Annotated in this window: 93 protein-coding genes (1 of these 93 cut by a window edge); 44 read left to right on the top strand and 49 right to left on the bottom strand. The window is 71.7% G+C overall.

Annotated elements, in window-relative coordinates; genetic code table 11:
- Window positions 1-176 precede the first annotated feature (176 nt).
- From RM572_RS19820 to RM572_RS19765, 11 genes are all read right to left on the bottom strand, one after another.
- Window positions 177-911, bottom strand: a complete 735-nt coding sequence (locus RM572_RS19820; RefSeq protein ID WP_311674689.1) for an OmpA family protein — start codon at window positions 909-911, stop codon at window positions 177-179.
- A gap of 8 nt (window positions 912-919) precedes the next feature.
- Window positions 920-1,501 carry a hypothetical protein gene (locus RM572_RS19815; RefSeq protein ID WP_311674688.1) on the bottom strand — a complete coding sequence of 194 codons (582 nt, stop codon included), beginning with the start codon at window positions 1,499-1,501 and terminating at the stop codon, window positions 920-922.
- A gap of 34 nt (window positions 1,502-1,535) precedes the next feature.
- Window positions 1,536-2,027 (bottom strand): hypothetical protein, encoded by a 492-nt coding sequence (locus RM572_RS19810; RefSeq protein WP_311674687.1) that lies wholly within the window; start codon window positions 2,025-2,027, stop codon window positions 1,536-1,538.
- Between the two features lie 92 nt (window positions 2,028-2,119).
- The gene (locus RM572_RS19805) at window positions 2,120-2,314 is read right to left on the bottom strand and encodes a hypothetical protein (protein ID WP_037790439.1); all 195 of its coding nucleotides are present in this window, start codon (window positions 2,312-2,314) and stop codon (window positions 2,120-2,122) included.
- A 249-nt stretch (window positions 2,315-2,563) separates the two neighbouring features.
- On the bottom strand, window positions 2,564-3,454 hold the full coding sequence (locus RM572_RS19800; protein WP_311674710.1) for a DUF5936 domain-containing protein: 891 nt from the start codon (window positions 3,452-3,454) through the stop codon (window positions 2,564-2,566).
- A 21-nt stretch (window positions 3,455-3,475) separates the two neighbouring features.
- Complete coding sequence (locus tag RM572_RS19795) at window positions 3,476-4,420, bottom strand: type II secretion system F family protein (protein ID WP_136182619.1); 945 nt, start codon at window positions 4,418-4,420, stop codon at window positions 3,476-3,478.
- Between the two features lie 12 nt (window positions 4,421-4,432).
- Window positions 4,433-5,851 carry a CpaF family protein gene (locus tag RM572_RS19790; protein ID WP_311674686.1) on the bottom strand — a complete coding sequence of 473 codons (1,419 nt, stop codon included), beginning with the start codon at window positions 5,849-5,851 and terminating at the stop codon, window positions 4,433-4,435.
- Window positions 5,848-6,171, bottom strand: a complete 324-nt coding sequence (locus tag RM572_RS19785) for a TadE/TadG family type IV pilus assembly protein (RefSeq protein ID WP_394813648.1) — start codon at window positions 6,169-6,171, stop codon at window positions 5,848-5,850. Before RM572_RS19785 ends, RM572_RS19790 begins: the two co-directional genes overlap by 4 nt.
- Before the next feature lie 227 nt (window positions 6,172-6,398).
- A complete protein-coding gene (locus RM572_RS29865) occupies window positions 6,399-8,567 on the bottom strand; it encodes an AAA family ATPase (protein ID WP_449657224.1) in 2,169 nt (722 codons plus the stop codon).
- A 7-nt stretch (window positions 8,568-8,574) separates the two neighbouring features.
- On the bottom strand, window positions 8,575-9,288 hold the full coding sequence (cpaB, locus tag RM572_RS19770; protein WP_311674685.1) for a Flp pilus assembly protein CpaB: 714 nt from the start codon (window positions 9,286-9,288) through the stop codon (window positions 8,575-8,577).
- Window positions 9,285-10,349 (bottom strand): hypothetical protein, encoded by a 1,065-nt coding sequence (locus RM572_RS19765; protein ID WP_311674684.1) that lies wholly within the window; start codon window positions 10,347-10,349, stop codon window positions 9,285-9,287. Before RM572_RS19765 ends, cpaB begins: the two co-directional genes overlap by 4 nt.
- A 364-nt stretch (window positions 10,350-10,713) precedes the next feature.
- Between RM572_RS19765 and RM572_RS19760 the strand changes: the two genes are divergently transcribed.
- The 3 genes from RM572_RS19760 (at window position 10,714) to RM572_RS19750 (ending at window position 13,746) form a co-directional block, all read left to right on the top strand.
- Window positions 10,714-12,474, top strand: coding sequence for a chitinase (locus RM572_RS19760; RefSeq protein WP_311674683.1), 1,761 nt, complete (start codon window positions 10,714-10,716; stop codon window positions 12,472-12,474).
- Window positions 12,475-12,597: 123 nt separating this feature from the next.
- Window positions 12,598-13,035, top strand: coding sequence for a hypothetical protein (locus tag RM572_RS19755; protein ID WP_311674682.1), 438 nt, complete (start codon window positions 12,598-12,600; stop codon window positions 13,033-13,035).
- A gap of 159 nt (window positions 13,036-13,194) precedes the next feature.
- A complete protein-coding gene (locus RM572_RS19750; protein ID WP_311674681.1) occupies window positions 13,195-13,746 on the top strand; it encodes a hypothetical protein in 552 nt (183 codons plus the stop codon).
- Window positions 13,747-13,776: 30 nt separating this feature from the next.
- Here the strand turns inward: RM572_RS19750 and RM572_RS19745 are convergent, their stop codons facing one another.
- From RM572_RS19745 to RM572_RS19725, 5 genes are all read right to left on the bottom strand, one after another.
- Entirely contained in the window at window positions 13,777-15,093 is a 1,317-nt protein-coding gene (locus RM572_RS19745) for an Nramp family divalent metal transporter (protein WP_311674679.1), read from the bottom strand.
- Window positions 15,094-15,220: 127 nt separating this feature from the next.
- On the bottom strand, window positions 15,221-16,120 hold the full coding sequence (locus RM572_RS19740; protein ID WP_311674678.1) for a S1 family peptidase: 900 nt from the start codon (window positions 16,118-16,120) through the stop codon (window positions 15,221-15,223).
- A 170-nt stretch (window positions 16,121-16,290) separates the two neighbouring features.
- A complete protein-coding gene (locus RM572_RS19735; RefSeq protein ID WP_311674677.1) occupies window positions 16,291-16,713 on the bottom strand; it encodes a RidA family protein in 423 nt (140 codons plus the stop codon).
- Entirely contained in the window at window positions 16,710-17,501 is a 792-nt protein-coding gene (locus RM572_RS19730; RefSeq protein ID WP_311674676.1) for an IclR family transcriptional regulator, read from the bottom strand. The genes RM572_RS19735 and RM572_RS19730 overlap by 4 nt, the downstream gene beginning before the upstream one ends.
- Window positions 17,498-18,478, bottom strand: a complete 981-nt coding sequence (locus RM572_RS19725) for a sugar kinase (RefSeq protein WP_394813653.1) — start codon at window positions 18,476-18,478, stop codon at window positions 17,498-17,500. Before RM572_RS19725 ends, RM572_RS19730 begins: the two co-directional genes overlap by 4 nt.
- A 240-nt stretch (window positions 18,479-18,718) precedes the next feature.
- Between RM572_RS19725 and RM572_RS19720 the strand changes: the two genes are divergently transcribed.
- Window positions 18,719-20,023, top strand: a complete 1,305-nt coding sequence (locus RM572_RS19720; protein ID WP_311674674.1) for an alanine racemase — start codon at window positions 18,719-18,721, stop codon at window positions 20,021-20,023.
- Between the two features lie 41 nt (window positions 20,024-20,064).
- On the top strand, window positions 20,065-21,705 hold the full coding sequence (locus RM572_RS19715) for an N-acyl-D-amino-acid deacylase family protein (protein WP_311674673.1): 1,641 nt from the start codon (window positions 20,065-20,067) through the stop codon (window positions 21,703-21,705).
- Between the two features lie 60 nt (window positions 21,706-21,765).
- Here the strand turns inward: RM572_RS19715 and RM572_RS19710 are convergent, their stop codons facing one another.
- On the bottom strand, window positions 21,766-21,888 hold the full coding sequence (locus RM572_RS19710; RefSeq protein WP_311674706.1) for a DUF397 domain-containing protein: 123 nt from the start codon (window positions 21,886-21,888) through the stop codon (window positions 21,766-21,768).
- Complete coding sequence (locus RM572_RS19705; RefSeq protein WP_311674705.1) at window positions 21,851-22,765, bottom strand: helix-turn-helix domain-containing protein; 915 nt, start codon at window positions 22,763-22,765, stop codon at window positions 21,851-21,853. The genes RM572_RS19710 and RM572_RS19705 overlap by 38 nt, the downstream gene beginning before the upstream one ends.
- 101 nt (window positions 22,766-22,866) lie before the next feature.
- Between RM572_RS19705 and RM572_RS19700 the strand changes: the two genes are divergently transcribed.
- Window positions 22,867-23,391: an ATP-binding protein gene (locus tag RM572_RS19700; RefSeq protein WP_311674672.1), complete on the top strand. Its 525-nt coding sequence runs from the start codon at window positions 22,867-22,869 to the stop codon at window positions 23,389-23,391.
- 160 nt (window positions 23,392-23,551) lie between these two features.
- Here RM572_RS19700 and RM572_RS19695 read toward each other — a convergent pair whose 3' ends face one another.
- Together RM572_RS19695 and RM572_RS19690 are read right to left on the bottom strand one after the other, a co-directional pair.
- On the bottom strand, window positions 23,552-23,686 hold the full coding sequence (locus RM572_RS19695) for a hypothetical protein (protein WP_311674671.1): 135 nt from the start codon (window positions 23,684-23,686) through the stop codon (window positions 23,552-23,554).
- Window positions 23,687-23,761: 75 nt separating this feature from the next.
- The gene (locus RM572_RS19690; RefSeq protein ID WP_311674670.1) at window positions 23,762-24,169 is read right to left on the bottom strand and encodes a DUF5997 family protein; all 408 of its coding nucleotides are present in this window, start codon (window positions 24,167-24,169) and stop codon (window positions 23,762-23,764) included.
- 59 nt (window positions 24,170-24,228) lie between these two features.
- Here RM572_RS19690 and RM572_RS19685 point away from each other — a divergent pair, with 59 nt between their 5' ends.
- On the top strand, window positions 24,229-24,978 hold the full coding sequence (locus RM572_RS19685; protein ID WP_311674669.1) for a LysR family substrate-binding domain-containing protein: 750 nt from the start codon (window positions 24,229-24,231) through the stop codon (window positions 24,976-24,978).
- Window positions 24,979-25,126: 148 nt separating this feature from the next.
- On the opposite strand, the gene RM572_RS19680 is transcribed toward RM572_RS19685, so the two are convergent.
- Both RM572_RS19680 and RM572_RS19675 read right to left on the bottom strand, forming a co-directional pair.
- Window positions 25,127-25,786 (bottom strand): response regulator transcription factor, encoded by a 660-nt coding sequence (locus tag RM572_RS19680; RefSeq protein WP_311674668.1) that lies wholly within the window; start codon window positions 25,784-25,786, stop codon window positions 25,127-25,129.
- A gap of 2 nt (window positions 25,787-25,788) precedes the next feature.
- Window positions 25,789-26,742, bottom strand: a complete 954-nt coding sequence (locus tag RM572_RS19675) for a sensor histidine kinase (RefSeq protein WP_311674667.1) — start codon at window positions 26,740-26,742, stop codon at window positions 25,789-25,791.
- Window positions 26,743-27,061: 319 nt separating this feature from the next.
- Between RM572_RS19675 and RM572_RS19670 the strand changes: the two genes are divergently transcribed.
- The 3 genes from RM572_RS19670 to RM572_RS19660 all read left to right on the top strand — a co-directional run bounded on the left by RM572_RS19670 (window position 27,062) and on the right by RM572_RS19660 (window position 28,641).
- Window positions 27,062-27,388, top strand: a complete 327-nt coding sequence (locus tag RM572_RS19670; RefSeq protein ID WP_311674666.1) for a TraR/DksA family transcriptional regulator — start codon at window positions 27,062-27,064, stop codon at window positions 27,386-27,388.
- A gap of 87 nt (window positions 27,389-27,475) precedes the next feature.
- Window positions 27,476-27,841 (top strand): TraR/DksA family transcriptional regulator, encoded by a 366-nt coding sequence (locus tag RM572_RS19665; protein WP_394813647.1) that lies wholly within the window; start codon window positions 27,476-27,478, stop codon window positions 27,839-27,841.
- Window positions 27,838-28,641, top strand: coding sequence for a rod shape-determining protein (locus tag RM572_RS19660; RefSeq protein ID WP_394813646.1), 804 nt, complete (start codon window positions 27,838-27,840; stop codon window positions 28,639-28,641). Before RM572_RS19665 ends, RM572_RS19660 begins: the two co-directional genes overlap by 4 nt.
- Before the next feature lie 99 nt (window positions 28,642-28,740).
- Here RM572_RS19660 and trhA read toward each other — a convergent pair whose 3' ends face one another.
- Window positions 28,741-29,361: a PAQR family membrane homeostasis protein TrhA gene (gene trhA / locus RM572_RS19655; RefSeq protein ID WP_051308460.1), complete on the bottom strand. Its 621-nt coding sequence runs from the start codon at window positions 29,359-29,361 to the stop codon at window positions 28,741-28,743.
- Between the two features lie 413 nt (window positions 29,362-29,774).
- Here trhA and RM572_RS19650 point away from each other — a divergent pair, with 413 nt between their 5' ends.
- Window positions 29,775-31,619, top strand: coding sequence for a phosphoenolpyruvate carboxykinase (GTP) (locus RM572_RS19650; RefSeq protein ID WP_311674665.1), 1,845 nt, complete (start codon window positions 29,775-29,777; stop codon window positions 31,617-31,619).
- 114 nt (window positions 31,620-31,733) lie between these two features.
- Here RM572_RS19650 and RM572_RS19645 read toward each other — a convergent pair whose 3' ends face one another.
- From RM572_RS19645 to RM572_RS19630, 4 genes are all read right to left on the bottom strand, one after another.
- A complete protein-coding gene (locus RM572_RS19645; protein WP_311674664.1) occupies window positions 31,734-31,955 on the bottom strand; it encodes a PIN domain-containing protein in 222 nt (73 codons plus the stop codon).
- A gap of 137 nt (window positions 31,956-32,092) precedes the next feature.
- Entirely contained in the window at window positions 32,093-32,314 is a 222-nt protein-coding gene (locus RM572_RS19640; protein WP_311674663.1) for a PhdYeFM domain-containing protein, read from the bottom strand.
- A 59-nt stretch (window positions 32,315-32,373) separates the two neighbouring features.
- Entirely contained in the window at window positions 32,374-32,784 is a 411-nt protein-coding gene (locus tag RM572_RS19635) for an SCO4983 family protein (RefSeq protein WP_311674662.1), read from the bottom strand.
- 109 nt (window positions 32,785-32,893) lie between these two features.
- Complete coding sequence (locus RM572_RS19630) at window positions 32,894-34,105, bottom strand: pyridoxal phosphate-dependent aminotransferase (RefSeq protein WP_027764325.1); 1,212 nt, start codon at window positions 34,103-34,105, stop codon at window positions 32,894-32,896.
- A 70-nt stretch (window positions 34,106-34,175) separates the two neighbouring features.
- Between RM572_RS19630 and RM572_RS19625 the strand changes: the two genes are divergently transcribed.
- Window positions 34,176-34,814 (top strand): TetR/AcrR family transcriptional regulator, encoded by a 639-nt coding sequence (locus RM572_RS19625; protein ID WP_394813652.1) that lies wholly within the window; start codon window positions 34,176-34,178, stop codon window positions 34,812-34,814.
- Window positions 34,815-34,989: 175 nt separating this feature from the next.
- On the top strand, window positions 34,990-35,745 hold the full coding sequence (locus RM572_RS19620; protein WP_311674660.1) for a VOC family protein: 756 nt from the start codon (window positions 34,990-34,992) through the stop codon (window positions 35,743-35,745).
- Window positions 35,746-35,785: 40 nt separating this feature from the next.
- Here RM572_RS19620 and RM572_RS19615 read toward each other — a convergent pair whose 3' ends face one another.
- The 6 genes from RM572_RS19615 to RM572_RS19590 form a co-directional block, all read right to left on the bottom strand.
- Window positions 35,786-37,813, bottom strand: coding sequence for a thioredoxin domain-containing protein (locus RM572_RS19615; protein WP_311674659.1), 2,028 nt, complete (start codon window positions 37,811-37,813; stop codon window positions 35,786-35,788).
- Window positions 37,814-38,015: 202 nt separating this feature from the next.
- Window positions 38,016-38,993, bottom strand: coding sequence for an aldo/keto reductase (locus tag RM572_RS19610; RefSeq protein ID WP_311674658.1), 978 nt, complete (start codon window positions 38,991-38,993; stop codon window positions 38,016-38,018).
- A gap of 104 nt (window positions 38,994-39,097) precedes the next feature.
- Window positions 39,098-40,813, bottom strand: a complete 1,716-nt coding sequence (cmlS, locus tag RM572_RS19605; protein WP_311674657.1) for a chloramphenicol-biosynthetic FADH2-dependent halogenase CmlS — start codon at window positions 40,811-40,813, stop codon at window positions 39,098-39,100.
- An 81-nt stretch (window positions 40,814-40,894) separates the two neighbouring features.
- Window positions 40,895-42,277 carry a class I adenylate-forming enzyme family protein gene (locus RM572_RS19600; RefSeq protein WP_311674656.1) on the bottom strand — a complete coding sequence of 461 codons (1,383 nt, stop codon included), beginning with the start codon at window positions 42,275-42,277 and terminating at the stop codon, window positions 40,895-40,897.
- A complete protein-coding gene (locus RM572_RS19595; RefSeq protein ID WP_311674655.1) occupies window positions 42,278-42,967 on the bottom strand; it encodes an SDR family NAD(P)-dependent oxidoreductase in 690 nt (229 codons plus the stop codon).
- A gap of 13 nt (window positions 42,968-42,980) precedes the next feature.
- Complete coding sequence (locus RM572_RS19590; protein ID WP_311674653.1) at window positions 42,981-43,289, bottom strand: hypothetical protein; 309 nt, start codon at window positions 43,287-43,289, stop codon at window positions 42,981-42,983.
- Between the two features lie 449 nt (window positions 43,290-43,738).
- Here RM572_RS19590 and RM572_RS19585 point away from each other — a divergent pair, with 449 nt between their 5' ends.
- The 14 genes from RM572_RS19585 (at window position 43,739) to RM572_RS19520 (ending at window position 61,744) form a co-directional block, all read left to right on the top strand.
- Window positions 43,739-45,010, top strand: coding sequence for an ATP-binding protein (locus RM572_RS19585; RefSeq protein WP_311674651.1), 1,272 nt, complete (start codon window positions 43,739-43,741; stop codon window positions 45,008-45,010).
- 40 nt (window positions 45,011-45,050) lie between these two features.
- Entirely contained in the window at window positions 45,051-46,397 is a 1,347-nt protein-coding gene (locus RM572_RS19580; RefSeq protein ID WP_311674650.1) for an aminotransferase-like domain-containing protein, read from the top strand.
- Window positions 46,398-46,502: 105 nt separating this feature from the next.
- Complete coding sequence (locus tag RM572_RS19575; RefSeq protein WP_311674649.1) at window positions 46,503-48,068, top strand: APC family permease; 1,566 nt, start codon at window positions 46,503-46,505, stop codon at window positions 48,066-48,068.
- Between the two features lie 267 nt (window positions 48,069-48,335).
- Window positions 48,336-49,499, top strand: coding sequence for a hypothetical protein (locus tag RM572_RS19570; protein ID WP_311674648.1), 1,164 nt, complete (start codon window positions 48,336-48,338; stop codon window positions 49,497-49,499).
- A gap of 51 nt (window positions 49,500-49,550) precedes the next feature.
- Window positions 49,551-52,397, top strand: a complete 2,847-nt coding sequence (locus tag RM572_RS19565; RefSeq protein WP_311674646.1) for an AMP-binding protein — start codon at window positions 49,551-49,553, stop codon at window positions 52,395-52,397.
- A 4-nt stretch (window positions 52,398-52,401) separates the two neighbouring features.
- The gene (locus RM572_RS19560) at window positions 52,402-53,388 is read left to right on the top strand and encodes a class I SAM-dependent methyltransferase (RefSeq protein WP_311674645.1); all 987 of its coding nucleotides are present in this window, start codon (window positions 52,402-52,404) and stop codon (window positions 53,386-53,388) included.
- Between the two features lies 1 nt (window position 53,389).
- Window positions 53,390-54,985 carry an MBL fold metallo-hydrolase gene (locus tag RM572_RS19555; RefSeq protein ID WP_311674644.1) on the top strand — a complete coding sequence of 532 codons (1,596 nt, stop codon included), beginning with the start codon at window positions 53,390-53,392 and terminating at the stop codon, window positions 54,983-54,985.
- Window positions 54,982-56,259, top strand: coding sequence for an ATP-grasp domain-containing protein (locus tag RM572_RS19550; protein ID WP_311674643.1), 1,278 nt, complete (start codon window positions 54,982-54,984; stop codon window positions 56,257-56,259). Before RM572_RS19555 ends, RM572_RS19550 begins: the two co-directional genes overlap by 4 nt.
- Window positions 56,260-56,261: 2 nt before the next feature.
- Window positions 56,262-57,116 (top strand): TauD/TfdA dioxygenase family protein, encoded by an 855-nt coding sequence (locus RM572_RS19545; RefSeq protein ID WP_311674642.1) that lies wholly within the window; start codon window positions 56,262-56,264, stop codon window positions 57,114-57,116.
- A 5-nt stretch (window positions 57,117-57,121) separates the two neighbouring features.
- Window positions 57,122-57,643, top strand: coding sequence for a chloramphenicol phosphotransferase CPT (cpt, locus tag RM572_RS19540; RefSeq protein WP_311674702.1), 522 nt, complete (start codon window positions 57,122-57,124; stop codon window positions 57,641-57,643).
- A gap of 174 nt (window positions 57,644-57,817) precedes the next feature.
- Window positions 57,818-58,474: an HAD family hydrolase gene (locus tag RM572_RS19535; RefSeq protein WP_311674641.1), complete on the top strand. Its 657-nt coding sequence runs from the start codon at window positions 57,818-57,820 to the stop codon at window positions 58,472-58,474.
- 358 nt (window positions 58,475-58,832) lie between these two features.
- On the top strand, window positions 58,833-59,999 hold the full coding sequence (locus RM572_RS19530) for an MFS transporter (RefSeq protein ID WP_311674639.1): 1,167 nt from the start codon (window positions 58,833-58,835) through the stop codon (window positions 59,997-59,999).
- A 38-nt stretch (window positions 60,000-60,037) separates the two neighbouring features.
- Window positions 60,038-61,012 (top strand): ParB/RepB/Spo0J family partition protein, encoded by a 975-nt coding sequence (locus RM572_RS19525; protein WP_311674638.1) that lies wholly within the window; start codon window positions 60,038-60,040, stop codon window positions 61,010-61,012.
- Between the two features lie 3 nt (window positions 61,013-61,015).
- On the top strand, window positions 61,016-61,744 hold the full coding sequence (locus RM572_RS19520; protein ID WP_311674637.1) for a 4'-phosphopantetheinyl transferase family protein: 729 nt from the start codon (window positions 61,016-61,018) through the stop codon (window positions 61,742-61,744).
- Between the two features lie 170 nt (window positions 61,745-61,914).
- On the opposite strand, the gene RM572_RS19515 is transcribed toward RM572_RS19520, so the two are convergent.
- On the bottom strand, window positions 61,915-63,099 hold the full coding sequence (locus RM572_RS19515) for a hypothetical protein (RefSeq protein ID WP_311674701.1): 1,185 nt from the start codon (window positions 63,097-63,099) through the stop codon (window positions 61,915-61,917).
- Window positions 63,100-63,187: 88 nt separating this feature from the next.
- Between RM572_RS19515 and RM572_RS19510 the strand changes: the two genes are divergently transcribed.
- The gene (locus RM572_RS19510; RefSeq protein WP_311674636.1) at window positions 63,188-64,339 is read left to right on the top strand and encodes a cystathionine gamma-synthase; all 1,152 of its coding nucleotides are present in this window, start codon (window positions 63,188-63,190) and stop codon (window positions 64,337-64,339) included.
- Between the two features lie 113 nt (window positions 64,340-64,452).
- Here the strand turns inward: RM572_RS19510 and RM572_RS19505 are convergent, their stop codons facing one another.
- The 3 genes from RM572_RS19505 to RM572_RS19495 form a co-directional block, all read right to left on the bottom strand.
- On the bottom strand, window positions 64,453-64,701 hold the full coding sequence (locus tag RM572_RS19505; RefSeq protein WP_027764331.1) for a hypothetical protein: 249 nt from the start codon (window positions 64,699-64,701) through the stop codon (window positions 64,453-64,455).
- The gene (locus RM572_RS19500) at window positions 64,698-65,213 is read right to left on the bottom strand and encodes a sigma factor-like helix-turn-helix DNA-binding protein (protein WP_311674635.1); all 516 of its coding nucleotides are present in this window, start codon (window positions 65,211-65,213) and stop codon (window positions 64,698-64,700) included. Before RM572_RS19500 ends, RM572_RS19505 begins: the two co-directional genes overlap by 4 nt.
- 208 nt (window positions 65,214-65,421) lie before the next feature.
- The gene (locus RM572_RS19495; protein WP_027764333.1) at window positions 65,422-65,871 is read right to left on the bottom strand and encodes a MarR family winged helix-turn-helix transcriptional regulator; all 450 of its coding nucleotides are present in this window, start codon (window positions 65,869-65,871) and stop codon (window positions 65,422-65,424) included.
- 395 nt (window positions 65,872-66,266) lie between these two features.
- Between RM572_RS19495 and ilvA the strand changes: the two genes are divergently transcribed.
- The 3 genes from ilvA to RM572_RS19480 all read left to right on the top strand — a co-directional run bounded on the left by ilvA (window position 66,267) and on the right by RM572_RS19480 (window position 69,815).
- Window positions 66,267-67,598 carry a threonine ammonia-lyase gene (gene ilvA, locus RM572_RS19490; RefSeq protein ID WP_311674634.1) on the top strand — a complete coding sequence of 444 codons (1,332 nt, stop codon included), beginning with the start codon at window positions 66,267-66,269 and terminating at the stop codon, window positions 67,596-67,598.
- A gap of 322 nt (window positions 67,599-67,920) precedes the next feature.
- Window positions 67,921-68,955, top strand: coding sequence for an ATP-binding cassette domain-containing protein (locus tag RM572_RS19485; RefSeq protein WP_311674633.1), 1,035 nt, complete (start codon window positions 67,921-67,923; stop codon window positions 68,953-68,955).
- Window positions 68,952-69,815 (top strand): ABC transporter permease, encoded by an 864-nt coding sequence (locus RM572_RS19480; protein WP_311674632.1) that lies wholly within the window; start codon window positions 68,952-68,954, stop codon window positions 69,813-69,815. Before RM572_RS19485 ends, RM572_RS19480 begins: the two co-directional genes overlap by 4 nt.
- 76 nt (window positions 69,816-69,891) lie before the next feature.
- On the opposite strand, the gene greA is transcribed toward RM572_RS19480, so the two are convergent.
- Complete coding sequence (gene greA, locus RM572_RS19475) at window positions 69,892-70,389, bottom strand: transcription elongation factor GreA (RefSeq protein WP_027764335.1); 498 nt, start codon at window positions 70,387-70,389, stop codon at window positions 69,892-69,894.
- A 197-nt stretch (window positions 70,390-70,586) separates the two neighbouring features.
- Window positions 70,587-71,009 carry a DUF4307 domain-containing protein gene (locus RM572_RS19470; protein ID WP_311674631.1) on the bottom strand — a complete coding sequence of 141 codons (423 nt, stop codon included), beginning with the start codon at window positions 71,007-71,009 and terminating at the stop codon, window positions 70,587-70,589.
- A gap of 95 nt (window positions 71,010-71,104) precedes the next feature.
- Here RM572_RS19470 and mca point away from each other — a divergent pair, with 95 nt between their 5' ends.
- The 6 genes from mca (at window position 71,105) to RM572_RS19440 (ending at window position 74,869) form a co-directional block, all read left to right on the top strand.
- Window positions 71,105-71,977 (top strand): mycothiol conjugate amidase Mca, encoded by an 873-nt coding sequence (gene mca, locus RM572_RS19465; RefSeq protein ID WP_311674629.1) that lies wholly within the window; start codon window positions 71,105-71,107, stop codon window positions 71,975-71,977.
- Window positions 71,978-71,981: 4 nt separating this feature from the next.
- Window positions 71,982-72,221: an RAMP4 family protein gene (locus tag RM572_RS19460; RefSeq protein WP_311674628.1), complete on the top strand. Its 240-nt coding sequence runs from the start codon at window positions 71,982-71,984 to the stop codon at window positions 72,219-72,221.
- Between the two features lie 43 nt (window positions 72,222-72,264).
- Window positions 72,265-72,930, top strand: coding sequence for a peptide-methionine (S)-S-oxide reductase MsrA (gene msrA, locus RM572_RS19455; protein ID WP_311674627.1), 666 nt, complete (start codon window positions 72,265-72,267; stop codon window positions 72,928-72,930).
- A 95-nt stretch (window positions 72,931-73,025) separates the two neighbouring features.
- Window positions 73,026-73,604, top strand: a complete 579-nt coding sequence (locus tag RM572_RS19450; RefSeq protein WP_311674626.1) for a DinB family protein — start codon at window positions 73,026-73,028, stop codon at window positions 73,602-73,604.
- Window positions 73,605-73,714: 110 nt separating this feature from the next.
- On the top strand, window positions 73,715-74,374 hold the full coding sequence (locus RM572_RS19445; protein ID WP_311674625.1) for a GOLPH3/VPS74 family protein: 660 nt from the start codon (window positions 73,715-73,717) through the stop codon (window positions 74,372-74,374).
- A gap of 126 nt (window positions 74,375-74,500) precedes the next feature.
- Window positions 74,501-74,869 (top strand): hypothetical protein, encoded by a 369-nt coding sequence (locus tag RM572_RS19440; RefSeq protein WP_311674700.1) that lies wholly within the window; start codon window positions 74,501-74,503, stop codon window positions 74,867-74,869.
- A 163-nt stretch (window positions 74,870-75,032) separates the two neighbouring features.
- Here RM572_RS19440 and RM572_RS19435 read toward each other — a convergent pair whose 3' ends face one another.
- The gene (locus RM572_RS19435; RefSeq protein ID WP_311674624.1) at window positions 75,033-75,452 is read right to left on the bottom strand and encodes a hypothetical protein; all 420 of its coding nucleotides are present in this window, start codon (window positions 75,450-75,452) and stop codon (window positions 75,033-75,035) included.
- A 233-nt stretch (window positions 75,453-75,685) separates the two neighbouring features.
- Between RM572_RS19435 and RM572_RS19430 the strand changes: the two genes are divergently transcribed.
- Window positions 75,686-76,237: a type 1 glutamine amidotransferase domain-containing protein gene (locus RM572_RS19430; protein WP_311674623.1), complete on the top strand. Its 552-nt coding sequence runs from the start codon at window positions 75,686-75,688 to the stop codon at window positions 76,235-76,237.
- An 80-nt stretch (window positions 76,238-76,317) separates the two neighbouring features.
- Here RM572_RS19430 and RM572_RS19425 read toward each other — a convergent pair whose 3' ends face one another.
- A complete protein-coding gene (locus RM572_RS19425) occupies window positions 76,318-77,574 on the bottom strand; it encodes a L,D-transpeptidase (protein WP_311674622.1) in 1,257 nt (418 codons plus the stop codon).
- A gap of 371 nt (window positions 77,575-77,945) precedes the next feature.
- On the opposite strand from RM572_RS19425, the gene RM572_RS19420 reads away from it, so the two are divergent.
- Entirely contained in the window at window positions 77,946-78,323 is a 378-nt protein-coding gene (locus RM572_RS19420; RefSeq protein WP_311674621.1) for a hypothetical protein, read from the top strand.
- A 54-nt stretch (window positions 78,324-78,377) separates the two neighbouring features.
- Here RM572_RS19420 and hutH read toward each other — a convergent pair whose 3' ends face one another.
- From hutH to RM572_RS19395, 5 genes are all read right to left on the bottom strand, one after another.
- Entirely contained in the window at window positions 78,378-79,922 is a 1,545-nt protein-coding gene (gene hutH / locus RM572_RS19415) for a histidine ammonia-lyase (protein WP_311674699.1), read from the bottom strand.
- A 60-nt stretch (window positions 79,923-79,982) separates the two neighbouring features.
- Window positions 79,983-81,101, bottom strand: coding sequence for a GGDEF domain-containing protein (locus tag RM572_RS19410; protein WP_311674620.1), 1,119 nt, complete (start codon window positions 81,099-81,101; stop codon window positions 79,983-79,985).
- A 62-nt stretch (window positions 81,102-81,163) separates the two neighbouring features.
- A complete protein-coding gene (locus RM572_RS19405; RefSeq protein ID WP_027764349.1) occupies window positions 81,164-81,964 on the bottom strand; it encodes an enoyl-CoA hydratase/isomerase family protein in 801 nt (266 codons plus the stop codon).
- Window positions 81,965-82,291: 327 nt separating this feature from the next.
- A complete protein-coding gene (locus RM572_RS19400; RefSeq protein ID WP_394813645.1) occupies window positions 82,292-83,461 on the bottom strand; it encodes an adenylate/guanylate cyclase domain-containing protein in 1,170 nt (389 codons plus the stop codon).
- Window positions 83,462-83,567: 106 nt separating this feature from the next.
- The gene (locus RM572_RS19395) at window positions 83,568-84,437 is read right to left on the bottom strand and encodes a biotin--[acetyl-CoA-carboxylase] ligase (RefSeq protein ID WP_311674619.1); all 870 of its coding nucleotides are present in this window, start codon (window positions 84,435-84,437) and stop codon (window positions 83,568-83,570) included.
- A gap of 374 nt (window positions 84,438-84,811) precedes the next feature.
- Here RM572_RS19395 and RM572_RS19390 point away from each other — a divergent pair, with 374 nt between their 5' ends.
- The 4 genes from RM572_RS19390 (at window position 84,812) to RM572_RS19375 (ending at window position 87,540) form a co-directional block, all read left to right on the top strand.
- A complete protein-coding gene (locus tag RM572_RS19390) occupies window positions 84,812-86,407 on the top strand; it encodes an acyl-CoA carboxylase subunit beta (protein ID WP_311674618.1) in 1,596 nt (531 codons plus the stop codon).
- A gap of 17 nt (window positions 86,408-86,424) precedes the next feature.
- Window positions 86,425-86,631: an acyl-CoA carboxylase subunit epsilon gene (locus RM572_RS19385; RefSeq protein ID WP_311674697.1), complete on the top strand. Its 207-nt coding sequence runs from the start codon at window positions 86,425-86,427 to the stop codon at window positions 86,629-86,631.
- Window positions 86,632-86,757: 126 nt separating this feature from the next.
- Window positions 86,758-86,889, top strand: coding sequence for a morphogenic membrane protein MmpB (mmpB, locus tag RM572_RS19380; RefSeq protein WP_281727973.1), 132 nt, complete (start codon window positions 86,758-86,760; stop codon window positions 86,887-86,889).
- Window positions 86,890-86,916: 27 nt separating this feature from the next.
- Window positions 86,917-87,540 (top strand): Maf family protein, encoded by a 624-nt coding sequence (locus RM572_RS19375; RefSeq protein WP_311674616.1) that lies wholly within the window; start codon window positions 86,917-86,919, stop codon window positions 87,538-87,540.
- On the opposite strand, the gene RM572_RS19370 is transcribed toward RM572_RS19375, so the two are convergent.
- Window positions 87,515-87,970 carry a membrane protein gene (locus tag RM572_RS19370; RefSeq protein ID WP_037790455.1) on the bottom strand — a complete coding sequence of 152 codons (456 nt, stop codon included), beginning with the start codon at window positions 87,968-87,970 and terminating at the stop codon, window positions 87,515-87,517. The two genes, RM572_RS19375 and RM572_RS19370, sit on opposite strands and share 26 nt — an antisense overlap.
- Before the next feature lie 387 nt (window positions 87,971-88,357).
- Here RM572_RS19370 and RM572_RS19365 point away from each other — a divergent pair, with 387 nt between their 5' ends.
- On the top strand, window positions 88,358-90,133 hold the full coding sequence (locus RM572_RS19365) for an acetyl/propionyl/methylcrotonyl-CoA carboxylase subunit alpha (RefSeq protein WP_311674615.1): 1,776 nt from the start codon (window positions 88,358-88,360) through the stop codon (window positions 90,131-90,133).
- Between the two features lie 72 nt (window positions 90,134-90,205).
- On the opposite strand, the gene RM572_RS19360 is transcribed toward RM572_RS19365, so the two are convergent.
- Both RM572_RS19360 and RM572_RS19355 read right to left on the bottom strand, forming a co-directional pair.
- Window positions 90,206-91,066 (bottom strand): DeoR/GlpR family DNA-binding transcription regulator, encoded by an 861-nt coding sequence (locus RM572_RS19360; RefSeq protein ID WP_027764357.1) that lies wholly within the window; start codon window positions 91,064-91,066, stop codon window positions 90,206-90,208.
- Between the two features lie 130 nt (window positions 91,067-91,196).
- Window positions 91,197-91,819, bottom strand: partial view of an NAD(P)H-quinone dehydrogenase gene (locus RM572_RS19355; RefSeq protein ID WP_311674614.1) — the 3' end only. 1,024 nt of this gene lie beyond the right edge of the window; only the last 623 of its 1,647 coding nucleotides appear in the window; the start codon falls outside the window, past its right edge; it ends in the stop codon at window positions 91,197-91,199.

Here is a 91,819-nt window from a genome sequence, read left to right as displayed (position 1 = left end):
CACCCACCACACCCGCCACCAGCACCCTGAACGCACCCGCCACCCCCCACCCCCCTCCCGTAGCCCGCCCCTACACCCGCACCACCACGACACCAGCCACCCGGCACGACACCCACACCCAGGCACGGCGAAGCCGCCGCCTGAACCGCACCCCCAGGACGCCGCGCAGCGCGGCGTCAGCCCTCGCGGGCGAAGGAGACCTCGACGCGGCGGTTCTTCTTCCGGCCCTCCTCCGAGGAGTTGTCCGCGATGGGGTAGTCCTCGCTGTAGCCGCGCACCTGGAAGGTGATGCCCGGGTCCAACTCCCCGGCCAGTTCCTTCTGGACGGCGTTGGCCCGCTGCTTGGAGAGAACTTCACCGTGGGCGTACGAGCCGAGGTTGTCGGTGAAGCCGAAGACGTTCACCTCGGTCGCGCCCTGGCCTTCGATCTCCGTCGCGATGTCCTCGATGCGAGCGCGCGCCTCGTTGTTGAGCTTCGCGCTGTTCTTGGGGAACAGCACCTCCGCCTGGAGGGTGAAGGTGGTCTTGGTGTTGCTGTCGGCTCGGCGCTGCTCGCCGGTCATGGTCTCGGTGACGAACTTGATGTCCAGCACCTTCGGCGGGGCGAGGCGCGCCCCGTCGGCGAGCTCCAGGCCGACGGCCTGCGGATCCACCTCCACCGGCGGTTCGGCGTCGCCGATGTTGTCCGGCGGCTCGCTGTACGAGGGGGCGGGTCCGCCGTCCTCCCCCGGCAGGGCGGGGTCGTCGGTCGGGATCGTGGTCGGGTTGGCGGCGCCTGGCAGCGAGGGCGGGGCCGGCGGATCGGTGGGGTCCGCGTGCGCGCCGGTGGCACCGACGCCTGCCAGGACCAGGACCGACACGGAGGTACAGGCGGCCGACCGCAGGACACGTGCGCGGGGGCGAGGGGTCATGGCCGGGCTCACCCTTCCGAGAGGGAGACGGTGGCGGGCGGCATGTCGGCGATCTGGAAGTCCACCTCGTCGTTCCCCTCCGGCGGCGCGGGGAACTGCGCGTACCAGTCGGCGGTCTTTCCGGCCTCCACACCGAGGGTGAACTTCGTGCAGAGGCAGCGTCCTTCGGTGTCGCGGAGGATGTAGTACCGCTTGCGGCCTTCCTTGTCCACGAGCTTGGCGCCGGCCATGGACGCCTGGTTGTCGGCGAGTTCGGCTTCGTCGCCCTGCCAGCCGGGGGCGACCCATACGTCGCTCCCCGCATTCGTGACGGTGCCTCGGAGTGTCACGAAGCCGCCCTCTTCCCGGACGGCGGAGGTGACGCGCAGGGTGATGTCGCCGCCTTTGACCTCCGCGACGACCTGGTTCTGGTCCTGTCCGCCGGAGGCCTCGCCGTCGTTCCCCCCGCCCTGCGACCCGGCCTGGCTGCTGGACTGCTCGGGCTGAGGGCCCTCGCTGTCCCCACTGCATCCGGCGATCGCCAGTGCGGTGCCCAGGGTGAGGGCCACGACGGTCGAAGCCCTGCGGGCTCGGGCTGGCCGCATGCTCATGGCTCGGTCTCGTCCTTCACTCGTTGCTCGGTGGTCAGTCGACGAGGACCACGTCGAACAGGTCGGCTGGGTCCAGGTCGATGTCGTCGTCATCGGGGTCGATCTCGATCTCTTCGCCGTCGCAGGTCAGTTCCACGTCGTCGCTGTCTGCGTCGAAGGCGCACTGCGGCCGGACGACCGCCGTCGCGTCGGCGGTGGCGGTCTTGTTGCCGGTTCCGGGGATGATGGTCTTGCCGGTGTCGAAGTTCGTCTCGACGGTCACGGCGTAACCGGGGTCGCCTCGGCGGAGGACCGGGTCGCAGGACGTCACCGAGGAGTCGTTACGCCCGGCGAAGTCCGACGCCGCGCCGCAGCCTTCGGGGTCGAGCGACTCGGTGAGGTCCAGCCAGTCCTGCCACTCGTCGTCGTCCCCGAGGGAATCGAGGAACCCGTCGAAGAAGCGGTCACGGTCGTCCTGTGCCGCAGCGAGGGCCGCCGCGTCAGCCGCCGACTGGCCGCCGTTGCGCACGGCGCCCGCCTTGGCCACGGCGAAGAACGCCAGGGCGAGGAAGAGCAGTCCGGCGATGACCCCGGCGTACAGGATCAGGGTCTGTCCGCCGTCACCGTGGAGAGCACGACTCAGAGGATGCCGCTCACCGCACCGCGGATACCGGCTGCGATCTGAGTGCCCAGGTTCAGCTGGGTGATCAGCAGGATGATGCCGGCGACCAGGATGACGATGCCCGCGTACTCGATGGACGTGACGCCCCGGTCCGCGGCGCGGCCCCTCAGGTGTGGGGTGGTCTTCCGGACCCACTCGCGGATGGCCCTCATGGCGGTCTCCTCCGGTGTCGGCCGGCCTCGTGCGGCCGGTCCCGCTCAGCGAGGTGAGGATGCCCCGTAAGGTCAACGTCCTCACCTCCGGCTGTGGTTCGTCGTTTCGGTGGTCTGTCGTATTGTCGCGCACCGTCGATGTGCCATCGCTGAGGGTGTCACGATCGGTGGCATCTGCACCAGAGTCGGCGGGTATCGGGATGGACTCGGCGTGACCGCCGCCGCCCACAACGCCGCCCACGCTCCTCGTCATTCGCCCAGGAACGAACCGAAGTCCGTCCCGCTGCCCAGGACGAAGGTGGCGACGATGAGGATGAGCGTGCCGGGCAGCAGGAACGCGATGGTGGCGATGGTCGCCTTGGGAACCGTCTTGGCGGCCTTGCGGCGGGCGTTCTGCGCATCCGTACGGCGCATGTCGGTGGCGATCTGCATCAGCGTGTCGGCGATGGGGGCGCCCAGTTCCTCGCCCTGCTGCAGTGCGGTGACGAACTGGTCGACCTGTTCGGAGGAGTTGCGGCGGCGCAGCTGACCGAACGCCTCGCGGCGGCTCACCCCCATGTCCATCTGCCGCAGGGTGATGTGGAGTTCGTCCGCCCACGGCCCCTTGTAGCGTTCGGCGACCCGCTCCAGGGCCTGACGGAAGCTGAGTCCGGCCGAGACGACGACGGCGAGCACGTCGAGGAAGTCGGGCAGCGTGCGCTCGATCTCGCGCCTGCGGTGGCGGATGGCCTCGCGCAGGGCGAGGTCCGCGGCGAACCAGCCGAAGGCCAGGGCGATCAGGGCGAAGACGGGGCTGCCGGCGACGAGGCCGATGCACGCCATGACGGCACCGAAGAGCCCGTAGACGGCGCGGCGGGCGGCGTAGCGGTCGAGGGTGAGGCCGCCGGGGTTGCCGGCCTGGTCGATGCGTCGGCGCTTGGCGTCCCGCAGTTTGGGTCCCATCAGCCGCAGCACGAGCGGGGCGAGGCGGACGCCGAGGGTGTCGACGGCCTGCTGGCGCGGTTTGGCGCGGGTGGCACCGACCTCCAGTGCAAGCGCGAGGTCGGACGGCAGCCTGGTCTCGCCGCGGTAGAGGCGTATGCCGGTGAGGACGCCGAGTACGGCCAGTCCTGCGGCGAGGGCGAGGAGCAGCGGGAGCAGGGAGGTCACGGTGCGCACTCCTCAGACTTCGATCCGGCCGAGGCGGCGGATGACGGTGAATCCGACGGCGAACAGCCCGACGGCGACGATCATCGCGATCTGTCCGGCGGGCGTGCCGGTGACCTGGTCGAGGGCGCCCGGGGACATGGAGTTCATCATCAGCATCGCGCCGACGCCGAGCACGGGGATGGTGTACGCCGTGGCGTTGACCTCGGCGAGCATGGTGCGGACCTCGCGCCGGGTCTCCTTGCGTTCCTCCAGCGTCTCGGTGAGGTTGCGCAGCGAGCTGACGATGGTGCCGCCGGCGCGGTGGGAGAGCACCAGGGTGGTGACGAGGACGACGAGTTCGCGCGACGGGAGGCGTTCGGCGAGTTCGCCGAGGGAGTCCTCGACGGAGCGTCCGACGGCGAGTTCGCCCGCGACGAGGGTGAGTTCGTCGCCTGCGGGGGCGTCCATCTCCTCGGCGGCCATGCCGAGGGCGGTGCGCAGCGCGAGGCCGGCGGAGGTGGCGTTGGCGAGGATGCGGGAGAGTTCGGGGAGTTGGCCGATGAAGGCTTCGATGCGCTTCTGCCGCTGCCAGTCGAGGAAGGCGTTGGCGGCGAGGACCCCGAGGATGCCGGCGAGGGGGCCGAAGAAGGGGGCGAGCAGCGTGGCGGCGAGAATCCACAGTCCGGCGACGCCGGTGACGGCGTAGACGGCGAACTCGCCGGGGGTGAGGTCGAGTCCGGTGGCGGCGAGCCGCAGGTGGATGCGGCGGCCGAGGCGGGTGCGGCGCAGCCGACGGTCGACGGCGGTGAACGGCCGTCCCCGCCCGTCCGGTGGGAGGGGGCCCTCGGCGGGTGCGGCGAGGCGTTCGACGAGCGCCTGCCGTCGGGCGCGGCCCGACGCGAACGCCTGGACCCCGGCGACGGCGAGGACGCAGGCCAGGAGCGCGGCGGCGAGGGTGATCAGCGCGAGTGTGGTCATGGGGGTGGGTCCTCAGCCTGTTGCGCCGCCGGCTTCGCGGGTGGTGAGCCGGCTGTCGGGGGCGGCGACGCCGAACGCGGGCGGGACGGATTCGCCGGTCATGGTGAGCCGGTCGGCCGCACGGCGGGTCACGGGCAGGTGCTCGAAGGTGCCGAAGATCCGGCCGTCCGGGGTCATCGGGCGGGCGCGGAAGCGGCACACGGACGCGATCTGGAAGGTCTCCCGGCCGTGCGAGGCGAGCAGCGAGATCTCCACGATCTTCCGCGAGCCGTCGGGGAAACGCGCGAGCTGCACCAGCACGTCCACGGCGGAGTTGATCTGGTCCTGGAGGGCGGGGAAGGGGATCTCGACCTCCGACATGGAGGCGAGGGTCTGGAGGCGCATCAGCGCGTCCTCCGCGCTGTTGGCGTGCACGGTGGCGAGCGAGCCGTCGTGGCCGGTGGACATGGCCTGGAGCATGTCGAGGGTCTCGCCGCCGCGCACCTCGCCGACGATGATGCGGTCCGGCCGCATGCGGAGGCTGTTGCGCACCAGGTCGCGTACGGTCACCCGGCCCTTGCCCTCGACGTTCGGCGGGCGGGTCTCCAGGCGGATGACGTGCTGCTGCTGGAGCTGGAGTTCGGCGGCGTCCTCGACGGTGATGATGCGTTCGGTCTCCGGGATGAGGCCGGACAGGGCGTTGAGCAGGGTCGTCTTCCCGGAGCCGGTGCCGCCGGAGACGATCACGTTGAAGCGGGCCCGGATGAAGGCGGAGAGGAGCAGGACCATGGCGTCGTCCAGGGTGCCGAGCCGGACGAGTTCGTCGAGCCGGTAGGCGCGGGGGAAGCGGCGGATGGTGAGGGTGGCGCCCGTCAGGGACAGCGGCGGGATGACGACGTTGACGCGTTCGCCGGTCGGGAGGCGGGCGTCGACCATGGGGTTGGACTCGTCCACGCGCCGGTTCACGGTGGAGACGATGCGCTCGATGGTCTGCATGAGCTGCTCGTGCGAGGCGAACCGCACCGGCACCTGCGCGACGCGGCCGGCGCGTTCCACGAAGACCTGGTCCGGGCCGTTGACCATGATCTCGGTGACGGAGGCGTCCTCCAGGAGGGGTTCGAGGACGCCGAGGCCGAGCGCCTCGTCCACGACACGGCGGATGAGCAGGTCACGGTCGTCGGTCGCCAGGACGGGGCCTTCGCGGCTGATCAGGTGCCCGAGGACGCGTTCGAGGCGCGAGCGGCGTTCGGCGGGGGTGAGCGCCGACATCTCGGCGAGGTCGATCTCCTCGAGGAGCTTGGTGCGGTAGGCGGGGACGAGCCGGGCGGTGGCTTCGGCGCCTTCGGCGCCGCGCGCGCCGGTCGCGCCGGTCGCGCCGGTGCCGTTCGCGGGCTGCGACGCCGTGCCGGGCGGGTGTCCGTCGGGGCCGGACAGGCGGGAACGCAGGCTCACTCGGTGCTCCCCTCGTCGCTGGGCATCGTGACGGAGCGGGCGGCGGAGCCGAAGTCGTCGACGCCGGGGATGACCGACGGGATGGTGACGGTCGTGGTGACGGTGACGGCGTCGCCGCCGTGGGCGCAGTCGAACGTGGAGCGGCGGGCGGTCCAGCCGCTCATGGCGGCCTTGCCCGTGCCCGCGCACCGGTCCGCGATCTCGGCCTGTGACGCCGTACGGGCTCCCGCGCGGGCGCCCGTGCCGGCCTGCTGCACGGCGTAGCCGGCGATGCCGAGCTGGAGCGCCGCGAGGGCGACGAGGAGGAGCAGCGGCAGCATCCCGGCGAACTCGATGCTGGACGCTCCCCGTTGGGGATCGCGCCGAGGTGCCGTGCGCCGGGCGGTCGCCGGGCGCGAGGCGGGGCGTGCCCTCTCCCCCGGGGCTCCCCCGGTGGCGGGGACGTCTCCGGTCTCCGAGGGCCGGGCCGCACCGCGGAGCCCTGCCGGGCACGGGAAGCGGCGGGGTCGCCGAGATGTCGCCGGCCGGGGCCGGGTGCGGCCCGGCATCAGTCCGCCTCAGCGGCGGCGCCGGCGGAGCCGTCGACGGTGAAGGGCAGATTCGCGGCGCCGGGGAACAGGGCGGGGGTCGGGAGGGTCACGTCGGCCGTCCAGAGGTCGCCGGAGCGGGAACAGGACACCGTGGCGCCGGAGTTCCACGCCGACGGCAGGTGTTCGCGGGCCGCCGCCGCGCAGGCCGCGGCCGGGTCGCCGTATGCCGCGGCGGCCGTCGCCGCACGGGCGCCCTCGTCTGCGGCGTTGCCCGCGAGGGTGAAGGTGTGGCCGATCAGGACCGCCTGCCACAGCAGGGCCAGCACCAGCAGCACGAGGGGCGCCATCCCGGCGAACTCGACGGTCAGCGCCCCCCGGTCGCGTTCCGCGGACTCCCGGAGCGCCGCAAGGCGCACGGCTCGGCGCAGCCGGCCGAGGACGCGGCGGCCCGGCGAGGGCCCGTCCCAGGGCGACGGCCCGCCGGGGGCGGGCGACGGGGTCCGGCGGTGACGTTCACCGCCGGACGGGGACGGCGCTCGGGAGACCGCACGGCCTCGGGCGCACCCGGTCCCGGTGCCTGTCCGTCCGGCGCCTGCCCGTCCGGCGCCTGCCCGTCCGGTGCCTGCCCGTCCGGTGCCTGCCCGTCCGGCGCCTGCCCGTCCGGCGCCTGCGACGGCTCCGGGCGGCGTGGCGACGACCGTCCCGGCGGCGGTGCCGGGCCCGGGTGCCGCGACCCCGGCGACCGGGCTGATCGCGGTGACCCCCGAGACTCCGGGGACTCCGGGGACCCCCGCGACCCGGCCGACCGCCCGGACGAACCAGCCCGGCAGGGCGACCGCGCCCCGGTCGGAGCCGAAGCGGCCCGGGGCGGCGGGGGCGCCGGGCGGAAGGGCGGCGGGGGGCGGTGTGCCCCCGGAGACGGCGGGCGGTGCCGGCGTGCCGCGGGAGTGCCGGGGGGCGCGCCCGCCCTTGCCCTCGCCTCCTCTGCCACCGCCGTTGCCGCCCTGGGACGGCGCGGCGGCGCCCACTTCGGCGGCCAGCGTCCACAGCGCCTGCTTGACCGAGCTGCGGTCGTCGACGTCCTGGATGCGGCCCGCGTCCAGCGCGGTGTGCAGCTCCTTGAAGCCGGCGGGCACGGTGGCCCTTGCCACCGGCGTGCCGACGATGCGGGCGATGAGGGAGGGCTGGATCTCGGTGTGTTTGGAGGCGCGGTTGACGACGGTCAGGGTGTCCTCGGCCTTGCGGGCCCGGAGGCGGTCCCACAGCCGCATCATGCGCTTGGCGGCGCGTACGGCGATGACGTCGGGGGTGGTGACGAGCAGCGCGCGGTCGGCGAGTTCGACGGCGGCGGCGTTGGCGGCGTGCATCTGGGTGCCACAGTCGACGACCACGATCTCGTAGCGGGCGCGCAGCGCCGCGACGACCTGGCGGGCGGCGTGGTCGTCGACCTCTTCGCCGCGCTCGCCCTCGGCGGGGGCGAGGAGCAGGGCGAGGCCGGTGTCGTGGGTGTAGACGGCGTCGGCGAGGACGCGCGGGGTCAGGTCCGCGATGCCGGCGAGGTCGACCACGGAACGGCGGAACTGCACGTCGAGGAAGGAGGCGACGTCGCCGGACTGGAGGTTCATGTCGACCAGCACGGTGTCCCGGCCGGAGGCGCGGGCGGCGAGGGCGAGGTGCACGGCGGTGAGCGTGCAGCCGACGCCGCCCTTGGCGCCGGTGACGGAGACGACGGTGCCGCCGACGCCGCGGGCCGGGGCGGGGCCCGTGGCGTGGCCGAGGTGGCGGCGCACGCCGCCGGCCCAGGTGGCGGCGGCTTCCACGCGGGCGGCGAGTTCGTCGTGGGCGAGGGGGAGACCGACGACGCCGCGCGCGCCGGCGTCCATGGCGGCGGAGTAGAGACCGGGCGTGGTGTCGCGGGTGACGAGGACGACGCCGACGGAGGGGAAGCGGAGCGCGACGTCGCGGATGAGTTCCAGTGCGGGTCGCGGGCCGACGAGTTCGTGGACGAGGACCACTTCGGGCAGGTCGGCGGGGGACCCGGCGGCGACCTGGTCGAGGGTCTCCAGCAGGCGGGTGCCGTCGGCGGCGGGCGGCATCGGTTCGGCGCCGGGGAGCTGCGCGGCGAGGGTGGTCAGCGCGCGGGCGGCGTCGGGGTCGCCGACGGCGGGGAGGATGCGGGTCGTCACGGGCGGCTCACCTGTCCCCGGCGAGGCTGTAGACGCGTTCGTCCTCGGGGACCGGCTCGCTGCCGGGGGCGACCAGCGCGAGGCGTACGTGCTCGGCGAACGACTCGGCGTACGCGATGCGCTGGGCGTCCCGGGTGTTCAGCGCGAAGGTGATGGGCACGCCCTCGCGCTCTTCGGCGCGGCTGCGGGAGTCGTCGTCCTCGAAGGGGGCGAGTTCGCCGACGTCGATGACCCGGGCCTGGGTGACGATCAGGCGGGACTGGTCGGCGGCGGCCTCCTCGCCGTCGCGGTCGCCGTCGAAGGTGGCGTAGACGTTGACCTCGTCACCGGGGTTGATCTTCCCGGCGACGCCGGTGGCCGCGTCGATCATGATGGCGATCTCCTGCTGGCCGGCTTCGAGGGCGGGTCGTTCGGCCATCATGTCGGTCTGGAGCAGCGAGCCCTGCCGAAGCGGGTTGACGGCGATCCTTCCGCGCAGGTCACCCAGGTCGGTGACGGCCGTCTCGGGCAGCCAGCGCTCCGGCATGGAGATGCGGCGCACGTCGTCCTCGCCGATGGTCTCGTAGGCGGCGACGTCGGCCTTGAGTTCGTATGCGGTGACCTCGGGGCCGACCTTGGACTGCACCTGCCGGATCACCGCCAGGACGCCCGCGAAGGCGCCGAGTGCGCACAGGGCGGATATGGCGATGAGGAGGACGCCGCGGCGCTGACGGGAGTTCATGAACGGGGGATCCCTTGGTGGACGGCTGGTCGGAGGTCGGCGGCGGTGGCCGCCTGCGGGCCGGGGGCGTACGGGTCCCCGGGGCCGGCCGGCGGGGGTCCGGCCGGCGCCGGGGCGCCCGGGCCCAGGGGGCCGGGGCCGTGGCCGGTCACGGAGGCCGGTGCGGTGAGTTCGGTCTGTGCTCCAGGAGCCGCGACCCCTGGAGCGGGGGCCTGGCCGGCCGGTCCGTCCGGCTCCGGGCGGGCGAGTCCGGCGGCGCAGAACGCGCAGCGGTCGCCGAGGAGTTCGAGGCCGCACCAGCGGCAGGTGTCCCGGCGGACGGAGCTGACGAGCTGGTGCAGCACCGGCAGGTCGGCGATCGCGGCGGCGAACTCGGTGACCTTGCCGGTGCCCCACCATGCGGCGGAGTCGGCGGGCAGCCGTTCCTCCTGCACGTCGGTGACGCGCCACTGTGCGGCGAGGGTGCTGCGCGGCCAGTCGGAGTCGAGGCTGCCGGGGGCGACGGTGAGGCGGGTGGCGAACTGCGGCCCGGCCAGGGGACGTGCGTCCTTCGCGCCGAGCCGTACGAGCTGCGGCCCGGGAGCGGTGGTGACGGCGAACTGGGCGCCGGGCAGCCAGGACTTGGCGTGTGCGGTGAGCGACACCGGGACCTGGTCGAGCCGGGCGACGGACCCGAGCAGGGCGCCCGCGTGCACGTAGTGGGTGAGCAGCCGGGCGGCGCTGCCGAGCACGCCGGGGCTGAACTCGCACAGCGAGAGCTGCCGCAACTGCCGTACCAGGACGCCGATGCCGAGGGGCGGCAGTCTGCTGGGGAGCAGCGCGATGCGGTCGCTCTCCAGCAGGGCGCGCAGCGCGTGCAGCCGGTGCAGGTATGCGGTGGGCAGCGTGTGCGGGTGGACGACGACCAGATAGCCGTACTGGTCGACGAGCGACTGGGTCTGGGCCAGGGCGACTTCGAGCGGCTGGTCCTCGGGCGGCCGGAAGACGTGCGCGCCGGGGGTGTGCCGGTCGGGCGGGGAGAGCACGTGGTCGGGGCTGGTGACGGCCAGTGCGGTGGTCACATCCACTCCCCCCGTCCTCGGCGGTCGGCCACGGACTCGTCGTCGCTCGGTGCGACCGTCCGCACACCCTACTGACGACATAACACCTTATCGGCGCGGTCGGCCGCCAGTGAACCGTCCACCGAACCCGGTCGGACCGACCCGCCGAACCCGTCGCCGGGCCCGTCGCACGTGCACGTACCCGCGTACGGCCCCGGAGGAGACCTCCCCCGCCGGGCCGCTGCTCACGCATCGACCGCTGCGCGAAGCCTTGACAGGATCATTGGTCTGAACCATTCTGCGGCGCAGCGACGACGGTGGCCACCGTCCCTTCGAGCGTTTCCTCCCCACCCTCTCCCCCGTCCCCCATGCCGTGGAGGCAGTCGTGGAACGCACCACCCGAACGAGCCGCAGACACCGCGGACGTCGTCCGTCGCGCGGACTGACCGCCGGGGCGGCGGCGTTGGCCGCCGCCGGCGCCCTCATCGCCACCGCGCTGACCGGACCCGCCGCCGGCGCCGCGCCCGCCGAGGACGACGGCTCCCGGGCAGCGGCCCAACTCCTGGACAACGCGGGGTTCGAGGCGGGCCTGGAGGGCTGGACCTGCTCCGGCGACAGCGGTGCGGCCGCCGCCTCCCCCGCGCGCAGCGGCGCCCGCGCGCTGACGGCGACCCCCGCCGGGCAGGACAACGCCCGGTGCAGCCAGGTCGTCGCCGTCGAGCCCGACGCGGACTACACGCTGAGCGGCTGGGTGCAGGGGTCGTACGTCTACCTGGGCGCGACCGGCACCGGCACCACCGACGTGGCCACCTGGACCGGCTCCACCCCGTCCTGGAAGCAGCTCTCCACGACCTTCCGCACCGGCCCGGACACCACCTCGGTGACGGTCTACCTGCACGGCTGGTACGGCCAGGGCGCCTACCACGCCGACGACCTGGCGCTCAGCGGACCGGGCGAGCCCGGTGACCCGGGCGACCCGGGCGACCCGGAGGTGCCGGCGGTGCCGAGCGGCCTGACCGTGGGCGCCGTGACCGCCGGCTCCGTCGACCTGTCCTGGTCCGAGGTGCCGGACGCCACGGCCTACCACGTGTACCGGGACGGGACGAAGGTCGCGTCCGTCGAGGGCGCCTCCGCCACCGTCGCCGGGCTCTCCCCGTCGACCTCGTACGCCTTCCGCGTCAGCGCCGTCAACGGCGTCGGGGAGTCCGCGAAGTCGGCCGCGGTGACGGCCCGTACGTCCGCCGACGGCGGGGACGGCGGCACCACCGTGCCCGAGCACGCCCTCACCGGCTACGTGCAGAACTTCGACAACGGCGCGCAGACGCAGCGACTGACCGAGGTGCAGGACGCGTACGACATCATCGCCGTCGCCTTCGCCTCCTCCACCAGCACACCGGGCGAGCTGACCTTCGCGCTCGACCCCGCGCTGGCCCCGTCCGACGACGCGTTCAAGGCGGACATCGCCGCGAAGCAGGCCGAGGGCAAGGCGGTGATCCTGTCCGTGGGCGGCGAACTGGGCAACGTGACGGTCAACGACGACGCGTCCGCCCGCGCCTTCGCCGACAGCGCCTGGGCGCTGATGCAGGAGTACGGCTTCGACGGCATCGACATCGACCTGGAACACGGGATCAACTCGACCTACCTGACGCAGGCGATCCGCGACCTGGCGGCGAACGCCGGGCCGGACTTCGTGCTCACCATGGCACCGCAGACGCTGGACATGCAGTCCACGTCCACCGAGTACTTCACGCTGGCGCTGAACGTGAAGGACATCCTCACCGTCGTCAACATGCAGTACTACAACAGTGGTTCGATGCTGGGCTGCGACGGCCAGGTGTACAGCCAGGGCTCGGTGGACTTCCTCACCGCGCTCGCCTGCATCCAGCTCCGCGGCGGGCTGGACGCCTCACAGGTCGGCCTCGGCACGCCCGCCTCGCCGCGCGGCGCCGGATCGGGCCACGTCGACCCGTCCGTGGTCAACGACGCGCTGGACTGTCTGGCGCGGGGCACGCACTGCGGCTCCTTCCAGCCCTCGCAGACCTACCCGTCGCTCCGCGGCGCGATGACCTGGTCCACCAACTGGGACGCGCTGAACGGCGACCAGTGGTCGAACGCGGTCGGCCCGCACGTCCACGGACTGCCGTAGCCGGCGTACGCCCGCGTCACCCCCGCCTCTCCCCGGGCCGACTCCGCCCGGGGAGAGGCATGTTCCCGGCCCGGACTGGACAGGTTCATGCTCGACTTCCACCCGCGAGGAGAGGATCCCCTCATGCGCCGCTCTCTGCCCGTGGCGATCGCCGCCGCGATCCTGCCGCTGCTGGCTCCCACCGCCGCCTCCGCCGCCGCGGCACCGGGCACGGCTGAGGCGCCGAGCATCACCGGGGCACGCGCGGACCGCACCCCGTGGTCCGTCGCGCACGACGGCGCCCAGGCGTCGGGAGAGCGCTGGCGGGAACCGAACGGGATCTTCTCCGATCTGGTCGTCGAGGGAGAGCTGACGGGTGCGGGGACCGGCTGCCACTCCGTGTGGACGCGGTTCGTCTACGACCTCGCGCCGGCCTTCCCCGCGAAGCAGGCCGAGGTGTGCGGTGCGGAGTCCGCCGCGGTGTCCCTCCGGGCGTTCATGATGCCGACCACCACGGCCTACATCACCGTCTGCCGCGGCACCGAGGACACCGCCGACTGCGCCTCCTGGAGCCGCCTGTGACCGCCTGACGCCGCCCACCCGGCGGCCCGCACCGGGCCGCCGGGCGCCGCGACGCGCGACGCCGGCGGGCGGCCCGACGTGTCCGCAGCCCGTAACGGGACGGCTTCGGCCCGGACACCGGCGCCTCCGCCGGGGCCGGCCGGCTCTACTGTTCCGTGCATGTCATGGATGAAGCGCCGGCGCACCGCCGCCCTGGGCGCGGCGGTTCTCTTCGCCTGGATGTTCTGGAATCTCCTCTCCGGGCCGACCTACGAGTTCGAGGGGAGCGCGTCCCCCACGGGCAACCCGGCGTTCTCGGTCCGGTGCGAGCCCATGATCTGGCGCGCCACCTGGGTGGAGGACTGGCACGCCTCCGGCATCGACGGCCACCACCACACGTACACCGTGACGGAGGGGCTGGAGCCGCGCAGCCAGGAGTTCCGCACGGAATGGGAGCGCAGGCACCGCGAACCCTTCGATCTCGCAGCCGCCCAGACCCTCCCGGACGACACGATCCGGGGCGAGCTGAGCGCGCTGTGCGCCGACGCCCGGACGGGTCAGGCGGGACTCATGGCCCTGGTCGCCGTCCCCGCTGCGCTGCTGGCGGTCCGGGGCTTCGCACCGCGCCGGAGGTGGGTGCTGACGGACCTCCCGCCGGACGGCCCACCCACCACCCGCGGCTCCGCGACGACTCCGGACGCCCCCGGCGGCGGGACGGCGCAGAGCACGTGACCGCCGCGCCGCGCCGCCCGGGACGCGCCGTCAGAGCAGGGACCGGATCTTCTCCACGAGCAGCACGAAGAACAGCAGCCCGCCGACCACCAGCATCACGTTGCTGAGCAGGCCGTTGCGCCAGGCGTGCGGCGTGCGGTCCGTGTTGAGCAGCCACAGCAACGTCCCCGCGAGGAACGGCAGGAAGAACGCGCCCAGCACGCCGTACGCGATGACCAGCCCGAAGGGCTGTTCCAGCCACAGCAGCGCCATCGGCGGAACGGTCAGCCACAGCATGTACGCGCGGAACGGCGTCGACTTCTCGCGCTCGCCGCGCGAGACCTGCTTCGCGCTGTCCTCCGGCCGCTCGCCGTTCGGGGCGCGGGCCGCCCGGACGCGCTCGACGAAGTCGGCGAAGAGCAGGCTGACGCCGTGCCAGACGCCGACCAGGGAGGAGAACGAGGCGGAGAAGAAGCCGACCAGGAACAGCACGGCGGTGGTCGAGCCGAAGCGCTCCTCCAGGACGTCGCCGAGGTCGACCAGGCCCTCGCTGCCGTCGGTGAGCGCGATGTTCGCGGCGTGCAGCAGCTCGGCGCCGACGATGAGCATCGCGACGACGAAGATGCCGGTGGTGACGTAGGCGACCCGGTTGTCCAGGCGCATCATCTTCATCCAGCCGGAGTCGGTCCAGCCCTTGGCGTTCACCCAGTAGCCGTAGGCGGCCATGGTGATGGTGCCGCCGACTCCGCCGATGAGGCCGAGGGTGTAGAAGACCGAGCCGTCCGGCAGGGTCGGCACCAGGCCGGAGAAGAGGGCGGGGACGTCCGGGGAGACGCGGATCGCGAGGTAGACGACGACCACGAACATCACGCCGACGAAGAGCATCATGATCTTCTCGACGACGGCGTACCGGTTGAACCAGACGACGGCGAGTCCGGCCAGGCCGGAGAGGATCGCCCAGAACTTCAGCCCGGGTCCGTCCGGGAAGAGGGCGTGCAGCGGCAGGCCGCTGGTCGTCATGGCGGTGGCGCCGTACACGAAGCCCCAGACGACGACGTAGACCGCGAAGTAGACGGTGGTCCAGGCGCCGAGGGAGCGCCAGCCGTCGAAGAGGGTGCGGCCGGTGGCGAGGTGCCAGCGGCCGACCGCCTCGGCCAGTGCGATCTTGACGATGCATCCGATGACCGCGGCCCACAGCAGCGTGTAGCCGAACTTGCTGCCGGCCAGCAGGGTGGACACGAGGTCGCCGGCGCCGACACCGGTCGCGGCGACGACCATGCCGGGCCCGATGTAGCGCCAGCTCGACTTGCGCACGGCGGCGCCGCCGGCTCCGTCGCTCTTCGTGCCCGGACTGTTCTCGGTGGTCATCACGTGCCTCCGTGCTCGTCCCCAGGGGTGTGGGCGCATGAAACAGGCCATCGACGACCCAGCACAAGGGGTCCGCGCGGACTGTCCGTGAACAGTCCGTGCGGGCCCCTTGTCCGTGGCTCCGGGCCTATGGCCTGGGAAGCTCGCAGCCCGGCAGACCGAGGTCGATCTTGTTGCCGGTGGTGACGCACTCGGTGATCTTGTACGTCTGCTGGCCGTAGTTGATCCCCTGGCGGACGGTGACCTCACCGTTCTCGTCCACCTCGCAGGGGTTGTTCATCGTGCACTCGCCACCGTTGGTGTTGCCGGTGTTGTTGACGCCGACGACCTCGCCGGTGGCGTCGTTCACGATCGGGGAACCGGAGGTGCCGCCGATGGTCTCGCACTCCGGGGTGTAGCGGATGGAGTCCTTCATGACCCACCCGGCCTCGTGCAGCTCGTGCACGAACGCGTCGATGTCGCAGCTGTAGGTGCGCTTCCAGTAGCCGGAGACGACCGTGATGGCGGTACCGGCGGTCGGGTGGCCGGCCGCGATGTCCAGCGGCTGTATGCCGTGCTGGGACTCGATCTCCTGGTAGGTGGAGTCGAGCTCGTACAGCGACACGTCGGTGTCGGTCATGGTCGCGTAGCTGAGCCGGGTGGCGTTCAGCGTGGCGACGTCGTTCGCGCTCGCGTCCAGCAGGGTGAAGCTGCGGCTGGACGGCTGGTCGACGACGACCTCGCCGGGGCTCGGCATGCCGGACTGGAGGCAGTGCCCGTTGGAGAGCACCAGCGCCGGGTCGGTGGGCTGCGACTGCGGGACCCGCACGAGGGAGCCCGAGCAGTTGCTCAGCGCCACGGTGCCGGCGAAGTCGGGTGCGGCCTGGGGGGCCTTCTCGGCCTGGGCGGGCGCGGCGGACGTGGGGGCCGCCTTGCCGAAGGGAGCGGCGTCCGGCGCGGACGCGGCGGCGGGGGTCGTGGCGAGACCCGTGAACGCGGTCGCCCCGAGCAGGGCGGCGGTCAGGGCGCCGACGAGAGGTCTTTTCATGTGGGGGATTCCTCTCCGTACCGAAGATGTGTTCGGCGGTGCCTGCCGCATTCTTCGGGTTGAGCATGTCCACCACAAGGGGGCGTGGCCGAAACCCACCAGTCGGCTGGAGTTCCCCGCGGCCTGCCTCAACTCCTCGGCACCTCGGTGCCCTCGGCACCTCGGTGCCCTCAGCCGAGCACGGCCAGCGCGTCGATCTCCACCAGCAGTCCCGGCGGCAGCCCGACGTAGACCGTCGTACGGGCCGCCGGCGGGCCGGTCAGGTCCTGCTCCGCGAAGTACGCGTCGTAGAGCGCGTTGAACTCGGGGAAGTGCGCGGTGTCGGTCAGGTAGACGCGGATCATGACGGCGTCGTCCCAGCTCGCCCCGCCCTCCCGGAGGATCGACGCGACGTTGGCGAAGGTCTGGAGGGTCTGTTCGCGCAGCGTCGGCCCCGCGGGGGTGGGCGGTTCGCCGGGAACGGACGGGAGGAAGCCGACCTGCCCGGCGACCTGGAGGATGTTCCCCTTCCGCACGCCGTGCGAGAACCGGGCGGGCGGGGTGGTGTGGGTCGGCGGCGTGAGCGCGGTCTTCTCGGTGGGCCGTGTCGTCATCGGGTGGTCTCCTCCTGAGGGGCGGTGCCGGGTCCCGGCTCGTCGGCGGGGCGCCCGGCGTACTCGGCGCTGATCGCCCGGGCGGTGCGGCGTACCAGCGGAAGCAGGGTGAGCAGTTCGTCCGCGGAGACCACCACGTTCGGCGCCGACACCGACATCGCGGCGACCACCCGCCCGTCCGCGCCCCGGACCGGCGCGGCCACGCAGTTGATGGACTCCTCGTGCCCGCCCAGGTCGGTGGCCCAGCCCTGCTCGCGGACGAGCGCCAGCTCGGCCAGGAACGCCTCCGCGTCCGGGGTCGAACGGGCCGTGTAGGCGGGGTAGTCGAGCCGTTCGGCGACGGCGCGCCGCCGCGCCTCCGGCAGGTCGGCGAGCAGCAGCTTGGCGACGGCGGCGACCGTGAGGGCCACCGGCTTGCCGATGCGGGAGTACATCCGCACCGGGTACCGGCTGTCCACCTTGTCGACGTAGACCACCTCGTCCTCCTCGTACACGGCGAGGTGAACGGTGTGACCGGTGCGCTCGTTGAGGGCGGAGAGGTGGGGGTGGGCGACGCCACGCACGTCCACGTTCTCGATCGCCTGCTGGGCCAGGGCGAACAGCCGGGCGCCGAGCCGGTAGCGCTGGTCCGGCGTGCGGTAGACGATGCCGTGCTCGTGCAGCGTGCGCAGCAGGCGCAGCGCCGTGGACTTGTGCACCCCGAGCCGCTGCGCGACCTGCTCCAGTCCGGCCGGCCCTTCGGCCAGCAGCGGGAGGATGCTCAGCGCTCTGTCGACGGTCTGGCTCATGGGACGGCGGTCTCCTGTGCGGTCCAGCCCGGTGCGAGGCGCAGCCGCGCCCAGGCGTCGTCGGGCAGGGCGGCGAGCCGGTCCGCGTGCTCCCGCGCGGGCGGCTCCGCCAGGTCGCCGGGCACGGTGAGCGCGGCGGCCGCCAGCAGGTGGCCGTGCCGCAGCCGGTCGCGTACGGGCAGTCCGCGCAGCGTCGCCGACAGGTAGCCGGCGGCGAACGCGTCCCCGGCCCCGACGTGCGCGACCACGTCGACGTGGGGCGCCGGGACGTGCACGGCCCCGCCGCGCCCGAACGCCGTCGCGCCGAGGGCGCCCTGCTTGACCACGAGGGCGGCCGGTTCGGGCAGCGCCGCGCGGACGGCGGCCGGGCCGCCGGTGACGCCCCAGGCGGCCTCCGCCTCGTCCTCACCGGCGAACACCAGGTCGCAGCCCCGGGCGAGGTCCAGCAGGACCCGGGCGTCGGCGGCCGAACGCCACAGGCCGACGCGGTAGTTGACGTCGAAGGCGACCGTCGGGCGGCCCGGCCGGGGCGCGGTGAGCGTACGCAGCAGGTCGAGGCAGCCGCCGGACAGCGCGGCCGTGATGCCGGTGAGGTGCAGGACGCGGCCCGCGTCGGCGGCGGCCAGGCCGACCGTCCGCGGGGACATCGCCGAGGCCGCGGAACCCGCGCGGTAGTAGGCGACCTCTCCGGCCGCCCGCTCCCCGGACACGGTCGCCCGTTCGCCGCGCGTACGGAAGTAGACGCCGGTCGGCCGGTCCGGGTCGCGGACGACGTGCGCCGTGTCGACCCCGGCGGCGGCGACCGCCGCCACCAGGTGGTCGCCGAACCCGTCCGCGCCGACCCGGCTGACCCAGCGGGTGGGGTGCCCCGCACGGGCGAGCGTGCAGGCCACGTTGGACTCGGCGCCGCCGATGGACCGTTCGAAGGCCGGCACCTCGGCGAGCGGGCCCGGCGTCGTGGGCAGGAACGTGACCATCGACTCGCCCAGGCAGACGGCGTCCGCGCGCACGGTTCTGGCCACGATAGTGAGCGCTCCTTCTCCCCGCCCGGCCGCGTCGTCCGGCGGTGTTGCCCGGCGGTGTGGGTCGGCGGCGGCGCGGGAATCCGTTGACCGGTTCTTGCGCGGGATGCTAGACACCTGTAGCGAAGGACGCAATGACCGTTGCAGCGGATGCAACGCGTGCACACGAGCCGTCGACGGAGCCGGAGCCGCACCATGTCCACCGCAGCCGACCGTACGGCCGCCGCACGCCTCAACCGGCTCGCCGGCGAGGTCGTCGACCACCGCTTCAAGGGCCTGCCGCCGGACGCCGACGGACGCACCGTCGGGGAGCTCTCCGCCGAACGCCGCAACCTCTTCACCGACGGCTTCACCACGCCGGTCCTCGCCCTGTCCGCCGAGGACGTCGAGCACAACGTGCGGCAGCTCGAACTCTTCTCCGCCCGCCACGGACTGGCCTTCGCCCCGCACGGCAAGACCTCCATGGCGCCACAGCTCTTCGACCGGCAGCTCGCCCACGGCGCGTGGGGCATCACCGTCGCCGTCCCGCACCAGGCACGGGTCTGCCGCGCGTACGGCGTGCAACGCGTCTTCCTCGCCAACGAACTGGTCGACGCGGCCGCCCTGCGCTGGGTCGCCGCCGAGATGACCGCCGACCCCGGCTTCCAGCTCGTCGCCTACGTCGACTCGGTGCGCGGCGCCGAACTGATGGACGCCGCCCTGCGCGACGCCGGCGCGACGCGCCCCCTGGACGTGGTGATCGAGCTGGCCGCGGGCGACGAGGCCCGGACCGGCGTGCGCACCGAGGAAGGCTGCGCGGAGGTCGCCCGTGCCGTCGGCGGCGCGACCACGCTGCGGCTGACCGGCGTCGCCGGCTACGAGGGCGAGGTGCCCGACGCCGACGCCGACCGCGTGCGGGACTGGCTGCGCCGCCTCGTCACGCTCGCCGCCGACCTGGACCAGGCGGGCGCCTTCCGCGCGGACGTCGAGGAGATCGTCGTCAGCGCGGGCGGCAGCGCCTGGTTCGACGCGGTGGCGGACGTCTTCGCCGACGTCCCGAAGCTGTCCCGGCCCGTGCTGAAGCTGCTGCGCTCCGGCGCCTACGTCTCGCACGACGACCGGCACTACCAGGAGCTGACGCCGTTCAACCGGGTGCCGGAGGAGGGCGAACTGCGGGCGGCGTTCACGCTCTGGGCGCAGGTCGTCTCCCGGCCCGACGAACGGCAGGCGTTCCTCAACGCGGGCAAGCGCGACGCCGCCCACGACCTGCACCTGCCCGTCGCGCGCGTCGTGCGCTCCACGCGGGACGGGTCGATGCGGCCGGCCGAGGGCATCGAGGTCACCAAGCTCTCCGACCAGCACACCTGGCTGGAGACCACGGACGAGGCGGGCGACCTGGAGGTCGGCGACTGGGTGGGCCTCGGCATGTCCCACCCCTGCACCATCTTCGACAAGTGGCAGCTCATCCCCCTCGTCGCCGTCGACGGCGCCGTCACCTCGTACGTCCGCACCTTCTTCTGACCGCCCTTCCCACCGCCCGGCCCCTGCCCCGAAGGGCACCCATGGACACGGTCATCCGCCACGCGCAGGTCGTCGACGGCACCGGCGCCCCGCCGTACCGCGCCGACGTCGCCCTCGCCGCGGGCCGCATCGTGGAGATCCGGCGCGACCCGGAGGCGCCCCGCCTCACCGGCCGCCGCGTCCTCGACGCCGACGGCCTCACCCTCACCCCCGGCTTCATCGACATGCACGCCCACAGCGACCTGGCCCTCCTCCGCGACCCGGACCACTCCGCGAAAGTCGCGCAGGGCGTCACCCTGGAGGTCATCGGGCAGGACGGCCTGTCCTACGCACCGGTCGACGACCGCACCCTCCCCCAGGTGCGCCGCGCCATCGCCGGCTGGAACGGCGACACCACCACCGACGGCGAACCGGCCGCCGCCACCCTCGACTTCACCTTGCGCACCGTCGCCGACTACCTCGCCCGCCTCGACGCCGGCCCCACCGGAGACGGCCTCCCCGTCAACGCCGCCTACCTCGTCCCGCACGGGACCGTCCGCATGCTCGCCGTCGGCTGGGACGACCGCCCCGCCACCCCCGCCGAACTGGACCGCATGCGCGCACTCGTCGCCGACGGCCTGCGCGAGGGCGCCGTCGGCATGTCCTCCGGCCTCACCTACACCCCCGGCATGTACGCCCCGGACACCGAACTCACCGAACTGTGCCGGGTGGTGGCCGCGCACGGCGGCTACCACTGCCCGCACCACCGCTCGTACGGCACGGGCGCCCTCGACGCCTACGCGGAGATGATCGCCGTCGCCCGCGCGTCGGGCTGCGCCCTGCATCTCGCCCACGCCACCCTGAACTTCGGCGTCAACGCCGGCCGCGCGGCGGACCTGCTCGCCCTCCTGGACACAGCCCTGGCCGACGGCGTCGACCTCACCCTCGACACCTACCCCTACACCCCAGGCTGCACGACCCTCGCCGCGCTGCTGCCCAGCGCGGCCCACGAGGGCGGGCCCGACGCCCTGCTCGCCCGCCTCCGCTCCGACACCGAAGCCGCCCGCATCCGGCACACCCTGGAGACCACGGGCTCCGACGGCTGCCACGGCGTGCCCGTCGACTGGGACACGATCGAGGTCTCCGGCGTCGCCCACCCCGACGACCCCGCCGTCGCCGCCCACGTCGGCCGTACGGTCGCCGCCGTCGCCCGCGACCGCGGCGAGGAACCGTTCGCCGTCGCCCGCCGCCTCCTCCTCGCCGACCGCCTCGGCACCACGATCCTCCAGCACGTCGGCCACGAGGAGAACGTCCGCGCGATCATGCGGCACCGCGCGCACACGGGCGGCAGCGACGGCATCCTGCACGGCGCGAAGCCGCACCCCCGCGCGTACGGCACGTTCCCCCGCTACCTCGGCCGCTACGTCCGCGACACCGGCACGCTGACCCTGCCCGAGTGCGTCGCCCACCTCACCGGACGCCCCGCCGCCCGGCTACGCCTCCCCGACCGGGGCCTGGTCCGCGAGGGCTACCGCGCCGACCTCGTCCTCCTCGACGCCGACACCGTCGCCGACGGCGCCACCTTCGCCGCGCCCCGCACCCCTCCGACGGGCATCCACCACGTCCTCCTCGACGGCCGCCTCACCCTCCACCACGGCCACCGCACCGACGCCCTCCCCGGCCGCGTCCTCCGCCGCGCCTGAGCCCACCGGACGCACCGAAGGGGAGGCCGTCATCGTCGGCCTCCCCTTCCACACCACCGCTCAGTGGCCGGACTTCAGCCCCTCCACGAAGACCGCCCACGAGACGGACGGCACGAGCACCACAGGCCCGTGCGGGTCCTTGCTGTCACGAACGGGGACCACGCCGGGGAGCCCGTCGGCCACCTCCACGCAGTTGCCACCCTCCTGGTTGCTGTAGCTGCTGCTGCGCCACGCGACGCCGGTCAGATCGAGTCGGGACGTTCGCTCCACGGTAAGTGCCCTCCATCGCGGCTCGGATCATGTCGAGTGACAGAACCGGGGGCAGGGCCGCTGCCCGCAGCCGATCGTAGATGAGCGCATGCTCCTGGACCTCTGCCGGTTCCTCCACGAGCCGGCCGTAGTTGGAGCCCTCCAGGTAGGCGGTCTCCTCTCTGTCGGGCATGGTCAGAAGCGTCATGGAGCCGCCGAGCGAGTCGTGCTGACCCTGCCGGAAGGGAAGCACCTGGACCGTGGTGCGCCTGTCGCGAGCGGCCTCCCGCAGACGCCGGAGCTGGCGCCGCATGACGTCCGTGCCGCCGACGGGACGCCGCAGCACCGCCTCGTCCAGCACGACCCACAGCTCGGGACGGTCCCGCTCCGCCAGGCGTTCCTGCCGCTGCAACCGGGCCTCGACGCGTTCCGCCAGGTGTTCTTCGCTCTGCAACGTGCGGCCGACGCTCAGCACGGCGTGCGCGTACTCCTCGGTCTGCAACAGGCCGGGGACCACGTGTGCGGCGTACTCTCGGATGCTCGCCGCCCGCGCCGAGAGTTCCATGAACTTGCGCGACCAGTCGGGGAACGCCTCGCGGTAGACGTAGGGCCAGAGGTCGATCAGCAGCCCGTCCGCGCCCAGCACTTCGTCCAGCGCCCGGGCGAGTTCCTGCGTGGGCCTGGCTCCCGAGGACCGTTCCACCTGCGTGATCCGGGTGCCGACGACATGCGTGCGCGCGCCCAGCTGTTCCTGCGTGAGCCCCGCGGCGGTGCGCAGCCTACGGACCCGGCTGCCGAACAGCGCGGCCATCGATGACGTGGGGTCGATTTCCTTGGCCATGTGCTGACTTCGACTCCTTACAGCCGGAAGGTTAAGCGCTGACCTCCTTCCGAGGATACGACCCGGAGTCGATGCTTGAGCACGGAACGTCACCCTCCGCCCACCTCGGAACGGACTCCCTCGTGCTCAACGCCCGCACCCTGCCCGACGACGACCCGCGCCGTGGGGCCGAACCGGTCCCGCCGCAGCGGCATGCCCTCTCGCTGCGCTTCACCTCCTCCCCGCGCGGCGCTCAGCTCGCCCGGAAGGCCGCAGTCGGGGGGATGGAGAAGTGGGGCCATCCGCCGACGTCGGACGCCTCGTGCAGCGTCGCCCTCGTCGTCGCGGAACTCGCCGCCAACGCCGTGTGCCACGGCCTCGTGCCCGGAAGGGAGTTCGCCCTGGACCTCGTCCACACCTCCAGCAGCGGTCTCGTCCGCATCGAGGTGTCGGACGCCCACCCGACCCGACCGCCTGCCCACCCCGCCCCGGCCGGCCACGAAGCCGAGTCGGGCCGGGGCCTGCTCATCGTCGACGTCCTCGCCACCCGCTGGGGCACCACCCCGCGCACCCCCGTCGGCAAGACCGTCTGGGCCGAACTGGAGACCGCGCTCTGACGGGACGGCGACTCCGCCGCGCTCAAGGTGGGAGGGGCGAACCTGTCGCGGCGTGGCGATCCCCGTCAGGCCAGTTCTGTGTACGCCCACATCCCGAGCACGATGCAGGCCACCGCCGTCACGGCACCGAGGAGGAACGCGAGCACGTGCTTCCACCACATCAGGGCCCTCCCCTGTCGCTCAGCCACCCCGGGATCGGCTCGTCGAGGCCGTCCATGACGAGGAGGGAGACGACGGCGAAGGAGACCGTGACCATCAGGAAGCCCGCCGCGAACGTCCAGGCGAGCCGCTTCATCGGTGGCACTCCTCCCGCTGTGACCTCGTGGGTCCGCCAGGGGGACGAGCCGGGCCGGGCACGTCACCTCGCGGATCAGCGGGCGTCTTCGTCCCGCTCCTCCTGGCGCTTCGCGCGGTTCTTCTCCTTGAGGCGGGCCGACTCCTTGCGGACCTCGGCCTGGGTGGCCCGCTCCTGGCCCAGCCACTCGGGCTGTTCCGTCTTCAGCGCCTCGATCTGCTCGGTGGTGAGGGGTTCGGTGACGCCCCCACGGGCGAGCCCCGAGATGGAGACGCCCAGCTTCGCCGCGACGACCGGACGCGGGTGCGGGCCGTTGCGGCGCAGTTCGACCAGCCACTCGGGGGGATCGGCCTGCAGCGCGTTCAGCTCGCTGCGCGAGACGACGCCCTCCTGGAACTCGGCGGGCGTGGCCTGGAGGTACACACCCAGCTTCTTCGCCGCGGTCGCGGGCTTCATGGTCTGGGTGTTCTGGCGCGACGTCATGGTGTCCAGGGTATCCAGACCGTGCCGGGCCCCGGCCCCCGACCGGTACCCTGGCGGCCGTGACCAGCTCTTCCCCGGCCTCCCCGTTCCGGGTCGCGTACGTGCCCGGCGTGACGCCGACCAAGTGGGTGCGGATCTGGAACGAGCGGCTGCCCGGCATTCCGCTGGCCCTCGTCCCGGTGAGCGCCGCCGAAGCACCGGATCTGCTGCGGGACGGGGGCGCCGACGCGGGCTTCGTACGGCTGCCGGTCGACCGTACGTACTTCAGCGCGATCCCCCTCTACACCGAGACGACGGTCGTCGTGGCCCCGAAGGATCACGTCGTCACGGTGGTCGACGAGGTCGGGACCGGGGAGCTCGCCGAGGACGTCGTGCTGCATCCCCGGGACGACACCCTCGACTGGGACGACTGGGGGCGCCTGCCCGGCCGGCCGGCGATCGAGCGGCCCGCCACGACGGCGGATGCGATCGAGCTGGTGGCGGCGGGGGTGGGCCTGCTCGTCGTCCCGCAGTCGCTCGCCCGCCTGCACCACCGCAGGGACCTCACGTACCGGCCGGTGACGGACGCCCCGCAGTCACGTGTCGCACTGGCGTGGCCGGAGGCGGCGACCACCGAAAGGGTGGAGGACTTCATCGGGATCGTCCGGGGGCGGACCGTCAACAGCACGCGCGGGCGCACGCAGCCCCCGGCCCAGCCGAAGCGCCCCTCCGCGCGCGGCGCGCAGGACACGCCCGCGCGGGGAAACCGGCGCCGCGGTACCGGGGGCACACGGGGCGGCAAACGCCGCGGGCCCCGCCGCCGGTCGTAGCCCGGAGCAGCGCGCCCGCGCCGCCGGTCGGCGACGGGCGCCCGCTGCCTGCATCAAGCGTGCCGGTAGGTGACCAGCGAGATGTCCAGGGAGTGGAAGCTTCCTCCAGCAGACGTGGCCACAGAGCCCTGTCTGGCGCTTCCGTTCTTCAGGGTTCGGTCAAGCCCGCCCGGATGGCATAGCGGGTCAGTTCCAGACGATCTCGCATTCCGAGTTTCTGCAGGAGGTTCGCGCGGTGGCGCTGCACCGTCTTGACACTGATGAACAGGGTTGCGGCGATCTCCTTGGAGGAGTTGCCCTCCGCGATCAGTTTGAGTACTTCCTCTTCTCGGGCAGTGAGGACTTGGTCCGAGGTGTCCTCTCCACGGGCGGACCGGGCGAGGTAGTTCCGGATCAGCGCCGTGACCGCGCCCGGGTAGACGAAGGGTTCGTTCCGCATCGCTGCGCGGCACGCCGCCAGCAGGTCACGATCGGCGACCGACTTCAGTACGTACCCGCAGGCGCCGGACTTCAGGGCCTGGAAGAAGTACTGCTCGTTGTCGTACATGCTCAGCATGAGAATGCGCAGGCCGGGCTGCTGCGCGGACAACTCCCGGGCTGCTTGCAGACCGGTCATGCGAGGCATCGAGACGTCGAGGATCGCAAGATCGACGGCATGGGTCCGGGCCATCTCGAGGGCCTCTGCCCCGTCTCCCGCTTCCGCGACGACCTCGAGGTCCGGCTCGCTGTCGAGAATCAGCCTCACACCACGACGCACCAGCGCGTGGTCGTCGGCGAGCAGCACCCGGACGGCGGTGGCTTCGGCCATGATCAGGCATTCTCCTCGGTAGCGGGTACGAACAGGGAGACGCGGGTACCGGCCTTCTCGCCGGGGCTGATCTCCAGGGTGGCGCCGACGAGGAGCGCACGTTCCCGCATACCGCGGATCCCGGCACCTTCACGTTCCAGACGGATTCCGCTGCCGTCGTCCTCGATACGCAGCATCACTTCGCCGGGCTCGTGCTGCAACGTCAACCGGATGTGTTGGGCATCGGAGTGGCGGACGGCATTGGTGAGACTCTCCTGGGCGATCCGGTAGAGCACGAGTTCGGTGTCACTGGTCAACGGCGGGAGATCCGGGTCGAACCGGCCTGTGACTTCGAGCCCGGTGTGGGTGGCGAAATCCGTCGTCAGCGATGTCAGAGCGCTGGTCAGCCCCAGGTCTTCCAACACGCCCGGTCTCAGCCGGCGGGCAAGGCGCCGGACCTCGTCCAGACTCTGCCGCGTGGTCTCCTGGGCCTGCCGGACCTCGGCAGCCAGTGGCTCCGGTGCGCGGTCGGCGACCTGTTTCAGACCGAGTAGGACCGCGGTCATGCTTTGGCCGACTTCGTCGTGCAGTTCCTGGGAGAGCCGGCGACGCTCCCCTTCCTGGGCGGACAGAGCGCGTGCGGTGCTGGCCGCACGTTCTGCTTCCAGCCGTTCGAGCATGTCGTTGAAAGTGCGGATCAGGTTGGGTACTCCGCCGTGCCCGGCCACGGAGAGCCGCTGGCCCGGGCGCAGGAGATCAACGGTGGTCATCAGCCGCGTCAAGCGATCGAGGGGGGCCAGACCGATCCGCAACAGAGCAGCGTTCGCCACCAGCATCACCGCTAGGCCGCCGACCAGGATAGCGGCCTCTGTGAGCAGCACCGGCACCGACACGGTGACCGGTGCCCAGAGCAACAGGGCGGTCGCCGCGCCGAGTACCAGAGCGTTGAGCCCGTAGATCCTCCAGAACAGCGACATCGGCGCCGATCTCCTCTCACTCCCTGACCGTCCTCGGCCATTCCGGCTGCTCGGCCCCTCGCAGGAGCGGCGATGACATCGGGCTGACCAGCGTCCACAGCCTGGCGTGCCCACCGGCATTCCGTCGATGGGACACCGCCAGCATCTCAGGGGCTCGGGAAGGGCGGCATGCTTCGCCCCGTACACCATCGGGACCCACCGAAATGGGTTTCGGGACCGATGGAGCACGGCGCCGACCCTGGTCAGGATGGGTTCACAGTTCCGGTGGCCGGGTTGTGGCGGCCCGGCCACCGGCCCTCATCACGGACAAGGAGTGCCCATGCCTCTCGAGAGCACCCGACCCGAGTCTTCTCCTGAGCGCCTGACGTCGCACGAGGTCCGGCAGCGACTCCAGCACGAGCGGAACTCGCGCCTGGCTCAGCTTCAGTCTGTCGCCGATGCCCGGCCGTCGGCGACCGACGATGTGCTCAACGCCCAGAGGAGCTCCGCGAAGCGTGTGCTGAAGGAGATCGACGCGGCTTTCGAGCGCCTGGATGAGGGTCGCTACGGCGATTGCCAGCGGTGCGACCGGCCCATCCCGGTCGAGCGGCTGGAGATCCTGCCCTACGTCCGAGCCTGCGTCGGCTGCCAGCACCTGCTGGGCTGACCTGCGGGCGACCGCGCGCACGGAGATGCGACCCAGCGCCCGCACCCGTCTGGAGTACGAAACGCCCCATGAAGGGTGGATGACATCGTGAGCAACACGAGCATCGGTGGCACGAACCTTCCTCCCGAGGACCTCGCTGCCCTGCGCGCAGACCTGCAGGAACAGCGCCAGTTCCGGTTGCAGCAGGTGTGGCAGTTGTGCGAGCCCGCCACCTCCCGCGCGGATGCTGCACGCACGGAGCGTTGCGCATCCCAGAGGGAGGTGCACGTGAAGTTGGCCGCCTCCGCCCGCATGGTGCTCACCGATGTGAACGCGGCGCTGGAGCGAATGAATCAGGGTAGGTACGGAAGCTGTCACCGCTGTGCCGGGCCCATCGGGATTCGGCTTCTGCGTGTGGTGCCTCAGGCCCGTTACTGCGGGAACTGCCAGCACGTCGGGGAGGCCGTCCGATGACCGGGATGCCGCTTCTCGACACCCGGGGCCGGCGCGGCCGGATCATGAGACTGCCGGTCAGCCGTCTGCGGCCCGGACTCGCTCTCGACCTCGGCAGCGCCCGCACCCGGGCATGGGTGCCGGGTCGGGGTGTCATTCTCGACGTGCCCACCGTCACCTTTTCCGGCATCGGGGCCGTCTATCCCGTCCAGCGGGGGACCATCATCGACACGGAAGGCGCGGCCCGCATGCTGGATCGCCTGCTGGGCCGGGCCTTTCCGCGTTTCGTCCGTCCACTCATCGTGCTGACCACGCCCGTGCTCGGTGGCCCGGCACATCGCAGTTCGGCCCACGCGGCGCTGGCCGTACTGCGACCGCGTGCCGTGTTGACCGTTCCCGGCCCGAGAGCCGTGGCGCTGGCCGCAGACGGTGACCGCCCCGGCGCGGCCCTCGTGGTGGACGTCGGAGCGCATCTCACCGAAGTCGCGTTGCTGGTCGACGGCGCGGTGACCGACGCGTACCGCACGGCCTTGGGGGTCACCGACCTCGACGGCTGTGCCACCGCGGCGGAGCTGGGCGAGGCGGTGGCGAAGATGGTGAAGCAGGTCCTGCGGCACGACCACACCGGACTGTCCCTCGACGCCGTACGACGCGGCCTGCTGCTGGCCGGCGGCGGGGCGCTGCGCCCTGAGTGCGTACATGCCATCGCAGCCCGGCTGAAGGCCTCCGTGCAACCGGTCGCGGCACCGCACACAGCGGCCCTGCGCGGCGCAGCACGGTTGTTGGAGTCGGCTCACGGCCACCCTTCGGCCGCGCCCTGAGCGGGGCTCTGCAGGGCCGCAGGGCGCCAGCACGGCTCGGCTCGCCGGAGGCACCAGCGACTCGCGGGGGACGACTGCGGAACGAAGCCCCCGGGGGCGTCAGGCGTGCTGGTAGGCGACCAGCGAGATGCCGACGTAGTGGACGACGAAGGCGGCGAGGGTCAGGGTGTGGAAGACCTCGTGGAAGCCGAACCAGCGGGGTGAGGGGTTCGGGCGCTTGATGCCGTAGACGATGCCGCCCGCGCTGTAGAGCAGGCCGCCGACGACGACCAGGACCAGCACGGCGATGCCGCCCGCGCGCAGGAACTCGGGCAGGAAGAACACCGCGGCCCAGCCCATCGCGAGGTAGCAGGGCGTGTAGAGCCAGCGCGGGGCGCCGACCCAGAAGACGCGGAAGGCGATGCCGAGGACGGCGGCGATCCAGATGCCCCACAGCAGGACGTCCTGGCGGCCGTCCTCCAGCAGCAGGATGGTCAGCGGCGTGTAGGTCCCCGCGATGATCAGGAAGATGTTCGCGTGGTCCAGCCGCCGCAGCACGGCGTTGGCCCGGTCCCCCCAGTTGCCCCGGTGGTAGAGGGCGCTGGTGCCGAAGAGCAGGCACGCGGTGAGCGTGTAGACGGCGCAGGCCAGGCGGCCCCGGTTGCTGTCGGCGAGCGCGGTCAGGAAGGTGCCGGCGATGAGCACGGCCGGGAACATCCCGGCGTGCAGCCAGCCGCGCATCAGCGGCTTCAGCGGGATGTGAGCCAGGTGGGGGCCCGTGTCGGGATTCTCGGTCCCCTTTTCGGATGTTCTGGTGCCGGCAGCCGCGCTGCCGGGTTGGGACAGGGCGTCGGTCGGGGCAGCAGTCATAGCCGTCAGGCTACCTACGCACCCGTAGGGTCCGGACCCCCGCCGTGCCCGCCGACCTGGAGTGGGATTGCTCACGATTGCTCACCTGAGCGCCCCTCTGGACACATGACACGGGAGGAGACATGATCAGATGAGCGTAGACGGCACCGGATGAGCGTCAGCCACGAATGCATCCGGGCCGCCGCCCCCAAGGGGCACACATCTGCAGAGCAGCCCGGAGGCGGACACACGTGCGACGTCCGCAGCCGGACGACCACCACACCCTCACACCGTCTGGAGCGATCGTGGCGCGCAGTACTGCGGCTCCCACCAGCCCCACCAGCCCCCCGACCGACCACACCGAGCTCGTCGCCTGGGTCGACGAGATCGCCGCCCTCACCGAGCCCGACCGCGTCGTGTGGTGCGACGGCTCGGAGGCCGAGTACGAGCGCCTCGCCGAGGAGCTCGTCGAGAAGGGGACCTTCAAGAAGCTCGACCCGATCAAGCGTCCGAACAGCTACTACGCGGCGTCGGACCCGAGCGACGTCGCCCGCGTGGAGGGCCGGACGTACATCTGCTCCGCGAAGGAGGAGGACGCCGGCCCGACGAACAACTGGAAGGCGCCCGCCGAGATGCGGGAGATCTTCCAGGGCGAGAAGGGCAAGGGCGGGCTGTTCCGCGGCGCGATGCGCGGCCGGACGATGTACGTCGTCCCGTTCTGCATGGGCCCCCTCGGCTCCCCGCTGTCCGCGCTGGGCGTCGAGATCACCGACTCCGCCTACGTCGCCGTCTCCATGCGCACCATGACCCGCATGGGACAGCCCGTGCTGGACGAGCTGGGCTCCGACGGTTTCTTCGTCAAGGCCGTGCACACCCTGGGCGCCCCGCTCGCACCGGGCGAGAAGGACGTGCCGTGGCCGTGCAACGACACCAAGTACATCTCGCACTTCCCCGAGGACCGCGAGATCTGGTCCTTCGGCTCCGGCTACGGCGGCAACGCGCTGCTCGGCAAAAAGTGCTACGCACTGCGCATCGCCTCGGTCATGGCGCGTGACGAGGGCTGGCTCGCGGAGCACATGCTGGTGCTGAAGCTGACCCCGCCGCGCGGCGAGTCCCACTACGTCGCGGCGGCGTTCCCCAGCGCCTGCGGCAAGACCAACCTCGCCATGCTGGAGCCCACCGTCCCGGGCTGGACGGTGGAGACCATCGGCGACGACATCGCCTGGATGCGGTTCGGCGAGGACGGCCGCCTGTACGCGATCAACCCCGAGGCCGGCTTCTTCGGCGTCGCCCCCGGCACCGGCGAGCACACCAACGCCAACGCCATGAAGACCCTGTGGGGCAACTCGGTCTTCACCAACGTCGCCCTGACCGACGACGGCGACGTCTGGTGGGAGGGCATGACCGAGGAGACGCCCGCCCGCCTCACGGACTGGAAGGGCAACGAGTGGACGCCGGAGTCCGGCACCCCGGCCGCCCACCCCAACGCCCGCTTCGCCACCCCGGCCGGGCAGTGCCCGATCATCGCCCCGGAGTGGGAGGACCCTCGCGGCGTGCCGATCTCCGCGATCCTCTTCGGCGGCCGTCGCGCCACGGCCGTGCCGCTGGTGACGGAGTCCTTCAGCTGGCAGCACGGCGTCTTCCTGGGCGCCAACGTGGCCAGCGAGAAGACCGCCGCCGCCGAGGGCAAGGCCGGCGAGCTGCGCCGCGACCCGTTCGCGATGCTGCCCTTCTGCGGCTACAACATGGGCGACTACATGGCCCACTGGGTCAAGATCGGCGCCGAGGCCCCGGACCCCGCGAAGCTGCCGAAGATCTACTACGTCAACTGGTTCAAGAAGAACGACGAGGGCGCGTTCGTCTGGCCGGGCTTCGGCGAGAACAGCCGCGTCCTGAAGTGGATCGTCGGCCGCCTGCGCGGCGACGCGGAGGGCGTCGAGACGCCCATCGGGATCCTGCCGACGAAGGAGTCCCTGGACCGGGACGGGCTGGACCTGTCCGAGAAGGACCTGGACTTCCTGCTCGCGGTGGACAAGGACGTCTGGCGCGACGAGGCGGCACTCGTGCCCGAGCACCTCAACACCTTCGGCGACCACACGCCGACGGAGCTGTGGGACGAGTACCGCGCCCTCGTGCAGCGCCTGGGCTGAGCGCGAACCGCCGGGAGGCTCCCTGCACCCGCAGGGAGCCTCCCGGCCGCCGTCAGCCGTCCCCCCGAACGGGGCAGCGTGGACGCGTACGGTGGGCGCCGCGCCGGGACGCACTCAGACGGCGACGATCGTCACCAGGTCGTCCAGCCCCGTGAAGTCGTCCACGTTCCGGGTGAAGAGCGGCAGGCCCCTCACAGGGGCGACGGCGGCGATCATCAGGTCCAGACGCCGGGGGCGGCGGGGGTTCCGGTCCGCGGCGCGCGTGAGGGAGACCAGCGAGCCGTAGCGCGAGGCGGCGTCACCGTCGTCGAACGGCAGCGGGTCGAAGTCGGCCACGGCCGCCCCGAGCTTCTCCCTCCTCGCGGCCCGGGCCGCCGGAGTACGGCCGGATGCCGGTCAGCCACGGCTGCGCTCCCAGGGGTCGTCCTCACCGACCTCGTCCGCGTCCCCGAGGAAGCCCTCAGCGTCCCGCCTCATGGCGGCGTGGTCGACGCGGGGCAGCGCGCGGTGGCCCGCGGTGGCGCGCGGTGGCGCGCGACCAGCTCCTCGGCCGTGAGCCGGCGCCGGTGCCGTAGGGGACGCAGCTCGGCGACCTCGGTGCCGATACGGGTGAGGTGGTACGTCCCGCGCGCCTCGACCGCATCCATGACGGCAGCGGAGCTGTTGCGGAACTCACGCTGAGTGATGGCCTTCATGCAAGCAACGTAGCCCGGCGTGTCTCAACCGGGCTCCATCTGCCGTTCCGAATCCGCCGTCAGGCGGTTTCCGCGAGGCCGAGGGCCTCGGCGTGCTGCTCCAGGCACGCGGCGGCGAGTTCCGCGGCGGCCAGGTCGTCCCGCGAGGTGGCGATGACCAGCGCCATACCGGCGAGGTTGTGCGCCCGCTGCCGCAGGGCGGTGAGGTGTGCCTCGCCCTCGTCACGTGCGGTCGGCGCCGCCCGGAGCGGTACCCGGCCGCCCCGCAGCCGGGCCGCGGTCTCCGCGAGACGCTCGGCCGCGTCGTCGAGGGCCGGCCCCGGCGTGAGCGCCCGCAACTCGTCGGTCACGGTGAGCAGCGCGGTGAGATGACCGGCCAGCCGGATGTCCAGCTCCTCCGTACGGGACCGGTGCGGCCCGTCCGGCTCGGCCATGGAGTGGACCGACTTCTTGCGGATCGGTTCGTACATGGAGGGCTCCCTGGCGACGTACTGAGGCAGCCATCCTACCTTGGACAAAGTCCAAAGTTGACCCTCTTCGCGGAATGTGCACACGGGAAGGCCCACCGGACCCCACCGGTCATGGCTGTCCGTAACCGTCCAGGAACGTACCGATACGGGTCACCGCGTCCGCCAGCTCCTGCGCCGGGGGCAACGTCACGATGCGGAAGTGGTCCGGCTCCGGCCAGTTGAAGCCCGTGCCGTGCACCACCATGATCTGCTCGGCCCGCAGCAGGTCCAGCACCATCTGCCGGTCGTCCTTGACCTTGAAGACCTTCGGGTCGAGCCGCGGGAAGAGGTACAGCGCACCCTTCGGCTTCACGCACGTCACGCCCGGGATCTGCGTCAGCAGGTCGTACGCCACGTCGCGCTGCTCCAGGATCCGGCCGCCCGGCAGCACCAGCTCCTCGATGGACTGCCGCCCGCCCAGCGCCGTCGCCACCGCGTGCTGCGCCGGCATGTTGGCGCACAGCCGCATGTTGGCCAGGATCGTCAGGCCCTCGATGTAGGACTGCGCGTGGTGCTTCGGCCCGCACACCGCCAGCCAGCCCGAACGGAAGCCCGCCACCCGGTAATTCTTGGACAGCCCGTTGAAGGTGAGCGTCAGCAGGTCGGGCGCCACCACGGCCGTCGGCGTGTGCGTCGCGCCGTCGTACAGGATGCGGTCGTAGATCTCGTCGCTGCACACGATCAGCCCGTGCCGACGGGCGATCTCGGTCAGCCCCCGCAGCATCTCCTCGTCGTACACCGCGCCCGTGGGGTTGTTCGGGTTGATGATCACCAGCGCCTTGGTGCGGTCGGTGATCTTCCGCTCCACGTCCGCCAGGTCGGGCATCCAGTCGGCCTGCTCGTCGCAGCGGTAGTGCACGGCCGTGCCGCCGGACAGCGACACCGCCGCCGTCCACAGCGGATAGTCCGGCGCCGGGACCAGCACCTCGTCGCCGTCGTCCAGCAGCGCCTGCATCGACATCTGGATCAGCTCGGAGACGCCGTTGCCCAGGTACACGTCCTCGACCGACAGCTCGATGCCCTTGGTCTGGTAGTGCTGCATCACCGCGCGGCGGGCCGTGAGCAGCCCCTTCGCGTCGCCGTAGCCGTGCGCGTCGCCCACGTTGCGCACCATGTCCTCGAGGATCTCCGGCGGGCACTCGAAACCGAACGCCGCCGGGTTCCCGGTGTTGAGCTTGAGGATGCGATGACCCGCCGCCTCGAGCCGCATGGCCTCCTCGAGCACCGGGCCACGGATCTCGTAGCAGACGTTGGCGAGCTTGGTCGACTGGATCACCTGCATACCGAAACCATACGGGCGACCCCCTGGAGGCGCCTGGTGTTTTCGGTCACGGCGGACCGACCGGGTGACAATGGAGGCCATGACCTCCGCACCTCCCGACGACGCCCCCGTCCCACCCGCCGGACGACGGCCCGGACTGCGGGAGCGCAAGAAGATCCGCACCCGCAAGACGATCCGGGCCGCCGCCTACCGGCTCTTCGCCGAACACGGCTACGACGCCACGCCCGTGGACCGCATCGCCGAGGCCGCGGAGGTCTCCCCCAGCACCGTCTTCCGCTACTTCCCCACCAAGGAGGACATCGTCCTCACCGACGAGTACGACCCGCTCGTCGAAGAGGCGCTCCGTCGGCGCCCGGCCGCCGAGCCGCCCGTCCGCGCCCTGCGCGAGGCGCTGTCCGAGGTGCTCGCGCAGTCCTACGAGGAGGACCTGGCCGAGGCCCACCAGCGACTCCGCCTCATCCGCGACGTGCCCACCATCCGGGCCCGGATGTTCGAGCACAACGCGGAGACCAGCCGTCTGCTCACCCGCGTGCTCTCCGAACGCACCGGCCGCCCCGAGGACGACCTCGAACTCCGCGTCGTCACCGGCGCGATGCTCGGCGCGCTCACGGAGGCGATGGTGCTGTGGGCCGAACGCGGCATGCACGGCGACCTCTGGGAACCGGTCGGCCGCGCCCTCGACGTCCTCGAACGCGGCCTCACCCTCTGAGACTCCGCCCGCAGCCACAGCGGACGCCCGCACCAGGACTCCGCCCGGCCCCGAAATCGCGTTGCGGCCCGGACACCGGCTCCCTAGCGTTTGCCTCCTCCGGGGCCGGGGAGGCCGCGCCCTGCCAGCACCCGGTCCGCGGCCGCAGGCCGGCGGACCGGAGAAGCGGAACGCCATGTCCTCGCAGCTGTTCGCGCTCGGCATCGACGCCCACGACCCCCGCGTCCTGGCACACTTCTGGGCCGGCGTCCTGGGCTGGAAACCGGCGGACGCCGCCCCCGACGACCCCCGCGACGGCATCACCCTCCTGCCGGGCGACGGCGACGACACCGGCTTCCGGATCCGCCTCCTCCCCTCGCAGGAGCCGAAGGCGGGCCCGAACCGGATGCACTTCGACCTGACGAGCACCTCCCCGGAGCAGCAGCAGGAGACGGTCGCCAGAGCCCTCGAACTCGGCGGCCGGCACATCGACGTCGGACAGCGCCCCGAAGAGGGCCACGTGGTGCTCGCCGACCCCGAGGGCAACGAGTTCTGCGTCCTGGAGTCGGGCAACCGCTTCCTCGCCGAATGCGGCTTCGTGGGAGCGCTCGCCTGCGACGGTTCCCAGCAGGTCGGCTATTTCTGGAGCGAGGCGCTCGGCTGGCCCCTGGTCTGGGACCAGGACGAGGAGACCGCGATCCGCTCGCCGCACGGCGGCCCGAAGATCACCTGGGGCGGCCCACCCGTGGCCCCCCAGTCCGGCAGGAACCGGCTGCACTTCGACCTCGCCCCGTCCGCCGGCGGCGACCAGCAGGCGGAGGTCGACCGCCTCCTCGCCCTCGGCGCCACCCGGCTCGACGTCGCAGAGAACGACCCGGAGCGGGGTGCCCCGGAGCGCGTCCTCCTCGCCGATCCCGACGGCACCGAGTTCTGCGTCCTGACGCCCCGGTAGCGCGGCGCCTCGCGCGCCGCGCGGGCCGCAGGGGCGCCCTTCACCCGGTGCGCAGCGCCTCGGCGAGCGTGTCGGGGTCCGTCGTGGGCGCCGCACAGACGAAACCGCGGCACACGTACGCCGCCGCGCGGCCTCCGACCAGCGGCCGGTCCGCCAGCAGCGGCTGCGCCGCGCCCGGCTCGCCCACGGCGACCACCGCGCCGGGCGCCGTCCCCAGCAGCGCCACCCGGTGCAGCCCGGACCGCGCCGGATCGTCCGCCTCACCGACGACCGCGACCTCCCGCGGCCCGTCCAGCAGCGCCTCCCCGGCCGCCAGCCCCCAGCCGATGAACCGCGCCGCGCGCGGCCCCAGCGCCCGTACGACCCCCAGCGCCCGTTCCGCCGCCGCCCGGTACCGGCTCTCGCCGGTGTGGGCCGCGTACGACAGCAGCGCCGCCGCCGCGGCGGTCCAGCCGGACGGCGTCGCGCCGTCCGTCGGGTCCTGCGGGCGCCGGATCAGCCGCTCCGCGTCGTCCGCGGTGTCGAACAGCGTGCCGTCGTCGGCGGTGAAGTGCCGCAGCACCGCCTCCAGCAGCGTGCCGGACACCTCCAGCCACGGCGTCTCACCCGTCACCGCGTACAGCGCCATCAGGCCCTCGGCGACGTCCGCGTAGTCCTCCAGCACACCCGCGCTCGGCCCGGCCACGCCGTCCCGCGACGTGCGCACCAGCCGGCCCCGGTCGTCGGTGTGCACCGCGAGCAGCAGGTCCGCCGCCGCGCTCGCCGCCTCCACCAGGTCGGGGCGGTCGAAGTACGCGCCGGTCTCGGCGAGCGCCGCGACCGCCAGACCGTTCCACGCGGCGACGACCTTGTCGTCCCGCCCGGGACGCGGCCGCCCCTCCCGCGCGGCGAACAACCGCTCCCGCACGGACGCGAGCCGCTCCGCCTCCCCCGCGTCCTCGGCCTCCGCGGGCAGTTGCAGCACCGATGCGCCCTCCTCGAAGGTGCCGCCCTCCGTCACCGCGTAACGGGCCGCCGCGAACGCCCCGTCGTCCTCGCCCAGCACCTCGGCGAGCTGCGCGGGCGTCCACACGAAGAACGCGCCCTCCTTGTGGGCACCGGACCCGTCGTCGCTGTCGGCGTCCAGCGCGGACGCGAACCCGCCCTGCTCGGTGCGGAGTTCCCGCACGATGAAGTCCGCCGTCTCCAGCGCGACCCGCCGCGCCAGTTCGCTGCCGGTCGCCCGCCACAGGTGCGCGTACACCCGGCACAGCAGCGCGTTGTCATACAGCATCTTCTCGAAGTGCGGCACCACCCACTCCGCGTCCACGGAGTAGCGGGCGAAGCCGCCGCCGAGCTGGTCGTAGATCCCGCCGCGCGCCATCGCCTCGCAGGTGGCGTCGACCATCTGCAGCGCACCGTCCGAACCGGTGCGCGCGTGGTGGCGCAGCAGGAACTCCAGCGCCATGGACGGCGGGAACTTCGGCGCCCCGCCGAACCCGCCGCGCTTCTCGTCGAACTCGCGGGTGAGCCCCAGCAGCGCGGCGCCCATCTCCTCCTCGCCGGGAGGCTGCGGGCCGTCGTACTTCAGCGTCCGCCCGGCCAGTTCGCCGGAGATCCGCTTCGCCACGTCGGCGACCTCGCCGCGCCGGTCGGCCCACGCGGTGGCCACGCCGTCCAGCACCTGCCGGAACGACGGCATGCCGTGCCGGGGCTGCGGGGGGAAGTACGTGCCGAAGTAGAACGGCTCCGCCCCGGGCGTGAGGAAGACCGTCATCGGCCAGCCGCCCTGCCCGGTGGCGGCCTGCACGGCCTCCATGTACACGGCGTCCACGTCGGGCCGCTCCTCGCGGTCCACCTTCACGGACACGAAGTGCGCGTTCAGGTACGCGGCCGTCTCGTCGTCCTCGAAGGACTCGTGCGCCATCACATGACACCAGTGGCACGAGCTGTATCCGACCGACAGCAGAACGGGCACGTCGCGCCGCCGTGCTTCGTCGAAGGCCGCTTGGCTCCAGTGCCACCAGTGCACCGGGTTGTCGGCGTGCTGGAGCAGGTACGGGGACTGGGAGTCGGCCAGTCGGTTCATGGCGCCATCGTCGCACGATCCGGCCCGTCCGGCCCAACCCGCGGGCCGGAACCAGGGCGCAGACGGGGCCGGCGTACGTTCACCCGGCATGACGGGGTCGTCACCCCGCGCACCCGGCTGAGTGCACGAGGAATCCCGGCAGTGTCCCGAGGACGGACGCGCGCGGTGGCCCTCGCCGGCGCCCGGGGTGGGGAACCACGGTTCAGAGTCCCATCAGTTCCCTCTGCTCGGCGGTGTGGTGGTCGCCCGCGGCCATCGGGAGGGCGTCGAGGCGGGCGAGCTGGGCGGCTGTCAGTTCCACCGTCTCCGCCGCGGTGTTCTCCTCGACCCGGGTGACGCGACGGGTGCCGGGGATGGGCACGACGTCGTCGCCCCGCGCGAGCAGCCAGGCCAGGGCGGTCTGGGCCGGTGTCACCCCCGCCTCGGCGGCGACGGCCTCCACCGCGTCGGCGATGGGCTGGTTGCGCCGGAAGTTGTCCCCCGTGAACCGGGGGTTGGTCGCCCGCAGGTCGGTGTCGTCGAAGTCGTCGGTCGAACGGACCCCGCCGGTGAGGAACCCGTGGCCGAGCGGCGAGTAGGCCACGAAGCCGATGCCCAGCTCCCGCAGCGCCGGCAGGACCTCGGCCTCGGGGTCGCGGGTCCACAGGGAGTACTCCGACTGCAATGCGGTGACCGGGTGCACCGCGTGGGCACGGCGGATGGTGCCGACGCCGGCCTCGGAGAGACCGATGTGGCGGACCTTCCCCTCGGCGACCAGTTCGGCAAGGGCACCGACGGTGTCCTCCACGGGTGTGCCCGGGTCGACCCGATGCTGGTAGTACAGATCGATGTAGTCGGTTCCCAGGCGCCGCAAGGAGCCCTCGACGCTGGTGCGGACGTTGGCCGGGCTGCTGTCGGGCACGCCGGGGCCGCCGCCCGCGTGGGAGACGAGGCCGAACTTCGTCGCCACCACGACGTCGTCGCGGCGCCCCCTGATCGCGCGGCCGACGAGCTCCTCGTTGGTGAACGGGCCGTAGATCTCGGCCGTGTCGAGGAAGGTGACGCCCAGCTCCAGCGCCCGGTGGACGGCGCGGACCGATTCGGCGTCACTCTTTCCCGACCCGGTGTAGCCGAAGGACATCCCCATGGCGCCCAGCCCGATCCGGGACACCTCGAGGTCACCCAGCTTGATGTGTTTCACGCGTCTCTCCGTGCGGGGGAAGGGGCGCCCGGCCGGTGCACCGGCTCGTGCACCGGCCGGGACATCGGAACGTCCGGAACGTCGGAACGTCGCGGGTTCCGGGATCAGACCTCGTACTCGACGCCGACGCCGCCGAAGTGGAGCCGGCCCTGCACGACGACCTGGTCGCCGTTCTTGTCGTAGCCGGTGAGCAGGCCGGCCTCCATGAGCCGGAGCACGATCTGCGTGGTGAGCTCCTGCTTGCCGACCCGGCCGAGCCGCTTGACCAGCGCCTTGTACCCGAACTCCTCCTCCGCGAGGTCCTGGAAGACCTGCCGGACCTCCTCGTCCATGGAGTACTGCGCCATGTCGAGCCCCTCCTGGTTGGAGAGGATCTCCCGCTGTTCGAGGCGGAAGCTGAGCGGCTCGACCCGGTAGTGCGGCTTCAGCAGGACCTTGCCGCCCGTCCACCGGAACCGGGTGATGCGGTTGAGCCGCTTGGTCAGGTCGCTGATCCAGCGCACCCGGGCTGCGTTCAGCTCGTCCTCGGAGAAGTCGTCGCTCAGTTCGGGGCGCTGGTGCTTCCCGATGGAGATCATCGTGGACGCCCGGTCACGGAAGTCGGCGACCGAGGTGCCGGATTCCTCCTGCCCGTCGCCGGTCAGCTTCTCGAACCACTGCCTGCGGCTCAGGCGGTCGTCGTCGGACTCGGTGATCCGCCGCTTGCGCCAGAACTCGGAGTCCGGCTCGGTGAAGGACGCGAACGTGTAGAAGGACGCGAGGAACTGGTGGTACTGCTCGTAGGCCTCGCGGTAGGTGCGGTTGTACCAGGCGTGTACGGCGTCGCGTTCTTCCTCGTTGCGGGTGATCCGGTCGATCGCCGCGGCGGCGGAGACGGCCGACTGCGAGGCCAGGTGCACTCCCTGGGAGAACAGCGGGTCGGTGAAGCACGCGGCGTCCCCGCAGAGGAAGTAGCGGTCGGCGGAGAACACCTCGGTGTCGTAGGACCAGTCGTGCACGATCCGGACCTCGTCGGCCTGGTCCGCTCCGGCCAGGAGTTCGGTGGCCTGGGTGCACTTCGCCAGGGTGGACCGGTAGAACTCGTCGGCGCCCATCTCCCGCACCTCGGCGGACTTGGAGCGGTCCACGACGAGACCGACGCTGTAGAGGTCGTCCTTGACCGGGATCATCCAGACCCAGCCGTCCTCGAAGGTGATCGAGTACGTGGTGCCCTTGAGGTCTCCCTTGAACGGGTCCTCCATCGTGAAGTACGACCAGACCGCGAAGTTCTTGTAGAACTCGTCGTACCTGCGCACTCCGAGCTTGCGGACCAGGGGTCCGCCCGAGCCGCCCGCGTCGATGACGAAGTCGCCCTCGACGGTCGTCGTCTCGTCGCCCTGCCGGACCGTCAGGGCGACGCCCTCGGGGCGGGAGAGGTCGACGTCGGTCACGGTGGCCTCCTCGACGACCGTGACGCCACGCGCCCTGGCCTCGTCGAGCAGGAGCTGGTCGAACTCGTCCCGCTTGACCTGGATGGCGTGGTCGAACACCCACGGCGCGACCTTCGGCGCCGCGAACGAGAAGGTCCAGGGCGCCTGGTCCTGCCCCCAGAGGAAGGTGGCGGACGGCTTCTTCACGTAGTTCTGCGCGTCGATCCTCTCCTGGAGTCCGAGCCGGTTCAGGATCGACATCGTGCCGGGCAGCAGGGACTCGCCGATGCGGTAGCGCGGGAACCTGGTGCGCTCGTACACCGCGACGTCGTGGCCGAGCTTCTGCAAGGTGAGGGCCGCAACACAGCCGGCGGGGCCGCCGCCGATGATCGACACCTTCGATCGTGCCATCTGTTCTCCCTGGGACAAACGGAAGGAACGGCGCGTCCGGTCGGCCGCGCGTTCCGGTGTGAACGGGTGCGTGAGGTTCGGTCAGGTCTTGCCGGGGCGCGACGACGACCGCACCTTCTTGAGGCGTTCCGACATCCCCACGGAGTCGACCACGCTGATCTTCGAAGGAATCTTGAACGGCTCGACCTTGTCGGCGAGGAATTCGAGGACGTGCTTCCGCAGGGCCGCGCGGTTCGGTTCCCCCAGCGGTTTGATGTCCACGCACACGGTCTGCCCGGTGATCGCGTTCGGCCTGCCGTAGACCACGCAGTCCTCGACGAGCGGACTGCCCAGCAACACGGATTCCAGTTCGAGCGGGAGGAGTTTCTCGCCACCGACGTTGATGACTTCCTTCGCCCGGCCCCTGATCCTGAGGTACCCGTCCGCGGTCTCCTCGACCAGATCTCCGGTCCTGAACCAGTGGTCCTCGGTGAGCGAGTCGTCGCCGTAGTTCAGGTACCCGAGGAACTGGGTCCTGCTCTTGAGCTGGAGTTCGCCGTCGACGATCCGGTATTCCACGTGGGCGTCCGAGATCTTGAAGTAGGTGCTGCTCGACGACTCGCTGGTCGTCGTCGCGATCCCGGTCTCGCTCGTGCCGAAGGTCTGGAGCAGCCGCACTCCGGGAAAGTTCCGGTTGACGCGCTTGAGCAGTTCGTCGGACATCGGTTCGGTGCCGTAGGTGACCAGCCGCAGACTGCTGAGATCGTAGGTGCGGTGATAGCCGCCCATGAGGATCAGATTGAGGAACGTCGGGCTCGCGGGCAGTACCCGGATGCCGTGACGCTCGATCAGCCGGCAGATCTCCTCGGGGGCGCGGTCGCGCGGCAGGACCGCGGTGCTGCCGACGAGAAGCGCGCTGAGCAGGGAGTTGATGCCACCGATGTGGTCGAACATCAGCACCATGAGGATGTTCAGCGGGGTTTCGCTGCGCCGGGGGCGCTTCTCCAGCTTCTCCCCGACCAGCGCGTCGAGGCTGTGCAGGATGACCTTCGGGGCGCCGGTGCTGCCGCTGCTGAGCAGGACGAGTCCCGCGGCCTTCTCGTCGCTGAGCCGACCGATCATGGCGGCGGGTCCGGACGACGGAGCCGCGAGCTCCTCGACACCGAGTTCGGCACCGTCCGGCGTCACCAGGAACCGGGGCCGGCAGTGCTCGGTGACGGTGTCCAGGTCCCGCTCGTTGAGCGTCACCAGCGGGACGACGACGTTCCTGTTGAGGAACAGGGCGAGCAGGGTCGCTATGGAACCCAGCGAGTAGTTGCCGTTCACGACCACGACGTCGTGCGGAGCCACACCGTGCTTCTCCAGTACATCCTGCGTGTACCGGATCCGCTCCAGGAGTTCCCGGTAGGTGAATCCGTCCGCCTGATCGAGTATCGCGGTTCGCGTGCCGAAGTTCGTGAACCGCCGTATCAGTTCGTCCCGCACTCAGTGCACCCCCCCAAGGAATAGCGTCTCGCCGGTGACGAAAGCCGATTGCCGTCCGATGAGGAATTCAACGGGCCCTGTGATGTCGGACGTCGTGCACATGCGCCGTATCGCCTGGCGTTCGATCAGTGCGTCGATGTGGGACTGTGCGACCGTCCGGGTGAGCACCGTGCGGACCGGTGGCAGCCCGATGGCGTTGACCCGGACACCGAAGCCGGACAGCTCCTTGCTCATGACCCGGACGAGTTGCTCGACCGCGCTCTTGCTTGCCGAGTAGGCCAGATGCCCCTCCAGCGCCCAGGGCACCGCGATCGTGCTCACGTTCAGGATCGCGGCACTCGGCTCGTCCGACTTGCGCAGCAGTTTCACGGCCTCGCGGCAACAGTTCAGGACGGCGAAGAAGTTGACGTCGAAGATGTCCCTGGCGACGGATTCCGGAGTCGTCATGAAGTGGTTCATGGTGGACGTGCCCGCGTTGTTGATCAACGCGTCCAGGTGACCGTGCTCTTTCCGTACCGCACGGAACATCTTCTTGACCTGGGAGAGGTCGGTGACGTCGACCTGATGGTGCCCGTAACGCGGGTGGTCGATGGCGGACGGTTTCCTGCTGCACCCGATGACGTCGTGCCCGGTCTCGAGGAAGTGCTCGGCAAGTGACCTGCCGATCCCGGTCCGGGTGCCGGTGATCATTATTTTCATGCGGTCACGCCGCGTCGGCACCGACCAACTGCAGCTCCTCCTCAATGAACGCGATCAGCCGACGGACACTGCTGAACGGACTCACCCGGAGTGAGACGGCCTTCTCCGAAGCGAGAGTGACCTCCACCTCGAATTCATCCTCAAGACTTTCCTCCACCTGCGAGAGGAAGGCCACGAGATACATCGACTCGAATATCCCGTCATTGCCGTAGAGGCACAGGTCGAGGACATTGTCGGTGGGTATCTTCTCTTCGCGCATCGTGTTGATGTCGTCGATCGCATCGACGATGATCTGCAGGATTCGATCCGTCAAGGCCGGCCTCCCTCTACTGGGCCCTATTCAGATGCGTCAGAGCCAACGCCCGGACCTTTATCGCATACGCCGGTGCGACGCGCAAGAGTCGTTCAGAATGCGCGAACGACTGTGCAACTGCGCTGTTGCTCACTTGCACGGCGACCTCTCGACCAGGCCCCGACCTGCACTTACGCCGCCGGTCGGCCCCGCCTGCCTCTCTCCTCGCACGGACGTGCTCCCGGGGGTGCGACGCTCTCTCCGAACTCTGTTGACAGGGTCTCGGCACCCCGGTAAGAATCTCGTCCGCTTGACGTCTTGTTCACTTCACGGTGCCTCTCGCCGCGAATTCGGAAACCAGATCCGACGAGCCTTCCAGTGTGTCGTGCTATACGCGGAGCGGCCGCCTGTGAGCAGTTTCCCCAGCGCTACGTGAATGCAGGCCTTCTCCGTGATCGCAAAGGAAAGCCATGACTGAACAGGCCATCCGCCGTTCCGACGCCACGCTTCGGGACACCGCTCCCGTCCTGCTGCTCGTGGGCAGCGGGTTCCGCCCCTACCGCGAGTACATCCTGGCCGCCGTCTCCCAGCACTACAGGCTGTGGCTCCTGGACTCCTCGGAGGCGACCTGGCAGCTGACGTACTGCGAGGGTGCCACCCGGGTCGACACCCGCGACCCGGAGGCCCTGCGCGAGGCGGCGGAAGCGCTCACGACGTCGCTGCCGGTCGTGGGGGTCTTCACCTACGACGAATCGCAGGTCGTCTTCTGCGCACGACTCGCTCAGGACCTCGGCCTGCCCGGCAGTCCGCCGGAGGCCGTCAGCGCCTGCCGCGACAAGGCGACCACGCGCTCCGTACTCACCGCCGCCGGCGTGCCCCAGCCGGCGTCGCGCACGGTCACCAACGCGCAGGAGGCGCTCGCCGCGGCCGAGGAGATCGGGTACCCGGTGATCGTCAAGGCCCGCGCGATGGCCGGCAGCGCCGGGGTCGTGCGCGTCGACAGCGCCGGGGAGGTGGCCGACGCCTTCGCCGCCGCCGACGGGACGGACGCCCTGGGCCTGTCCCGCCACGAGGAGAACGTCCTGGTGGAGGAGTTCCTGACCGGGCCGGAGATCAGCATCGACGCCGTCGTCCACGGCGGAGAGGTCACGCCGACCGTCCTGGCCCGCAAGCGCCTCGGCGGCGCACCGTATTTCGTGGAGACCGGGCACGACGTCGACGCGCAGGACCCACTGCTCGGCGACGAGGACCTGATGGGCCAGTTGCAGGAGATCCACCGCGCGCTGGGCTACGTCGACGGCGCCACCCACTCCGAGTTCAAGCTCACTCCCCAGGGCCCCCGCCTCGTGGAGGTCAACGCCCGCCTCGGCGGGGACCTGATCCCCTACGTCGGTCTGCTGGCCTCCGGCGTCGACCCCACGGTCGCCGCCGCCCACGTCGCCGCCGGCCGGAAGCCCGACACCACCCCGGAGTTCCGCCGGTTCGCCGGAATCCGCTTCCTGCCGCCCGAGCGCACCTGCGAGGTCGTCGAGGTCGTCGTGCACGAGGAGCGGTTCGGTCCGACGATCCACGAGACGCGCGTCACCGCGCGCCCCGGCGGGCGCCTCGCGCCCCCGCCGGAGGCCTTCCTGACCCGCTACGCGCACGTCGTGGCCGTCGGTGAGGACCAGGAACAGGTACTGGCCGACCTCGAAGCCCCGGAGCGCCTGGTCGAACTGCGCGCCCGTGCCCTGACCGACTGACCCGGAGCCGATCCCACGACGAGAACAGGACCCACGTCCCATGACGCGTATGTCCGAGGGTCTGAGCGGTGGTCCCGCCGACCTGGCCGACGTGCCCCCGGAGACGCGGTCGTCCACCGGCCCGCTCCACGCGTCGGTGAACGACCCCGCGCTCACTTCCATGACCCTGCTCAACGAGATCGCGGGACGCTTCCCCGACGCCGTGTCCTTCGCGGCCGGGCGCCCGTACGAGGGCTTCTACGACGTCGCCGACCTCGGCCGCTACATGAGCGCCTTCGAGAACCACCTCACGGACGAGCTCGGTCTGAGCCCCGAGGCCACGCGGCGCACGTTCTTCCAGTACGGGCGCACCAAGGGGTTCATCCACCACCTGATCGCCCGGCACCTGCGGAACGACGAAGGGCTCGACGTCGAGCCCGAGTCGGTGGTCGTCACCACCGGCGTGCAGGAGGCGACGGTCCTGGTGCTCCGGGCGCTGCGGACCGACACCCGCGACGTCGTCTTCGCCGCGTACCCGTCGTACGTCGGGTTCCTCGGCGCGACACGCCTCGTCGACATGCCCGTGAGAGCCGTGCGCGAGGGCCCGGACGGCATCGACGTGGCCGACCTGGAGGAGAAGATCCGCCGCGCCCGGGCCGAAGGGCTGCGCCCCCGCGCCGTCTACGTGGTGCCCGACTTCGCCAACCCCAGCGGTGCCAGCATGCCGTTGGCGGACCGGCGCGCTCTTCTCGACCTGGCCGCACGCGAGGACGTCCTCCTTCTCGAGGACAACCCGTACTCGATGTTCCACTCGGGCGGTGAACGGCTGCCCACGCTCAAGTCCCTCGACGCGGAGCGACGCGTGGTCTACTTCGGGTCGTTCGCCAAGACCGCCTTCGCCGGAGCGCGGGTGGGGTATGTGGTGGCGGACCAGTCCGTCGTCGGAGGCTCCCTGTTCGCCGACGAGCTGGCCAAGCTCAAGAGCATGCTCACCCTCAACACGTCGACGGTCGCCCAGGCGGTCATCGGCGGATACCTGCTGGAGAACGGCTGCAGCGTGGAGCGCGCCTCCGCGCGGGAGGCCGAGGTCTACCGCGGGAATCTGCGGGCCGTCCTCACCGGCCTGGAGGAGTGGTTCGGCGCAGGCGGGCCCATGAGCGGCGCCGGAGTGTCCTGGAACGCCCCCAAGGGCGGCATGTTCGCGGTGGTCACGCTTCCCTTCCGCGCGGACGACGCCATGCTCGAGTACTCCGCGAGCCACTTCGGTGTGCTGTGGACCCCCCTTCACCATTTCTACGCGGGTAACGGCGGATTTCGCCAGATACGCCTGTCGTACAGCGTGCTGACGCACCGACAGATCGCTCTGGGGATCGAGCGCCTCGCCGCGCTCATCGCCGACCGCACCTGACATCACCGCCCGAGCGGCACAAGGAGCCCAGGAGATGGAACCCACGACTCTGCGACCGGCCGTGCCCGTTGCCCGGGCCACGGCGGACGGGGTGATCGCGTGACGATGACGGCTGAACCCCCCACGCCTTCGAAGCCCGGCCAGGACCACAAGCTGCGGCGCGAGCTCGGATTCTGGAGCCTCACGGGGATCGCGTTCGGCGCGATCATCGGCTCCGGCTGGCTGTTCGGCGCCTTCTACGGTGCCGCCGCCGCGGGCCCTGCGGCCGTGCTGTCATGGGTCATCGCGGGCGCGGCGCTCACGCTGATCGCACTGGTCCTCGTCGAACTGGGCTCAGGGACCCCGGAGTCCGGCGGCTTGGTGCGCTGGCCCTTCATCGCCAACGGGCCGCTCGCCGGCACCCTCGTCGGCTGGGCCGTGCTGCTCGCCGTCGCCAACTCGATGGCGGCCCAGGCGTCCGCGATCGTGCAGTACGCGGACCGGTACCTGCCCGGACTGTTCGTGGACGGCTCCCTGTCCGTGTCGGGCAAGGCCGTCGGCGCCGCGCTGCTGCTCGTGCTCGTGGTGCTGAACTGGTTCGGGGTCAAGCTGTTCGCACGCCTGAACCTCGTCGCCACCGTGATCAAGGTCCTCATACCGGTCGTCACCGTGGTGGCGCTGCTCGTGTCGAGCTTCCACCCCGGCAACGTCTCCGCCGGCGGCGGGTTCGCGCCCTACGGCTGGTCGGCCTCACTGACCGCGATCGCCGGGGCGGGGATCATCTACGCCCTCAACGGCTTCGCCACGCCGATCGAGCTGTCGGGCGAGGCACGCAACCCGCGCCGGGACATCCCCCGCGCGGTGCTGACCGCCATCGTGCTCTCCGTCGCGCTGAACGTCGTCCTGCAGCTCGCCTTCGTCCTCGCCGTGCCGGAGGCCAGCCTCAGCTCGGGCTGGACGGGGCTGAGCTTCTCCTCGCCGTTCGGCGAACTCGCCCTGCTCCTCAACCTGGGCTGGCTCGCCACTCTCATCTACGCCGACGCCGTGTTCTCGCCGTCGGGCTCGACGTACGTGATGGTCGCGGCCGGCAGCCGCGAGACGTACGGCGTGGCCAAGAACCGCGGGCTGCCGCGGCGGTTCGCCGCCGTGCAGGACCGGGCCGGGGTGCCGAGGAACGCGCTGGCGCTGAACTTCGTGCTCAGCATGGTGTGCCTGCTCCCCGCCGAGGGCTGGCAGGAGATCATCGGCATGGTGGGGGTGCTCGCGCTGCTCACCTACTCGCTGTGCACCGTGGCCGCGGGCACCTTCCGCGTCGCGGCACCCGAGCGTCTCGCGGGCTGGGTCCGCGGGCTGCGCTGGATCGCTCCGGCCGGCTTCGTCGTCGGCTCGGAGCTGGTCTACTGGGCCTCGTGGGAGACGCTGCGCACGGCGCTGCCGGCGATGATGGCCGCGGTCCTCCTCTTCGTCGCGCTGCGCCGCCGCGAACTCGACATCATGACCGAGCTGCGGACCGGGCTGTGGCTGCTCGCGTTCATGTCCTGGCAACTGGTCCTCTCCGGCCTCGGCACGTTCGGTGGCGCGGGGATCGTCCCCGCTCCGTGGGACACCGTCGCCGTGGCCGTGTTCGGGGTGCTCACCTACCACTGGGGGGTTCGCTCCGGCGCGGCGTACCTGCGTCGCCGCCCGTCGTGACCTCCTGAGGCCAGCGGGGTGCGAGGCGTCCGCGACCACGGTGCGCCCGCTCCCCGCGGCCGTCCGTTCGCCGCGCACTTCCCGGCCGGACGGACGCCCGTTCAAGTGAGACATTCCGCAGTTGCACGGGACGTTCCGCACCCCGCGTCCGCCTGCATGTGCACGCCCTTGAGAAATCCCGCACGGATCGACAAACTCCAAGCTGCCACCCGACTTCGTGAGCACACCGAGTCCTGCCGCACGCCCCTTAGAAGGAACTGAGCGCTGATGCCCGGCCTTTCTCTGCGTCCCGACGCGCTCAGCGTGCGGGGCCTCTTCAGCTTCCTCCGCGATCTCGACCTGGACTGCGACATCAACCCGTGCGCCGCCTGGATCGGCAAGCTGGACCCGGAGCGCGCGGACGATCCGGCCGGCGTGGTGGAATTGCTCCGCGCATTCGGTCTCACCAGTGCGCTGGCGCATCTCCTCGGCATCGACGAGTCCGAGGTGACCGCGACCTGCGTCGTCCACGAAACACCCATGGACGGCGGCACGGACCAGCTCGCCGAGCCGATGTCGGACTACCACAACGGCCGCCCGCTGCGACTCGACGAGGCGGCCCTCATCGCCTGCTGGCCCCGCTCGGACGGCGAGCACGTGGTCTTCGTCAAGCTGAACCACCTGGTCGTCGACCTGGGAGACGCGGTGGCCGTGCTCAAGGCGGTACGGGCCCATCTACGGGGTACTGCGCCCCGCCGCGTCGGCGCCCGCTACCGCGACCACGCGGCGCTGGTGGCCAGGTACGCCGCGCTGCCTCCGGCCGACCCCGACGTGGTGGAGAAGGCACTCGGCGCCGTGCCCGAACCGGGGCGCAGGGGAATTCCCGTGATCTCGGAATCCAGCGAGCAGTGGCTGCCGTTGCGCAGAGGCATCTCCTTCGACGACCTCCTCAGCGCCGTCACCGACATCGTGCTCCGGACGATCGGCGGGGGCCTGGTGCTGCAGTATCCGGTCTCGCGCTGGGAATTCGCGCGGAAGGGCGGATACTTCGTCGAGATCAAACCTCTGGTGGTGCGCGGCGAATCGGCGGCGGACTACACGCCGGAGTACTTCCGGCAGACCCGGGAATTCCACGACTCCCTCGGTCGCTTCTCCCTGTCCGACCTCCCCTCGTTCGGCGCCGCCCTGGCCCGCGCTCGGATGCCACGCATCGTCGTGTCGGACACGACGCTCATGCGCCCCGAACCGGACCTCTGGCAATGGATTCCGGTACGCAGCCACCGCATCTTCGACGACCTGAAGTTCCTGGCCGACCGGTCGATGCCGGGGCCCCCGCTGCTGCGGCTGCAGTACAAGAACAGATTCCTGCCGCCCGAGGTCGTCACGGACATCCTCGGCCGGCTCGACGACCGCGTCGGGGCCGGCGGCGGACCGCACGGGCACGCCGGGTGACCGGGCCGCCGCAGTCGTCCGCAGCCGCCTCCCGTCAGGTGCCCTTCCGCCGTGTTGTTCCGCCACGGCGGGTTCAACTGGTTCAGCAAGTCGAAGAAGGACGTGTTCCCCGTGGATCTACCTGAGCTCGTCGCACACCACCTCACGCGGCACGGCGCCATGACGGCCCTGGAGTCCGGCGCGCGAACGTGGTCGTACGCCGACCTCGACGAGGCCACCCGGGACCGCGCGACACAGCTGCGTCGGCTCTCCCCCGACGGCGGACGGGTCGTCGTGGTGGGCGAGCACACCGCCGACGCGCTCGTGTGGGCGCTGTCCGTGATGCGGTCGGGGCTCGTCTACACCCCGCTCAATCCCGGCCTGCCCGCGGAACGCATGTGCGAAGCGGTGCGGCTGGCCGCACCCGACGCCGTGATCTGCTGCACGCAGGACTCGCTGGACGCCCTCCGCGAGGACGGCACTGCCGCGTGCGTGCTGGGAACCGACGACGTCGCACCGGCCGCGGCGGCGGCCCCGGCCGCTGACGCGGCGGACTCGGCGCCCGTCGCGTGGCCGGCGCAGGAGATCGCGTACTCCATCTTCACGTCCGGCTCGACCGGCCGGCCCAAGCTGGTGAACGTCGGCCACGCCGGGATCGAGAACCTCTGCCGTGCCCAGACCCGGCTGTTCGGCGTGAAGCCCGGCCACCGGATGCTCCAGTTCTCCTCGTTGTCGTTCGACGCCTCCGTCGCCGAGATCCTGGTCGCGGTCCACGCCGGCGCGCAGTTGGTCGTTCCCGCCTGGGACGGCGGTTCGTGGCTCAGCGCGGTCGGTCGCCATCTCCAGACCAACGCCTGCGACATCATGACGGTGCCCCCGTCGGTGTACGCGCGCTTCGACGACGAGGCACGCAAGGCGATCGGCACCGTCGTCTTCGCCGGTGAGGCCCTGTCCGAGGTGGAGTTCCGCGCGGCCGCCCGCTACAGCCGTGTCCTCAACGCCTACGGTCCCACCGAAGGAACGGTCTGTTTCAGCGTCGCCGAGCCCTCACGCTTCACCGCCTCGATCGGCCGGCCCATCGACGGCTGCTCGGCCCGGATCCACGACCCCGGCAGCAACACCTACAGCGAGGCGGGCCGGGGCGAACTCGTCCTGCTGGGCGCCGGGGTGGCGCTCGGCTACGAGGGCGTCTCCGGGGACGGACCGGGGCCCTTCACCACGGTCGAGGGCACGCCCGCCTATCACACGGGTGACGAGGTCGAACTGCGCGACGGTGAGGTGTACTACCTGGGGCGGCTCGACGAACAGGTGAAACGCCTGGGCCACCGCATCGGCCTGACCGAACTGGGCGGTTGGCTGGCGCAGTTGACGGACGCCTCGGTCGTCCTGGTCGCGGACGGCACGTCGCTGATCATGGCGCACACCGCGACGGACCGGTCCGAGGAAGAGCTGAGGTCGTGGCTGCGTGAACTGCTTCCGGCGTGGGAGATGCCGGACGTGCTGCTCGGGCTGACGGAACTCCCCGTCACCGACAGCGGCAAGGCGGACAAGGCGGCGCTGAGGGCGCTGGCACGACGCGCCCAGGAGGAGGGGCCCGGCGGCCCGAGCGACGCCCCGGAGCCGGGCGACGACGGGGAGGTCGTCCGCACGGTCGTGAAGAACGTCCTGGGCACCGAGATCGAACCCGCCGTCTCCATCTTCGACGCCGGGGCGGACTCGCTCGCGCTGGTGCGCATCCAGGTGGAGCTCAGCGAGATCTACGGCGAGGACCCCGTCCAGGCCGTCTTCGACCTGCTCAACTACGACTTCACGATCGAGGGCTTCCTCACCGGTCTGCGTGGCCGGCCGGGAGCGGCGAGCTCCCCCGAGCGGCAGGTGCTCGACACCGTCGCCGCGGAGCTCGCCGAGCTGCCGGCGGCCCTCGCCGCGCTGCGCCCGGCACGGCCGACCGGAACGGCCCGCGCCGACACGTTCACCGTCACCGGAGCCGGCGGCTTCATCGGCGGGCACGTCCTCGACCGGCTTCTCGACGACGGCCGGCGCGTCACCGTGGTCACGACGAGCGACCCGCGGCAGCTGGTGACGCGGCACTGCGCGCGCTTCGAACGAACGCACGAAGACCTGGCCGGCATCGAGTTCCTCGGCTACGACGACCTCGAGGCGCTCGCCCGGGGCGGCTCCGGGGCCGGCTCCGGCCGCTGGGGCGCCGTCATCCACTGCGGCTACGAGGTCAACCATCTGCTCCCGCTGGAACGCCAGTTGAGCGGCAGCGTGGCAACAACCGGCGCGCTGGTCCGCGCAGCGGCCGCACGGGACGCCTCCCGCTTCGTGTTCCTCTCCGCCGCCTCGGCCGGCCCACGTTTCCTGCCGTTGACCGAGGATGCGCTGGCTGCGGTGGGCGACCCCTACTCGCAGTCGAAGTTCGTCGCCGAGGCGTACGTCGGCGCGCTGGAGAGCGAACACTGCGGCGTCGACGTGCTGCGTGCCGGCCTGGTGTACGGGCACAACGCCCGCGAGGGCGAGTTCCTGGACCGGGATGTCTTCGCCCAGCTCCTGCGGCTTTCGCTGCGGCACGGCGCGGCGCCCCGGCTCGAGGGCCTCGTCCCGGTCTGCCACGTCTCCGACGTGGTGGACGACCTGCTGGCCGCGGCCGGCTCGGACAGCGCCGGCACCCGTTCCGTTCTGGTGCACCGCACCTACGACCGTCACCAACTGCTCGCCGAACTCGGCCTCGACGCCGACTCGTTGGTCAGCCCCGAGGAGTGGCTCAGCACCGTCACGGAATCCGGCGGCGCTGACGTCCGCATCCTGGCAGCCCTCCGGCAGCAGCTGGGCGCGGCAGCCGGATGGGCCACATCGGTCGGCGCCACGGACCGGCAGATCATCCGGGAACTCCGGCAGACCTACCTGGGAGCGTAGCGAAATGGACACCGAGAAGGGTTGGCACCGGGGGGAGCCCCTCGACCCGGCAGTCCTCGAGGAGGAGATCGGGGCCCGGAAGGAGCTCCAGGAAGGAGACTTCTCCCGCTGGAGACATGCCGACGGCCACTCCCTGCGCGAGGAGCTGACCGGAAGGCCCGAGCGGCTCTTCGTGTTCCGGGTCGGCGAGCGCTGGTACGCGGGGTACAAGACGATCTCCGGGTACGTACTGGAGCGGGACATGCCGGGCATGTTCTGCAGCCGGGTGTACTGGTACAACGTCGTCGGCGAGTTGGAGTCCTTCCGCACTTCGGCGGCCGACGCGCGGGTCGCCTTCCGCCCCCTCGCAGAGACGGAGCGCCGTGCGGCGTTCGACGCGATCACGCCCCTCACCGAGATCGTCCACCCCTTCACCAAGCAGCGGGAGCAGGGCAGCGAGAAGACGAGCCCACCCGACGGATGGCTGGTCAGCGACGAGCGCGACGCCTACCTGAGCATGGGCGAGGAGCACATACGCCGCTACACCAAGGACCTGTTCGGACCGCGGTTCCGTGCCCTCGCCGAGGACGTCCTCGCCTACGACCCGGCCTGCTCGACCGGCCGGTTCCTGTCCGAGTTCGCGACGCTCAACCCGGAGCGGATCAGGACCGTAGGCCAGGACCTGAGCCGGGAGATGACCGAGTACGCCAAGGGGCGTCTGGACCGGGTGCACCACGGCGACGCGATGCACCCCGAGCCGGAGCCGGGAAGCGCCGAGATCGTCTTCAGCCGCTTCCTCAACTCCGAGGTCGTCTCGACGGCCCGGGCACGGGAGATCCTGCCGCGGCTCGTCGCCACTCTGCGTCCCGGCGGCTCGATGGTGCTGCTCGGACACAGCCCGGTCCTGCTCGATGCCATCGACCTCGCGGGCGCAGGGCTGCGGGTGCTGCAGACCACTGCGCGGCAGGACGACTGCGTCTTCCAGTACTACGTCTGCGAACTCGGAGGCTGATGTGACCCTGTCGTTGAAGAAGAACGTGATCGCGGAGCCGGCCGTCGCCGGATGGTACGCCTGGTCGTACCTGCTGCCCCCGCAGACGCTGGCGAAGTATCTGAAGAATCACTACCGGAACATCGTCGAATCCTTCCTGGACAAGCCCGAGGCCCACCGCACCGCGCTGAAGCAGGCCCGCTTCCAGGGCGGGCCCTTCGTGCACGAGCAGGAGGGTTCGTACGAGAAGGTCAAGGAGTGGTACGCGTCCTCCCGCGAGCAGTTCGCCCCGCTCCTCGACCTCGCCGACTCCATCGACGAGCTGGAACAGAAGATCCTGCCCGAACTGAGCGGCGCATCCATGGAACCGGCGTACCGCGGACTGCCCGAGCCGCTGGCGGGGCGGGTGGAGCTCTTCTACAACCGCGACAACCGCACGCCCGACTACCGGTTCATCGAGCCGCTGCTCTACGCCTCCCCCTACTTCGACCCGGGACTGCAGCAGGTCCGGTTCTCCACGATCGACCAGGACGCCCGGCAGTTCGCTCTCACCACGCCCGTCCTGGAGTACACGCCCGAGCAGGTCCTGGTCACCGTTCCGCTGGACTCTCCCCTGCTCGACGAGGTCTTCGCCGGGGGCCTCGACCCGAAGGACCTGGAACGCATCACGGCGGAGTTCGGCCTCGACGGTGAGCGCGCGGCCACCTTCAGGAGCTTCTTCGAGGAGACTCCCGAGCCGACAGCCGACACGCAGGACGCACCGGACGCCATCGAGTACGTCGGCCACGCGTGCGTGTTCGTCCGGAACCGGGGCACCACGTTCCTGGTCGACCCGGTGATCAGCTACAGCGGCTACTCGCAGGAGAGCGACGGCAGGTTCACCTTCGACGACCTGCCCGAACGCATCGACTACGTGATGATCACGCACAACCACCAGGACCACATGCTCCTGGAGACCCTGCTGAAGATCCGGCACCGGGTGGGCAGGGTCGTCATCGCGAAGTCCGCCAACTCCAGTCTGGTGGACCCCGACCTCAAGCGGATTCTGGGAAGGCTCGGCTTCCACGACGTGGTGGAGCTCGACGACCTCGAATCACTCGCCACACCCGGCGGCAGCATCACCGCGCTGCCGTTCCTCGGCGAGCACGGCGACGTCAGGATCCGCACCAAGTGCGGCTGGCTCCTCGACCTGGACGGCACCCGCGTACTGTTCGCCGCCGACTCCACCAACATCTCGCCGCAGCTGTACGCGCAGATCACGGCGAGCGTGGGCCGGGTGGACACGGTGTTCATCGGGATGGAGAGCGTGGGCGCCCCGGTCAGCTGGCTGTACGGGCCGCTCTTCCCGGAGAAGCTGGAACGCAGGATCGACGCGGGCCGCCGTCTCAAGGGCAGCAACTTCGAGCAGGGCGCGGCGATCGTCGACACGCTCCAGGCGGACGCGGTCTACGTGTACGCGATGGGGCAGGAGCCCTGGCTCGGCGCCGTGATGTGCGTCGAGTACGACGAGAAGCACCCGGCGATGATCGACAGCGACAAGCTGGTGGCGTACGTGAAGGAGCGAGGGGGCACGTCCAAGCGGCTGTACCTGCACGAGACGATCGAGGTGCGCCCGTGACCACCGGGAAGCAGCACGTCGTCCATATCGGGTTCCACGCCTCGGAGGCCCACACGGTCGACTTCGACGCCGACCACGTGACGGCGGTGATGGCGCGCGGGAGCCTGACCCGGCTCCCCGAGGAGCTGGCGTCGCGGTTCGCCCGGATCGCTCTCCTGGACCTGCCGGACTCGGCGGACCTGGACACCTACGACCGCGCCTACGACCGCATGTGCGACCTCGTCGACGAACTGTCCGCCGAGTTCGGAGCACCGGACGCGATCGTGGCGCTGTACGAGCACACGACGCTCCCCGCCGCACGGCTGCGCGAGCGCTTCGGGCTCCCCGGCACGAACGTGCGGACCGCGTTGCTGTGCCGGGACAAGGTGCCGATGAAGGAGACACTGGCGGCGGCGGGCGTTCCCGTGCCGCGCTTCCTGCCGGTCGGCCCGGAAACCGGCAGGTCCGAGCTGGAGGACTTCCTGGCACCGGTGCCACCGGGGCCGATCGTGCTCAAGCCGCGCAGTCAGGGTGCGAGCATCGGAGTGCGCATCCTGGACGACGCCGACGCGCTCCTCGCCCTCGCTGCCGAGGGCGGCCTGGAGGAGGGGCACGAGGTCGAGGAGTTCGTGCAGGGCCCCATCTACCACATCGACGGAGTCGTCCGCGCCGGCGAGATGCGCTGGTTCTGCACCTCCCGCTACCTCGACACCTGCTTCAACTTCCAGCACGGCCATCAGCCACTCGCCGCGGTGACCTCGGACAGCCCCGAACTCACCGAGCGCATGCGGGAGTTCACTGCGCTGGTACTCGACACGCTGGGCCTGACGGACAGCACTTTCCACATGGAGCTGTTCCACACTCCCGACGACGAACTGGTCTTCCTGGAGATCGGCAACCGCTTCGGCGGCGCCGGCATCTCGTGGCACCAGCGCACGGTCTTCGGCGTCGATCTCGCCAAGGAGGCGGTGCTCGCCTGCACGGGCAGGCCGTCGGAGGTGATCACCCCGAAGACCATGCTGGACACGCCGGACCCGGGCGCTTCCGGATGGCTGTACATGCCGCTGGGGGCCCAGGGCTCCGTCCACGTGCTCGGCGTCACCGGGCTCGAGGAGCTGCCGGACGCGATCCTGAGCGCCGAGGTTCCCGCGGTGGGCGACGTACTGAACGGGCGCGGCAACGTCTGGCGCACCGGCGGCAGGTTCCTGGTCGGCGGCCCGTCCACGGCCTCGGTGGAGCAGAGCATGGCCCGGATCGTCGACACGTACACACTCACCACGAAGGCGGGAGACTAGCGATGGCACGCACCAGGCTGGGCACACACATCGGGGTGGTCGTCGACGACTACCGGATGGATGCGGCCGATCCGGGGTTCCGGGACTTCGTGATGGAGCTGCTGCTGCAGCACAAGGTGGTGTTCTTCAAGAGCCAGCACTTCAGCCCGGCCACCTTCACGCAGATGGTGGGGGCACTGGGCAACAAGGAGGTGCACCCCTTCCGCACGGCGGGTGAGAGCGAGGTGATCACCGGCATCTCACCGTTCCAGCCGTACCCCGAGTACCCCGAGATCACCGGTCTCTACCACGACGAGAAGACCACGGGGAACCTGAACTCCTGGCACAGCGACCTCAACTGGCGGGAGGAACCGCCCTTCGCCTCGGTTCTTCGGGCCGTGCGGATACCGCCCACGGGCGGGGACACCTGCTGGGCGAACATGGGCAAGGCCTACGACTCGCTGAGCGACTCGGTGAAGTCGGAGCTCGCCGAACTGCGGGTCGTGCACGACTGGGTGCAGATCTACCGCCGTGCCTTCAAAGGCAGGGAGGACGTGCTCCGCGAGATGCAGGAGAGGCTCCCCGCCCAGTCGCACCCGCTGGTCATGACGCACCCGTTGACGGGGGAGAAGGTGCTGTTCTCCAACAAGGTCTCCGGCGTCCGCATCGAAGGGGTCGGTGACGAGGAGAGCCGCCGTATCCTCGACCTGGTCCACCGCCTGGCCTGGCGGCCGGAGTTCCAGTGCCGCTTCCGCTGGGAAGAGGGCGACGTCGCGATCTGGGACAACCTCGCGACCCAGCACTACGCGGTCTCCGACTACGCACCACACGTCCGCAAGATGGAACGCATCACCCTGGAAGGCATGCCGATCAAGTGACTCAGATCATCGTTGTCAACGGCGGATCCAGCTCCGGCAAGACCGGAATCACCCGCTGCCTGCAGTCCCTTCTCCCCCAGCCGTGGATCAGCCTCGGCGTGGACGACCTCATCGAGGCGCTGCCCGCGAGGATGATGCAGTCGGACGGGGGCGTCGAGCTCGGTAAGGACGGGGAGGTCGAGGTCGGCTCCGACTTCCGCGAGGCCGAGTCCGCGTGGACCGCGGGCATCGCGGCGATGGCGCGGGCCGGAGGGCGGATCATCATCGACGACGTCTTCCTCGGTGGAAAGGACTCGCAGGACCGGCTCCGCGAGCGCCTCGAGGGGCTCGACGTGCTCTGGGTCGGCGTGCGGTGCGACCCGGAGGTCGCTGCCGGCCGGGAGATCGCCCGCGGTGACCGGGTCCCCGGGATGGCCGCCTCGCAGGCGGAGAAGGTGCACAAGGACGTCGTCTACGACGTCGAGGTCGACACCAGCCACACCGAATCCGTCGAGTGCGCCCGCGTCATCGCGAAGCACGTCGCCTGACGTGAGGTGAACCGTCGCGGCCGGACGGCCGACCGCCCGCAGGGGGGTCGGCCGTGCCGCCACCGTGCTCGCACCGACGTGGCTGCGCACCAGCCGCCGCACTGCCCCCGCTGCGGTGCGGGGCTCGCACCGTCGTTCCCGCTGTCGTCCCGCCCCGAGGAAGAGTGATCACGGGTGAAGAAGTTCGTCATATTCGATCTCGACGACACGCTGGTGGACAGCATCGGCGGGATCGACCGCTGGTTCGTGGAGCTGACCGAGCAGCGGGCCCTCGGGCCGGACGGGCTGGCCTTCCTGCGGGAGGAGCAGCAACGGCCGGTGTCTCCGGCGGAGACGTTCCGCGCCATCGTCGACCGTTTCGGCTTCACCGAGAGCCCGTCCGAACTCCGGCAGCTGTTCTGGGAGCGCTGGCCGCGCCTCGTCCGCCCGGTCGAGGGGGTGCCGGAGCACCTACGGGCGCTGCGTGGACAGGGCTGGCGCACGGCGCTGTTGACCAACGGCCGGGAGGACCAGCAACGCCCGAAGATGCGGGACGACCTGGGCGACCTCTTCGACGTGCTCTGCTTCGCCCACGACGAGGGCGTCAGCAAGCCCGACCCGGAGGCCTTCCGGATCGTCGAGCGGCGCGCCGCCACGTCGCTCGAAGGCGGGTGGATGGTCGGCGACTCCCTGTCGGACGACATCGCGTCCGCCGCCGCTCTGGGCATGTCCACGATCTGGGTCTCGGGGGGCAGGGAGCTGCCGGACGACGGCGCCCTGCCGAACGAGGTCGTCGAGACGGTCAGCGAGGCGTTCCGGATTCTCTCCTCCCGGCGCGAAGCGGGTGTGTGACGAGGCCGCCGTGGCCCTGCCCGGCGAGGTGCACGCACCGCGCCCAGGAAGCCGAGCCGCCCGGCGGCCGGGTGACGTTCGGGCCGGCCCGGGTGCGGGCGGGCCGAGGCGCACACACCGCACCGAGAAGAGGGAGGGGGACGGGTTCGACTGCGGCTCGTATAGCGCGCCCCATCGGCACTGACAGGTCATCACGCCCGGCTCAGGGAAACTCCCTTGGTTCAGGATCGCACGGTTGACAACCCTCTGTGAGCTCGACCAGGATCAGCCGGGTTGAGTCAGCCCACAGGTCGCTCAACCGTATTGTTGTGCGTCGACGTCGACGGAGGAACTCTCCGGGCGTCACGGGGGAGGATTCTTGTCGCTCAGGGTTTATCTACTCTTTCAGACTTTCGTTGAGCGGTTTCTCCTCTTCGCCATTCCCCTGATGGTGTACCGCGCCACGGGCAGTGTGCAGTCCTCGGGGGTCTCGTTTCTGGTCGAGTGGTTACCGACCATTATGATGCTGCCACTCACGGGCATCGTCGTCGACCGGTACGGCGTACGGAACGTCTTTCTGGGATCGAACGCGATCCGACTGGCCGTGTGCTTTCTCTTCTTCGGAATCCTCATGGGCTCCGAGAGCGCTGCGGCGTACATCATCGTGGGCGGCATTCTCTCGCTGTTCAATCTGTTCGCCTATGTCGCTTTCGAGAAGCACATCACCGTCCTGAAGAGCAAGGACGAAGTGGCGAAAGCGTTCTCCTTCTTCCAGTTCAACCAACAGTCGATGCAGGTCATCGTGCCGATCTGCGGCGCGTGGATCGTCGTACATGTCGCCCCTCACCTGCTCTTCCTCATCTCCGCAGTGAGCTATCTGCTGCTCCTGCTGCTCGCCCGGGCCATGCCTCACGACGAGCACCGCAGCCAGGTGTCCGTGGGCAACACCTTCAAGGCGATCAAGGACGCGTTCAGGTTCGTCGGCACCAGCGTCACGCTGCGCTGGCTCGGCATTCTCATGATGTCGACGAACTTCGCCTTCGGGCTCATGTACACGGCCCTTCCCGATCTGGTTCTGCACATCGAGGGGCAGTCCGAGGTGTACCTCGGGAGCGTGTACGGCCTCGCGGCCCTCGTATCGTTCGTCTATTTCCTCTCGAGTTCGAAGATCGCGGAGAAGGAACTGGTCGAACCGCTGGGTGTCGCCGCGGCCCTGATTATTCCGGCCAGTCCGCTTCTGCTCGCCTTCTCCACCGGTGTGCCGGTCCTCGCCCTGTCGTTCTGTCTGGTGGCAGGCCCCCTGGTGGCCTTCTCGGTGCATGCGCGAGTGGTCCGCAACGCGGCCATGCCGTCCGAGAATTACGCACTGACCATTTCGATCACGATGATTCTCTCCCTGCTCGGCCTCCCGCTGTCGGGTGCCTACATCGCCGTTGCCACGTCCCACCTGTCAGTGCCGACGGCCATCATCTGCGCCTCCGTCGTGGCACTCCTGCTGTCGGTGGTGAGCCTGCGCGCGATGCGGCCCAGCTATTCGCACGCGTAGCTCCGCACTCCTCAGTCGTTCGTCTCCAGGAGAAATCCATGTCGGAAGAACCAGGCTGCCGCCCGGAAGGCAGCTTCCAGATCGCGGTGAGATCCCTGCGTCAGGCCGATTCCCCGCGCTTCGGCATCAATCTCGAGCACGTGCGACGGCTGGCGGAGAGTGACGCCGATTTCCAGCCGATCCTGGTGCATCGGGAGACGATGCGTGTGGTGGATGGCATGCACCGGGTGCACGCGGTGAAACTGCGCGGTCAACACACCCTCGCCGCCGAGTGGTTCGACGGTGACGACTGCGCGGCGTTCATGGTCGCCGTGGAGTCCAACGCGCAGCACGGTCTCCCGCTGTCACGCGAGGAGCGGAAGCAGGCGGCGCTGCGCATACTCCGCTACCACCCCGACTGGTCCGACCGGGCCATCGCCAGGACGAGTGGCCTGAGCGCCCGGAGTGTCGGAACGATCCGTCGGCAGACGGGCCAGGAGGGCGCACGGGCCGACGTGCGCATCGGCTGTGACGGCCGGGCCCGCCCGTCGAGCACGGCGGCCGGACGTGTCGCCGCGGCGGAGATGATCCGGGAGAATCCGTCGGCCTCCCTGCGGGAGATCTCCCGGCAGGCCGGCATCTCCGTGGGAACCGTCCGGGACGTCCGGCGACGCCTGGCGAGCGGCCAGGAGCCGGTCCCGGAGAGGCAGCGCAAGGGGTTGGACGCATCCCCGGCGAGCATCCCGGTCGTGGTCGAGCGTCAGGTCGTCGAGGCCGTCTCCGACCCCGCGCAGCGGATCGAGATGTTCAACAGGCTCCGCAAGGATCCGTCGCTCCGGCTCAGCGAGAACGGGAGGTTCGTGCTGCACCAGCTCCGTACACAGCTGTGCAGCACGGAGGACTGGAAGCGGCTCGCCCCCGCCATCCCGATGCATGGCCGCACCGCTGTCGCGGAGTTGCTCTCGGCCTGCGCGGACGACCTCATGGAGGTCGCTCAGGAACTCCGCAGGATCGAAGACTCACTCGCCGGTTGACACGTGCTGGAGAACATCCTGCCTCCGGCCGTGTGCGGATCGCAGTCCTCCACGGACCGGCTCGACGCCGCGCTGTTCCCCGAGGAACAGGTCGTCGTCGCCGGCGCGGTCGCCCGCCGGAAGGCCGAGTTCACCACCGTCCGCGCCTGCGCTCGGGACGCCCTCGCGACCCTCGGGCACGCCCCCGTCCCCCTGGTGCCCGGTGAGTACGGCGCGCCCAGCTGGCCGGACCACGTGGTCGGCAGCATGACGCACTGCCCGGGGTACCGTGCCGCCGCCGTGGCCCACAGCGCCGACGTGGTCACGCTCGGGATCGACGCCGAGCCCCACGAGGCCCTCCCCGGGAAGGTGTTGAGGGCCGTCGCACGCCCCGAGGAGCTCGACATGCTGGCGGGACTGCCGGCTGCGGGAGGGGTCGCCTGGGACCGCCTCCTCTTCAGCGCGAAGGAATCGGTCTACAAGGCCTGGTTCCCCGTGGCCCGCAGATGGCTGGGGTTCCAGCAGGCGACGATCGTGATCGTGCCGGACGGCACGTTCACGGCCCGGCTCCACACCCGGGGTCCACACCTCCTGGGGCGGCCCCTGACCGGATTCCACGGGCGGTGGGCCACGAGTGGCGGCCACGTCGCCACGGCGATCACGGTAGAGCGCAACGCCCCCCGACCCGCCCGGAACGGTGGCCCTCTCCCTGCCGACGCATCCCTTGCCGTGGAGAGCCTGCCCCGCACCTGAGTTCAGGCCGCGCAGACGTCTTCTTCCGCACCGGTGCCGGCACCGGTGCGGGTCGTGGGTCGTGCACGACGCCGCCCTGCACGACCCGACCCGTGCCACAGACCGGTCCCGACGCGACGGCGGAGCCCCCCGGCCCCCGTCCGGAGGCCGGATGCCGAGGGCCGACGGCGTCAGGTGCGGGGGGAGCGGGGGTCCGCGGAGGAGTGGTGGCCGGCGACGGCGAGGGCCCGGTAGGCGACGTAGGCGGCGACGGGGTCGGGGGCGGCGGCCCAGGGGAGGGCGCCGACGTAGCCGTCGACGACGCGCAGCGCCTCCAGCGCCTCCTCGTAGCGCTCGGCGCGGACCAGGAGGCAGACCAGCAGGTGCAGGACGTGCGGGCGGACCGGGTGGTCGTCCTCGACCTGGTCGACGGCGAACTCCGCGGCCTCGATGGCCCGTTCGACGTCGGCGCTCCGGTAGAGGCCGCGGACGACGTTGACCTCGGGAAGGTGCTCGTAGAGGGCGAAGAGCGGGAGGGCCGGGAGCAGGGTCCCCTCGGGGGCGTGCGCGGCGGCGGTCTGTGCGAAGGCGTCGGCCTGCTGCTTGGAGCCGCGGCCGCTCTCGGCCCAGTACTGGAGGGCGGCGAGGTGGGCGCCCATGTGGTGGGGGGCGCGGCGGGTGACCTCGGACCACAGCGCCTCGAAGTCGGCGGTGCGGTCCCCGAGGGCGCGGGCGACGACCAGTTCGGTGAGGTACGGGGTCGGGTCGGCGTCGGCGAGGGCGGCGGCCTCGCGGCAGACGGTGCGGGCCTCCTCCAGGATGATGCGGTGGGAGTCGGTGCCGGGCGGCTCGGCGAGGCCCTGCCAGACCAGGAACTGGGCGTAGACCTGGGCGGCGGAGGGGTCCTGGGGCCGTTCGGCGCGCCACTGACGCAGCCAGCTCGCGTCCGGGACGGCGGCGGTCGGCGCCGGGTCCTTGCGGAAGGACACGGCGTCGGCCGTGGGCGCGGCGTCCGGTTCCGGTGCCGGCGAGGCGGTGCGGGCCTCGGCGAGTTCCTTGGCGGCGGCGCCGGCGGCGGACTGCACGCGCTGCCAGCGCAGCTCCCACTCGTCGCCGGTGAGGGCGAAGAGCCGGGCGATCTGCTCCCAGTCCTGCCGGGTGCGGGCCTCGTCGAGGGCGTCCACGAGCTGCGGGTCGGGGCCGGGCAGCCGTACGTCCAGCTCCGCGGGGGCCGCGAAGCCGTACGCGGCCTCGGGCGAGATCGCGGTGAGGTGCCCGCCGGCGGCCTCGCGGGCGAGCCGGCGGCGCCGCATCGCGGGCACCACGAGCACGCCGAACAGGGCGGCGAGGACGATCAGCAGGAACAGCGCTTCCATGACGGCGTTCTCCGGCGGGTGGAGGGATTCGACCGGGGTTCGGTCGAGCGTGTCTGCCTCCACGGTACGGCCCGCTACCGTGGGCCTCATGAACGACCGGAACCCTCAGAGCTTCGAGACCCTGGCCATCCATGCCGGGCAGGCGGCGGACCCCGCGACCGGTGCGGTCGTGCCGCCCATCTACCAGGTGTCCACGTACAAGCAGGACGGCGTGGGCGGCCTGCGCGGCGGCTACGAGTACAGCCGCTCGGCGAACCCGACGCGTACCGCGCTGGAGGAGAACCTGGCCGCGCTGGAGGGCGGCCGGCGCGGCCTGGCGTTCGCGTCGGGCCTGGCGGCGGAGGACTGCCTGCTGCGCGCCCTGCTCCGCCCCGGCGATCACGTGGTGATCCCGAACGACGCGTACGGCGGCACGTTCCGGCTGTTCGCGAAGGTCGTGGAGGCCTGGGGCGTGAAGTGGTCGGTGGCGGACACCTCCGACCCGGCGGCGGTGCGTGCGGCGGTCACCGAGCACACCAAGGTGATCTGGGTGGAGACGCCGTCGAACCCGCTTCTGGGCATCAGCGACATCGCGGCGCTGGCCGACGTGGCCCGTACCGCCGGCGCGAAGCTGGTGGTGGACAACACCTTCGCCAGCCCGTACCTGCAGCAGCCGCTGGCGCTCGGTGCGGACGTGGTGGTGCACTCGACCACCAAGTACATGGGCGGCCACTCGGACGTGGTCGGCGGTGCGCTGGTGGTGAACGACGACGCGCTGGGCGAGGAGCTGGCCTTCCACCAGAACGCGATGGGCGCGGTGGCCGGCCCGTTCGACGCCTGGCTGGTGATGCGCGGCATCAAGACGCTCGCGGTGCGGATGGACCGGCACAGCGCGAACGCGGCGCGGATCGTGGACCTGCTGACCGGGCACGCCGCGGTGACGGAGGTGTACTACCCGGGTCTGCCGTCGCACCCGGGTCACGAGGTGGCGGCGAAGCAGATGCGCGGCTTCGGCGGCATGGTGTCGTTCCGGGTGCGGGGCGGCGAGGAGGCCGCGGTGCGCGTGTGCGACCGGGCGAAGCTGTTCACGCTGGGCGAGTCGCTGGGCGGTGTGGAGTCGCTGATCGAGCACCCGGGCCGGATGACGCACGCCTCGGTGGCGGGATCGGCGCTGGAGGTCCCGGCGGACCTGGTGCGGCTGTCGGTGGGCATCGAGTCGGCGGACGATCTGGTGGCGGACCTGTCGCAGGCGCTGGCCTGACCCGTACGCCGCCTGACCCGTACGCCGCCTGACCCGTACGCCGCCGGACCGGCACGTCGCCGGACACGCCGACGCCGGGCGTCCCCTGTGCAGGGGCGCCCGGCGTCGGCGTGTCACCAGGTGAAGACGGGTGGCGGCTGGGTGTGCGGCACGGCCCAGGGCTGGGTGGTCGCCGCCCATGCGGCGAAGAGCACGGCCGCGACGGCGGCCAGCGTCCACAGCGTCACGTGCAGGCCGTGGCGGCGGCGCAGGAGGCGGGCGCCGCGGGCGCTCGCCCGGGCGGCCAGGTCGGCGGGGACGGGAGTGTGGGCGGCGTCCAGCATGCGCCGGACCTCGCTCTCCTTGCGGTCGAACGGGCTCACGGCGCCACCTTCTCCCGTGCCGGGCCGGACTGGGCGGCCGGCGGGTTCCCCCGCGAAGTGCCCTCGGGGACGGCCGGGGGGCGGGACCGCAGGGTCGTGGTCGCGCGCCTGCAGAGCGTGCGGACCCGTTCGACGGGCAGCGCGAGCGCGGCGGCCACCTGTTCCTCGGCGACCCCTTCGTACAGCCGCAGCACCAGGATGAGCCGCTCCTGGGGGGCGAGACGGCCGAGGAGGCCGCCTCGGGCCCTGCGGTAGCGCCAGGCGTTGTGGGCGAAGCGGCCGGCGAGCTCCAGCCGCGCGTGGTCGTACGGGTCGTCGCCGCGCAGCCGTTCCCAGTCGGCGTAGGTGCGGGCGAGGGCGCCGACCAGGAGGTCCTCCGCGAGCGGGGACTCCTCCGCCGGCTCTGCCGTGAGCAGCGTGGCGGCATGGAGCAGCCGCCCGCCGGCTCCCGCGACGAACGCTTCGAATTCCTGGGCGCGGCGACGTTCCTGCGACACCTGACGCGTCTCCACCGATGTTCGCCTCCCGTTCTCCTCATGGGAATGCAGGAACGGTGATCGAATCAAGAGGACGGTGGGGCCGGGATCACCCGGATCGCGACGTGGGGCGGCCGGGTGCGGGGGCCGGGCCACTCATGGGGGCCGATGCGGGAGCCGTCCCGTCTCCCCCGGGGCGCGCGAGCGCCCTCGGGGGTGCGGGAGGTGTCGGGGGTGCCGCCGGCTACCGGGGCAGGAGCCCGGCGGTCGAGAGGGCGGTGTTGAAGCGGGTGAGGAGCGAGCAGAAGGTGGCGCGTTCGCTCTCGCTCCAGCCGTCGGTCAGCCGTTCCATGAGGGCGCGACGGGAGGACCGGACCTGTTCCAGCCGGGTGGAGCCGCGCGGCGAGAGCTGGAGGACGACGGCGCGGCCGTCCTCGGGGTGGGAGGTGCGTTTGACCAGGCCGGAGTCGACGAGCGGAGCGACCTGCCGGGTCACGGTGGAGGAGTCGATGCCCATGCCGGCGGCGAGGGCCTTGACTCCCATCGGGCCCTCCCGGTCCAGGCGGTGGAGCAGCAGGTAGGCGGCACGGTCCATGGAGTTGCGGGCCTGCCCCACACCCCCGAGCCGGGTCTGCTCTGCGCGGCGCGCGAAAACGGCCACCTGGTGCTGCATGGCGTCGAAGACGCATGCCATGGCGTCGTCCGCGCTGTCGCCGCCGTATGCCGCGGCGTCGCCGTCCGCCGCGGAGCCGTCGGGCGGCAGGAGGCCGTCGGCGGCGGGTTCGGCGGCGGGCGCGGATGCGCGGCCGGACGCCTCGGGGGTGTCGGGGTTCTCGGTCGTCAGTTCCGGGTGCGTGGGCATGGCCGGGATGCTCGCTTCTTCGGTGGATGCAGAGGGTGGACGGCGGGGAGAGTGTGTGGACCACAGTACGCGCAACGGCCCCGGTGGCGTACCGCTGCGACGGCGGCGGTTGGCCTTCGGAGAGCGGGGGTTCGGGCCCTGTGCGCGTGGCGGGCGGGGGGGACGGGGAGGCGAAACGGTTCGGCATCGGAGGGGCCGGACTGCGCGGCTGGTGCCAGACTGACCGCATGGTCACCCGCCCCGACGAGCCCCGCACCGGGACCCCCGGTGCGGGCGCCGCGTACTCCGCCGGCCCGGAAGAAGCCGCCGCCCCTACGACCCCCTCCACTCCGCTCGACGACGCCGTCCCGTCCGCCTTCGCCGTCACCGTCGACGACGTCCGGGCCGCGCAGAAGACCCTCGAGGGCGTGGCCCGTACGACCGCGCTGGAGGGGAGCCGTTACCTGACCGGGCTGGTCGGCTCGCCGGTGCACCTCAAATGCGAGAACCTCCAGCGCACCGGGTCGTTCAAGCTGCGGGGGGCGTACGTGCGGATAGCGGGCCTGTCCCCGGAGGACCGGGCCCGCGGGGTGGTGGCGGCGAGCGCCGGGAACCACGCGCAGGGCGTGGCGCTGGCGGCGGCGCTGCTCGGCGTCCGCTCGACGGTGTTCATGCCGGTCGGGGCGCCGCTGCCGAAGGTGGCGGCGACGCGGGACTACGGGGCGCAGGTTGTCCTGCAGGGGCAGGTGGTGGACGAGTCCCTGCGGGCCGCCGAGGAGTACGCCGCGGAGACCGGCGGCGTGCTGATCCATCCGTTCGACCACCCGGACGTGGTGGCCGGACAGGGGACGCTGGGGCTGGAGATCCTGGAGCAGTGCCCGGAGGTGCGCACCATCGTGGTGGGCGTCGGCGGCGGCGGGCTGGCGGCCGGGATCGCGGTGGCGGTGAAGCGCTTCCGTCCGGATGTGCGGATCGTCGGGGTGCAGGCGGAGGGGGCGGCGGCCTATCCGCCGTCGCTGGCGGCGGGCCGGCCGGTGGCGCTGGACGCGATGTCGACCATGGCGGACGGCATCAAGGTGGGGCGGCCGGGAGACGTACCGTTCGAAATCGTTGGCGCTCTCGTGGACGAGGTCCGTACGGTTTCCGAGGACGCGTTGTCCAGCGCACTGCTGCTCTGCCTGGAGCGGGCGAAGCTGGTCGTGGAGCCTGCGGGGGCGAGTTCCGTGGCAGCGGTGATGACCGACCCGGGCGCCTTCGAGGGCCCGCTCGTCGCGGTGCTCTCCGGAGGGAACGTGGATCCGCTGCTGCTGCAGCGGACGCTGCGGCACGGCATGGCGGCCGCCGGGCGCTACCTGTCGCTGCGGCTTCGCCTGTCGGACCGGCCGGGCGCGCTGGCGGCGCTCCTGGGGGAGTTGTCAGTGGCCGACGCTAACGTCCTCGACGTGAGTCATGTCCGGACCGAACCACGGCTCGGGCTCGACGAGGTGGAGGTGGAGCTGCATCTGGAGACCAAGGGACCCGAGCACTGCGTCGAGCTGTCGGCGACCCTGCGCGCGGCGGGCTACACGGTCGTGAGCTGACGTCCGCGGAAGCCGCCCGTCCGACGCGACGCGTCCACCGCGACGCGGAAGCGGCCGCCCCGCCCGGCGACGGCACCTCGGCCGGCACCTCGCCCCCACCGCCACCCGTCGGACCACCGGCGCAGGGCACTCGCGACTGTCTCGTATTCCGGTTGACGCGATATATCGCATGGGGGGAGAGTGGTCGTCCCGCCGCACCGCCCGGCACCCCCGCCCACCCGCACCCGCGCCGACTCCCGGCCGGGACCGCGCACCCACGCCGCGCCCCGCGCGCGGCCCGCACCTTTTCCGAAGTCCTCCGACCCTTCACCAGGAGTGCCACATGCCAGGCGCCATTCACGCCGAAGGTCTCGTCAAGACCTTCGGCGACGTAAAGGCTCTGGACGGCGTCGACCTCGACGTGCCCGAGGGGACCGTGCTCGGTCTGCTCGGCCCGAACGGCGCCGGCAAGACCACCGCCGTCCGCGTCCTGACCACCCTGCTGCGACCGGACAGCGGCAGAGCCGTCGTCGCCGGGATCGACGTGCTCAGCCGTCCCACCGAAGTCCGCCGCAACATCGGCCTGTCCGGCCAGTTCGCCGCCGTCGACGAGTACCTGACCGGCCGGGAGAACCTCCAGATGGTCGGGCAGCTCTACCAGATGTCCGCCCGCGACGCGAAGCGGCGGGCGGGCGAGCTGCTGGAGCGGTTCAACCTCGCCGACGCCGCCGACCGCACCGCCAAGACCTACTCCGGCGGCATGCGCCGCCGGCTCGACCTCGCCGCGGCGCTCGTCGTCAGCCCGCCCGTGATGTTCATGGACGAGCCGACCACCGGCCTCGACCCGCGGAACCGCCAGCAGCTCTGGGAGGTCATCGAGGAGCTGGTCGCCGGCGGCACCACGCTCCTCCTCACCACCCAGTACCTGGAGGAGGCCGACCGCCTGGCGCACGACATCGCCGTCGTCGACCACGGCAAGGTCATCGCCCGCGGCACGTCCGACCAGCTCAAGGCCAGGACCGGCGGCGAACGCGTCGAGGTCGTCGTGCACGACCGCGACGACCTCCCCACCGCCGACACCGTGCTGCGCGGCCTCGGCAAGGGGGACACCGTCATCGAGGAGCACACCCGCAAGCTCACCGTGCCGGTGACCGGCGGAGCGAAGCTGCTCGCCGAGGTCATCCGCGAACTCGACACCCGCGGCGTGGAGATCGACGACATCGGCCTGCGCCGCCCGACCCTCGACGACGTCTTCATCTCCCTCACCGGCCACGCCGCCGAGGAGCGGGAGAACGGCCGGCCGGGCCCCGACGCCGCGGCCGCCGACGACACGACCACCACCGGCCAGGCCGGGACCACGAAGGAGGCATCCCGGTGAGCGTCACCGAGAGCAAGGTCGCGGCGCAGCCGGCGCCCGTGGCCAAGGGCGGCCTGAGCCAGTCGGTGACCGACTCGCTGATCGTCGCCAAGCGCAACCTGATCCGCATGAAGCGCATCCCGGAGATGGTCATCTTCGGACTGATCCAGCCCGTGATGTTCGTGGTGCTCTTCTCCTACGTCTTCGGCGGGTCGATCAACGTGCCCGGAGCCGGTCTGGACCCCGGCGCCTACCGCGAGTTCCTGATGGCGGGCATCTTCGCCCAGACCGTCACGTTCGCCACGGCGGGCGCGGGCGCGGGCATCGCCGAGGACATGCACAGGGGCCTGATCGACCGCTTCCGGTCGCTGCCGATGGCCCGCGGCGCCGTCCTGACCGGGCGTACGCTCGCCGACCTGGTGCAGACCGCCCTCACCCTGGTGGTGCTGGCGCTGGTCGCGCTCCTCGTCGGCTGGCGCACGCACGAGAACGCCCTGAAGGTGCTCGCCGGCTTCGGCCTGCTGCTCCTGCTGGGCTACGCGTTCACCTGGATCGGGGCCCTCATCGGCCTCAGCGTGCGCACTCCCGAGGCCGCCACCTCCGGCGGCCTGATCTGGCTGTTCCCGCTGACGTTCATCTCCATCGCGTTCGTGCCGTCGCAGAACATGCCGACCGTGCTCCAGCACATCGCCGAGTGGAATCCGTTCAGCGCCACCGTGCAGGCGGCCCGCGAGCTGTTCGGCAACGTCGCGCCCGGCTATCCGGTGCCGGACGCCTGGCCGATGCAGCACCCGGCGTGGGCCTCGCTCATCTGGTCGGTGCTGATCATCGCGGTGTTCCGGACACTGGCGGTGCGGAAGTACAAGTCCGCCTCCGGCTGACCGGACCGCGGTACGCGCGAAGGGCCCGGACGCCGCGCGGCGTCCGGGCCCTTCGCCGTGTCCGTGGTGGCGGCACTCAGCCCTGGTAGGGCTTGGCCTCCAGGATGCGCACCGACGCCATCTTCCCGTTCGGCAGCTCGTACTCGGCGTCCTCGCCGACCTTCTTGCCGTTCACGCCGTTCCCCAGCGGGGACTGCGGGGAGTACGTCTCCACGTCGGCGCTGGCGTACTCACGGGAGGCGAGCAGGAACGTCAGCGTGTCGTCCTCGTCACCGTCGAACGCGATCGTCACCACCATGCCGGGGGCGACCACACCGGTGTCCGCCGGGGCCTCGCCCACCTTGGCCGTCTCGAGCAGCTGCGTCAGCTGCCGCACGCGCAGCTCCTGCTTGCCCTGCTCCTCCTTGGCCGCGTGGTAGCCGCCGTTCTCGCGGAGGTCTCCCTCCTCACGCGCCGCCTCGATCTTCTTGGCGATCTCCGTGCGTGCAGGACCCGACAGGTACTCCAGCTCCGCCTTGAGCTGGCTGTACGCCTCCTGGGTCAGCCAGGTGACGTTGTCGCTGGTCTGGGTCACGGTCGCTCCTCGTCGGTACCGGGTACACAAAACAACGCCCTGCCCGTAAGGCTGCGCCGAGACGGGCGGGCGGAAACAACGAGCCTAACAATTCCGGCGGAAAAGGGAAGAAGTGTGGACGGACGGTGTCCCTCCGTTCGCGTGACGTCGCTCTCCCCGCACGCCGCGGGACCGCGCGACCGTCCGCCCGGGGCCGCTCAGCCGTCCGCCGCCCCGTGACAGCCGACGAGCTGCATGCGGGCCGCCGGGCCCGTGGTCCGCACGGTCACCACCGGGTCGACACGTTCGGCGCCGCCGGAGACGCGCACGTCCTTCCTTCCGACCACACCGCCCTCGATACCCAGCACACGCACAGTGCACACCCCGGTCACACCGGCGTCCTTGTGGATCTCCAGCCGCGCCTCGACCGACTCGTCCGACACCTTGCGGAAGGTGATGACCGAGCCGCTCACCTCCGAGCCGGCGACGTAGGACCAGCCGAACCAGCCGACCAGAGCGAGCAGCGCCACCCCCAGCACGGCGCCGACCGTGCGCAGGCCCCGTTCGGAGTCGCGGCCGCCGGCAACCGCGCCGGAGCGGCCGTAGCGGCCCTCGGGCGGGCGGGCACGGGTGTCGGCCATGGCAGGTCCTACTCGGGTGGGGCGGGAATACGGCGGGGGTCTCGTTCGGTCACTATAGAAGCCGTCTGACGTGACGAGACAACGAGGATCGAGCCTTGACTGAGCAGCTCCGACTGATGGCCGTGCACGCGCACCCCGACGACGAGTCGAGCAAGGGCGCCGCGACCATGGCGAAGTACGTGTCCGAGGGGGTGGACGTGCTGGTCGCGACCTGCACGGGCGGTGAACGCGGCTCCATCCTCAACCCCAAGCTCCAGGGCGACGCCTACATCGAGGCGAACATCCACGAGGTGCGCCGCAAGGAGATGGACGAGGCCCGCGAGATCCTGGGCGTCGAGCAGGCGTGGCTCGGCTTCGTCGACTCCGGCCTCCCCGAGGGCGACCCGCTGCCGCCGCTGCCCGACGGCTGCTTCGCCCTCCAGGACGTCGAGACGGCGGCCGAGCCGCTGGTACGGCTGATCCGTTCCTTCCGTCCGCACGTGATGACCACGTACGACGAGAACGGCGGCTACCCGCACCCCGACCACATCATGACCCACAAGATCTCCATGGCCGCCTTCGAGGCCGCCGGCGACGCCACGCGGTATCCGGACGCCGGCCCGGCCTGGCAGCCGCAGAAGATCTACTACAACCAGGGCTTCAACCCGCAGCGCACCCGCGCGCTGCACGAGGCGCTGCTGGAGCGCGGCCTGGAGTCGCCGTACGGCGAGTGGCTGGAGCGGTTCAAGGAGTTCCAGCGCAAGGAGCGCGAGCTGACCACGTTCGTGCCCTGCGGGGACTTCTTCGAGATCCGCGACAAGGCCCTCATCGCGCACGCCACCCAGATCGACCCCGACGGCGGCTGGTTCCGCGTCCCGCTGGAGATCCAGCGGGAGGTCTGGCCGACGGAGGAGTACGAGCTCGCGAAGTCGCTCGTGGACACCTCCCTCCCCGAGGACGACCTCTTCTCCGGCATCCGGGAGAATTGACCCCATGAGCGCGACACAGACCAGCCTCGTCCAGCTCCTGCCGCTCGCGAAGGAGCTGGACGAGAGCAAGGTGAGCCCCGGCGTCCTCGGCTTCCTCGTCTTCGCCGTCATCGGCCTGGCGGTGTGGATGCTGATGAAGTCCATGAACACACACATGAAGCGCGTGGACTTCGAGGAGGCCCCGGCCTCCGAGTCCGCGACCGACACCGCGAAGAAGGCGGGCGGCGGCACGCGGCACGCCTGACGTCCGTCACCGGCCCCTCGCCCCGCCCCCGTAGGGAGACACCATGCTCTTCGGCCGACACAAGAACACGCTGCCCACCGCCGAGGAGGCACTGCCCGGCCGCGACGAGCCCGCCTTCGGTGTGCCGGACCGGCACACGGTGCTGGGCAACCCGCTGGCCGGCCCCTACCCGGAGGGCCTGGAGGTCGCCGACTTCGGTCTCGGCTGCTTCTGGGGCGCGGAACGGAAGTTCTGGCAGACCGACGGCGTGTGGACCACCCTGGTCGGCTACCAGGGCGGCCACACCCCGAACCCCACCTACGACGAGGTGTGCTCCGGCATGACCGGCCACGCCGAGGTCGTCCGGGTCGTGTTCGACCCTGCGCAGCTCTCCTACGAGGAGCTGCTGCGGGTCTTCTGGGAGGCGCACGACCCGACCCAGGGCAACCGCCAGGGCAACGACGTCGGCACCCAGTACCGCTCCGCCGTCTACACCCACTCCCCCGCCCAGCAGGCGACGGCCGAGGCGTCCCGCGAGGCGTACCGGAAGGTCCTCGCCGACGCAGGGCACGGGGACATCACCACCACCGTGCTCTCCGCCGCCGACCGGCCGTTCCACCCCGCCGAGGCCTACCACCAGCAGTACCTGGACAAGAACCCGGGCGGCTACTGCGGGATCGGCGGCACGGGCGTCTCCTGCCCGGTCGGCGTCGCCCGCACCGACGGCTGAACTCGCGGTCGCAGCCGCGTCACCGCGCGCCGGACGCACGGCCCCGGCGCGGAAATCCCGTGGCGCCCCGTGCCGCGATGACGGATGCTCCGGGGATGGCAGACACCACAGACCCGGAGCAGACGCCCACGCGCACCTTCGCGTGGGAGGACATGTTCGTGCACCCCGACGACGACCCGCGGTCGCAGGACCCGTACGAGGGCGAACGCGCCACGCTCACCGGCTACCTGCGGGACCAGCGGCTCACGCTGGAGGTGAAGTGTGCGGGCCTCGACGCGGAACAGATGGCACGGCGTTCGGTGCCGCCGTCGAACATGTCGCTGCTGGGCCTGGTCCGGCACCTCGCGGGAGTCGAACACGCCTGGTTCCGCAAGGTTCTGGCCGGCGAGCAGGGGCAACGGCCGTTCCGCAGGCCCGACGACCGGGACTGGGACTTCGACGGCGCCGTGGGCGACGCGGCGGCGGTCGAGGAGGCGTGGCGGGTCTGGCGGCAGGAGGTCGCGTTCGCGGAGAGGTTCGCCGCCGACGCCCCGAGCATGGACCTCACCGTCGAGCACGACGGGCAGCCGCTCTCGCTGCGCGAAGTGCTGGTGCACATGATCGAGGAGTACGCCCGCCACAACGGTCACGCGGACCTGCTGCGGGAACGGATCGACGGCAGGGTGGGCGAGTAGAGGACGCGCGCACGCCCGGCGCGGTTGCCTCGTCCGGCAGCCACTGAGGAACCGCCCTGCGCCGGCGCGGCCGGCGTTTGGCCGGGTACCGGCCGGGCAGGCGGCGTGGCATGACGCGACTCACACTGGCCGAAGAGGTCATGCTCCTCTCCCTCGACGACGACAGCGGTGCCGCCAAGGCGAAGGACGGCACGCACTGGGCGCTCGCGGGCGGGGCGCTGGTCGAGCTGGTCCTCGCCGGACGGGTCGAGGTCGAGGACGACAGAGCCAAGGTCGTGGACGCGTCGCCGCTGGGCGTGCCGCACCTCGACACGGCGCTGGCCGCGATCGCGGAGAAGGGGCCGGACCTGAAGGTCAAGAAGGCCATGGAACGGGCGAAGTGCGTGCGCGAGGGCACCACCGAGTCACTGATCGCGCGCGGGCTGGTGCGCGAGGAGAAGAAGAAGGTGCTCGGCCTCTTCCCCGTGACCCGCTATCCGGAGGCGGACGGCGCGCCGGAGGAGGAGTTGCGCGCGCGGCTGGGCGCGGTGGTGCTGCGCGGCGCCGACCCGGACGAGCGTACGGCGTCGCTGGTGGCGCTGATCCGCGGCGCCAAGCTCGGCAAACTGGCCTTCCCCGGCGAGGACCGCCGCAAGGTCGACTCCCGCATGGAGGAGATCGCGAAGGGCCAGTGGGTGCAGCCCGCGGTGCGCCGGGCGATCGACCAGGCCGAGGCGATCATCATCGCGGTCGTGGTGAGCAGCACCGGAGCCGGGGCCGCGGGCATCTGACGGCCACGGCCCACCCGCGCAGCGGGGCCGCACGATCCGAGGATCGTGCGGCCCCGCTGCGCCGTTCGGGTCACCCGGCCGGGCGGGGCGGGGGTCGCCGCCCGGACCCGGGGAAACCCGGTGAGCATGACACTTGAGCATCCGGCCGAACGCGGCGGCGGCCAACGCGGAGTCTTCGAGCGGTTCTCCGAGCGCGTGTCGAACGTGACGAGCTCGCCACTGTTCTTCGCGGCCTGCATCCTGATGATCGCCGGCGTCGTCGCCGTCCACTTCGTGCATGTGCCGGTGCCCTGGCTGGTCCTCGCCGGCGACGCCCTGACCTCGGTGAACCTGCTGCTCCTCGCGCTGCTGAAGAACTCCGAGCGACGCGCCGAGCACGCGATCCAGCAGAAGCTGGACGCCATCGCGGAGGCGATGCTCGAGCACTACGAGGGCGAGGGGACCACGGCCCGGGAGGACCTGCGCCGGGCGATCCGCCTGGAACGTGAGCTGTGAGTAGCCGCACCGGCTCCGTCGCCCGCACACGCCGGCGCGCCCGGACCCGTCGTCCGGACGCGCCGCGGGGCGGGGAGGGGCGGCGGCCTCGGGTGGAGTGCACCCGGCCTCCGCCCCTCCCCGCCCGCGATCAGGGCCCCGCGCGGGGTGTGGCGCGCGACGGTCAGCCGAGCGGCTCACCGCCGAAGTCGGCGGCCGGCGCGGACTGGTAGTCCGACAGCGGGCCCGACTCGGACATGTCGTTCCAGCCGGTGTAGCGGCAGCGCGGGATCCAGTCGTGGGTCTTGACCTTGTCCGCGTCGACCCAGCCGTGGCGCTTGGCCAGCTTGTACCAGGTCTCGCCCTCGTTGCGGACCTTGCACTTGATGTAGACCTTGGTGTGCGGGCGCAGCTTGTCGATCTTGTCCGAACGGTGGCTCGGGCGCTCGTGGACCCAGGTCCAGGTCTTCGTCCAGCCCTTGTGGACCTTGCCGCCGCCCTCGGGGAGGGCCGGGGCGGCGGCCGCGGGGCCGACGGCGGCGAGCGCGGTGACGGCACCGCCGGCGACGAAGACCGCCAGCTTGCTGATGGTGGAGTGAAGCATGTGTTCTCCAGGGGACGGGGACTCCAGGGGACGGGAGTCCGGGAAGGCAGCACTTTCCGTAGTCACGTGGTGACCGGCTGCGTTTTCACGCTAGGGAGGGCACCGGGGTCCTGCAACTCGTCACCCCGCCCGCATGAACCGCTCCGGTGCGGACACCCGGGCCGTGCCCGCCGCAGCGGTTCCGGCGCCCCTGCGGCCGGAACAACCGATGTGCCGGAGAGGACGTGACGAGCGTGAAGGTGGCATTTCTCGTGGCTCCCGCGGGCGCGGAGCAGATGGAACTGACCGACCCCTGGCGGGCGGTCACCGACGAGGGCGGCACACCCGAGCTGGTGTCCACGACGGACGGCCGTGTGCAGGCCTTCCACCACCTGGACAAGGCCGACACCTTCCCCGTGGACCGCAAGGTCGACGACGTGACGGCGGCCGACTACGACGGGCTGGTGCTGCCCGGCGGTGTGGCGAATCCCGACCTGCTGCGGATGGACCCCGACGCGGTGGCCTTCGTGAAGGGCTTCTTCAGCGCGGGCAAGCCGGTCGCCGCGATCTGCCACGCGGCGTGGACGCTGATCGAGGCAGACGTGGTGCGGGGCCGCACCCTCACCTCGTTCCCCAGCCTGGCGACGGACCTGCGGAACGCCGGGGCGACGTGGGTGGACGAGCAGGTGCGGGTGTGTGCCGACGGCCCGAACACGCTGGTGACCAGCCGGAGGCCGGACGACCTGAAGGCGTTCGAGGCGGCGTTCCTGGAGGAGTTCGCGAAGGCGAGCGGCGCGAGCGGGTGACCGGCATGCGAAGCGCCCCCGAACACCGCGGTGTTCGGGGGCGCTTCGCATGCCGTGCCGGGCCTGCGGCCCGTGGCGGGTCAGATCGCGGAGCCGGCCTGCCAGTCGGCCCAGGACATGTTCCATCCGTTGAGGCCGTTGGAAGGCTCGATCTCCTTGTCCGGCGAGCCCTTGACCACGACGACGTCGCCGATGAGCGAGTTCTCGAAGAACCAGGCGCCGTCCTGCGCCGGGTCGTCCGCGCCCTTCACGTCGTTGAGGCCGACGCAGCCGTGGCTGGTGTTGGCGGAGCCGAAGATGCTGTCGGCGGCCCAGTAGTTGCCGTGGATGAAGGTGCCGGAGGTGGACAGCCGCATGGCGTGCGGCACGTCCTTGATGTCGTACTCGCCCTCGCCGTCGTCGTCCGTGAAGCCGACGGTGGCGCCGTTCATCCGGGTCTCCTCGAACTTCTCGGAGATCACCATCTCGCCGTTCCAGGTCGGGTTCTCGGCGCTGCCCGCGGAGATGGGGAAGGTCTTGACGGTCTTGCCGTCCCGCATCACCGTCATCTTCTTGGCCTTCACGTCGACCGTACTGACCTGCGAGCGGCCGACCTGGAAGGTGACCGTCTTGTCCTGGACGCCGGACACGCCGCTGGACGCCTCCACGCCGTCGAGGTCGAGGTCGAGGGTGACCTCGGAACCGGCCTGCCAGTAGTCCTCGGGACGGAAGTCGATCCGGGTGTCGCTGAACCAGTGGCCGACGACCTCCTGGCCGCTGGAGCTGTTGACGTCGATCGCCTTCTGGACCTCGGCCTTGTTCTCGACCGGCTTGTCGAAGTTGACGGAGACCGGCATGCCGACGCCGACGGTGTTGCCGTCGTCCGGCGTGAAGTAGCCGATGAAGCTGTTCTCCGGGGAGACCGTCGTGAACGACGAGGCCTCGTGGGCCTCGCGGCCCTCCGCGTCCTCGGCCTCCGCTCGGATCTCGTACCGGGTGGCCCGCTCCAGCTGGCCGTCCGGCTTCCAGGACTTGCCGTCGCCGGAGAGCGTGCCGGCCACCTCCGCGCCGGTCGCCGACGCGGTCATGGTCACCTCGACGAGCTTGCCGTCGGCGACGGTGACCTTGCCGGCGCTGTTGATGCTCGCGTCGTCGCTGCCATCCTTGGGAGAGATGGCTATTCTCGCCGCCGAGGCGTCCTCCGCGGCGGCCTGGTCGACCTTGCTCTGCGAGTCGGCCTTCTTCTCGCCGCCCTCCTCGCCGGAGGCGTCACCGCCACCGCAGGCGGTCAGCGTCAGAACACCGCTCAGCAGCGCAGCCGCCGCCGCTATGCCCCTGCGGTGCTTCCCCACCGTCATCACACCTTCTCCATCTGCTTGCTGAGTCCCTGGACTCCCCGACCAGACCAGCTGCGGGGCCTTACCGGCAAACGGGCAAGGCATCTCCCAGCTCTACGGAAGGAAACGCAATCTGTCTGTGATCCGTTCCACCTCGGATGAAACTGTGGGGCACGACACCTGATCGTGATGCCCTGTGATGTCTCTCGCCCTGCCGTGCATGGCGCGGGACTTGCACACCCGCGCCCCCGGGAGAGTCTTCGGCCCCGGATGCGACCCTGTCCAGCCGCCCAGGTCAGCCCGGGCCGTTACGGGTGCCTGCCCAGCCTCGTGGGAGCTACACCTCCCCGACGCGCCAACGGGTCTTCCGCGTGAGGATGATGATCACTAACATGAGCCGCCGCACCGTCCGCACCACACGCGTCCCCCGCCTCGCGAGGGCGATGCACCGAGGGGGCTTCATGCCCGTTTTGTCCACTGTGTCCGCGCACCGGCGGCCACTTGCGACGGCAGCCGCCGCAGCCGGTCTGCTCTTCGCGCTCGGCTTCGTGCCGTCCGCGCAGGCCTCCTCCGAACCACCGGCGGGCGAGCAGATGCGTACCGCCGCCGCGGAGGTCCAGGCCGCCGCCGACCCCGGCGCGGTGGCCGGTCCCCGACTGCACCCGGATTCCGGGGCGGACACCACCCCGTACGTACTCGGCGCCGTCGGCCTCGCGGGTGCGGGCGGACTGCTGGCCGCCCGCACCCGCGCCGTCCGCGCGCGCCGCTGACAGCTCCCGTGCCCCCGGCGCGCGACGCAGATCACGCGCGCCGGACCCGCGTGCTCAGGCCAGCGGACCCGTGACCGACTCCGCCGCCGCCACCAGACCGCCGCCCCGCACGAACACTTCGGCGGCCGCCATGTCCGGTGACAGGAAGCGGTCCTCGCCCGGCCCGCCGACGCCGGCGTCCCGGGCGGCCGCCAGCACCGCACGGCTCGCGGGCGACGCCGTGCCACCGTCCGCCTCGCGCAGCTCCACCGCACGCGCGGCGGCGTACAGCTCGATGGCCACGACGCGCGTCAGGTTGTCGACCGCGGTGCGCAGCTTCCGCGCCGCCGACCAGCCCATGGAGACGTGGTCCTCCTGCATCGCGGAGGACGGGATCGAGTCCGCCGAGGCCGGCACGGCCAGTCGCTTCAGCTCGCTCACCAGCGCCGCCTGCGTGTACTGCGCGATCATCAGCCCGGAGTCGACACCCGCGTCGTGCGCGAGGAAGGGCGGCAGACCGTGCGAGCGGTTCTTGTCCAGCAGCCGGTCCGTGCGGCGTTCGGAGATGGAGGCCAGGTCGGCGGCCGCGATCGCGAGGAAGTCCAACACGTAGGCCACCGGGGCCCCGTGGAAGTTGCCGTTCGACTCGACGCGACCGTCCGGGAGCACCACGGGGTTGTCCACCGCCGCGGCCAGCTCGCGCTCGGCGACCGTACGGGCGTGGCTCAGCGTGTCCCGGCCCGCGCCCGCGACCTGCGGGGCGCAGCGCACCGAGTAGGCGTCCTGCACCCGCGGCGCGTCGTCCTGGTGGTGGCCGGTGAGGCCGGAGCCCTCGAGCACCTTGAGCATGTTGGCGGCCGCGGCGGCCTGCCCCGGATGCGGGCGGATCGCGTGCAGCTCCGGCGCCAGCACCCGGTCGGTGCCCAGCAGCGCCTCCAGCGACAGCGCGGCCGTGATGTCGGCGGAGGTGTGCAGCCGCGCCAGGTCGGCGCAGGCCATGACGAGCATGCCGAGCATGCCGTCGGTGCCGTTGAGGAGTGCCAGCCCTTCCTTCTCCCGCAGCTCCACGGGCGCGATGCCGTGCTCGGCCAGCAGCTCCCCCGCGGGCCGCACGGTCCCGTCCGGCCCCTCCGCGTCGCCCTCGCCCATCAGGGTCAGGGCGCAGTGCGACAGCGGGGCCAGGTCGCCGGAGCACCCCAGCGAGCCGTACTCGTGCACGACGGGGGTGATGCCCGCGTTCAACACGTCGGCCATGGTCTGCACGACCTCGGGACGCACACCCGTGCGGCCCGAGGCGACGGTCTTCAACCGCAGGAACATCAGCGCGCGGACGACCTCGCGCTCCACCGCCGGGCCGGTCCCGGCCGCGTGCGAGCGGACGATGTTGCGCTGGAGCTGCGCGCGCAGCTCGGGGCTGATGTGGCGGACGGCGAGGGCACCGAAGCCGGTGGAGACGCCGTAGACGGGGTCGGGCTTGGCCGCCAGCTCGTCGATGTGCCGTCGCGCGGCGGCGACGGCGTTCAGGGCGTCCTTCGAGAGCTCGACCCGGGCGGCGTCACGGGCGACGGCGACGACGTCCTCGGCGCGGAGTCCGGACGTCTCGACCACGACGGTGTGCATACTCATATTCAGTCACCCTAAAGACTGAATTCAGATCTGTCACGGCGGCCAAACGATTCTTCACGCCCCGCGGAACCGTCGCCGCTCCCGGCCGGGCCGGGCCGGAGCGTCGGCCATCCGCACCACCGGGTCGTCCACCCCGCCGTCCCGCCCCGCCACCACCGGCTTCCGCGCCCGCGCCGCCTTCGCCCGGTACTGCGCCGCGTCCGCGAGCCGGAACAGCCGCCGCGCCGAGAGCACCTGCCCGATCGGGTCGCCCGTCGAGGCGATGCCCACCGACACCCCGTCGCCCAGCTCCAGCTCACCCGCCCGGCGGCACAGCTCCTCCGCCGCCCGCACCACCTCGTCCGCGGTCGGCCCCACCGACAGCAGGCAGAACTCGTCACCGCCCAGCCGCGCCGCCAGCGCCCCCGGCAGCAGCGCCCCGCAGTACGACAGCACCGCGCCGAAGCGGGCCAGCAACCGGTCCCCCGCCTCGTGCCCGTGCACGTCATTGACCCGCTTCAGCCCGTTGACGTCGCACACCGCGAGGCTGACCACCTCCCCCTCCAGGCGGTGCCGCTCCAGCGCCTCGTCCAGCCGCACGTCCACCGCCCTCCGGTTCGCGAGCCCGGTCAGCGGATCGGTGAACGCGAGCCTGCGCACCTCCTCCAGCCGCTCGTTCTGCGCGACGCCGGCCGCGATGATCGCGGCCAGCACCGTCGCGAAATCCGCGTCCACCCGGCCGAAAGCCTCCGCCTCGGCGCCCCGCGCCACGTACAGCTCACCCCAGGCCCGGCCGTGCAGCACGATGGGCGCCACCACACAGGACGACCTCCCCCGCCGCCGCAGCCCGGCCACCCTCCCCGTCGGAGGCCCGTCCGCCGTCTCGATCCACGCGTGCGGCTCGCCACCCGCCACCCAGCGCTCGTGCAGCGCCTCGGTGATCTCGGGGAAGTCGTACACCGGGTAGGACTCGTCGGCGGGGAACTCCTCCTCCCCACCGACCAGGTCCCCGACGTTCACCAGCACGCGCAGCCGGCCGTGCTCCCGCTCCCACTGGGACACCGCCGCGAACGAACCCCCTATGGCGTGCAGCGCCCCCGCGGCGGCCGCGTGCGCGACCTCGACCGAGGTGTGCGCGGCCGCCATGGCCTGCGCCAACTCCACGACCGCCCGCAGCCGCCCGTCCTCTGCCATGCGTCCACACTAGAAGTTTTCCGTTGAAACAGTGCAGAGCACGCCATTTCCGACAGGGGGCGTCACTCTCCGGGCCACTCCGGCCTGCGCTTCTCGTTGAACGCCGCGACGCCCTCCGCACGGTCCCCGGAGAACGCGACCGTCCGCCATGCGGCGTCCTCGACCTCCAGCCCGGCCCGCAGGTCCATCCCCCACCCGGTCCGCAGCGCGCGCTTGGCCGCCCGCAGCCCCACCGGCGAGTTCCCCGCCATCCTCCCGGCCAGCTCCAGCGCCTCCTCGCGGTCCGCACCCTCGGCCGCCAGGATGTCCACCAGCCCCAGCTCCCGCGCCTCCGCGGCCTCCACCCGCCGCGCCGTGAAGATCAGCTCCGCAGCCCGCGCCGCACCCACCCGGCGCGGCAACAGCTGCGTCCCACCGCCGCCCGGGATCACTCCCACCGACACCTCCGGCAGGCCGACGACCGCCGTCGTGTCGGCGACGATCACGTCACACGACAGCGCCAGCTCGAACCCGCCGCCCAGCGCATACCCGTGCACCGCGGCCACCGTCGGCTGCGGCAGCTCCAGCACCCCGGTGTACGCCGCCCGCGCGTGCGGCCGCTGCCGCCCCAGCTCGGCGTCCGTGAAGGAGTTCCGCTCCTTCAGGTCCGCACCCACGCAGAACGCCCGCTCGTGCGTCGACGTGAGCACGACCACCCTCGCCCCGGCGTCCCCCGCCACCGCCTCGCACGCCTCGGCGACGGACCGCGCCATCCCCGTCGACACGGCGTTCATCGCCTTCGGCCGGTCCAGCACGAGCTCCGCCACATGCGTGGCCTCGTCCACCCGCACCTCGACGAACTCGCCGTACCTGGTCGTCCTCACAGCCGCCTCCCTTGTGAACGCTCGTTTCCGCGCGAGCGTACCCGCGGCAGCCCCCAGCCCGAACGGCGACGACCGACCTCCGAAGGCACGGGCCCAGGGGCAGGCGCGCGCCCCCGTCGACGTGAGGGGGCGTGGGCGGAGGGCAGGGCCGATGCGCCCGGAAACACTTGCCCGTGATGTGTGGGCCGCGAAATACGAGTCGTGCCCACCGTTCACCGAGAACGCGGCCCGTAAATCATGGGTTTCCGGGTCGTCGGCCCGGACCGCAGCCCACGCCCCCGACCCACACCCACACACCAGCCACCGCCCCGCGCCCGCGCCCGCCCCTCACGAACGCCGCGTCAGCAGCCACGGCTCGACCACACCGAGCCCTCGCACCGGCCGCTGGTACAGCGGCTGCAGCGCGAACCGGAACCCGGACAGGTCCTCGGTCTCCTTCTCCGACTCCGGCGCATGCCCCGCCCCCGTCAGCTCCGACCGCAGCGCCCCGTCCACCAGCACCGTGTCCTTCGGCGCTATCGACGTCAGCCGGCTCGCCAGGTTCACGGTGTTGCCGAAGACGTCGCCCATCCGGCTCGTCATCGTCCCGAAGGCGATCCCCACCCGCAGCTCGGGCATCGTCGCGTCGTTGCCGAGCGTCTCGATCAGCCGCAGCCCGATCTCCGCCGCGGTCCCGGCCTCCTCCGCCACGTACAGCACCTCGTCGCCCAGGGCCTTGATCAGCCGCCCGCCGTGCGCCGCCACGAGGTCCGCGGCCGTCGTCTCGAACGCCTCGACCAGCTCACCGAGCTCGTCCTCCTCCAGCCGGCGCGTCAGCCGGGTGAAGCCCACGAGGTCGGCGAAGCCGATGGCCTGCCTGCGGGCGACGGTGTCGTCGTCGTCCTGCGCCTGCACCACTCGGCCGGTGGCCGCCGCGAGCTGCCGCCGCCACACGTACACGAGGAACTCCTCGAGCTCCGGCAGCAGCAGCTGGACCAGTGGGTAGGTGACCTCGTTGCGGGTCATGCCGGGCTCGGGCGGCTCGGTCAGGTCCTCCAGGAAGGAGTCCATCTGCCAGTCGGCGAGCCGGGCCGTGGTCTGCCCGGTGGAACGCGCCACCTGGATCGCCATCGGCTCACTCAGCAGCCCCGCCTCGACCAGACCGGACAGACGCCGCAGCGCCAGCACGTCCGCCTCGGTCAGCGCGCGGGCCTGCCCCACGTCGGCGAACCCCATGGCCCGCCAGAAACGGGACGCCAGCTCCATCGGCACGCCCGCCGCACGGGCCGCCTGGAAGGGGGTGTACTGCCGCCCGGCGCCGAGGATCAGCTCCTCGATGCTCAGCGCGCTGGGATCGTCGCTCAGTCCCTTCGGCCCGTCGCTCGGCGCCTGAGCCCCCGAGTCGCCCTCCGGACGGGCGTCCCCGCCCGCCTCCGCACCGGCCTCCGCGGACGGGGGCGCGGGCGCGGTCGACGGGTCGTCGGGGGTGTCCGGCTCGTCCGGCTCATCCACGGCCACTGCCCGCTCCCTGTCGGCCCTGCCAGGTCCCGTCGCCCCTGTGCACTGCCCTTCCGATCTCTCCCGGGTCCGCCGAATGACCACAATACGTCAGGTGTGCCCCCGCTCACTCTCCTCGGGCGGGGCGGAGATGAACGATGTCACCTGCGCCGACCGGCCGCTGCAGACCCTGCTGGGTGGCCAGCACCAGACGCCCGTCCCCGTCCACCGCGACGGCCTCGCCGGTGACCGACTCGCCGCCCGGCAACTCCGCGCGCACCTCGCGCCCGAGCGTGGAACAGCCCGCCGCGTACGCCTCCAGCAGCCCGCAGGCCGCAGGGTCGCCGTCCGCGTCACGCCAACGGCCGTACCAGGTCTCCAGGGAGCGCAGCAGGGCCCGCAGCAGCGGGTCCCGGTCCCGTCCCGGCGCCCCGGCCAGGGCGAGCGACCCGGCCTGCGGCACCGGCAGCTCCTCCTCGCGCAGCGAGACGTTCAGGCCCAGTCCGACGACGACCATGCGCTCCCCGGCCCGCTCGGCGAGGATGCCGCCGATCTTGCGCTCCTCGTCGCCGATCTCCGTGAGGAGGTCGTTGGGCCACTTGAGGAGCATGTCCACACCCCCCGCGCGGGCGAGCGCCGCCGCGGCCGCCACCCCGGTGAGGAGGGGCAGCCAGCCCCAGCGCTGCACCGGCGGAGCGGGTTCCAGGGCGACCGAGAGGAAGATCCCGGAACGGGCCGGGGCGCTCCAGCCGCGCTCCAGCCGGCCGCGGCCGGCGGTCTGCTCCTCGGCCACCAGCACGGAGCCCTCGCCCGCCTCGCCGGCCCGCACCCGCTCCACCAGGACGGTGTTCGTGGAGCCGACGCTGTCCAGGACGTCGAGGGACGTCCACAGGGTGTCCGGGCGGACGAGGGCGTCCCGGAGGGCTGTGGCGTTGAGCGGCGGACGGTCGAGGTCGGACCAGCGGCTTCCCCGGTCGCCGGGGTTCTCGGAGCTCATGCGGTCACCCTAGGTCGTGTTTCGAAAGTAGCGCCGTCCGCCCGGAGGGCGGGCGGGGCGGCGTCATGGGGGCACCTCCCAGGCGAAGCCCTGGGGGAGCGTGCAGATGCAAGGCGGAGGGAGAAAAGCGCAGCGGGCTGCGCTGACGACCGACCACGCAGCAGATGTGCGTGCATGGCGCCGCCCCGCAGGCGGGACTTTCGAAACACGACCTAGGCCCGCGCCTCGCGCCGCGGGCGGCCCGGACGCCCCCGGCCTACCGCACACGGCGGGAAGTGTGGCCAACGCCGCAGCGTCGGAGCCGCCGCGCGCGGATAGCCTACGAATGAGTAGCCGACGCAGGAGCGAAACGCAGGAGCGAGGAGCCGCAGGCCGTGTCCGAGCAGGAGACCAGCCCCGACATCCATACGACCGCGGGCAAGATCGCGGATTTCCGGCAGCGCGCCCACGAGGCGACGCACGCGGGGTCCGAGCGGGCCATCGAGAAGCAGCACGCCAAGGGCAAGCTGACCGCGCGGGAGCGCGTGGAACTGCTGCTCGACGAGGGGTCGTTCACCGAACTCGACGAGTTCGCACGCCATCGCTCCACGGCGTTCGGCATCGAGAAGAACCGGCCGTACGGCGACGGGGTCGTCACCGGCTACGGCACCGTGGACGGTCGCCCCGTCTGCGTGTACTCGCAGGACTTCACCATCTTCGGCGGCTCGCTCGGCGAGGTGTACGGCGAGAAGATCGTCAAGGTGATGGACTTCGCGATGAAGACCGGCTGCCCGGTCGTCGGCATCAACGACGGCGGGGGCGCCCGTATCCAGGAGGGCGTCACCGCCCTCGGCCTGTTCGCGGAGATCTTCCGCCGCAACGTGCACGCCTCCGGCGTGGTCCCGCAGATCAGCCTGATCATGGGGCCCTGCGCGGGCGGCGCGGTGTACTCCCCGGCGATCACCGACTTCACCGTGATGGTCGACAAGACCTCGCACATGTTCATCACCGGCCCGGACGTGATCAAGACGGTCACCGGTGAGGACGTCGGCTTCGAGGCGCTCGGCGGCGCCCGGACGCACAACGCGACCTCCGGCGTGGCGCACCACATGGCGGGCGACGAGAAGGACGCGATCGAGTACGTCAAGGCGCTGCTGTCCTACCTGCCGAGCAACAACCTCACCGACCCGCCGGTCTTCCCCGAGGAGGCCGACCTGGAGACCTCGGACGAGGACCGCGAGCTGGACACGCTCATCCCGGACTCGGCGAACCAGCCGTACGACATGCACAGCGCCATCGAGCACGTGCTGGACGACAGCGAGTTCCTGGAGACCCAGGCGCTCTTCGCGCCCAACATCATCACCGGCTTCGGCCGGGTCGAGGGGCAGTCGGTCGGCGTCGTGGCCAACCAGCCGATGCAGTTCGCCGGCTGCCTGGACATCGACGCCAGCGAGAAGGCGGCCCGCTTCGTCCGCACCTGCGACGCGTACAACATCCCGGTGCTGACGTTCGTGGACGTGCCCGGCTTCCTGCCCGGCACGGACCAGGAGTACGACGGCATCATCCGGCGCGGCGCCAAGCTGATCTACGCCTACGCGGAGGCGACCGTCCCGCTGATCACCGTCATCACGCGCAAGGCGTTCGGCGGCGCCTACGACGTCATGGGCTCCAAGCACCTGGGCGCGGACCTCAACTTCGCCTGGCCCACCGCGCAGATCGCCGTGATGGGCGCCCAGGGCGCCGTGAACATCCTGCACCGCCGCCGCCTCGCGGCCGTCGAGGGCGACGAGGAGCGCGAGGAGCTGCGCGCCGAGCTGACGCAGGAGTACGAGGACGCGCTGCTGAACCCGTATGTCGCGGCCGAACGCGGGTATGTGGACGCCGTCATCCTTCCCGCCGAGACCCGACGCCACATCGTCCGCGGCCTGCGCACGCTGCGCACCAAGCGCGAGCAGCTGCCCCCGAAGAAGCACGGCAACATCCCGCTGTAGGAAGGGACGTGGAGCCCATGATCAAGGTGATACGGGGCAACCCGACGCCCGAGGAGCTGGCCGCCGCACTGGCGGTGGTCCAGGCCCGGGCGGCCGCCTCCGCCGCCGCGGGCGAGGCGGCACACCGGGGGGCGGAGTGGTCCGACCCGGCCCGTACGGTGCCCCGGCGACTGCTCCCGCACCCGGGCCCCAAGGCCTGGCGCACCACCTTCTGGCCGGCCTGAGCACCGGGCTTCTCCCACGGCGCCCCGGCCACGATCGCGTTCCGTCGGGGCGCGATCGTGGCCGGGGCGCCGTGATGAGTATCCGTACTCAGGCGCTCCGGCCGGGTGGCGTCGCATGATCGGGGGATGCTGTGGTCCGACCCCGAGAACAAGCCGCCCGCCGAGCTGCGCGCCGCCCAGGCGATGCTGCGGCGGATGGCCTGGGTCCTCGCCGTCGCCGCGATGGTCGCCGCGGCCCTCGCCGTGCAGGCCCGCTGAGGACCGGCCGTCGCTACGATGAGCCGCATGAACGCCCAGCAGCACGGTCCCGCACGCCGCCTCGTCCTCGCCTCCGCCTCCCCCGCCCGGCTCGGACTGCTGCGCCAGGCCGGACTCGACCCCGAGGTGATCGTCAGCGGTGTGGACGAGGACGCGCTCGGAGCCGACACCCCGGCGGAACTCGCCCGGATACTCGCGGAGGCCAAGGCCGAGGCGGTCGCCGCCCGGCCGGAGACCGCGGACGCGCTGGTGATCGGCTGCGACTCGGTTCTCGAACTCGACGGGCAGGCCCTGGGCAAGCCGGACGACGCGGAGGACGCCACCGCACGCTGGAAGTCCATGCGCGGCCGTTCCGGGGTGCTGCGGACGGGGCACTGCGTGATCGACCGGCGCGGCGGCGCGAAGATGAGCGAGACCGCTTCGACCACGGTCCGCTTCGGCACCCCGTCGGACGAGGAGATCGCTGCCTACGTCGCCTCCGGCGAACCGCTGCACGTGGCGGGCGCGTTCACCCTGGACGGCCTCTCGGCGCCGTTCGTCGACGGGGTGGACGGCGACCCCGGCAACGTCATCGGGCTGTCGCTGCCGACGCTCCGGAGCATGCTCGCCGACCTCGGCGTGCCGATCACCCGGCTGTGGGCTCCGCGCTAGGCTGCGGCGCCGAACCACCGTCCGTACGGCGGTGCTTGGGCAGCCGGGAGTACGACACCAGCGTCCAGACCAGCAGGGCCAGCACCAGCATCATGAAGCCGAACGCCGACCAGCCCACCAGGCCGATCGTCAACGCCCCGAGTACAGCGTGCAGCACGGCGGCGCTGATGAGGAGCAGCCGGGGTACCTTGCCGGGCGCGCGGTCCCGTACGGCCATCACCACCAGCACGCCGGCGCAGAACAGGAGGTAGGCACCGAGCAGCGCCCCGCCGACGACGGAACCCGTGCTCATCATGTCGGGGTCGAGGCCGGCCAGGGACATCTGCTGCTTGTCCACGACCATCCCCATGAACACCTGGAGCAGCACGAACCCCACGGCCTCGCACGTCAGTACGACCGCGGCGATCGCGGCCACCGGTCTGCGGGTCACCCACCCCACCTGCCCACTTCGTCGTTACTCCGGGTACGAACAATGGCCCCCGCACGCTACTGGCGGGTACACCCGGTGGCAAGAGCCGGGAGCAGTTGCGGGGATTTACTCCATCTCACCGCCGAACTTAGTAGGAACCCCACAAAGAAGCAGGAGTTGAGCACGAGCGGTCACACAGAGACCTTGCCCACACCGCCGTTCGTCGGTGGGCGCCTGGAACCGGGCGTACCGTGGGATGACAAGGCAACGCGGGGGTGGACCTGCCCTCGGATCACACTCCGTGTGGGCAAGCTCACCCCTGTGGGCGACTCGGCGTGGGGTGTCACCACTAGCTAAAATCGCGCCGTTCACTTCTGTTTGCGGCGCAGCGCCAAGTAGGGAGTCATCGTGCGCAAGGTGCTCATCGCCAACCGCGGCGAGATCGCTGTCCGGGTTGCTCGAGCGTGCCGGGACGCCGGTATCGCGAGTGTCGCCGTCTACGCCGACCCGGACCGCGACGCGCTCCATGTGCGGGTGGCCGACGAAGCCTTCGCACTCGGCGGCGACACCCCGGCGGCGAGCTACCTGGACGTCGCGAAGGTGCTGAAGGCCGCCGCGGACTCCGGTGCGGACGCGATCCACCCCGGCTACGGCTTCCTCTCCGAGAACGCCGACTTCGCGCAGGCCGTCCTCGACGCCGGCCTCACCTGGATCGGCCCGCCGCCGCAGGCGATCCGCGACCTGGGCGACAAGGTGGCGGCCCGTCACATCGCGCAGCGCGCCGGCGCCCCCCTCGTCGCGGGCACCCCCGACCCCGTCTCCGGTGCGGAGGAGGTCGTGACCTTCGCCGAGGAGCACGGCCTGCCCATCGCCATCAAGGCCGCCTTCGGCGGCGGCGGCCGCGGCCTGAAGGTCGCCCGCACCCTCGACGAGGTCCCCGAGCTGTACGAGTCCGCCGTGCGCGAGGCCGTCGCCGCCTTCGGGCGCGGCGAGTGCTTCGTCGAGCGCTACCTGGACCGTCCGCGGCACGTCGAGACCCAGTGCCTGGCCGACAAGCACGGCAACGTGGTCGTCGTCTCCACCCGCGACTGCTCCCTCCAGCGCCGGCACCAGAAGCTCGTCGAGGAGGCGCCCGCGCCCTTCCTGAGCGACGAGCAGAACGCCGAGCTGTACCGCGCGTCCAAGGCCATCCTCAAGGAGGCCGGCTACGAGGGCGCGGGCACCTGCGAGTTCCTCGTCGGCCAGGACGGCACCATCTCCTTCCTCGAGGTCAACACCCGCCTCCAGGTCGAGCACCCGGTGACCGAGGAGGTCACCGGCATCGACCTGGTCCGCGAGATGTTCCGCATCGCCGACGGCGAGGAGCTGGGCTACGACGACCCGGCGGTGCGCGGCCACTCCTTCGAGTTCCGCATCAACGGCGAGGACCCCGGGCGCAACTTCCTGCCCGCCCCGGGCACGGTCACGCTGTTCGACCCGCCGGCCGGCCCGGGCGTCCGCCTGGACGCCGGCGTGGAGAGCGGCTCCGTCATCGGCCCGGCCTGGGACTCGCTGCTCGCCAAGCTGATCGTCACCGGCGCCTCCCGGCAGCAGGCCCTCCAGCGCGCCGCCCGCGCACTGGACGAGTTCCGCGTCGAGGGCATGGCCACGGCCCTCCCCTTCCACCGCGTCGTCGTCCGCGACGCGGCGTTCGGGCCGGAGGTGCACGGACGCCAGGGCCACCCGTTCGACGTCCACACCCGGTGGATCGAGACCGAGTTCGTCAACGAGATCACGCCCTTCACGGCACCCGGCGCAGAGGACGACGACGAGGCCGAGGGCACGCGCGAGACCGTCGTCGTCGAGGTCGGCGGCAAGCGGCTCGAGGTGTCCCTGCCCGCCTCGCTCGGCGTCGCCCCCGCCGCGGCGACCGCCGGAACGAAGAAGCCGAAGCGCAAGGCCGCGAAGAAGTCCGGCTCGGCCGCGTCCGGCGACGCCCTCGCCTCGCCCATGCAGGGCACGATCGTGAAGGTCGCCGTCGAGGAGGGCCAGCAGGTCGCCGAGGGCGAACTGGTCGTCGTCCTGGAGGCGATGAAGATGGAGCAGCCGCTGAACGCCCACCGCGCCGGCACCGTCAAGGGCCTCACCGCCGAGGTCGGCGGGTCCCTCTCCGCCGGCACGGTCATCTGCGAGATCAAGGACTGACCGCGTTCCCGTCGCCGGGCGTGCCGCTTCCGGCCCGCCCGGCGACGTCGCGTCACCCGCCCGCGCCGATGGTCAGTGCCGGCCCAGGTCCGCCACGCGGAGCTGCGGACCCGGAGGCTGCACCGGATGCGTACGGCGCTGGCCCGGAAGCGGCGCCTCGCGCCGCCCCGCCGGAGCCGGCCGCCCCTGCGCGCCCGCCACGGCGATCTGCACGCCCTGGTCCGCCAGCGCCTGGAGCTCCGTCGCAGCCCGGTCGTCGTGCGGCGGCGGCTCGTCCGTCACCAGACGGGTCATCACGTCCGTCGGCACCGTCTGGAACATCGTGTCGGTGCCCAGTTTGGTGTGGTCCGCCAGGACCACCACCTCCGCCGCGGACTGCACCAGCGCCCGGTCGACGCTCGCCGACAGCATGTTGGACGTGGACAGCCCCCGCTCCGCGGTGAGCCCGCTGCCGGACAGGAAGGCCCGCGTCACCCGCAGCCCCTGGAGCGACTGCTCCGCGCCACTCCCCACCAGCGCGTAGTTGGAGCCGCGCAGCGTGCCGCCGGTCATCACCACCTCGACGCGGTTGGCATGCGCCAGCGCCTGCGCGACCAGCAGCGAGTTGGTCACCACGGTCAGGCCCGGCACCCTGGCCAGCCGGCGGGCCAGCTCCTGCGTGGTCGTACCGGCGCCGACGACGACGGCCTCGCCCTCCTCCACGAGACCTGCGGCGAGATCGGCGACGGCCGTCTTCTCCGCGGTCGCGGACAGCGACTTCTGGGGGAAGCCGGACTCGCGGCTGAAACCGCCCGGCAGCACCGCACCGCCGTGCCGGCGGTCGAGCAGTCCTTCTGCCTCCAGGGCCCGTACGTCACGCCGGACGGTCACTTCGGAGGTCTGGACGACGCGGGCGAGCTCCCGGAGCGACACCGCTCCGTTGGCCCGCACCATTTCGAGGATCAATTGGCGACGTTCTGCAGCGAACACGGAACCGACAGTAACGCCGTCGACCGTCTACTTTCAGCAGTTTGCGCCGATTATCGAAAGTTGTACGTCTCCGCGACCGGAACGTGCTATGCCGTCAGCCGCCGTCGCCCTCCTTGCGGGTGTGCAGCTGCCGCGCGACCTCCGCGATCGACCCGGTCAGCGACGGGTAGACGGTGAACGCCTTCGCGATCTGCTCCACGGTCAGATTCGTGTCCACGGCGATCGAGATCGGGTGGATCAGTTCACTCGCACGGGGGGCCACCACCACGCCGCCCACCACGATGCCCGTGCCCGGGCGGCAGAACAGCTTCACGAAGCCGTCCCGGATGCCCTGCATCTTCGCCCGCGGATTCCGCACCAGCGGCAGCTTCACCACGTTCGCGCTGATCCGGCCCTCCTCCACATCCGCCTGGGAGAAGCCGACCGTCGCGATCTCCGGATCGGTGAAGATGTTCGCCGACACCGCCTTCAGGTTCAGCGGCACCACCGACTCGCCCAGGAAGTGGTACATCGCGATCCGTCCCTGCATCGCCGCCACGGAAGCAAGCGCGAACACCCCGGTGCAGTCGCCCGCGGCGTACACGCCCGGCGCCGAGGTGCGGGACACCTTGTCCGTCCACACGTGCCCCGAGTCCTTCAGCCGCACACCGGCCTCCTCCAGGCCGATCCCGCGCGTGTTGGGCACCGCGCCCACCGCGACCAGGCAGTGCGAGCCGG

It is taken from the genome of Streptomyces hazeniae, from assembly GCF_031845485.1.
GTDB lineage: Bacteria > Actinomycetota > Actinomycetes > Streptomycetales > Streptomycetaceae > Streptomyces > Streptomyces hazeniae.
Note: the sequence above shows the minus strand (reverse complement) of the source record. Positions and strands in the feature narration are given on the sequence as shown.

Coding starts and splice junctions, on each gene's coding strand:
- RM572_RS19440 (WP_311674700.1), top strand. CDS start 74,501: ATGACACTTGAGCATCCGGCCGAACGCGGCGGCGGCCAACGCGGAGTC.
- RM572_RS19585 (WP_311674651.1), top strand. CDS start 43,739: ATGACTGAACAGGCCATCCGCCGTTCCGACGCCACGCTTCGGGACACC.
- RM572_RS19620 (WP_311674660.1), top strand. CDS start 34,990: ATGTCCTCGCAGCTGTTCGCGCTCGGCATCGACGCCCACGACCCCCGC.
- cmlS (WP_311674657.1), bottom strand. CDS start 40,813: ATGGCACGATCGAAGGTGTCGATCATCGGCGGCGGCCCCGCCGGCTGT.
- RM572_RS19510 (WP_311674636.1), top strand. CDS start 63,188: ATGAACGACCGGAACCCTCAGAGCTTCGAGACCCTGGCCATCCATGCC.
- RM572_RS19360 (WP_027764357.1), bottom strand. CDS start 91,066: ATGGTGCGGGCCAACGGAGCGGTGTCGCTCCGGGAGCTCGCCCGCGTC.
- RM572_RS19730 (WP_311674676.1), bottom strand. CDS start 17,501: ATGAGCCAGACCGTCGACAGAGCGCTGAGCATCCTCCCGCTGCTGGCC.
- RM572_RS19570 (WP_311674648.1), top strand. CDS start 48,336: ATGCCCGGCCTTTCTCTGCGTCCCGACGCGCTCAGCGTGCGGGGCCTC.
- RM572_RS19575 (WP_311674649.1), top strand. CDS start 46,503: ATGACGGCTGAACCCCCCACGCCTTCGAAGCCCGGCCAGGACCACAAG.
- RM572_RS19525 (WP_311674638.1), top strand. CDS start 60,038: ATGTCGGAAGAACCAGGCTGCCGCCCGGAAGGCAGCTTCCAGATCGCG.
- trhA (WP_051308460.1), bottom strand. CDS start 29,361: ATGCGCGGCTGGCTGCACGCCGGGATGTTCCCGGCCGTGCTCATCGCC.
- RM572_RS19615 (WP_311674659.1), bottom strand. CDS start 37,813: ATGAACCGACTGGCCGACTCCCAGTCCCCGTACCTGCTCCAGCACGCC.
- RM572_RS19485 (WP_311674633.1), top strand. CDS start 67,921: ATGCCAGGCGCCATTCACGCCGAAGGTCTCGTCAAGACCTTCGGCGAC.
- RM572_RS19725 (WP_394813653.1), bottom strand. CDS start 18,478: ATGGTCACGTTCCTGCCCACGACGCCGGGCCCGCTCGCCGAGGTGCCG.
- RM572_RS19435 (WP_311674624.1), bottom strand. CDS start 75,452: ATGCTTCACTCCACCATCAGCAAGCTGGCGGTCTTCGTCGCCGGCGGT.
- RM572_RS19815 (WP_311674688.1), bottom strand. CDS start 1,501: ATGAGCATGCGGCCAGCCCGAGCCCGCAGGGCTTCGACCGTCGTGGCC.
- RM572_RS19395 (WP_311674619.1), bottom strand. CDS start 84,437: ATGAGCTCCGAGAACCCCGGCGACCGGGGAAGCCGCTGGTCCGACCTC.
- RM572_RS19640 (WP_311674663.1), bottom strand. CDS start 32,314: ATGAAGGCCATCACTCAGCGTGAGTTCCGCAACAGCTCCGCTGCCGTC.
- cpaB (WP_311674685.1), bottom strand. CDS start 9,288: ATGAACTCCCGTCAGCGCCGCGGCGTCCTCCTCATCGCCATATCCGCC.
- RM572_RS19750 (WP_311674681.1), top strand. CDS start 13,195: ATGTCATGGATGAAGCGCCGGCGCACCGCCGCCCTGGGCGCGGCGGTT.
- RM572_RS19595 (WP_311674655.1), bottom strand. CDS start 42,967: ATGATCACCGGCACCCGGACCGGGATCGGCAGGTCACTTGCCGAGCAC.
- msrA (WP_311674627.1), top strand. CDS start 72,265: ATGCTCTTCGGCCGACACAAGAACACGCTGCCCACCGCCGAGGAGGCA.
- RM572_RS19410 (WP_311674620.1), bottom strand. CDS start 81,101: ATGGCAGAGGACGGGCGGCTGCGGGCGGTCGTGGAGTTGGCGCAGGCC.
- RM572_RS19680 (WP_311674668.1), bottom strand. CDS start 25,786: ATGGCCGAAGCCACCGCCGTCCGGGTGCTGCTCGCCGACGACCACGCG.
- RM572_RS19375 (WP_311674616.1), top strand. CDS start 86,917: ATGAACGCCCAGCAGCACGGTCCCGCACGCCGCCTCGTCCTCGCCTCC.
- ilvA (WP_311674634.1), top strand. CDS start 66,267: ATGGTCACCCGCCCCGACGAGCCCCGCACCGGGACCCCCGGTGCGGGC.
- RM572_RS19755 (WP_311674682.1), top strand. CDS start 12,598: ATGCGCCGCTCTCTGCCCGTGGCGATCGCCGCCGCGATCCTGCCGCTG.
- hutH (WP_311674699.1), bottom strand. CDS start 79,922: ATGCACACCGTCGTGGTCGAGACGTCCGGACTCCGCGCCGAGGACGTC.
- RM572_RS19715 (WP_311674673.1), top strand. CDS start 20,065: ATGGACACGGTCATCCGCCACGCGCAGGTCGTCGACGGCACCGGCGCC.
- RM572_RS19470 (WP_311674631.1), bottom strand. CDS start 71,009: ATGGCCGACACCCGTGCCCGCCCGCCCGAGGGCCGCTACGGCCGCTCC.
- RM572_RS19705 (WP_311674705.1), bottom strand. CDS start 22,765: ATGGCCGCGCTGTTCGGCAGCCGGGTCCGTAGGCTGCGCACCGCCGCG.
- RM572_RS19690 (WP_311674670.1), bottom strand. CDS start 24,169: ATGACGTCGCGCCAGAACACCCAGACCATGAAGCCCGCGACCGCGGCG.
- RM572_RS19795 (WP_136182619.1), bottom strand. CDS start 4,420: ATGACCACACTCGCGCTGATCACCCTCGCCGCCGCGCTCCTGGCCTGC.
- RM572_RS19700 (WP_311674672.1), top strand. CDS start 22,867: ATGCTTGAGCACGGAACGTCACCCTCCGCCCACCTCGGAACGGACTCC.
- RM572_RS19820 (WP_311674689.1), bottom strand. CDS start 911: ATGACCCCTCGCCCCCGCGCACGTGTCCTGCGGTCGGCCGCCTGTACC.
- RM572_RS19660 (WP_394813646.1), top strand. CDS start 27,838: ATGACCGGGATGCCGCTTCTCGACACCCGGGGCCGGCGCGGCCGGATC.
- RM572_RS19515 (WP_311674701.1), bottom strand. CDS start 63,099: ATGGAAGCGCTGTTCCTGCTGATCGTCCTCGCCGCCCTGTTCGGCGTG.
- RM572_RS19745 (WP_311674679.1), bottom strand. CDS start 15,093: ATGACCACCGAGAACAGTCCGGGCACGAAGAGCGACGGAGCCGGCGGC.
- RM572_RS19805 (WP_037790439.1), bottom strand. CDS start 2,314: ATGAGGGCCATCCGCGAGTGGGTCCGGAAGACCACCCCACACCTGAGG.
- RM572_RS19450 (WP_311674626.1), top strand. CDS start 73,026: ATGGCAGACACCACAGACCCGGAGCAGACGCCCACGCGCACCTTCGCG.
- RM572_RS19675 (WP_311674667.1), bottom strand. CDS start 26,742: ATGTCGCTGTTCTGGAGGATCTACGGGCTCAACGCTCTGGTACTCGGC.
- RM572_RS19720 (WP_311674674.1), top strand. CDS start 18,719: ATGTCCACCGCAGCCGACCGTACGGCCGCCGCACGCCTCAACCGGCTC.
- RM572_RS19695 (WP_311674671.1), bottom strand. CDS start 23,686: ATGAAGCGGCTCGCCTGGACGTTCGCGGCGGGCTTCCTGATGGTCACG.
- RM572_RS19735 (WP_311674677.1), bottom strand. CDS start 16,713: ATGACGACACGGCCCACCGAGAAGACCGCGCTCACGCCGCCGACCCAC.
- RM572_RS19670 (WP_311674666.1), top strand. CDS start 27,062: ATGCCTCTCGAGAGCACCCGACCCGAGTCTTCTCCTGAGCGCCTGACG.
- RM572_RS19560 (WP_311674645.1), top strand. CDS start 52,402: ATGGACACCGAGAAGGGTTGGCACCGGGGGGAGCCCCTCGACCCGGCA.
- RM572_RS19545 (WP_311674642.1), top strand. CDS start 56,262: ATGGCACGCACCAGGCTGGGCACACACATCGGGGTGGTCGTCGACGAC.
- RM572_RS19630 (WP_027764325.1), bottom strand. CDS start 34,105: ATGCAGGTGATCCAGTCGACCAAGCTCGCCAACGTCTGCTACGAGATC.
- RM572_RS19625 (WP_394813652.1), top strand. CDS start 34,176: ATGGAGGCCATGACCTCCGCACCTCCCGACGACGCCCCCGTCCCACCC.
- RM572_RS19740 (WP_311674678.1), bottom strand. CDS start 16,120: ATGAAAAGACCTCTCGTCGGCGCCCTGACCGCCGCCCTGCTCGGGGCG.
- RM572_RS19460 (WP_311674628.1), top strand. CDS start 71,982: ATGAGCGCGACACAGACCAGCCTCGTCCAGCTCCTGCCGCTCGCGAAG.
- RM572_RS19445 (WP_311674625.1), top strand. CDS start 73,715: ATGACGCGACTCACACTGGCCGAAGAGGTCATGCTCCTCTCCCTCGAC.
- mmpB (WP_281727973.1), top strand. CDS start 86,758: ATGCTGTGGTCCGACCCCGAGAACAAGCCGCCCGCCGAGCTGCGCGCC.
- RM572_RS19580 (WP_311674650.1), top strand. CDS start 45,051: ATGACGCGTATGTCCGAGGGTCTGAGCGGTGGTCCCGCCGACCTGGCC.
- RM572_RS19635 (WP_311674662.1), bottom strand. CDS start 32,784: ATGTACGAACCGATCCGCAAGAAGTCGGTCCACTCCATGGCCGAGCCG.
- RM572_RS19785 (WP_394813648.1), bottom strand. CDS start 6,171: ATGCTGCCGCTGCTCCTCCTCGTCGCCCTCGCGGCGCTCCAGCTCGGC.
- RM572_RS19495 (WP_027764333.1), bottom strand. CDS start 65,871: ATGGCATGCGTCTTCGACGCCATGCAGCACCAGGTGGCCGTTTTCGCG.
- RM572_RS19385 (WP_311674697.1), top strand. CDS start 86,425: ATGATCAAGGTGATACGGGGCAACCCGACGCCCGAGGAGCTGGCCGCC.
- RM572_RS19425 (WP_311674622.1), bottom strand. CDS start 77,574: ATGACGGTGGGGAAGCACCGCAGGGGCATAGCGGCGGCGGCTGCGCTG.
- RM572_RS19420 (WP_311674621.1), top strand. CDS start 77,946: ATGAGCCGCCGCACCGTCCGCACCACACGCGTCCCCCGCCTCGCGAGG.